This window comes from Micromonospora sp. bgisy143 (assembly GCF_057708145.1).
The window spans coordinates 55,695-154,307 of record NZ_JBYIRN010000016.1 but is presented as its reverse complement, the minus strand read 5'-3'; the positions used below and the strand labels follow the sequence as shown (position 1 = coordinate 154,307).

Annotated in this window: 94 protein-coding genes, 1 tRNA gene and 2 pseudogenes (1 of these 97 cut by a window edge); 48 read left to right on the top strand and 49 right to left on the bottom strand. The window is 72.1% G+C overall.

What is annotated here, in order from left to right; all coding sequences use genetic code 11:
* Window positions 1-49 precede the first annotated feature (49 nt).
* Window positions 50-1,417 carry an arginase family protein gene (locus tag AC3EN4_RS19830; protein ID WP_435207265.1) on the top strand — a complete coding sequence of 456 codons (1,368 nt, stop codon included), beginning with the start codon at window positions 50-52 and terminating at the stop codon, window positions 1,415-1,417.
* 116 nt (window positions 1,418-1,533) lie between these two features.
* Here the strand turns inward: AC3EN4_RS19830 and AC3EN4_RS19825 are convergent, their stop codons facing one another.
* Window positions 1,534-3,498, bottom strand: a complete 1,965-nt coding sequence (locus AC3EN4_RS19825) for a penicillin-binding transpeptidase domain-containing protein (RefSeq protein WP_435207256.1) — start codon at window positions 3,496-3,498, stop codon at window positions 1,534-1,536.
* A 285-nt stretch (window positions 3,499-3,783) separates the two neighbouring features.
* Between AC3EN4_RS19825 and AC3EN4_RS19820 the strand changes: the two genes are divergently transcribed.
* A complete protein-coding gene (locus AC3EN4_RS19820) occupies window positions 3,784-8,865 on the top strand; it encodes an NAD-glutamate dehydrogenase (protein ID WP_435207255.1) in 5,082 nt (1,693 codons plus the stop codon).
* Window positions 8,866-8,929: 64 nt separating this feature from the next.
* Here AC3EN4_RS19820 and AC3EN4_RS19815 read toward each other — a convergent pair whose 3' ends face one another.
* Together AC3EN4_RS19815 and AC3EN4_RS19810 are read right to left on the bottom strand one after the other, a co-directional pair.
* On the bottom strand, window positions 8,930-9,619 hold the full coding sequence (locus tag AC3EN4_RS19815; protein WP_435207254.1) for a class F sortase: 690 nt from the start codon (window positions 9,617-9,619) through the stop codon (window positions 8,930-8,932).
* Between the two features lies 1 nt (window position 9,620).
* Entirely contained in the window at window positions 9,621-10,772 is a 1,152-nt protein-coding gene (locus tag AC3EN4_RS19810) for a hypothetical protein (RefSeq protein ID WP_435207253.1), read from the bottom strand.
* Between the two features lie 587 nt (window positions 10,773-11,359).
* Between AC3EN4_RS19810 and AC3EN4_RS19805 the strand changes: the two genes are divergently transcribed.
* Entirely contained in the window at window positions 11,360-13,168 is a 1,809-nt protein-coding gene (locus tag AC3EN4_RS19805; protein ID WP_435207252.1) for a glycoside hydrolase family 6 protein, read from the top strand.
* Window positions 13,169-13,291: 123 nt separating this feature from the next.
* Here AC3EN4_RS19805 and AC3EN4_RS19800 read toward each other — a convergent pair whose 3' ends face one another.
* The 5 genes from AC3EN4_RS19800 to AC3EN4_RS19780 form a co-directional block, all read right to left on the bottom strand.
* Window positions 13,292-13,678: a hypothetical protein gene (locus tag AC3EN4_RS19800; RefSeq protein ID WP_435207251.1), complete on the bottom strand. Its 387-nt coding sequence runs from the start codon at window positions 13,676-13,678 to the stop codon at window positions 13,292-13,294.
* A gap of 116 nt (window positions 13,679-13,794) precedes the next feature.
* Complete coding sequence (locus AC3EN4_RS19795) at window positions 13,795-14,103, bottom strand: hypothetical protein (RefSeq protein ID WP_435207250.1); 309 nt, start codon at window positions 14,101-14,103, stop codon at window positions 13,795-13,797.
* A 15-nt stretch (window positions 14,104-14,118) separates the two neighbouring features.
* Window positions 14,119-15,777: a sodium:solute symporter family protein gene (locus AC3EN4_RS19790; RefSeq protein ID WP_435207249.1), complete on the bottom strand. Its 1,659-nt coding sequence runs from the start codon at window positions 15,775-15,777 to the stop codon at window positions 14,119-14,121.
* 448 nt (window positions 15,778-16,225) lie between these two features.
* The gene (locus tag AC3EN4_RS19785) at window positions 16,226-17,251 is read right to left on the bottom strand and encodes a hypothetical protein (RefSeq protein ID WP_435207248.1); all 1,026 of its coding nucleotides are present in this window, start codon (window positions 17,249-17,251) and stop codon (window positions 16,226-16,228) included.
* A gap of 11 nt (window positions 17,252-17,262) precedes the next feature.
* Window positions 17,263-17,862, bottom strand: a complete 600-nt coding sequence (locus AC3EN4_RS19780) for a hypothetical protein (protein ID WP_435207264.1) — start codon at window positions 17,860-17,862, stop codon at window positions 17,263-17,265.
* A gap of 419 nt (window positions 17,863-18,281) precedes the next feature.
* On the opposite strand from AC3EN4_RS19780, the gene AC3EN4_RS19775 reads away from it, so the two are divergent.
* The 7 genes from AC3EN4_RS19775 (at window position 18,282) to AC3EN4_RS19745 (ending at window position 26,885) form a co-directional block, all read left to right on the top strand.
* A complete protein-coding gene (locus AC3EN4_RS19775; RefSeq protein ID WP_435207247.1) occupies window positions 18,282-20,720 on the top strand; it encodes a sensor histidine kinase in 2,439 nt (812 codons plus the stop codon).
* A 12-nt stretch (window positions 20,721-20,732) separates the two neighbouring features.
* Window positions 20,733-21,155, top strand: coding sequence for a roadblock/LC7 domain-containing protein (locus tag AC3EN4_RS19770; protein WP_396804272.1), 423 nt, complete (start codon window positions 20,733-20,735; stop codon window positions 21,153-21,155).
* Entirely contained in the window at window positions 21,145-21,534 is a 390-nt protein-coding gene (locus tag AC3EN4_RS19765; protein WP_422736610.1) for a DUF742 domain-containing protein, read from the top strand. The genes AC3EN4_RS19770 and AC3EN4_RS19765 overlap by 11 nt, the downstream gene beginning before the upstream one ends.
* On the top strand, window positions 21,515-22,117 hold the full coding sequence (locus tag AC3EN4_RS19760; protein WP_421472855.1) for a GTP-binding protein: 603 nt from the start codon (window positions 21,515-21,517) through the stop codon (window positions 22,115-22,117). The genes AC3EN4_RS19765 and AC3EN4_RS19760 overlap by 20 nt, the downstream gene beginning before the upstream one ends.
* Before the next feature lie 113 nt (window positions 22,118-22,230).
* Window positions 22,231-23,268 (top strand): lactonase family protein, encoded by a 1,038-nt coding sequence (locus tag AC3EN4_RS19755; RefSeq protein ID WP_435207246.1) that lies wholly within the window; start codon window positions 22,231-22,233, stop codon window positions 23,266-23,268.
* A 165-nt stretch (window positions 23,269-23,433) separates the two neighbouring features.
* Window positions 23,434-25,188 (top strand): substrate-binding domain-containing protein, encoded by a 1,755-nt coding sequence (locus AC3EN4_RS19750; protein ID WP_435207245.1) that lies wholly within the window; start codon window positions 23,434-23,436, stop codon window positions 25,186-25,188.
* A 212-nt stretch (window positions 25,189-25,400) separates the two neighbouring features.
* Window positions 25,401-26,885, top strand: coding sequence for a sugar transferase (locus tag AC3EN4_RS19745; protein ID WP_435207244.1), 1,485 nt, complete (start codon window positions 25,401-25,403; stop codon window positions 26,883-26,885).
* Between the two features lie 9 nt (window positions 26,886-26,894).
* Here AC3EN4_RS19745 and AC3EN4_RS19740 read toward each other — a convergent pair whose 3' ends face one another.
* Window positions 26,895-28,025: a PP2C family protein-serine/threonine phosphatase gene (locus AC3EN4_RS19740; protein WP_435207243.1), complete on the bottom strand. Its 1,131-nt coding sequence runs from the start codon at window positions 28,023-28,025 to the stop codon at window positions 26,895-26,897.
* A gap of 96 nt (window positions 28,026-28,121) precedes the next feature.
* Between AC3EN4_RS19740 and AC3EN4_RS19735 the strand changes: the two genes are divergently transcribed.
* Window positions 28,122-28,757: a MarR family winged helix-turn-helix transcriptional regulator gene (locus AC3EN4_RS19735; protein ID WP_435207242.1), complete on the top strand. Its 636-nt coding sequence runs from the start codon at window positions 28,122-28,124 to the stop codon at window positions 28,755-28,757.
* Between the two features lie 19 nt (window positions 28,758-28,776).
* Here the strand turns inward: AC3EN4_RS19735 and AC3EN4_RS19730 are convergent, their stop codons facing one another.
* Together AC3EN4_RS19730 and AC3EN4_RS19725 are read right to left on the bottom strand one after the other, a co-directional pair.
* Complete coding sequence (locus tag AC3EN4_RS19730) at window positions 28,777-30,444, bottom strand: PP2C family protein-serine/threonine phosphatase (RefSeq protein WP_435207241.1); 1,668 nt, start codon at window positions 30,442-30,444, stop codon at window positions 28,777-28,779.
* Between the two features lie 128 nt (window positions 30,445-30,572).
* The gene (locus AC3EN4_RS19725; protein WP_435207240.1) at window positions 30,573-31,811 is read right to left on the bottom strand and encodes an ROK family transcriptional regulator; all 1,239 of its coding nucleotides are present in this window, start codon (window positions 31,809-31,811) and stop codon (window positions 30,573-30,575) included.
* 78 nt (window positions 31,812-31,889) lie between these two features.
* Between AC3EN4_RS19725 and xylA the strand changes: the two genes are divergently transcribed.
* From xylA to AC3EN4_RS19710, 3 genes are all read left to right on the top strand, one after another.
* Entirely contained in the window at window positions 31,890-33,077 is a 1,188-nt protein-coding gene (gene xylA / locus AC3EN4_RS19720; RefSeq protein ID WP_435207239.1) for a xylose isomerase, read from the top strand.
* Between the two features lie 9 nt (window positions 33,078-33,086).
* Window positions 33,087-34,505, top strand: coding sequence for a xylulokinase (gene xylB / locus AC3EN4_RS19715; RefSeq protein WP_435207238.1), 1,419 nt, complete (start codon window positions 33,087-33,089; stop codon window positions 34,503-34,505).
* A gap of 91 nt (window positions 34,506-34,596) precedes the next feature.
* Entirely contained in the window at window positions 34,597-36,030 is a 1,434-nt protein-coding gene (locus AC3EN4_RS19710; RefSeq protein ID WP_435207237.1) for an MFS transporter, read from the top strand.
* Between the two features lie 298 nt (window positions 36,031-36,328).
* Here AC3EN4_RS19710 and AC3EN4_RS19705 read toward each other — a convergent pair whose 3' ends face one another.
* The 5 genes from AC3EN4_RS19705 to AC3EN4_RS19685 form a co-directional block, all read right to left on the bottom strand.
* A complete protein-coding gene (locus AC3EN4_RS19705; protein ID WP_435207263.1) occupies window positions 36,329-37,987 on the bottom strand; it encodes a glycoside hydrolase family 13 protein in 1,659 nt (552 codons plus the stop codon).
* A gap of 33 nt (window positions 37,988-38,020) precedes the next feature.
* On the bottom strand, window positions 38,021-39,067 hold the full coding sequence (locus AC3EN4_RS19700; RefSeq protein ID WP_422736599.1) for a LacI family DNA-binding transcriptional regulator: 1,047 nt from the start codon (window positions 39,065-39,067) through the stop codon (window positions 38,021-38,023).
* A 67-nt stretch (window positions 39,068-39,134) separates the two neighbouring features.
* Window positions 39,135-40,103, bottom strand: a complete 969-nt coding sequence (locus AC3EN4_RS19695; RefSeq protein ID WP_435207236.1) for a carbohydrate ABC transporter permease — start codon at window positions 40,101-40,103, stop codon at window positions 39,135-39,137.
* Window position 40,104: 1 nt separating this feature from the next.
* On the bottom strand, window positions 40,105-41,151 hold the full coding sequence (locus tag AC3EN4_RS19690; protein ID WP_435207235.1) for a carbohydrate ABC transporter permease: 1,047 nt from the start codon (window positions 41,149-41,151) through the stop codon (window positions 40,105-40,107).
* A 70-nt stretch (window positions 41,152-41,221) separates the two neighbouring features.
* Entirely contained in the window at window positions 41,222-42,568 is a 1,347-nt protein-coding gene (locus AC3EN4_RS19685; RefSeq protein ID WP_422736596.1) for an ABC transporter substrate-binding protein, read from the bottom strand.
* Window positions 42,569-42,819: 251 nt separating this feature from the next.
* Here AC3EN4_RS19685 and AC3EN4_RS19680 point away from each other — a divergent pair, with 251 nt between their 5' ends.
* Window positions 42,820-43,593 carry a peptidoglycan DD-metalloendopeptidase family protein gene (locus AC3EN4_RS19680; protein WP_422736595.1) on the top strand — a complete coding sequence of 258 codons (774 nt, stop codon included), beginning with the start codon at window positions 42,820-42,822 and terminating at the stop codon, window positions 43,591-43,593.
* Window positions 43,594-43,633: 40 nt separating this feature from the next.
* On the opposite strand, the gene AC3EN4_RS19675 is transcribed toward AC3EN4_RS19680, so the two are convergent.
* The 5 genes from AC3EN4_RS19675 to AC3EN4_RS19655 form a co-directional block, all read right to left on the bottom strand.
* A complete protein-coding gene (locus AC3EN4_RS19675) occupies window positions 43,634-44,128 on the bottom strand; it encodes a TspO/MBR family protein (RefSeq protein ID WP_435207234.1) in 495 nt (164 codons plus the stop codon).
* Window positions 44,129-44,282: 154 nt separating this feature from the next.
* On the bottom strand, window positions 44,283-44,426 hold the full coding sequence (locus tag AC3EN4_RS19670; protein ID WP_007464364.1) for a GPGG-motif small membrane protein: 144 nt from the start codon (window positions 44,424-44,426) through the stop codon (window positions 44,283-44,285).
* Window positions 44,417-45,193, bottom strand: a complete 777-nt coding sequence (locus tag AC3EN4_RS19665) for a metallophosphoesterase family protein (protein WP_422736593.1) — start codon at window positions 45,191-45,193, stop codon at window positions 44,417-44,419. The genes AC3EN4_RS19670 and AC3EN4_RS19665 overlap by 10 nt, the downstream gene beginning before the upstream one ends.
* A gap of 10 nt (window positions 45,194-45,203) precedes the next feature.
* Window positions 45,204-45,479: a BON domain-containing protein gene (locus tag AC3EN4_RS19660; protein ID WP_435207233.1), complete on the bottom strand. Its 276-nt coding sequence runs from the start codon at window positions 45,477-45,479 to the stop codon at window positions 45,204-45,206.
* On the bottom strand, window positions 45,476-46,123 hold the full coding sequence (locus AC3EN4_RS19655; protein ID WP_422740804.1) for a nucleotidyltransferase: 648 nt from the start codon (window positions 46,121-46,123) through the stop codon (window positions 45,476-45,478). Before AC3EN4_RS19655 ends, AC3EN4_RS19660 begins: the two co-directional genes overlap by 4 nt.
* A gap of 101 nt (window positions 46,124-46,224) precedes the next feature.
* Here AC3EN4_RS19655 and AC3EN4_RS19650 point away from each other — a divergent pair, with 101 nt between their 5' ends.
* The gene (locus AC3EN4_RS19650) at window positions 46,225-46,956 is read left to right on the top strand and encodes a dTMP kinase (RefSeq protein ID WP_435207232.1); all 732 of its coding nucleotides are present in this window, start codon (window positions 46,225-46,227) and stop codon (window positions 46,954-46,956) included.
* Here the strand turns inward: AC3EN4_RS19650 and AC3EN4_RS19645 are convergent.
* Window positions 46,941-47,633, bottom strand: coding sequence for an SDR family NAD(P)-dependent oxidoreductase (locus AC3EN4_RS19645; protein ID WP_422736590.1), 693 nt, complete (start codon window positions 47,631-47,633; stop codon window positions 46,941-46,943). The two genes, AC3EN4_RS19650 and AC3EN4_RS19645, sit on opposite strands and share 16 nt — an antisense overlap.
* A gap of 236 nt (window positions 47,634-47,869) precedes the next feature.
* On the opposite strand from AC3EN4_RS19645, the gene AC3EN4_RS19640 reads away from it, so the two are divergent.
* The 4 genes from AC3EN4_RS19640 (at window position 47,870) to AC3EN4_RS19625 (ending at window position 52,223) form a co-directional block, all read left to right on the top strand.
* The gene (locus AC3EN4_RS19640) at window positions 47,870-48,889 is read left to right on the top strand and encodes an NAD-dependent epimerase/dehydratase family protein (protein ID WP_435207231.1); all 1,020 of its coding nucleotides are present in this window, start codon (window positions 47,870-47,872) and stop codon (window positions 48,887-48,889) included.
* Window positions 48,890-48,963: 74 nt separating this feature from the next.
* Complete coding sequence (locus AC3EN4_RS19635) at window positions 48,964-49,878, top strand: MurR/RpiR family transcriptional regulator (RefSeq protein ID WP_435207230.1); 915 nt, start codon at window positions 48,964-48,966, stop codon at window positions 49,876-49,878.
* Window positions 49,875-50,831, top strand: a complete 957-nt coding sequence (locus tag AC3EN4_RS19630) for an N-acetylmuramic acid 6-phosphate etherase (RefSeq protein ID WP_435207229.1) — start codon at window positions 49,875-49,877, stop codon at window positions 50,829-50,831. Before AC3EN4_RS19635 ends, AC3EN4_RS19630 begins: the two co-directional genes overlap by 4 nt.
* A 402-nt stretch (window positions 50,832-51,233) precedes the next feature.
* A complete protein-coding gene (locus AC3EN4_RS19625) occupies window positions 51,234-52,223 on the top strand; it encodes a sigma-70 family RNA polymerase sigma factor (protein WP_355052221.1) in 990 nt (329 codons plus the stop codon).
* A 72-nt stretch (window positions 52,224-52,295) separates the two neighbouring features.
* On the opposite strand, the gene AC3EN4_RS19620 is transcribed toward AC3EN4_RS19625, so the two are convergent.
* A complete protein-coding gene (locus tag AC3EN4_RS19620; protein WP_435207228.1) occupies window positions 52,296-53,273 on the bottom strand; it encodes an NlpC/P60 family protein in 978 nt (325 codons plus the stop codon).
* 541 nt (window positions 53,274-53,814) lie between these two features.
* On the opposite strand from AC3EN4_RS19620, the gene AC3EN4_RS19615 reads away from it, so the two are divergent.
* The gene (locus AC3EN4_RS19615; protein ID WP_435207227.1) at window positions 53,815-54,297 is read left to right on the top strand and encodes a DUF6232 family protein; all 483 of its coding nucleotides are present in this window, start codon (window positions 53,815-53,817) and stop codon (window positions 54,295-54,297) included.
* A gap of 18 nt (window positions 54,298-54,315) precedes the next feature.
* On the opposite strand, the gene AC3EN4_RS19610 is transcribed toward AC3EN4_RS19615, so the two are convergent.
* Window positions 54,316-54,642, bottom strand: a complete 327-nt coding sequence (locus tag AC3EN4_RS19610) for a DUF3817 domain-containing protein (RefSeq protein WP_422736584.1) — start codon at window positions 54,640-54,642, stop codon at window positions 54,316-54,318.
* Window positions 54,643-54,668: 26 nt separating this feature from the next.
* On the bottom strand, window positions 54,669-55,091 hold the full coding sequence (locus AC3EN4_RS19605; RefSeq protein ID WP_422736583.1) for a hypothetical protein: 423 nt from the start codon (window positions 55,089-55,091) through the stop codon (window positions 54,669-54,671).
* Between the two features lie 133 nt (window positions 55,092-55,224).
* Between AC3EN4_RS19605 and AC3EN4_RS19600 the strand changes: the two genes are divergently transcribed.
* From AC3EN4_RS19600 to AC3EN4_RS19590, 3 genes are read left to right on the top strand one after another with little or no spacing between them, the layout of a single operon-like run.
* Window positions 55,225-55,572, top strand: coding sequence for a DUF6158 family protein (locus AC3EN4_RS19600; protein ID WP_435207226.1), 348 nt, complete (start codon window positions 55,225-55,227; stop codon window positions 55,570-55,572).
* Complete coding sequence (locus AC3EN4_RS19595; protein ID WP_435207225.1) at window positions 55,572-55,898, top strand: hypothetical protein; 327 nt, start codon at window positions 55,572-55,574, stop codon at window positions 55,896-55,898. Before AC3EN4_RS19600 ends, AC3EN4_RS19595 begins: the two co-directional genes overlap by 1 nt.
* A gap of 52 nt (window positions 55,899-55,950) precedes the next feature.
* Window positions 55,951-56,490: a DUF1360 domain-containing protein gene (locus AC3EN4_RS19590; RefSeq protein ID WP_422736580.1), complete on the top strand. Its 540-nt coding sequence runs from the start codon at window positions 55,951-55,953 to the stop codon at window positions 56,488-56,490.
* Window positions 56,491-56,554: 64 nt separating this feature from the next.
* On the opposite strand, the gene AC3EN4_RS19585 is transcribed toward AC3EN4_RS19590, so the two are convergent.
* From AC3EN4_RS19585 to AC3EN4_RS19575, 3 genes are all read right to left on the bottom strand, one after another.
* Complete coding sequence (locus AC3EN4_RS19585) at window positions 56,555-56,749, bottom strand: hypothetical protein (protein ID WP_421472824.1); 195 nt, start codon at window positions 56,747-56,749, stop codon at window positions 56,555-56,557.
* Between the two features lie 50 nt (window positions 56,750-56,799).
* Complete coding sequence (locus AC3EN4_RS19580) at window positions 56,800-57,033, bottom strand: hypothetical protein (RefSeq protein WP_435207262.1); 234 nt, start codon at window positions 57,031-57,033, stop codon at window positions 56,800-56,802.
* A gap of 256 nt (window positions 57,034-57,289) precedes the next feature.
* Window positions 57,290-58,384 (bottom strand): 3-deoxy-7-phosphoheptulonate synthase, encoded by a 1,095-nt coding sequence (locus AC3EN4_RS19575; protein WP_435207224.1) that lies wholly within the window; start codon window positions 58,382-58,384, stop codon window positions 57,290-57,292.
* 273 nt (window positions 58,385-58,657) lie between these two features.
* Here AC3EN4_RS19575 and AC3EN4_RS19570 point away from each other — a divergent pair, with 273 nt between their 5' ends.
* Window positions 58,658-58,876 (top strand): hypothetical protein, encoded by a 219-nt coding sequence (locus AC3EN4_RS19570; RefSeq protein WP_422736578.1) that lies wholly within the window; start codon window positions 58,658-58,660, stop codon window positions 58,874-58,876.
* Here AC3EN4_RS19570 and AC3EN4_RS19565 read toward each other — a convergent pair.
* The gene (locus AC3EN4_RS19565; protein ID WP_435207223.1) at window positions 58,843-59,577 is read right to left on the bottom strand and encodes a phosphodiesterase; all 735 of its coding nucleotides are present in this window, start codon (window positions 59,575-59,577) and stop codon (window positions 58,843-58,845) included. The two genes, AC3EN4_RS19570 and AC3EN4_RS19565, sit on opposite strands and share 34 nt — an antisense overlap.
* Window positions 59,578-59,682: 105 nt before the next feature.
* Here AC3EN4_RS19565 and AC3EN4_RS19560 point away from each other — a divergent pair, with 105 nt between their 5' ends.
* The 4 genes from AC3EN4_RS19560 to AC3EN4_RS19545 all read left to right on the top strand — a co-directional run bounded on the left by AC3EN4_RS19560 (window position 59,683) and on the right by AC3EN4_RS19545 (window position 64,098).
* Window positions 59,683-60,975: a M16 family metallopeptidase gene (locus tag AC3EN4_RS19560; protein WP_435207222.1), complete on the top strand. Its 1,293-nt coding sequence runs from the start codon at window positions 59,683-59,685 to the stop codon at window positions 60,973-60,975.
* Window positions 60,972-62,315 carry a M16 family metallopeptidase gene (locus AC3EN4_RS19555; protein ID WP_435207221.1) on the top strand — a complete coding sequence of 448 codons (1,344 nt, stop codon included), beginning with the start codon at window positions 60,972-60,974 and terminating at the stop codon, window positions 62,313-62,315. The genes AC3EN4_RS19560 and AC3EN4_RS19555 overlap by 4 nt, the downstream gene beginning before the upstream one ends.
* A 161-nt stretch (window positions 62,316-62,476) precedes the next feature.
* A complete protein-coding gene (locus AC3EN4_RS19550) occupies window positions 62,477-63,499 on the top strand; it encodes an aspartate-semialdehyde dehydrogenase (RefSeq protein ID WP_435207220.1) in 1,023 nt (340 codons plus the stop codon).
* 158 nt (window positions 63,500-63,657) lie between these two features.
* Window positions 63,658-64,098 carry a PPOX class F420-dependent oxidoreductase gene (locus tag AC3EN4_RS19545; protein WP_435207219.1) on the top strand — a complete coding sequence of 147 codons (441 nt, stop codon included), beginning with the start codon at window positions 63,658-63,660 and terminating at the stop codon, window positions 64,096-64,098.
* A 54-nt stretch (window positions 64,099-64,152) separates the two neighbouring features.
* On the opposite strand, the gene AC3EN4_RS19540 is transcribed toward AC3EN4_RS19545, so the two are convergent.
* The gene (locus AC3EN4_RS19540) at window positions 64,153-64,734 is read right to left on the bottom strand and encodes a nucleotidyltransferase family protein (RefSeq protein WP_435207218.1); all 582 of its coding nucleotides are present in this window, start codon (window positions 64,732-64,734) and stop codon (window positions 64,153-64,155) included.
* A 189-nt stretch (window positions 64,735-64,923) separates the two neighbouring features.
* Between AC3EN4_RS19540 and AC3EN4_RS19535 the strand changes: the two genes are divergently transcribed.
* The 5 genes from AC3EN4_RS19535 (at window position 64,924) to AC3EN4_RS19515 (ending at window position 69,746) form a co-directional block, all read left to right on the top strand.
* On the top strand, window positions 64,924-65,616 hold the full coding sequence (locus AC3EN4_RS19535) for a TMEM175 family protein (RefSeq protein ID WP_435207217.1): 693 nt from the start codon (window positions 64,924-64,926) through the stop codon (window positions 65,614-65,616).
* A gap of 74 nt (window positions 65,617-65,690) precedes the next feature.
* On the top strand, window positions 65,691-66,107 hold the full coding sequence (locus AC3EN4_RS19530; RefSeq protein ID WP_435207216.1) for a CBS domain-containing protein: 417 nt from the start codon (window positions 65,691-65,693) through the stop codon (window positions 66,105-66,107).
* 359 nt (window positions 66,108-66,466) lie between these two features.
* Window positions 66,467-66,838, top strand: coding sequence for an SCP2 sterol-binding domain-containing protein (locus tag AC3EN4_RS19525; protein WP_422736570.1), 372 nt, complete (start codon window positions 66,467-66,469; stop codon window positions 66,836-66,838).
* The gene (locus AC3EN4_RS19520) at window positions 66,838-68,898 is read left to right on the top strand and encodes an amylo-alpha-1,6-glucosidase (RefSeq protein WP_435207215.1); all 2,061 of its coding nucleotides are present in this window, start codon (window positions 66,838-66,840) and stop codon (window positions 68,896-68,898) included. Before AC3EN4_RS19525 ends, AC3EN4_RS19520 begins: the two co-directional genes overlap by 1 nt.
* A gap of 95 nt (window positions 68,899-68,993) precedes the next feature.
* Window positions 68,994-69,746, top strand: coding sequence for a lysophospholipid acyltransferase family protein (locus AC3EN4_RS19515; RefSeq protein WP_435207214.1), 753 nt, complete (start codon window positions 68,994-68,996; stop codon window positions 69,744-69,746).
* 202 nt (window positions 69,747-69,948) lie between these two features.
* On the opposite strand, the gene AC3EN4_RS19510 is transcribed toward AC3EN4_RS19515, so the two are convergent.
* From AC3EN4_RS19510 to AC3EN4_RS19490, 5 genes are all read right to left on the bottom strand, one after another.
* Window positions 69,949-70,659 (bottom strand): hypothetical protein, encoded by a 711-nt coding sequence (locus AC3EN4_RS19510; protein WP_435207213.1) that lies wholly within the window; start codon window positions 70,657-70,659, stop codon window positions 69,949-69,951.
* 71 nt (window positions 70,660-70,730) lie between these two features.
* Window positions 70,731-71,444: a response regulator transcription factor gene (locus tag AC3EN4_RS19505; protein ID WP_422736566.1), complete on the bottom strand. Its 714-nt coding sequence runs from the start codon at window positions 71,442-71,444 to the stop codon at window positions 70,731-70,733.
* Window positions 71,417-72,616, bottom strand: coding sequence for a hypothetical protein (locus AC3EN4_RS19500; RefSeq protein ID WP_435207212.1), 1,200 nt, complete (start codon window positions 72,614-72,616; stop codon window positions 71,417-71,419). The genes AC3EN4_RS19505 and AC3EN4_RS19500 overlap by 28 nt, the downstream gene beginning before the upstream one ends.
* A complete protein-coding gene (locus tag AC3EN4_RS19495) occupies window positions 72,606-73,784 on the bottom strand; it encodes a sensor histidine kinase (RefSeq protein ID WP_435207211.1) in 1,179 nt (392 codons plus the stop codon). Before AC3EN4_RS19495 ends, AC3EN4_RS19500 begins: the two co-directional genes overlap by 11 nt.
* Window positions 73,785-73,903: 119 nt before the next feature.
* Complete coding sequence (locus tag AC3EN4_RS19490) at window positions 73,904-74,299, bottom strand: VOC family protein (RefSeq protein ID WP_422736563.1); 396 nt, start codon at window positions 74,297-74,299, stop codon at window positions 73,904-73,906.
* Between the two features lie 117 nt (window positions 74,300-74,416).
* Here AC3EN4_RS19490 and AC3EN4_RS19485 point away from each other — a divergent pair, with 117 nt between their 5' ends.
* Window positions 74,417-75,436, top strand: coding sequence for a hypothetical protein (locus AC3EN4_RS19485; protein ID WP_435207210.1), 1,020 nt, complete (start codon window positions 74,417-74,419; stop codon window positions 75,434-75,436).
* A gap of 6 nt (window positions 75,437-75,442) precedes the next feature.
* Here AC3EN4_RS19485 and AC3EN4_RS19480 read toward each other — a convergent pair whose 3' ends face one another.
* The 4 genes from AC3EN4_RS19480 to AC3EN4_RS19465 all read right to left on the bottom strand — a co-directional run bounded on the left by AC3EN4_RS19480 (window position 75,443) and on the right by AC3EN4_RS19465 (window position 78,249).
* Window positions 75,443-76,342, bottom strand: coding sequence for a septum formation family protein (locus AC3EN4_RS19480; protein ID WP_435207209.1), 900 nt, complete (start codon window positions 76,340-76,342; stop codon window positions 75,443-75,445).
* A gap of 91 nt (window positions 76,343-76,433) precedes the next feature.
* Window positions 76,434-77,459, bottom strand: a complete 1,026-nt coding sequence (locus AC3EN4_RS19475) for a hypothetical protein (RefSeq protein ID WP_435207208.1) — start codon at window positions 77,457-77,459, stop codon at window positions 76,434-76,436.
* Window positions 77,459-77,956, bottom strand: coding sequence for a SigE family RNA polymerase sigma factor (locus AC3EN4_RS19470; RefSeq protein ID WP_435207207.1), 498 nt, complete (start codon window positions 77,954-77,956; stop codon window positions 77,459-77,461). The genes AC3EN4_RS19475 and AC3EN4_RS19470 overlap by 1 nt, the downstream gene beginning before the upstream one ends.
* 62 nt (window positions 77,957-78,018) lie before the next feature.
* Window positions 78,019-78,249, bottom strand: a complete 231-nt coding sequence (locus AC3EN4_RS19465; RefSeq protein ID WP_357133660.1) for a GntR family transcriptional regulator — start codon at window positions 78,247-78,249, stop codon at window positions 78,019-78,021.
* A 500-nt stretch (window positions 78,250-78,749) separates the two neighbouring features.
* Here AC3EN4_RS19465 and AC3EN4_RS19460 point away from each other — a divergent pair, with 500 nt between their 5' ends.
* Window positions 78,750-79,067 carry a hypothetical protein gene (locus AC3EN4_RS19460; RefSeq protein ID WP_435207206.1) on the top strand — a complete coding sequence of 106 codons (318 nt, stop codon included), beginning with the start codon at window positions 78,750-78,752 and terminating at the stop codon, window positions 79,065-79,067.
* A gap of 17 nt (window positions 79,068-79,084) precedes the next feature.
* Here the strand turns inward: AC3EN4_RS19460 and AC3EN4_RS19455 are convergent, their stop codons facing one another.
* On the bottom strand, window positions 79,085-79,564 hold the full coding sequence (locus AC3EN4_RS19455; protein WP_435207205.1) for a hypothetical protein: 480 nt from the start codon (window positions 79,562-79,564) through the stop codon (window positions 79,085-79,087).
* Window positions 79,565-79,778: 214 nt separating this feature from the next.
* Here AC3EN4_RS19455 and AC3EN4_RS19450 point away from each other — a divergent pair, with 214 nt between their 5' ends.
* Complete coding sequence (locus AC3EN4_RS19450; protein ID WP_435207204.1) at window positions 79,779-80,243, top strand: contact-dependent growth inhibition system immunity protein; 465 nt, start codon at window positions 79,779-79,781, stop codon at window positions 80,241-80,243.
* A gap of 29 nt (window positions 80,244-80,272) precedes the next feature.
* Entirely contained in the window at window positions 80,273-80,593 is a 321-nt protein-coding gene (locus tag AC3EN4_RS19445) for a hypothetical protein (RefSeq protein ID WP_435207203.1), read from the top strand.
* A 21-nt stretch (window positions 80,594-80,614) separates the two neighbouring features.
* Here AC3EN4_RS19445 and AC3EN4_RS19440 read toward each other — a convergent pair whose 3' ends face one another.
* From AC3EN4_RS19440 to AC3EN4_RS19425, 4 genes are all read right to left on the bottom strand, one after another.
* Complete coding sequence (locus tag AC3EN4_RS19440) at window positions 80,615-81,178, bottom strand: dihydrofolate reductase family protein (protein WP_435207202.1); 564 nt, start codon at window positions 81,176-81,178, stop codon at window positions 80,615-80,617.
* 78 nt (window positions 81,179-81,256) lie between these two features.
* Window positions 81,257-81,601 (bottom strand): hypothetical protein, encoded by a 345-nt coding sequence (locus tag AC3EN4_RS19435; protein ID WP_435207201.1) that lies wholly within the window; start codon window positions 81,599-81,601, stop codon window positions 81,257-81,259.
* Between the two features lie 51 nt (window positions 81,602-81,652).
* Window positions 81,653-82,021 carry a hypothetical protein gene (locus AC3EN4_RS19430; RefSeq protein ID WP_435207200.1) on the bottom strand — a complete coding sequence of 123 codons (369 nt, stop codon included), beginning with the start codon at window positions 82,019-82,021 and terminating at the stop codon, window positions 81,653-81,655.
* Window positions 82,022-82,241: 220 nt separating this feature from the next.
* Window positions 82,242-82,314: transfer RNA gene (locus tag AC3EN4_RS19425), tRNA-Arg, on the bottom strand.
* 157 nt (window positions 82,315-82,471) lie between these two features.
* On the opposite strand from AC3EN4_RS19425, the gene AC3EN4_RS19420 reads away from it, so the two are divergent.
* Window positions 82,472-83,155 carry a hypothetical protein gene (locus tag AC3EN4_RS19420; RefSeq protein WP_435207199.1) on the top strand — a complete coding sequence of 228 codons (684 nt, stop codon included), beginning with the start codon at window positions 82,472-82,474 and terminating at the stop codon, window positions 83,153-83,155.
* A 255-nt stretch (window positions 83,156-83,410) separates the two neighbouring features.
* On the opposite strand, the gene AC3EN4_RS19415 is transcribed toward AC3EN4_RS19420, so the two are convergent.
* Together AC3EN4_RS19415 and AC3EN4_RS19410 are read right to left on the bottom strand one after the other, a co-directional pair.
* Window positions 83,411-84,487 (bottom strand): alpha/beta hydrolase, encoded by a 1,077-nt coding sequence (locus tag AC3EN4_RS19415; RefSeq protein ID WP_435207198.1) that lies wholly within the window; start codon window positions 84,485-84,487, stop codon window positions 83,411-83,413.
* Between the two features lie 374 nt (window positions 84,488-84,861).
* Window positions 84,862-85,281 carry an HPF/RaiA family ribosome-associated protein gene (locus AC3EN4_RS19410; RefSeq protein WP_435207197.1) on the bottom strand — a complete coding sequence of 140 codons (420 nt, stop codon included), beginning with the start codon at window positions 85,279-85,281 and terminating at the stop codon, window positions 84,862-84,864.
* A 305-nt stretch (window positions 85,282-85,586) separates the two neighbouring features.
* On the opposite strand from AC3EN4_RS19410, the gene AC3EN4_RS19405 reads away from it, so the two are divergent.
* The 3 genes and pseudogenes from AC3EN4_RS19405 (at window position 85,587) to AC3EN4_RS19395 (ending at window position 89,176) form a co-directional block, all read left to right on the top strand.
* On the top strand, window positions 85,587-86,330 hold the full coding sequence (locus AC3EN4_RS19405) for a single-stranded DNA-binding protein (RefSeq protein ID WP_435207196.1): 744 nt from the start codon (window positions 85,587-85,589) through the stop codon (window positions 86,328-86,330).
* A gap of 198 nt (window positions 86,331-86,528) precedes the next feature.
* Window positions 86,529-87,521 (top strand): annotated as a pseudogene (locus AC3EN4_RS19400) (cobalamin biosynthesis protein); the annotation flags it as partial.
* Between the two features lie 113 nt (window positions 87,522-87,634).
* Entirely contained in the window at window positions 87,635-89,176 is a 1,542-nt protein-coding gene (locus AC3EN4_RS19395) for a cobyric acid synthase (RefSeq protein WP_435207195.1), read from the top strand.
* Window positions 89,177-89,634: 458 nt separating this feature from the next.
* On the opposite strand, the gene AC3EN4_RS19390 is transcribed toward AC3EN4_RS19395, so the two are convergent.
* Window positions 89,635-90,036 (bottom strand): rhodanese-like domain-containing protein, encoded by a 402-nt coding sequence (locus tag AC3EN4_RS19390; RefSeq protein WP_355052319.1) that lies wholly within the window; start codon window positions 90,034-90,036, stop codon window positions 89,635-89,637.
* 419 nt (window positions 90,037-90,455) lie between these two features.
* Here AC3EN4_RS19390 and AC3EN4_RS19385 point away from each other — a divergent pair.
* The 4 genes and pseudogenes from AC3EN4_RS19385 to AC3EN4_RS19370 form a co-directional block, all read left to right on the top strand.
* Window positions 90,456-91,156, top strand: a pseudogene (locus AC3EN4_RS19385) (uridine kinase family protein); the annotation flags it as partial.
* Window positions 91,146-92,489 carry a dipeptidase gene (locus AC3EN4_RS19380; RefSeq protein WP_435207261.1) on the top strand — a complete coding sequence of 448 codons (1,344 nt, stop codon included), beginning with the start codon at window positions 91,146-91,148 and terminating at the stop codon, window positions 92,487-92,489. The pseudogene AC3EN4_RS19385 and the gene AC3EN4_RS19380, both read left to right, overlap by 11 nt.
* 71 nt (window positions 92,490-92,560) lie before the next feature.
* Window positions 92,561-92,767, top strand: a complete 207-nt coding sequence (locus tag AC3EN4_RS19375) for a hypothetical protein (RefSeq protein ID WP_030333429.1) — start codon at window positions 92,561-92,563, stop codon at window positions 92,765-92,767.
* A gap of 129 nt (window positions 92,768-92,896) precedes the next feature.
* Window positions 92,897-94,489 carry an ATP-dependent DNA ligase gene (locus AC3EN4_RS19370; protein WP_435207194.1) on the top strand — a complete coding sequence of 531 codons (1,593 nt, stop codon included), beginning with the start codon at window positions 92,897-92,899 and terminating at the stop codon, window positions 94,487-94,489.
* 133 nt (window positions 94,490-94,622) lie between these two features.
* On the opposite strand, the gene AC3EN4_RS19365 is transcribed toward AC3EN4_RS19370, so the two are convergent.
* On the bottom strand, window positions 94,623-95,444 hold the full coding sequence (locus AC3EN4_RS19365; RefSeq protein ID WP_435207193.1) for an SURF1 family cytochrome oxidase biogenesis protein: 822 nt from the start codon (window positions 95,442-95,444) through the stop codon (window positions 94,623-94,625).
* A 173-nt stretch (window positions 95,445-95,617) separates the two neighbouring features.
* On the opposite strand from AC3EN4_RS19365, the gene AC3EN4_RS19360 reads away from it, so the two are divergent.
* Window positions 95,618-97,015 carry a cobyrinic acid a,c-diamide synthase CobB gene (locus AC3EN4_RS19360; RefSeq protein ID WP_435207192.1) on the top strand — a complete coding sequence of 466 codons (1,398 nt, stop codon included), beginning with the start codon at window positions 95,618-95,620 and terminating at the stop codon, window positions 97,013-97,015.
* Window positions 97,012-97,581, top strand: a complete 570-nt coding sequence (locus AC3EN4_RS19355) for a GNAT family N-acetyltransferase (RefSeq protein ID WP_422736539.1) — start codon at window positions 97,012-97,014, stop codon at window positions 97,579-97,581. Before AC3EN4_RS19360 ends, AC3EN4_RS19355 begins: the two co-directional genes overlap by 4 nt.
* Before the next feature lie 85 nt (window positions 97,582-97,666).
* Here the strand turns inward: AC3EN4_RS19355 and AC3EN4_RS19350 are convergent, their stop codons facing one another.
* Window positions 97,667-98,613, bottom strand: the 3' portion of a protein-coding gene (locus tag AC3EN4_RS19350; protein ID WP_422736538.1) for a transglycosylase domain-containing protein. Its footprint extends 1,186 nt past the window's final position; only the last 947 of its 2,133 coding nucleotides appear in the window; its start codon lies beyond the right edge, outside the window; it ends in the stop codon at window positions 97,667-97,669.

Below are 98,613 nucleotides of genomic sequence, written 5' to 3'. Positions count from 1 at the left end.
GTGCGTTGTTTTTGCCCCCCCCCGCCCGACCACCAGGGGACGGGAGCTCATGATGCGCCGGATCGCCGTCCTCGACGCGCCGACAAACCTCGGCCTGCGACCGCCGACGTCCACCTCCGTGCCGGGGTGCGCCAAGGCCCCCGGTGCGCTGCGCGACCACGACCTGCTGGCCCGGCTGCGGGCCCGCGACGCCGGGTGCCTCACCCCACCCCGGTACGACCCCGGTGACTGGCGCCCCGGCGACGGCGTGTGCCACGCCCGGGAGATCGCCGACTACTCGCTCGCGCTCGCCGAGCGGATCGGCTCGATCATCGACCGGGGCGAGTTCCCGGTGGTGCTCGGTGGCGACTGTTCCGTGCTGCTCGGTTCCGCGCTCGCCATGCACCGCCTCGGCGAGGCGGTCGGCGGGCGGATCGGGCTGGTCTTCGTCGACGGGCACTCCGACTTCCGGCACCCCGGCAACGCCTCCTACGTCGGTGCGGCCGCCGGGGAGGATCTGGCCCTGGTCACCGGGCGCGGACAGGCCGACCTGGCCGCGTTGGAGGGTCGCCGACCCTACTTCCGCGACATCGACGTGGTGGTGCTCGGCATCCGGGCACAGGACGAGTACCGGCTCGACCTCCAGGCCGCCGGGATCACCACCCGGCCGGTGCCGGCGCTGCGCGCCGAGGGCGCCGCCCGGACGGCGCAGTGGGCGCACGAGCAGCTCGCCGACTGCGCGGGCTACTGGGTGCACATCGACGTCGACGTGCTCGACCCCGCGGTGATGCCGGCCGTCGACGCCCCCGACCCGGGTGGCATCGCCTTCGCCGAGCTGGAGATCCTGCTCGCCGGCCTGGTCGACACACCGCACTGCCTCGGCGTCGAACTGACCGTCTTCGACCCCGACTACGACCCGGACGGCTCGTACGCCGCCGAGATCGTCAACACCGTGGTCGCCGGTCTGGCCCCGGTCACCGCCCCGGAGGCGATGCCACCGCGGCTGCTGTCACCCCGGCCCACGCCCGGCGCGCGTCGGGCCACCGAGCGGACGACCGCCGCCCGGCCCGACCGTGCCGAGCGCCACGACGGGCCCGCCGGGCTTGATGGTGCCGCGGCTGTGCAGGGGTCTGCCGGCTTCGAGGGCGTTATGCGCACGGTCGCGGACACCGCCCGGATCGGTGAGTTCGACGACGAGGACCTCGGCTCCTCCCGGATTCCGGCGAGGAGTGAGGTGGCCGACGAGGTCGCGGCAGAGGCCGAGCCACCCGAGATCCGCGATCGGTCCCCGTCCGAGCCGTCGGGCCTCGCGGCGCAGATCGCGGCCACGGTCGAACGCGAACCGGTCGGTCCGCCCGCCTCGGCCGGCCCGGGTCTGCGGCGTCCCTCCCCGCCGGCCCCGAACTCACCCGAAGGGCCCCAGGCCGACACCGCCTGAGCCAGTCGCGAACGCCCCCACCGTGATCGACTCGGTATCAGCGAAACCGGGGTGTCCGGACAGCATGGACACCCCGGTTTCAGTGAAACGGAGTGGATCAAGACCGTGATCGTCGGTCAGGTTTTGGGGAGGGCGCGGAGAAAGCGTTCGGCGATCGGGACGGCCGTATCGGTGCTGGCGCCGCCGTTCTCGACGAACACGGCGAACGCGACGTCACCCCGCCAGCCCACGAACCAGGCGTGCGTGTGGGCCGGGTTGTCGTCGAACTCGGCGGTGCCGGTCTTGCCGTACACCTCGCCGCCCGGGACGTCCTTGAGTGCGCTCGCGGTACCCGCGGTGACCACCTCGCGCATCATCGTGCGCAGCGCCGCGACGGACTCCGGCTTGAGCTGCTCGCCGGGCGGGGCCGGCTTGGCGGGCGCCGGGTCGACAAGCAGTTTCGGCTGCTCGAAGCGGCCCCGGGCGACGGCCGCCGTGGCGCCGGCCATGGCCAGCGGGCTGACCAGCGTGGTGCCCTGGCCGAACGACGCGGCGGCCTGCTCGGCCGGGCTGCCGCCGGTGGACACCTTGCCGGTGAAGGCGTCCACGCCGAGGTCCCACTGCCCCTCCAGCCCCACCGAGCGGCCGGCGGCGGCCAGCCCGTCGCCGCCCAGCTTCGGTGCCAGCGAGGCGAAGGCCGTGTTGCAGGACTTCGCGAAGTCGGTGCGGAACGGCACCGAGCCCAGCTCGAAGTTGTCCGAGTTCTTGAAGGAACGGCCGTCGACGGTGAAGGTCTTCTTGCACTCCACCCGGCCGTCCAGGGTGACCGCGCCCCGGTCCAGCAGGCCCAGCGCGCTCACCATCTTGAAGGTGGAGCCCGGCGGCACCTGTGCGGTGAAGGCCAGGTTCTCGCCGGCCGAGCCGGGACCGTTCGCGGCGGCGAGCACCGTGCCGTCGCTGACCCGTACCGCGACCAGCGCGGAGCGGCGCGGTTCCGCGCGCAGAGCCCCGTCGGCCGCGTTCTGGGTGGCCACGTCCAGGGTGGTCTTGAGCGCCTGGCCCGGCTGCGGTTCGCGGTGGAACAGCTCGGCGCCGGTGGGCGTCAGCTTGCCGTCCTCGGCGGGCCGCTCGACCACGACGGTCAGTCCGGGGGCGCCGCGCAACCGCTCGTCGTAGCGGCCCTGGAGACCCCCGTGCCCGACGAGGTCGCCGGCGACGTACCGGTCGGGGTGGGCGGCGAGGTCGTCGGCCTGTGCCTGGTCGACGCTGCCGAGCAGCGCGCGGGCGAACTCCCGGGTCGGAGCTAGGTCGATCTTGTCGGAGTTGAACTTGGTGCCGGGCAGGTCGTAGATGCGGGATTTGATCTGCTTGTACGCGTCCTCGCGCAGCGTCACCACCTCGACGAAGGCGCCCGGATCAGCCTCGGCGACCCGCTTGGGCAGGTCGGCCAGGTCGACGCCGGGGACCAGGGCCGGCCGGATCGCCTTGAAGGCGCCGTCGAGATCCTTGACCAGCTTCTTGATGTCGGTGACCTGGCTGGGCTGCACGCCCACCCGCACCACCGGGCGTGGTGACACGATCGGGGTGCCGGCCGCGTCCAGCACGCCGGCCCGGGGGCCGGTGTCGCGGCGCAGCCCCAGCCGGTCGCCCTTGGTGAGCTGCTCGTGCAGCACCCGCGGCTCCCACATGACCTGCCACTGGTCGTCGTCACCCTGGACCAGCCGCAGCTCCCGGTCGTACGTCCAGTGGGTCTGACCCGGCAGCGACCAGTCCACCCGCACGGTGGTGGTCGCGATGTTCTTGGTGATCTTCGGCTCACCCTGTCGGCTCAGGGCGGGTGGGGTGGCGGCCAACTCGCCGGACAGCTCCTTGATCTCCTTGCTCACCTCGGCCGCCGGAATCTTCGCGCCGGTCGAGTCGACCATGGCGACCGCCTGGAGGTCGCCGCTGCGCCAGCCGGCGAGGAAGGCGTCGACGCTGCTCTCCGGCCCGTCGTCGCCCGAGCACGCCGCCAGCACACCGGCGGTGAGCAGGGAGGCGGTGAGCGCGGCTACCCGCCGTGCGCGGTTCGGCCGTGAGAGGCGGGGGTAGGACAAGGTCATGAAGCGGTCCTTCCGATCTCGTGCTGCCCTGCACGGTAGTACGCGAACGCTGTCCCCAACGTCCCGTAAAGCCCTCGACGTGCGGAAAGACGGACCGGGCCGGTGTGATGAACATCGCGCGGCGGGGTATCCCGCAACCGGCCAACCTCGGACCCGCAACGGGTGAAAGGACAGAGTCCCGATCCGACGTCCGGCCAGCGGTCCGCTGACGAAGGCGGCGAGCGGCACGCATAGGCTGGGCGGCAGAGTGACCCACAACGCGGTGGGTCGAGGGGAGTGGCACCGATGGACCGGCGTCCGGCGATCAAACCGGAACCCGACCTCCGGCAGGATGACACCGGCCGGGATGACGACAGCTTCGATTCGGCGACCGACGGGGACGGCTACGGCCGGCTCGACACGGGCGTCACCGGGCTGACCGGGTCGAGCATCGACACCATCTACGATCTGGGTCTGCCGACCGAGGCGTTGACCGACGACGTGGAGGACGCCGAGCTCGACGAGCCGGTACCCAACGCGGAGCGGCTGGTGGCCCAGGCTGTCGCGCTCGCCGGGGACGACCACGACGCGGCGACCCTGGTCGGTCGCTTCTGGCGGTTCGCCCCGGACGAGGAGCTGGTCGGCTTCACGGCGGAGGAGATGCTCGACGCGGCCCGGGCGCACCGGGACCTCGCGCAGCAGCGGGTGCCGGGCGAGTTGAAGCTGCGCATTCACGAGCCCCACGCCGACCAGCACCACACCGTCGTCGAGATCGTCACCGACGACATGCCGTTCCTGGTCGACTCGGTGACCGCGCTGCTCAACTCGTACCACCTGGACGTCCACCTGCTGGTGCATCCGCTGGTGGTGGTCCGGCGTGAGCCGTTGGGCCGTCTCACCGAGGTCTCCGCGGACGTGGAGCCGGACGACGCGATCGCCGGTGACATCGTCGAGAGCTGGATGCGGATCGAGATCGACCCGGTCCGGGACGCGGCCGAGCGGGACCGGTTGCGCCGCGAGCTGCAACGGGTGCTCACCGACGTACGGGAGGCCGTGGAGGACTGGCCGAAGATGCGTCAGCGGGCCCTCGCGCTCGCCGACGAGCTGGCCTCGGCGCGTACCTCCGACAACCGCCCACCCGTGCCGGAGAAGGACATCACCGACTCGGTGGAGCTGCTGCGCTGGCTCGCGCACGACCACTTCACGTTCCTCGGCTACCGCGAGTACCGCCTGGTCGACGCCCCCGACGGGAGCACCGCGGACCCGGTGGACGGCAAGGCCCTCGAAGCGGTGCTCGGCACCGGGCTGGGCATCCTGCGTTCGGACTCCCCGGACGCCCGGTCGTTGTCGTCGATGAACCCCGAGGCGCACGAGAAGGTGCTGGAGAAGCGCCTGCTCATCATCACCAAGGCCAACTCGCGGGCCACCGTGCACCGTTCGGCGTACCTGGACTACATCGGCTTCAAGATCTTCGACGAGGCCGGCGAGGTCGTCGGTGAGCGGCGGTTCCTGGGTCTGTTCTCCACCGCCGCGTACCGGACCAGCGTCCGGGAGCTGCCGGTGGTGCGCCGCAAGGTCGCCGAGGTGCTCGACCGTTCCGGCCTCAGCCGGCGCAGCCACTCCGGCAAGGACCTGCTCCAGATCCTGGAGACCTACCCGCGCGACGAGCTGTTCCAGATCAAGACCGACGACCTGTACCACGCGGTGATCGGCGTGCTGCGGATGGCGGGCCGCCGGCAGCTGCGGGTGTTCCTGCGCCGGGACGCGTACGGGCGGTTCATCTCCTGCCTCATCTACCTGCCCCGGGACCGGTTCACCACGCAGAACCGGCTGCGCATGCAGGACATCCTGTTGCGCGAGCTGAACGGTGTCGGGGTGGACTACACCACCCGGGTCACCGAGTCGATGCTCGCCCGGATCCACTTCATCGTCCGTACCGACCCGACCCGGCCGCCCGGCGAGATCGACGCCGACCTGCTGGCCGAGGAGTTGGCCGACGCGACCCGGCTCTGGGACGACGACTACCGGCTGGTGCTGGAGCGCAAGCTCGGCGACGAGCAGGCCAAGCACCTGTTCGCCCGGTACGCCGACGCGTTCCCGGAGGGCTACAAGGACGGGCACACGCCGTACGAGGCGATGAAGGACCTGGCCAAGCTGGAGCTGCTGGAGGAGCCCGGCCAGCTCGAGATGCACCTGTTCCGCAAGCAGCTCGCGCCCCGTCCGGGGACCCGGGTGCCGGGCGCCGACCTGGCCGACGAGATGAACGTGCGGTTCAAGGTCTACCGGTACGGCGAACCGATGATGCTCTCCGCGGTGCTGCCCGTGCTGCACTCGCTCGGCGTACGGGTGGTCGACGAGCACCCGTACGAGGTGGACCGGATCGACGGTCGGGTCTACCTGTACGACTTCGGCCTGATGCTGCCCGAGGGGCACCACGAGTTGGCCGAGGTCCGCCCGCACGTGGAGAACGCGTTCGCGGCGGCCTGGCGCGGCGAGGCCGAGGTGGACCGGTTCAACGAACTGGTGCTGCGTGCCGGACTGACCTGGCGACAGGTGGTGGTGCTGCGGGCGTACGCGAAGTACCTGCGGCAGGCCGGCACGGTCTTCTCGCAGGACTACATGGAGCAGACCTTCATCGCGTACCCGAAGCTCGCCACCCTGTTGGTGGAGCTGTTCGAGACCCGGTTCGCGCCGGGTGAGCTGAGCGCCGAGCAGCGGCAGCAGCGCAGCGGCGAGCTGGTGGAGACGATCCGGGGCGGACTGGACGACGTGGCCAGCCTCGACCAGGACCGGATCCTGCGCTCGTACCTGACGTTGATCGAGGCGACCCTGCGCACCAGCTTCTACCAGAAGCCGGTCGGCGGGCGGCCGAAGGCGTACGTGGCGTTCAAGCTGGACCCGCAGGCCATCCCGGACCTGCCGGCGCCCCGGCCGAAGTTCGAGATCTTCGTGTACTCGCCCCGGTTCGAGGGCGTGCACCTGCGGTTCGGGCCGGTGGCCCGGGGCGGGTTGCGCTGGTCCGACCGTCGGGAGGACTTCCGGACCGAGGTGCTGGGCCTGGTCAAGGCGCAGATGGTGAAGAACACGGTGATCGTGCCGGTGGGCGCCAAGGGCGGCTTCGTGCTGAAGCAGAAGCCGGGGGACCGGGACGAGGCGGTCGCCTGCTACCAGGAGTTCGTCGGCGCGATGCTGGACGTCACCGACAACATCGTCAGCGGGCAGATCGTGCCGCCGGACGACGTGGTCCGGCACGACGGCGACGACCCGTACCTGGTGGTCGCGGCGGACAAGGGCACCGCGACGTTCTCCGACATCGCCAACGAGATCTCGCTGGCGCACAACTTCTGGATGGGCGACGCCTTCGCCTCCGGCGGTTCGGCCGGGTACGACCACAAGAAGATGGGCATCACCGCCCGGGGCGCCTGGGAGTCCGTGAAGCGGCACTTCCGGGAGCTGGGCCTGGACACCCAGACCCAGGACTTCACGGTGGTGGGCGTCGGCGACATGTCCGGCGACGTGTTCGGCAACGGGATGCTGCTCTCCGAGCACATCCGGTTGGTGGCCGCGTTCGACCACCGGCACATCTTCCTGGACCCGGACCCGGACGCCGCCACCTCGTACGCGGAGCGGCGGCGGCTGTTCGACCTGCCCCGCTCCTCCTGGGAGGACTACAACCCGGAGCTGATCTCGGCCGGGGGTGGCATCTTCCCGCGTACCGCGAAGTCGATTCCGATCACGCCGCAGGTCCGGGCGGCGATCGGCCTCGACGACGACGTCACGCAGATGTCGCCGCAGGAGCTGATGAAGGCGATCGTCACCGCTCCGGTGGACCTGTTCTGGAACGGCGGCATCGGCACGTACGTCAAGGCCTCCACCCAGACCAACGCCGAGGTGGGCGACAAGTCCAACGACGCGATCCGGGTGGACGGGCGCAACCTGCGCTGCCGGGTGGCGGGCGAGGGCGGCAACCTGGGCTGGACCCAGCTCGGCCGGATCGAGTACGCGTTGACCGGCGGTCGGATCTACACCGACTTCATCGACAACGCGGCCGGTGTGGACACCTCCGACCACGAGGTGAACATCAAGATCCTGCTGAACACCGCGGTGGCCGACGGCGAGCTGACCACCGCCGAGCGGGACGAACTGCTGGCCGGGATGACCGACGAGGTCGCCGAGCTGGTGCTGCGGGACAACTACGACCAGGCTCGGGCGATCAACAACGCCCAGGCCCAGGCGGCGTCGCTGCTCCCGGTGCACCGACGGATGATCAACGAGCTGGAGCGGTCCGGCGCGTTGGACCGGTCGCTGGAGGCGCTGCCGCCGGACGAGGAGCTGGCGGTCCGGAGCGAGTCCGGCCTGAGCGCGCCGGAGTTCGCCGTGCTGCTCGCGTACGTGAAGATCGTCCTTGAGCGGGAGATCCTCACCGACGGGTTGGCCGACGAGGAGTGGACGTCCGACGTCCTGGTCAACTACTTCCCGACGCCGATGCGGGAGCGGTTCGCCGACCGGATGGGCCGGCACCGGCTGCGCCGCGACATCGTGACCACCGTGCTGGTCAACGAGGCGATCAACCGGGGCGGTATCTCATTCGTCTTCCGGGTGGTCGAGGAGACCGCCGCCAGCGCCGCGGACGTGATCCGGGCGTACGTGGTGGTCCGCGACGTGTTCGGGCTGCGTGACCTCTGGGACGCGGTGGAGGCGCTGGACAACAAGGTCTCGCCGGAGTTGCAGACCAGCGTCTACCTGGACACCCGTCGGCTGCTCGACCGCGCCGTGCGCTGGCTGGTCACCAACCGGCGCTCGCCGATCGACGTGCCCACCGAGATCGCCCGGCTGCGCGACGGGGTGGCCCGGCTGCTGCCGGGGCTGGAGGAGCTGTTCTACGGCGGCGAGCGGCAGGCCATCGCGGCGCACATCGACTCGATGACCGAGCGTGGGCTGCCCCGCGAGCTGGCCGAGCGGGCGACCCGCCTGATGTACAGCTTCGGCCTGCTGGACGTGGTGGAGACCGCGACCCGCAGCGGACGGGACGTCGGGGAGGTGGCCTCGGTCTACTTCGTGCTCTCCGACCTGTTCCGGGTGGACTCGCTGCTGTCGAAGATCTCCCTGCTGCCCCGGGAGGACCGCTGGCAGACCCTCGCCCGGATGGCGCTGCGCTACGACCTGTACGCCGCGTTGGCCGCGCTCACCGCCGAGGTGCTCGACTCCACTCCGGACGAGCTGCCGCCGCACGAGCGGGTGCAGCAGTGGGAGCAGTCGAACGCCACGTCGATCCACCGCGCCCGCCGGGCGATGGGGGAGTTCGACGAGTCGCGGGCGGATCTCGCCGCCCTGTCCGTGCTGCTGCGCCAGATCCGCACCCTGGTGCGGACCTCCGCCGCCGCCTGAGTCGGTACGCGGTCCGGCCGGTCGGGTCACCCCGACCGGCCGGACCGCTTTCGGGTACGCACGCTCAGGTCGTCAGGGTGGCGAAGACGACGATGTTGTCCGGGTAGCTGCGGACGGTCTCGTCGAACTGGCCGCCGCACGTCACCACCCGCAGGCCGGGCCGGTCGTTCGGCCCGTACACCAGCTCGGTGGGAAAGGCTGTCTTCGGGTACGACTTCACCGAGTCGACCCGGAACGTCGCCGGCTGACCGTCCGCCCGCCGCACCGTGATCGTGTCACCGGGCACGAGCGAGCCGAGGTCGAAGAAGACGGCCGGGCCGAGCTTGGCCGAGTCCACGTGCCCGACGATGACCGCGTTGCCGGTCTCACCGGGGCTCGGGCCCGGCTCGTACCAGCCAGCCTGTTCGGCCTGCTCCAGCGGGGGGACCTGGACCGTGCCGTCCGGGTTGGTGCCGAGCGACATGATCGTCGCGTTGACGCCGATCCGGGGGATCTCGATGGTGGTCGGGGCCGACCGGGCGAGCCCGGCCGGGGCGGCCTCGGTATCCGGGGCCGGGACGTCGGTGTCGGTGACCGCCGACCCGGTGACCTCGGGACCGGCCTGGGCCAGCGGCTGCGGGGGTCGGGGAGCGGGCGTGGTCTTCAACGAGGCGCCGATCATGCCGGCGCCGATCATGGCAAGGGTGACGACGACGGCCGCGCCGGCGGCACGCCACGGTCTCCCGTGACGGCCGCCGGCCCGTGTCGCCGTCACGTCAGGCGAGCGAACCATCGGTCCGCCGACGACGCATCAGCACGATCCCGCCGAGCGCGGCAGCGCCGAGCAGGCTCGCGCCACCGGTGGCCAGGCCACGGTCGGTGCCGGTGCTGACGCCACCGTCACCACCGTCGACCCCGCCGTGGGGCAGGACGACCAGTTCGCCCTCGCCGCACGAGCCCTTGAGCTCGTAACGACCCGGCTTGGCGTCCTTGTCGACCTTGGCCTCGCCGTAGTACACGAACTCGCGCTCGTCGTCCCGGCCACGCTCGTCCCGGCCGTGGTCCGAGCCGTAGTCGCGGTCCTCGGACTCGTGGCCCTTGGACTCCCAGCCCTTGTCGGAGCCGTATTCGTCGTCGGAGCCGTAGTCGCGGCCTTCGGACTCGTGGCCCTTGGACTCCCAGCCCTTGTCGGAGCCGTATTCGTCGTCGGAGCCGTAGTCGCGGCCTTCGGACTCGTGGCCCTTGGACTCCCAGCCCTTGTCGGAGCCGTACTCGTCGTCCGAGCCGTACTCGCGGTCCTTGGACTCCCAGTCCTTCTTGCCTTCGTCCTTGGACTCCCAGTCCTTCTTGCCTTCGTCGTCCCGGCCGTCCTGGCCGTGCTCCTCGCCCTTCCAGTCCTTGCTGTCCTTGCTGTCCTCGTCCTCGTAGGCGTCGGCGGCAGCGCCGCCGCCCTGGCCATCGGGCTGGGCGTCGCCGTGCTCGCCCTTGTCCTTGCCCTCGTCGCCCTTGCCCTGGTCGTCCTTGCCCTCGTGGTCCTTGCCCTTGTCGTCCTTGCCGTGCTCGTCCTTGCCCTCGTGGTCCTTGCCCTTGTCGTCCTTGCCGTGCTCGTCCTTGCCCTTGTCGTCGTGGTCGTAGGAGTCCTCCTCCTCGCTCCACTCGCCGCGGTCCTCGCCCCGGTCGTCCCGCGCCGGCTTGAGCTTGACCTTGCCGGTGACCTTGGACCACACGTACGCGTGCTCCTGCCGATCCGGGCAGATCTCGAGGAGCTTGACCTCGTCGCCGGCCTTCACGATGTGGGGCTTGGCGTAGACCTTGCCGTCCTCGTCGTGGTGACCGTCAGCGAACGCGATACCCGGCGCGAACACCAGGAGCGAAGCGCCACCGAGGGCGGCACCCGCAACGACCTTCCCGAGCATCTTCTTAGCCATGACCTGCGTCACTCCATCCCTGTTGTCCTGAGCCCGGCGACAACCGAGCTAAGACCGACGTTAGACCTTTTCATGACTTATGAAGGGAAAGATTCGCGTTTTGACCTTTGCTAGTGGTAAGAGGCGAAGGAGTGGTACGCGGCTTTCTCTGCCCGGCGTGCCGTCCCGGGCGCTCCCCGCCCGACCGGTGTCGCTCGCGGCGTTGCCGACCCCTCGCGCGATACCAGCCGCGCTCGCCCGGTAACGGACCGCAGGTGCCGCCCGCGTCGCTCGGGGGTATCGTCCGGGTCGAGGGCGGTCGCGCATCGAGCCATTGCCATGGAAGCGCTCCCATGCAAGAATCGGCGCACGCGGTTCGGGGAGCCACACCGCGCAGGCGGGGCGTCGAGGGCATCCGGTTCACCGGACGACAACCGGCCGCCGATCGGTCGGCACGCGCCGGCCAATCACCAACCACCACCACCGCCCGTCCGGGTCGGGCACCCCCAAAAAATCCCGTGGCGCCGGAGGCCGTCCGTGCAGGACGCCCACCGGGCCGTCCCGCCGGGCCGTACGCGAGCCCGGTCTCGCCCAAGGAGATCAGTGGCATGAATGTGTGGAGAAGGTTGTCCGGCCCACGCCGGACCCTCGCGCTCGCCGGCGCGGGCGTTCTGGTCGCCGGCGGGCTGGTGACAATCCCGGTCACCGCGGCGCAGGCCGCGACCCAGTGCGAAATCGGGTACACGACCAACGACTGGCAGGGCGGCTTCACCGCCAACATCACCATCAAGAACCTCGGTGACCCGGTCAACGGTTGGACGCTCGGCTGGACCTTCCCCAACTCCAGCCAGCGGGTTCAGCAGGGTTGGTCGGCCACGTACACCCAGTCCGGCAGCCAGGTCACGGCCCGCAGCATGTCCTACAACGGCACCCTCGCCACCGGTGCGTCGACGACCCTCGGGTTCAACGGCGCGTGGAGCGGCAGCAACCCGAAGCCGACCTCGTTCACCCTGAACGGCGTGGTCTGCAACGGTGGCACCGGTAACCCGACCACCCCGCCGCCCACCACGCCCCCGCCGACCACGCCTCCGCCCACCACGCCGCCGCCCACGACCCCTCCGCCCACCACCGGGCCGCCGCCGACCACCCCGCCCCCCGGCGTGAAGGTCGACAACCCGTACGCCGGTGTGCCCGGGTACGTGAACCCGGAGTGGAAGGCCAAGGCGGACGCCGAGCCCGGCGGTAGCCGCGTCTCGAACAACCCCACCGCCGTCTGGCTGGACCGGATCGCCGCGATCAACGGCACGCCGAACAGCAGCTCCAACGGCGCCTTCGGCGTGAAGGACCACCTGGACGAGGCGCTGCGCCAGGGCGCAGGCTACATCCAGTTCGTCATCTACAACCTGCCCGGCCGCGACTGCTCGGCGCTCGCCTCGAACGGTGAGCTGGGCCCGGACGAGCTGCCCCGGTACAAGTCCGAGTACATCGACCCCATCGCCGCGATCCAGAGCGACTCGAAGTACCGGAACATCCGGATCATCAACATCATCGAGATCGACTCGCTGCCGAACCTGGTGACCAACACCTCCGGCCAGGCCGGCGGCACGGTCATGTGTGACACGGTCAAGGCCAACGGTGCCTACGTGAACGGTGTCGGCTACGCCCTCGCCAAGCTGGGCGCGATCGGCAACGTCTACAACTACATCGACGCCGGGCACCACGGCTGGCTCGGTTGGGACAGCAACTTCGGCCCGTCCGCCGAGATCCTGAAGACCGCCGCCGTCGCCTCCGGCAGCACGGTCAACAACGTGCACGGCTTCATCACCAACACCGCGAACTACTCGGCGCTGACCGAGCCGTACTTCAAGGTCACCGACAACGTCAACGGCCAGACGGTGCGGCAGTCCAAGTGGATCGACTGGAACTACTACGTCGACGAGCTGTCCTTCGCCCAGGCGTTCCGGACCAAGCTGGTGTCGCTGGGCTTCAACTCCAACATCGGCATGCTGATCGACACGTCCCGCAACGGCTGGGGCGGCGCCAACCGGCCCACCGGCCCGGGCGCGACGACCAGCGTCGACACGTACGTCAACGGTGGTCGCGTCGACCGCCGGTACCACGCCGGCAACTGGTGCAACCAGGCCGGTGCGGGTCTCGGCGAGCGGCCTCGGGCGAACCCGGCCACGGGTATCGACGCCTACGTCTGGGTGAAGCCCCCGGGTGAGTCGGACGGCTCCAGCTCGGAGATCCCGAACAACGAGGGCAAGGGCTTCGACCGGATGTGCGACCCGACGTACGGCGGCAACGCCCGCAACGGCAACAACCCGACCGGTGCCCTGCCGAACGCTCCGATCTCCGGCGCGTGGTTCTCGGCCCAGTTCCGGGAGCTGATGCAGAACGCCTACCCGGCGCTCTGAGCGGGCAGCTCACGCGCCAACCCGCCCCCGGCAGTAGGTGAGGCACTGCCGGAGGCAGGTTTCCCCGGGGTCCCCGGTCCGACCAGTACGGTCGGGCCGGGGACCCCCCTTTTTCGGCTCAGGTCAGGGCACCGTGCGTTCGATCGCCGCACGGCCGTGTTCGGCCAGGTCGCGGCGCGCCTTCTCCAGGTTCTCCGGGGTGAGGTCCTGTCCCCGGGCCATCACCAGGTCCTCCGGCTCCCAGGGCTGCTCCGCCCCGGTACGGATGTTGTCGCCCCCCGCGCCGGTGCCGGTGCCGGTCGCGCCGGTTCCGGCCGCGTAGGGGTCGCCGAGCAGGTCGTCGGTCTCCGGAGCGAGGTCCGGTTGCCGCCCGCGGGGTTCGGTGAAGGTCGGCGTGTCCCGGTCCGGGCCGCCCCCGGTCCGCAGCTCCGGCACGGTGCTGTCGTCGTCCACCGCGGCGGCCGTTTGCGGGCTCTCCTCCAGCGGCGGTCGGCGGTCGCGATCGGTCATGGTGCTGCCTCCTGTGTCCGACACGGTGCCTGATCCCCCTCGCGTACCCCGTGCGCGGGCACCCATGCGCGCCGCCGGCGCCGCCCAGGTGGACGGCGCCGGCGGGCGGACCTGGCTCAGTGCTCGGGCTGCGACTCGTTCGCGGACGGCGCCTCCGCCGGGCGTAGCCACTGCCAGAGCAGCATGACCAGGCCGAAGGCGAGCATCGCCAGCCCTGCCCACAGGTTGATCCGGACACCCTCGGCCTTGTCGATCTCGGCCCGGCTGTCGAAGATGCCGATCAGCGTCACGATGACCCCGTACGCCACGAAGAGACCACCGATCACCCGACGGATGTCGAACAGTCGGGCGGCGGCGGAGCGCCGCTCCTCGGCCTGCGTCTCGTCGATCAACGGGTCCTGTGCCGGCTCGCCGTCGTTGCTCATCTGCCGACTCCTTTCCTAGAAGACCGGGATGTAGAAGAGGGCCGCGAGCGCGACGGCGATCACGCCGAGCAGCACGGGGGAGCGGTACCAGACGGCGTCCCCGGCGAGCACGTCGCCCTTCAGGTCGACGCCGCCCATCCCGTAGACCAACCCGCGCAGCTCCTCGTCGCGTTTGGGCGCGGTGATCGGAGTGAGGATGGCGGCGACCAGCGCCACGGTGACGAACGCGATGCCGGCGCCCCAGAAGCTCTCTTCCAGGTCGGAGTTGAAGTCGACCACGCCGCCCTTGTAGAGCAGGTACGTGGCCAGCGACGCCAGGGTGCCGAGCAGCAGCGACCAGAAGCCCGCGAGGGCACTCATCCGCTTCCAGAACATGCCGATGATGAAGGTGGCGAACAGCGGGGCGTTGAACAGGGAGAAGAGCGCCTGGATGTAGTTCATGATGTTGCTGAACCCGGACGCGATGAACGCCGTCCCGATGCCGATCACCACGGCCCCGACGGTCGCCCACCGGCCGATCCGCAGGTAGTACTCGTCGGACCGGCCGCGGCGCACGTACGCCTGCCAGATGTCGTAGGTGAAGACGGTGTTGAAACCACTCACGTTGGCCGCCATGCCGGCCATGAACGACGCGAGCAGGCCGGTGACCGCGACCCCGAGCACGCCGTTGGGCAGCAGGTCCCGCATCAGCAGCGGGATGGCGTTGTTGTACTGCAGGTCGCCGCTGTCCGCGCCGAGCCCCTTCACCGTCACCAGGGCCACCAGACCCGGGATGATCGTGACCAGGGGGATGAACAGCTTCGGGTACGCGGCGATGATCGGCGTACGCCGGGCAGCGCTCATGTTCTTGGCGGACAGGGCGCGCTGCACCTCGGCGAAGTTCGTCGTCCAGTAGCCGAACGAGAGCACGAAGCCGAGACCGAAGACGATGCCGATCCACTGCGCGCCGAGCGGGTTGGCGGTGCTGCCGGTGTCCTGCCAGGTGTGCAGGCCCGCCTCGCCGAGCGGGGAGTCGCGGACCGCGTCCATCAGCCCGCTCACCCCGCCGACCTTCACCAGGCCGATCACGGTGACCGGGATGAGGCCGGCCAGGATGACGAAGAACTGGAGCACCTCGTTGTAGATCGCCCCGGACAGGCCGCCGATGGTGATGTAGGCCAGCACGATCACCGCGCCCACCACGATCGCCGTCCAGAGCGGCCAGCCGAGCAGCGCCTGCATGACGAGGGCCAACGCGTAGAGGTTCACACCGGCGATCAGCACCTGGGCGACGGCGAAGCTCAGCGCGTTCAGCAGGTGGGTCGGTCGGTTGAAGCGCAACCGCAGGTACTCCGGGACGCTGCGGACCTTGGAGCCGTAGTAGAAGGGCATCATCACGATGCCCAGGAAGACCATCGCCGGCACCGCGCCGATCCAGTAATAGTGGACCGTCATCGCGCCGTACTGGGCCCCGTTGGCCGCCATGCCGATGATCTCCAGCGCCCCGAGGTTCGCCGAGACGAAGGCGAGGCCGGTCACCCAGGCCGGCAGGGAGCGGCCGGAGAGGAAGAAGTCGACGCTGGTCCGGATCGCCCGCCGGGCGGCGAAGCCGACCCCGAGGACGGTGACGAAGTACAGCGCGAGGATCAGGTAGTCCAGCCCGTTCATGTTGAGCCGGAGGCCGCCACCGTCCATCTCGTCACCCCTCGTCCGACGTTGGCACCGGATTCGATGCGCGCGCCCTATTACCCCGTGGACGGACTTTCACGCCTGCCTGTCTGATCCGTGGGGTTAGCGCCCTCCCGGGCGGTCTTTCGTGGCGTACCCGTCGTCATGCCGCCGCGCGGCGGCAGCGTCGGGCCGATGCCCTGGGGTGGGTGGGCCGGCTCCTTTGCTCTGCTTCAGCCGAGGAAACGGCTCGTGTCCGGTATCCGGACACCGAGTGTTGCCTATGGTGAAGCAGAGCAAAGGGTTGGACCGGCACACCGAGATCCGCTTCAGGAGACGGTCGAGCCGAAGCGGAGTCCGGGCGTCGCGAAGGGCCCGTCAGTACTCGAGAAGCAGGACCGCGGCAGCCCGGGCGGGCGCGGACACGGACGGGGCGCCCGGCCGGTGTCGGCCGAGCGCCCCGTGGTCCGGCGGGTCAGCGACCCAGGACGCGGTCCAGGAAGTCCCGGTAGTTGCGGACGGCCATCCGGAGTTGCTCGGTGTCCGCCGAGCCGGCGTCCTGCCAGCCGCCAAGCGTGTTCTTCTGCGCCGCCAGCGCCGAGGCGAGAGCCTGGATGGCCTCCTCGACCAGGGCCTGCGCCTCGCCGGCCGCGGCGTGCGGATCGTCGACGAACCGAAGCTGCACGTCCCGCCAGCGGTCCCGGAAGCCCTGCGCGGTGTCCCCGTCGAGGAGCGTGGCCGCGTCGGTGGCGACGGTCGAACCGGCGGGCCGGGACGTCCCGGCCGACTCCAGCGAGCCACCGACACCCTCGGTGGTGACCGGTTCGGCGTCCGCGTCCGGGTCCACCATCTCCGGCGCGGCGCTGCCGTAGCCGGCCGTGGCCGCGTCGTCCCGGTTGCCCGGCACGACGACGGTCCGCGCGGAGGCGTCGGTCGCGTCGCCCCGCTCGTCGACATCCCGATCGCCGACCTCGTCGGCGTCCCGGTCGGTCTCCACGAAATCGTCGCGGCGGTGCAGTTCGGCGGTCGGGTCGGCGCGCAGGCCCTCCCGCTCACCGTCCTCGGCGCCGTCGCCCGGCGCGGCGGTCCGCTCGGCCCGCGGGTCGGGCTGGTCCTGCGGACGCGGGCTGGCCAGGGCGGACGCGGCCACCGCGTCGGCGACCGTGGTCGCGCCGAACGCGGTCGGCAGCGGACCCGGCTCGTGGAAGCCACCCTCGTCGTCGGACCGGTTCCGGCGGGCCTCGTCGGTCCGGTCGTCGTCGGTCCGGTCGTGCCGGACGCCCGGGTCGGTCCCGTTGGCCCGCTCGTGGTCGCCGGTCGGGACGTCGTCGGCGGTCCGCGCGTCGTCGACGGTCGGATCGTCAAAGGTGCCCCGATCGTCCAGGGCGTCCTCTGGTACGTCCGAGTGGGCGGCCCGGTCGCGGTTCGGCGGCACCGGCACCGGCGCGGACCGGACGGCCTCCGGGTGGTCGTTGCTCACCTGCTGCTCTTCGTGGCGCATCGGTGGCCTCCTCAGCGGCTCGTGGCGTCGTGCGGAGTGTCCGGGTGGGAACGCTGTTCGGGTGTGCGCTGTCCGACCGGCTCCTCGCCGAGCAGGTCGGCGAAGAGGGACCGGTAGTGCACGACCGCCTGCCGCAGTTCCTCGGTGGTCGCCTCACCCCGGGAGTTGCGCAGGTGGATCTCGTGCGCGTCGCGGTAGTTGGTCAGGGTGCGCGCGTGCTCGACGGAGAGATGGGCGAGCTGGTCGGAGAAGTCCCCGGTCGGGTAGCCCTGCTCCTCGATGAGTCGGGTGACCAGTTCGTCCGCGTCGCCCACGGTCTCGCCCGGCGAGTCGATGAAGCGGATCTGAAGCTCCTCCCAGGCGGCGGCGTAACGCGCCCGCGACTCCGGGCTGAGCGGGGTGAGCGTGAGCTCGGCGTGCCGGCGTTCCCGGTCGCGGAGTTCACGCTCCGCCGCGGACCGGCTCTCCTGCTCCTGCACCACCCGGTCGTACTCCGGTCCGAACCGGCTGCGCAGCGCGCGACGGCGGCCGGCCGTCCGGACGACCACGGCGATCGCCGCGATGATCACCAGCACGACGAGCACGATGACGATTATCTGCGTGGGCGACATGGGCTCCTCCTTCGTCATCTGGTATTCCCTCCGCCTACTGATCGCCAATCCCGATCCGAGGGACTTTCCTCGCCGATCGCGGTCCGGTGTCGCCGCAGCTGACAAAAACCTGACTCATTCCAGATAGTCCGCGTGGGCGGGCTGGGCACCGTCGTACGCGTTGGCCGGCAACGTCTGATCCGTTCCCGCCCAGCGCCAGCGCCCCGGGGAGCGCGCCGCCGGTGCGCGTCGCCTGCCGGTGGAGGCGCGCTCGGCAGCGCGGATGCCGACCGACGGCGGTAGTGCAACCGGGCATGATTACGTATCCTGCCCAAGGCGCGCGCGCCGGTGCCCGGCCCGACGGCCGGGTACGCGACCGGCGAGCGTGCTGCCCGGCGGTGCCGGCGCCCCTCCTGCCACCCCTTGACGGGCGAGGTCTGATGAGAACCCGCGACTGGCCGATCCGCTCGAAGCTGACCGCGTTGGTCGTCGCCCCGGTGACCGCGCTCCTCGCGCTGTGGATCTTCGCAACGACGTTGACCTTCGTTCCCGCGCTGAACCTGCTCTCCGCGCGGACCCTGCTCTACGACCTGGGCCGTCCCGGCGAGGTGGTGGTCACCGAGCTGCAACGCGAGCGTCGCCTCTCGGTGGTGCAGCTCGCCGGCACCACCGACCTGCCCGCCCTGGCCGAGCAGCGCCTGCGTACCGACCGGGCGGTGGCCGAGCTGCGCCGCCGCGTGGACGGGGAGGCGTTGCGCGACGCCGCCGACGACCTGTTGCAGGACCGCGTCGACCGACTGGTCACCGCGCTGGCGGCGCTGCCCACCGGGCGGGACTTCATCGACGACGGGATGATGGACCGCGCGGGCGCGATCGGCCTCTACAGCGGCATGGTCTCGGCGGCCTTCCAGGCGTTCTCCGCGATGGCGAACCTGAGCGATCCCGGCATCAACCGGCAGGCGCTGGCTCTCACCGCGCTGGGCCGCTCCCGAGAGCTGCTGGGCCAGACCGACGCGATGCTGGCCGGCGTGCTGACCGCCGGAAAGTTCGGCAACGGAGAGCACGCGCTGCTCGTGCAGACCATCGGCAACCAGCGGTGGCTCACCGAGAGCGCGGTGGCCGACCTGCCCGAGACCGGGCGCACCGCGTACCAGCGGCTCAGCGAGAGTCCCGATTTCACCAGCCTGCGGGCCATGCAGGACGCGTTGATCGGCGCCAACCGTTCCGGCCGTCCACCGGTGGACGCCGCGGCGTGGCAGGCCAGCCACGACGCCGTTCAGCGGGAGTTGCGCGACTTCGAGCTGGCCGAGGCCGACAACCTCACCGACCGCTCGGTGCCGATGGCGGTCGGCATCCTGGTCCGGCTCGCCGCCGCCGGGGTGCTCGGCCTGGTCGCCGTGGTGGTCTCGGTGCTGGTGGCGCTGCGGGTCGGCCGCACCCTGGTACGGCGGCTCAGCGGAGTCCGTACCGCCGCGCTGGAGTTGGCCGAGCACCGGCTGCCCGACGTGGTGGCGCGGCTGCGTCGCGGCGAGCACGTCGACGTCGCCCGGGAAGCCCCACCCCTGGAGTACGGCAACGACGAGATCGGCGAGGTCGGGCGGGCCTTCACCGAGGTGCAGCGCACCGCCGTCCAGGCGGCCGTGGACGAGGTCACCCTGCGCCGTGGCCTCAACGAGGTGTTCCTCAACATCGCCCGTCGGAGCCAGGGTCTGGTGCACCGGCAGTTGCACCTGCTGGACCGGATGGAACGGCGCGCCGAGGACCCGGACGAGTTGGCCGAGCTGTTCCAGGTGGACCACCTGGCCACTCGACTCCGCCGGCACGCCGAGGACCTGGTCATCCTGGCCGGCGCCGCGCCGGGCCGCGGGTGGCGCAACCCGGTCGCGATGGTCGACCTGGTTCGTGGGGCGATCAGCGAGGTCGAGGCGTACGACCGGGTGGACATCACCGCCGTGCAGCCGGCCGGCGTGCTGGGCCGGGCGGTCGGCGACATCATCCACCTGCTCGCCGAGCTGGTGGAGAACGCCACCGCCTTCTCCCCGCCGGACACCCGGGTGGCCATCACCGGTGAGCAGACCACCGACGGGTACGTCCTGTCCGTCACCGATCAGGGGCTCGGCATGTCGGCCGCCGCGCTCGAGAACGCCAACACCCGGCTGACCAGCTCGCCCGAGTTCGATCCGGCGCAGAGCGCCCGCCTCGGCCTGTTCGTGGTGGCCCGGCTGGCGGCTCGGCACTCCGTACGCGTGCGACTGCGGTCCCCCGAGGCGGGCGGCGTCACCGCCGTGGTGCTGATCCCCACCGACCTGGTCACCGCCGAGCCGCCGGCCGGCCCCGACCCGGCCTCGCTGGCCGCCGCGCCCGGTGACCGGCGGCTGACCCGGCCCGTACGCCGGACCACGGCACCCCGGCCCCGCGCCGCTCGTACCCCCTCGTCGTCGGTCGCCACCAGCGAACCGCCCACCCTCGCCCTGCCCGCGGGCCCGGCGACCGACGCGCCGGCCGCGAACGACGGGCCGGCCTCCGACGGGACGACGGACGACCTGGAGGGGCTGCCCCGCCGGGTGCGGCGGCGTACCCCCAACGCCCTGCCCCGGTCCACCGCCGCCGACACGCCGTCCCCCCGCTCGCCGGAGGAGGTACGTCGGGTGATGGCGGCCCTGCAGGCCGGCACCGCCCGGGGTCGCGCGACCGTCGTCACCCCGGCGGCCCCGACCCGCGCCCCCGCGTCCCCGCCTCCCGCAGCGCCGGCGATCCCGGCCGCTGCGCCGACGGCGACCCCGGCGCACCGACCCGCGGCGGCCCCCGACACCGGGGACGCCGCCGATGCGGAATCCGCTGCGCCGCCCCCCGAGGCCTTTCGAACCGACAGCGACTGAGAGGGACGCCTAGTGCGGGAAACGACGAAGCAGAGCGCCAGCCTTGACTGGTTGCTCGACGAGCTGGTGCAACGGGTTCCGGCCGCCCGGGAGGCGGTGGTGCTCTCCGCCGACGGACTGCTGCTCGGCTCCTCGGCGGAGTTGGAACGCGCCGACGCCGAGCACCTCTGCGCGCTCGCCGCCGGCTTCTCCAGCCTGGCCCGGGGCGCGAGTCACCACGTGGACGGTGGCCCGGTCCGGCAGACCGTGGTGGAGATGGAGTCGGCGTACCTCTTCGTCACCACCGCCGGCCAGGGCGCCTGCCTGGCGGTGGTGAGCGATGCGGACGCGGACATCGGCCTGGTCGCGTACGAGATGGCGATGCTGGTCATCCGGGTGGGGGAGAACCTGACCGCGTCGGCCCGACCGTCCGCGGACGCCGGTGATGCGGACTGAGCCGCCCGGCCCCCAGCACGAGTGGCTGGACGGCGACGCGGGCCCCGTGGTCCGTCCGTACACGCTCACCGGCGGTCGGGTACGCCCCGCCGCCGGCGGCTTCGACCTGGTCGCGTTCGTGCTGGCCGGCGCGGACCTCGACCCGGCCGCCCATCCGCAGCTGCCGCCGGAGCACCGCCGGCTGGTCGAGTTGGCCGGTCACCCGGTCTCGGTGGCCGAACTGGCGGCCGAGCTGGACCTCGCGGTCGGGGTGATCCGGGTGCTGCTCGGTGACCTCCTCGCGCAGGGCCTGGTCGCGGTGCACGAGCCGCCGGCCGGCCGCGATCTTCCCAACGACGACATCCTCAAGGCGGTGGTCAGTGGACTCCGTGCGCTATGACCATGCGGGCTCAGCGGTCACCGTCCCGCTGGCACTGAAGATCCTCATCGCGGGGGGCTTCGGCGCCGGCAAGACGACGCTGGTGAGCGCGTTGAGCGAGGTACGGCCGTTGCAGACCGAGGAGGTGCTGACCGACGCCGGCATCGGCACCGACGACCTCTCGGGGGTGGAGGGCAAAACGACCACCACCGTGGCGATGGACTTCGGCCGGATCACCATCAACGACGACCTCCAGGTGTACCTGTTCGGCACCCCCGGCCAGGACCGGTTCTGGTTCCTCTGGGACGAGCTGGCCTTCGGCGCGCTCGGCGCGGTGGTGCTCGCGGACACCCGCCGGCTGGCCGACTGCTTCCCCTCGATCGACTACTTCGAGCAGCGCGGCATCCCGTTCGTGGTGGGGGTGAACTGTTTCGAGGACACCCGTCGCTTCGACCTGGAGACCGTACGCCGGGCGCTCGACCTGGACCCGGACGTGCCGATGGTGCTCTGCGACGCCCGGGACCGGCAGTCCGGCAAGCTGGTGCTCATCTCCCTGGTCGAGCACGTGGCCCGGCAGCGTGGCGAGCCGGTGCCGGCCTCCTGAACCGCCACCGCGTGCCCGGCGGCCCGCTCCGGCGTCGAAAAGCCGGTTAGCCGGCCGGCTTCCCGGGCAGCTCTGGTTGGATCTACTCCAGGATGTCGGCGAAGGGGTGCAGCGTGACTGGTCAGGGCGGAATCGTCCACATCGGGGGTTACACCGCGCAGAGCGGCGGGCGGGCGGACGGCATCGTCGCCGCCCACCGGGACCCGGCGACCGGGGCCCTGACACCGCTCGGCACGGTGGCGGTCACGCCGTCGCCGTCGTTCCTCGCCCGGCACCCCAGCCGGCCGGTGCTCTACGCGGTCAACGAGTTGACCGAGGGTCAGGTCAGCGCCTGGCAGGTGGGGTCGGACGGCGCGCTGGACGCACTCGGCAGCTTCTCGACCGGCGGCGCCGATCCCTGTCACCTGGCGGTGCTGCCCGACGGTGGGCACCTGGTGGCAGCCAACTACAGCAGCGGCAGCGTCGCGGTCTTCCCGCTCGACGCGCAGGGCGTGCCCGGCGAACGCAGCGACCTCGTGGTGCACGAGGGCCACGGCGTCGACCCGGAACGCCAGGAGCGGGCGCACGCCCACATGGTCTCGCCGGGCCGCGACCGGGAGCCCCTGCTGGCCGTGGATCTCGGCACCGACTCGGTCTACCGGTACGACCTGGACGGCGCGAGCGGACGGCTGGTGCCGCGCGGTCCCCGGATGCGCACGGCGCCGGGCACCGGGCCCCGGCACCTGGCCCGGCACCCCGACGGTCGGCGCTGCTACCTGGTCGGCGAGCTGGACGGCACGGTCACCGCGTACGAGCTGACCGAGGACGGATCGCTGCACCAGCGTGGCCGGGTCGACGCGAGCGGACGGACCGGTCACATCCAGCCGTCGGAGGTCGCCGTCGACCCGGACGGCCGTTTCCTCTACGTGGCGAACCGTGGCGTCGGCACCATCGCCGTCTTCGACCTGGCCGGTGAGCTGCCCGCGCTGGTGTCCGAGGTGGACACCGGCGGGGAGTGGCCGCGACACTTCGCGCTGATCGGGGATCATCTCTACGTCGCCGACGAGCGGGCGGACATGGTCCGGGTCTTCCGACGCGACCCGAGCACCGGCGTACCGGCTCCGGTGGGCGAGCCCGTGCCGCTGGCGAGCCCGACGTGCGTCCTGCCGTGAGCGGACGAAACGACGGACGCTAATGCGAGAGCGCGACGGGTTTGGCAACGCCGTGGGGCCGATTCATCACTCTCTGTTGCTAAACGGTGATCAACTGTTTCTCCTGCGTAACTTTAGTCCGAACGGATGTGGCAGAGACGGCACCTAATACGCAAGATGGTCAGCGTGTCTGCAGGCCGCCATCGAATGCGTTCGAAACTCCATCTAGCAGCCGCCGCCGCGACGGCGACGGTTCTCGTCGTCACCACCGGCGTCTGGTTCGGCTATAAGGAGCTGATCCAGCCCAGCTGTTCAGGGGAGATCCGACTCGCCGTGGCGGTCGCCTCCGAGCTCGCGCCCGCCGTGGACGCCGCCGCCTCCCAATGGGTCAAGGACGGCGCCGCCGTCGGCCCCACCTGTATCCGCGTCGATGTCTCGGCATCCGACCCGGTCGATGTGGCTGCCGTGGTCGCCGCGAAGCACGGTGCCGTACTGGCCGGCGTCGGGCAGGCCAGCGGTACGGCCGTCACCCCGGATGTCTGGGTGCCGGACTCCTCGACCTGGCTGCTGCGCCTCAAGAAGGACGCCACGGCGTTCGCGCCGACCAACGGCGCCTCCATCGCGCGCAGCCCGGTCGTGGTGGCGATGCCCGAGCCGGTGGCCACGCGCCTCGGCTGGCCCAACGCCAAGTTCACCTGGACCGACCTGCTCAAGCAGGTCAACAGCAGCAAGCCGTTGCGTACCGGAATCGTCGAGCCGACCCGGGACGCGGCCGGACTGTCCGGTCTGCTCTCGTTGACCACGGCCGCCAGCGGCGCGGGCGGCGACGCCCAGCGCAACACGGTGGGCGCGCTGCGGGCGCTGGCCACCGGTCGCTCCTCGCTCCGCAACGACCTCCTCGCCCGCTTCCCGACCGCCACGGACCCGACCTCCATCGCGAGCGCTCTGGGTGCGGCGGCGCTGTCCGAGGAAGACGTGATCGCGTACAACAGCAAGAAGCCGCCGGTGCCGCTCGCCGCGCTCTACATGGAGCCGGCCCCGATGCCGCTGGACTACCCGTACGCCGTGCTGCCCGGCATCGAGCCGACCAAGGCGGCAGCCGCGAAGGTGCTGTACGAGCTGCTCACCGCGCCGAAGTTCCGGGACCGCCTGGCGGCGCAGTCGCTGCGCGGGCCGGACGGCAGCTGGGGTTCCGGCTTCAACGCACCGCAGGGCGCGCCGAGTCCGGCCGGTGGCGCGTCGACCGCCCCGGCGGCCGGCGGCACCGCGGCCGGTGGCCTGGACCCGGCCGCGATACAGCGTGTCGTGTCCAGTTGGTCGATCGCCACCCAGTCCGGCCGGATGCTCGCCGTCATCGACGTCTCCGGCTCGATGAAGGACGAGGTGCCCAGCGCCAACAACCGCAGCCGGGAGGAGGTCACCGTCGACGCGGCCCGCCGCGGCCTCGGGCTCTTCGACGACTCCTGGTCCATCGGCCTGTGGACCTTCTCCACCAAGCTGGTCGGCAACCGCGACTACCGGGAGCTGGTGCCGATCGGGCCGCTCTCCGGTCAGCGGGCCCAGCTGGAGGCGGCGCTGGCCACCGTCAAGCCGTCGAACGGTGACACCGGTCTGTACGACACGATGCTGGCCGCGTACCAGGCCGTGCAGGAGGACTGGCAGCCCGGGCGGGTCAACTCGATCGTGCTGTTCACCGACGGCAAGAACGAGGACGACAACGGCATCAACCAGCAGCAGTTGCTCGCCAAGCTCAAGCAGATCGCCGATCCGGAGCGGCCGGTCCAGGTCATCATGATCGGTATCGGCGAGGGCGTCAGCAAGGCCGAACTGGAGTCGATCACGAAGGTGACCGGCGGAGACGTCTTCGTCACCAAGGACCCGAGCGAGATCGGCAGCATCTTCCTCACCGCCATCGCGCGGCGCCCCCCAGCCCCGCGCTGACCCGCCGCGACGCACCAGAACCCGCCGTACCGCTGAGCCGGTACGGCGGGTTCCTTTTATGGCCACAGGGTTGAAGAAAAGTGACGGCAATACGTCGGAAGCAATCGGCAGTCATAGTTGTCAGGGCAGGATGTCGACGTGTTCCGGCAATGTCGGTCCGCCTATGGCCCGACCCGTCGGCCGGGGCCGTCCTGAACAGAGTGGGAGGGCCGGTGACCGCGGCGACACTGTTGACCCCCGCCGACACCTCGGCGACGCGCCAGGACCGTCCGAGCGGGCTGGTGGCCCGTGCCGACGAACGTTCCTACATCCGCGTCCTGGTGGTGCTCGACACCGCCGTCCTCATCATCGCGCTGCTCGTCGGGTACGTCGGCAGGTTCGGTGACGAGGAGCCGGTCGGCTCCAAGATCCCGTACGTGCTGGTGGCCCCCGGGCTGGTGCTGGCCTGGCTGATCTCCCTCAAGGCGCTCGGGTGCTACGACGACCGGGTCGTCGGCTACGGGGCGGACGAGTACCGGCGGGTCAGTTCGGCGAGCCTGCGGCTGGCCGGCGCGATCGCCATCGCCGGTTACATCGCCGACGTCGGCGTCTCCCGTGGTTTCCTCGGCATCTCGTTCGCCGTCGGCACGGTCGGGTTGGAGCTGACCCGGTTCGCGGCGCGCAAACGGCTGCACCGGGCCCGCTCGAAGGGCGCCGGCTGGTCCCGCAAGGTGCTCGTCGTCGGCGACACCGCGCACGTCCTGGAACTGGTGCACACCCTGCGCCGGGAGCCGTACGCCGGCTACCAGGTGGTCGGGGCGTGCATCCCGGACGCGCTGCTCGCACCGGTGGCGCAGCGGCTCGGCGACGTACCGGTGGTGGGGTCGTTCCGGGGCATCCCGGAGGCCGCGACCGCGATCGGTGCGGACACCGTGGCGGTGACCGCCTCCGGCGAGCTCACCGCGGCCCGACTGCGTCGGCTCGGCTGGCAGTTGGAGGGGACCGGCGTCGACCTCGTCGTGGCCCCCGCCCTCACCGACGTGGCGGGCCCGCGGATCCACACCCGCCCGGTCGCCGGGCTGCCTCTGATCCACGTCGAGGCGCCCGAGTTCCGTGGCGCGCGCAAGCTGGTCAAGGGTTTCGTCGACCGGTCCATGTCGTCGGTCGCCCTGCTCCTGCTCCTGCCGCTGATCGCGGTCATCGCGCTGGCCGTCAAACTCGACAGCCGGGGGCCGGTGCTGTTCCGGCAGGTCCGGGTGGGCCGGGGCGGGCAGGAGTTCGGGGTGTTCAAGTTCCGGACGATGGTCGTCAACGCCGACGCGCTGCTCGCCGAGCTGGCGGTCCGCAACGAGACCGACGGCCTGATGTTCAAGATGCGCGACGACCCCCGGGTGACCCGGGTCGGCCGGCTGCTGCGCAAGTGGTCGCTTGACGAGTTGCCGCAGCTGGTCAACGTGCTGTTGGGCCAGATGAGCCTCGTCGGCCCGCGGCCGCCGCTGCCGTCCGAGGTGGCCCGCTACGACGGCGACGTGGCCCGGCGACTGCTGGTCAAGCCCGGCATGACCGGACTGTGGCAGGTCAGTGGGCGGTCCGACCTGAGCTGGGAGGACGGCATCCGACTCGATCTCTACTACGTGGAGAACTGGTCGCTCGCCGCCGACCTCACCATCCTCTGGAAGACCGCCGGCGCGGTGCTGAACAGCCGCGGCGCCTACTGACCGCGCCGCTCACGGCTGTGGGCCGGTCCAGTCCAGGCAGACCACCACGGCGTCGTCGACCAGGTCACCGGCCACGAAGGCGCGCAGGTCACCGATCAGCGACCGGACGGCGTCCAGCGGCTCCATCGGGCCGGTCCGTCGCAGGAACCGGTCCAGCGCCGTCTCGCCGTACCGCACGTCCTGCCCGGTGGCCTCCACGACGCCGTCGCTGACGACGAAGAGCCGGTCACCGCGCTCCAGCGTGAACCGCTGCTCCTGGTAGTCGGTCGCCTCGAACATGCCGAGCGGGAACTGCGCCTCCAACGGCTGCTCGGTGACCTCTCCCCGGCGCAGGAGGACGAGCCGTGGCGAGCCGGCGTCCACCACGGTCATCGTCCCGGAGCGCAGGTCCAGCTCCATCAGCAGCACGGAGAGGTACCGCTTGCCCCGGTACTCGTCGTAGATGGCCTGGTCGGCGAGGGCGGCCTGATCGCCCAGCCCGAGGCCGGCCCGGCGGGCGTTGCGCAGCGCATGGGTGGCCAGCGACGTGAGCAGGGATGCCGCGACGCCCTCGCCGCTGCCGTTGACCGTGGAGAGCCAGAGCCGTTCCCCGTCGTCGGACCAGTCGAAGCTGTCACCGCGCACGGCGTACGCCGGTTCGAGCTGCCCGGCCAGGCTGAACGAGGGACGGACCCGGCTCCGTCCGGGCAGCAGGTCCCACTGCATCTCGGCGGCCAGGGTGAGCCGCTGGCTGCGGCGGGCCACGCTGTAGACGTCGGTGCCGGGGGAGACGGCGGCCACCTCGTGTGCCAGCGCGGTGGAGATGTCGGCGAGCGCGGCGAGCACCGCCGGCTCGTCGGCCACCGGCGCCAGGCGCAGGACGCCCCGCCGTTCGCCGCGCATGCTGACCGGGAACCAGGCGACCCCGTCGACCAGGACGGGCGACTGATGGTCGAAGGCCCGCCAGGCGGGGTGGCCGGCGCCCCGGAGGGAGTCACCCTCGGTGAGCGGCAGCAGCTCCGAAAGGCGGTAGTCGACCTGGTACAGCTCCGCCTCGGTGATCCCGTACGCCTCGGCGAGAACCGTACGGACGCCACCCACGAGACGGTCGGCCGGTGTCTCGTTCAGGGTGCGGCGTGCCCGATTGACCGGTTCGCTCATCAGGCCTCCTTGATCAGAGCTCGACCACCAGTGGGTTCGGAGTAGTCTCGGGCCACCATGGCCGAACACGACGGTCCACCGGACCCTGCGACGAGTATGGCTGCCGCACTGGACGCGGCGGCGGGTGCCCTGTTGGGCGTCTGGGATTCCGCCCGCGAGGCGACCGCCAGCCGGGTCTCCGGCGCCCAGCTACGGGCAGTCATGGTGGTCGAGCAGTACGACGGCATCAACCTACGCCGGCTCGCCGCCCGGCTGGACATGTTGCTGAGTTCCGCCAGCCGGCTGTGCGACAGATTGGTCGCGGCCGGCATGCTCGAACGCGAGCCCGGGCGCTTCGACCGGCGGGAAATCTCCCTGCACCTCACCCCGGAGGCGCGTCGGCTCCTCGCCGAGCTGCGCAACGACCGTCAGGAGCGGCTGGCCGCCGTGTTGGCGGCGATGAGCCCGGCCGGGCGGGCCGCGCTGGTGAGCGGGGTGCGGGAGTTCGACGAGGTCGCCCGCCGGCAGCGGGCGCGGAGTGCTCCGGACGACGAGGACTCCCCGCGTGGGCGTGAGGACTGGCGGCCGGACGGGTGGCCGCAGGACCCGGACCGACCGGACGGGTCCGGGCGTTCGTCATCGGAACAACCGAACCGGCCGGTGTGGCAGAGCGGGCCGGCGGCACCGGAACGGACGGTGGGCCCACCCCGCGACTGGCCCGCCGGAGAGCCACCGGTGGCGCGGACCGCCTGACCGGTCCGACTCGCAGCGTTCAGGTCGGTGCCGCGCACACCGCCAGCATGGCGATGTCGTCGTGCGCCTGCCCGCCCACCCACTCGTCGACCACCTGGAGCAGCCGGTCGACCAGGGCCGCCGGGGGCAGGCCGGTCGCCGCGGCGAGTGCGCCACGAAGCCGGTGCTCGCCGAACTTTTCCCCCTGGCCCGGGCCACCGTTCGCCTCGGTCACCCCGTCGGTGTACGCGAGGAGCAGGTCACCCGGATCGAGGTGCACCCGCACCTCGGTGAACCGGGCGTCGGTCAGCGCGCCGACCGGCATCCCCCCGACCGGGACGTTCGTGACGGCGCCGGCGGCGGTGACCAGCAGCGGCGCGGGGTGCCCGCCGCCCGCGATCCGGAGATCCAGACCCGTCGGCCCGTGCTCCAGCCAGCCGAGCAGCAGGGTGGTGAGCTGGCTGCGCCGGGCCGCGTCGGGCGCGTCGAACAGGGTGCGGTTGAGCAGGTGGATCAGCTCCAGGGGGCGCTGTTCGACGAGTCGCAGCGTCTGCAGCGACTGGCGGACCCGCCCGGTCAGCACCGCCGCGCCGACGCCCTTGCCGGACACGTCGCCCAGCGCGAACAGCGCGCCGCGCGGGTGCGGGAACACCTCGTAGAAGTCCCCACCGATGCGCAGCGTGTCGCCCGCCGACCGGTAGCCGCCGGCCAGGCGCACGCCGGGCACCGTCGGCAGCTCCGGCGGCAGCAGGCTGGTCTGCAACACCCGGGCCAGGTGGGCCTGCTCGCCGTACAGCTCGGCGGCGGCCAGCGCCGCGCCGGCCCGCGCGGCGAACTCGCGGGCCAGTTCGCGGTCGCGGGGGTCGAAGTCGGCTCGCCCGGCACGGCGGACGAGCAGCAGGGCGCCGGCCGGGCCGCCGGGGCCGTGCATCGGGCTGACCAGCGCCGCGCCGGGCCGGCCGAAGCTGGGCGGAAGCAGGGCGGCCAGTTCGGCGACGTCGGCGTCCGGCCAGCGGGTCGGCTCGCCGAGATCGCCCTCGAACGCCGCGCCGAGATCGGGCACGAGGTCGGTCAACGCGTCGTCGGCCACCCCGGTCACCGGGGCCGGTTCGTCGTCGGCGTACCGCGTGAAGCGGGGGCGCGGCTCGGCCGGCGCGGGTGGGCGGAGCAGCGCCACGGCGGCGTCGGCCAGGTACGGCACGGCGAGGGTCACGGTCGTACGGAGGGTCTGGTCCCGGTGCAGTGAGAGCCCGAGCCGGCTGCCGGCCTGGGCGAGGAAGGCGGTGCGGGAGCGTTCGGCCAGCAGGGCGTCGGTGCGACTGTGCTCCTCGGTGACGTCGCGGATGTACCAGGCGTACCGGTCGCCGGTGAGCCGACGCCGGGCACCGCGCAGCTGACGGCCGTGGTGCTCGGCCTCGAACGCGTCGGTGCCGTCGCGGACGGCCCGGGCCAGCGCCGCCATCGCGCACCGGGACAGCTCGACGCCCGCGACGATCTCCGGGAGCAACTCGACCGCCCGGGCGTTGACCAGGGTCACCCGGCCGGCGGCGTCGGTCGTCAGCACCGCCTCGGCGAGACCGTCGAGCAGCTCGCGGGCCAGCGGTGGGTCGGCGGGCAGTCCGCTGCCGCCGTGGCGGGTCGGGCGGCGCGACGTCTGCCCGTCACCGCCGACCGGACCGGCGATGCCGCCCCGTCGGGTCGTGGTCACCGCCCGACGCCGGCCCGTGTCCGACGACCTGTACGCATGCTTCTCCCGGGCTCCTCGCCTGCCGATCGTTGCTCGACGGCAAGCGTACCGAGCCGTACCGACGCCCGCCCAGACCGCGTTGCCCGGGGTCAGCCGGCGCGGTTCAGCCAGCCGGCGGGGCGGGCGACGATCCGCCGTACCACCGAGCCGGCCGCGCCCACGGCGGCGGCCTCCGGCCCGAGGGTCGACGGGCGGACCGTGACCGGTGACCAGGCGGCGGTGAGCACCCGGGCCTTGATCTCGGCGAGCACCGGCGGGCAGAGCCAGGGGGCCAGCGGGGCGTACCCGCCGCCGAGTACCACGGTGTCCAGGTCCAGCAGGTTCACCACACCGGCGACCGCCACCCCGAGGGCCGTGCCGGCGTCGTTCAGGGCGCGCAGCGCGGCCGGGTCGCCGGCCTCGGCCAACTCGGCCAGGCGGGCGGTCGCGGTGTCGGCGGGAAGCTCCGCCCGTACCAGTCCGGCGCCGGCCACGATCGCCTCCTGGCCGGCGTACTGCTCCAGGCAGCCGCGCCCACCACAGCGGCAGGGTCGCCCCTGCGGGTGGACCGGCAGGTGCCCGATCTCACCGCTCCAGCCGCGTACGCCCCGGAACAGCGCGCCGTCCAGGACGATCCCCGCGCCGATGCCGACCTCGCCGGAGATGTGCAGGAAGCTGGCCGGGCCGGGCGGCCGGGAGTGCAACTCGCCGAGCGCGGCGAGGTTCGCCTCGTTGTCCACCACCAGGGCCGGTACGTCCGGTACCCGATCGGTGAGGGGTGGGTGCGCGCTCAGCAGCTCGGGGACCGGTACGTCCTGCCAGCCGAGGTTCGGCGCGAGCCGGACCTGTCCGGAGTCGTCCACCAGACCGGGCACGGCGAGCGCGGCTCCGGCGAGGGTGAGGCCCTGCCGGGCCGCGTCGGCGCGGGCCTGCCCGGCCAGGTCTACCAGGCGGGCCAGGGCGTCGGCGGGCGCGACCGGTCGCAGGTCGGCACGGTGCACGGTGCGGTGCCGGACCTGGCCGGCGAGGTCGACGACGCATACCGTCAGATAGTCGACGTTGACTTCGAGCCCGAGCCCGGCCGGGCCCTGGTCGGCGAGCACCAGTCCCCGGGCCGGACGGCCGGCGCCGGCCCGGGGCGCCGGCTCGGCCTCGCTGACCAGATGGCCCGCGAGCAGGTCTTCGACGACCGCGGAGACGGTGGCCCGGGTCAGGCCGGTGGCAGTGGCCAGGTCGGCCCGGGACGGGGGACGGTCGGCGGCGGCGATCCGGCCGAGGACCAGGGCGAGGTTCAGTTCGCGCAGGCTGCCCTGACGGGCCGCGCCGGCCGGGGCGTGGGTGGGGCTCACCCCTTGACAGTGCCATAGGGCGGGCAAATAATTCAATCGCTGAACAAATACCTGACACCACCATCCCGGAGGTCACTCATGGCACCCCGTCCCACCCCCGCCGACAAATTCTCCTTCGGGCTCTGGACCGTGGGCTGGCAGGCCCGCGACCCGTTCGGCGACGCGACCCGCCCCGAGCTCGACGCCGTCGAGGCGGTGCACCGGCTCGCCGAGCTGGGCGCGTACGGCATCACCTTCCACGACGACGACCTGATCCCGTTCGGCGCGGACGCCGCCACCCGGGACCAGCACATCGCGCGGTTCCGCAAGGCCCTCGACGAGACCGGCCTGGTGGTGCCCATGGTCACCACCAACCTCTTCACCCACCCGATCTTCAAGGACGGCGGCTTCACCAGCAACGACCGCGACGTCCGCCGCTTCGCGCTGCGCAAGGTGCTGCGCCAGGTCGACCTGGCCGCCGAGCTGGGCGCGAGCACCTTCGTCATGTGGGGTGGCCGCGAGGGTTCCGAGTACGACCTCGCCAAGGACGTCCAGGCCGCCCTGGACCGGTACCGCGAGGCCGTCAACCTGCTCACCCAGTACTCCATCGACAAGGGCTACAACCTGCGGTTCGCGCTGGAGCCCAAGCCCAACGAGCCGCGCGGCGACATCCTGCTGCCCACCATCGGGCACGCGCTCGGCTTCATCTCCCAGTTGGAGCACCCGGAGCTGGTCGGCCTCAACCCGGAGGTCGGGCACGAGCAGATGGCCGGGCTCAACTACGCCCACGGCATCGCCCAGGCGCTCTGGCAGGGCAAGCTGTTCCACCTGGACCTCAACGGCCAGCGCGGCATCAAGTACGACCAGGACCTGGTGTTCGGTCACGGTGACCTGATGAACGCGTTCGCCCTGGTGGACCTCCTGGAGAACGGCGGCCCGAACGGCGGGCCGACCTACGACGGCCCCCGGCACTTCGACTACAAGCCGTCGCGTACCGAGGACATGGACGGGGTGTGGGCGTCGGCGGCGGCCAACATGAGCACGTACCTGCTGCTCAAGGAGCGCGCCGCGGCGTTCCGCGCCGACCCGGAGGTCGTCGAGGCGCTGGCCGCCAGCAAGGTCGGCGAGCTGAGCACGCCGACGCTCAACGACGGCGAGGGCTACGAGGAGTTCCTGGCCGACCGTTCCGCGTTCGAGGACGTCGACGTGGACGCGGTGGCCGCCCGGGGCTTCGCCTTCGTCCGGCTCAACCAGCTCGCCGTCGAGCACCTGCTCGGCGCCCGCTGAGGCCCCGCCATGCCGCTGGTCGCGGGCGTTGACTCGTCCACCCAGTCCTGCAAGGTGGTCGTCCGGGACGCGGAGACCGGTGCCCTGCTCCGGCAGGGCCGGGCGCCGCACCCGGACGGCACCGAGGTCGACCCGGAAGCCTGGTGGCAGGCGCTGCGTAGCGCCGTGGACGAGGCCGGTGGGTTGGCCGACGTCGCGGCGGTCTCGGTCGCCGGCCAGCAGCACGGCATGGTCTGCCTCGACGAGGCCGGCCGGGTGGTCCGGCCGGCCCTGCTGTGGAACGACACCCGCTCCGCCGACGCCGCCGCCGACCTCGTCGAGGAGGCCGGCGGCGGCGCGGCCGGGCGTCGCTTCTGGGCCGACGCCACCGGCAGCGTGCCGGTGGCGAGCTTCACCATCACCAAGCTGCGCTGGCTGGCCCGGCACGAGCCGGAGCAGGCCGCCCGGGTGGCCGCCGTGTGCCTGCCGCACGACTGGCTGACCTGGCGGCTGGCCGGCGCGCCCGGCCTGTCGGCGTTGCGCACCGACCGGGGGGATGCCAGCGGCACCGGCTACTGGTCCCCGGCCACCGGCAGCTACCGTCCGGACCTGCTGGAACGGGCGTTCGGTCGGCAGCTCGTGGTGCCCGAGGTGCTGGGTCCGGCCGAGTCGGCCGGTCGGCTGACGGGGGAGTGGGGTGACGCCCTGCTGGGGGCGGGCACGGGCGACAACGCCGCCGCCGCGTTCGGCGTCGGCGCCGGGCCGGGCGACGTGGTCGTCTCGATCGGCACCTCCGGCACCGTGTTCAGCGTGGCCGACGTTCCGGCCGCCGACGACAGCGGCGCGGTGGCCGGCTTCGCCGACGCGTCCGGTCGCTTCCTGCCGCTGGTCTGCACGCTCAACGCCGCCCGGGTGCTGGACGCCGCCGCCACGATGCTCGGTGTCAGCCTGGACGAGCTCGCCGAGCTGGCCCTGTCCGCTCCCGCCGGCGCGGACGGGCTGGTCATGGTGCCCTACCTGGAGGGGGAGCGCACGCCCAACCGTCCGCTGGCCACCGGTGCGGTACACGGCCTGACTCTGCGTACCTCGACCCCCGCGCACCTGGCCCGGGCCGCCGTGGAGGGCATGCTCTGCGCCCTCGCCGACGGTCTGGACGCGCTGACCGCGCAGGGGGCCACCGTCCGCCGGGTCATCCTGGTCGGCGGTGGGGCACGGTCGGCCGCGGTCCGCCGGATCGCACCGCAGGTCTTCGGCTGCCCGGTCGTCGTCCCACCCGCCGGGGAGTACGTCGCCGACGGGGCCGCCCGTCAGGCCGCCTGGGTCGCCCTGGGCGGTCCGACGCCACCGCAGTGGGACGTCAAGGGAACCGAGGAGTACGCGGCGGAGCCCGTCCCCGCCGTCCGTGACCAGTACGCCGCTGCCCGCGGCCTGGTGCTCGACCGGCGCTGAGCGTCGGATCGACCGGGTGGGCGTCGGTCAACGGTGACCGGCGCCCACCCGCCTGCCGACCTGCTCGGCCGGGTCTGATTGGCTGCGGGTCATGACGGTGACCAGTGGCGGGCGGGAGCAACGCTCGCGCGGCCGGGGCGGTGGCCCGGCGCACCGGCTGTACAGCGTGGTGGTGTTCGTGGTGCTCGCCTCGCTCGACAACGTGGCGATCGGGCTGGTGCCACCGCTGTACGGGCCGATCGCCCGGACGTTCGACACCTCGACCGGGCTGCTGGGCCTGGTAACCGCCGTCAGTTTCCTGGTCAGCGCGGTGGCCGCGGTCGGCTGGGCATACGTCGGGGACCACGGCAACCGCAAACCGCTGCTCATGGTGGGCACCCTGATCTGGGCGGCGGGCACCGGCGGCAGTGCGCTCGCCGGCGGATACGTGACCTTCCTGCTCGCGCAACTGGTCGCGGCGGTCGGTCTCGGCGCGGTCGGCTCGGTGGGCTTCTCGGTGGTCACCGACCTGATCACACCGGCCCGACGCGGGCTGGTGATGAGCTTCTGGGGGCTCTCGCAGGGCGTCGGTACGCTCGCCGGCACGCTTGTCGGTGGGCTGCTCGGGGCGGCCGACTGGCGACGGCCCTTCCTGCTGCTGACCGGGGTGGGTCTGGCCGCCACCCTGGCGTACCTGTTCACGTACGACATCCGACGCGGCCAGAGCGAGCCGGAACTGGCCGGCGCGCTGGACGCCGGGGCCGAGTACGACTACCGGATCAGCCGAGCCGACCTGCCCCGCATCCTGGACCGGCGGACCAACCGGTGGTTGATCCTGCAGGGGCTGACCGCGCAGGCCGCCTTCGGCTCACTGGTGTGGCTGCCGAGGCTCTTCGCCGAACGGGCCGAGGCCCAGGGCTACTCCGAGTCGACCGCCGTCGTGGTCGGCAGCGTCTTCGCCACCCTGTTCCAGCTCGGCGGGGTGCTCTCCATCGTGGGCGGCCTCGTCGGCGACGCGGCGCAGCGGCGTACCCACCGGGGCCGGGCGATGGTCGCGGCGGTCGGCATCCTCGCCGCGCTCCCGTTCTACCTGGTGTTGTTCTTCGTCCCGGTGACCATCGACGTGCCGGACGGCGGGAGCGGCGGCGCGGTCGTCGGCGCGGTGCTGTCCAGCGTGTTCACCGAGCCGTCGGTGGGGTTGAGCCTGCTCACCGCCGTGGTGGCGCTCGCGTTGACGTCGGCCAACTCGCCGAACTGGTTCGCGTTGATCGCCGACGTGAACCCGCCGGAGCACCGGGGGACCGTCTACAGCCTCGGCAACCTGGTCAACGGCGTCGGCCGGGCGGCCGGCAACGGACTGGTCGGGGTCGCCTTCCAGGCGCTACGGACGGCCTTCCCGCCACCGCTGAACTTCGCCGTCGGACTGGCCGCGTTCCAACTCTTCTTCATCCCCACCGGCGTCATGTACTGGCTCGCCTCACGCAGCTCACCGACCGACATCGACAACGTGCACGACCTGCTGCACACCCGAGCCGACCGCCTCTGAAGTCGCCGCCGTGCGCCCGCGCCGGCCTGCCGGGCTGTGTCGGCCGGAGGGCCTGGACCTGCTCCGCACCACCCGATCGTCGGGCCATCCCGGGTCCGGGTGGTACCCGCGTCACCTTTGCTCTGCTTCAACCCACGCGACAGTCGGCGGCCGTTTGTGTTGCGTGGGTTGAAGCAGAGCAAAGGGCGTGATGCACACACCCGGTCCCCGCGACCGCCCCACCGAACCGGCGCGCTGGAAGCGGTGGGTCGGTGGGGCGATGGGGGCGATGGGGCGGTGCAGCGGTCGATCGAGAAGGTCAGCCGCGCAGCCAGACCGTCCCGTCGGTCGGGATCGCGCCCTGGTCGGTCAGGGGGGCGCTGGTGGCCAGCACCTCGGCACCGGGCGGCACCGGTACCGGGGCGTCCCCGAAGTTGGTCAGCACGGTCAGGTCGCCGTTGCGGAACACCAGGGTGTCGTCACCGGAGGACACCCACTCGAGGGTGCCCCGGCCGAGGCCGTGTTCGCGGCGCAGCCGCAACGCCGTGCGGTACAGCTCGTACGTCGAGCCGGGCACGTCGCGCTGCCGGTCCAACGCGTACTCCGCCCAGGACGGCGGCTGCGGCAGCCAACTGGCGTCGGTCGGTCCGAAGCCGTACGACGGGGCGTCCGCCTCCCACGGGATCGGCACCCGGCAGCCGTCCCGCCCCCGCTGGGTGTGCCCGCTGCGCGCCCAGGTCGGGTCCTGCCGGGCCTCGTCCGGCATGGTGGTGTGCTCGGGCAGGCCCAGTTCCTCGCCCTGGTAGAGGTACGCGGAGCCGGGCAGGGCGAGCATCAGCAGGGTGGCCGCCCGGGCCCGGCGCAGGCCGAGTGCGGCGTCCGGCTGCGGGTCGCCGATACCGATGCCGTTGGGTCGGCCGCCGCCGATCGCCAGGCCGAGCCGGGAGGCGTGCCGCACCACGTCGTGGTTGGACAGCACCCAGGTCGTCGGCGCGCCCACCGAGTCGGTCGCCTCCAGGGACCGGGTGATCACCGCGTACTGCGCCGGCGCGGTCCACGAGGCGAGCAGGTACTCGAAGTTGAACGCCTGGTGCATCTCGTCCGGGCGGACGTAGCGGGCCAGTCGCTCGGCCGGCTCCACCCAGGCCTCGGCGACCAGTACCCGTTCGCCGGGGTAGCCGTCCAGGACCTGCCGCCACTGCCGGTAGATCTCGTGCACGCCCTCCTGGTCCCACATCGGCGGCCGCGGCTTGTCGATCTCGTTGCCGGAGAGGATCTCCTGCGGCTCCTGCCAGTCGGGCAGGTTCGCCTGCTTGATGAGGCCGTGCGCCACGTCGACCCGGAAGCCATCCACCCCGCGGTCGAGCCAGAACCGCAGCACATCCAGGAACTCGGCGTGCACCTCCGGGTTGTCCCAGTTGAGGTCCGGCTGGCCGGTGTCGAACAGGTGCAGGTACCACTGGCCCGGCTGGCCGTCCGGGTCGACCGTGCGGGTCCACGCCGGCCCGCCGAAGACGCTCTGCCAGTCGTTCGGCGGCTGCTCACCGGCCGGGCCCAGGCCGTCCCGGAAGATGTACCGGGACCGCTCGGCGCTGCCCGGTGCGGCGGCCAGGGCCTCCTGGAACCAGCGGTGCGCCGAGGAGGTGTGGTTGGGGACCAGGTCGACGATCACCCGCAGGCCGCGGGAGCGGGCCTCGGCGATCAGCTTGTCCGCGTCGGCGAGGCTGCCGAACAGCGGGTCGACGTCCCGGTAGTCGGCCACGTCGTAGCCCGCGTCGGCCTGCGGCGACGGATAGAACGGGGACAGCCACACCGCGTCCACCCCCAGCTCGACCAGGTGGTCGAGGCGGGCGGTGATGCCCGGCAGGTCACCGATCCCGTCGCCGTTGGAGTCGGCGAAGGAGCGCGGGTAGATCTGGTAGATGGCGGCCTCGGTCCACCAGCCGGTGGCGGTCTGCTGCGTCGGGTCGGTGTTCAGGGTCGTCTCCCGTGTCGTGCCGTGGTTGATGGTTCAGTGTGCCCGGGGCGGTGCGGTGGACTCCCGGACGACCAGCCGAGTGGGCAGGATCACCGGTGAGTCGCCGTCGGCGGTCCGTTGACCGACGATCGGGCCCAGGGTGCGGCCCCCGAGCGGATCGAGCAGTATCCGGGCGGCCAGCCGGCCCTGCTCCGCGGCCGGCTGGGCGACGGTGCTGAGGCCCAGCACGCCGGCGAGGTCGTGGTCGTCGATACCGACCACGCTGACGTCCTGCGGTACGCGCAGACCGGCATCGCGCAGCGCGGTCATGGCGCCCATCGCCATCTCGTCGCACGCCGCGACGATCGCCGTCGGTGGCTCACCGCGGGCCAGTAGTTCGGCGGCGGCCCGGTTGCCGCCGTCGATGGTGAACGACGACTCCACGTCCAGACTCGGATCGGGTCGCAGGCCGGCGGCCCGCAGTTCGGCCTGGAAGCCCCGGCGTCGGTCCAGGTGGGTCGTGTAGGCCAGTTCGTCGTCCGGGTCGCCGGAGATGTGCGCGATCCGCCGGTGACCGAGGTCGAGCAGGTGCCGGGTGGCCATGCGCGCGGCGGCCACGTCGTCGATGCGTACGCAGGGCCAGTGGGGCACCCGACTCCCCGAGCTGATGGTCACCCCGGGCAGGTCCAGGGCGGCCAGTGCGGTCAGGTCGGCCGGGCGCAGCGGCGTGGCGACCAGCATGATGGCGTCCACCCGCTTGTGCAGGTTGGCGGTGCGCAGCACCCGCTGGCGGATCTGCTCCCGACCACCGAGGTTGTAGAGCAGCAGGTCGTAGCCGGAGTGGTGCAGGTGCTCCTCGACGGCCTCGACGACGGTGCTGAAGAACCAGCGGGTGATCCGGGGTACGACCACCGCGACCGTGCCGGTGCGGCCACCGGCGAGCCGGGACGCGCTCGGCGAGACCGCGTAGTCGAGCTGTTCGGCGGCGGCCAGCACGCGGCGTCGGGTGGCGGCCGAGACCGTCGGCAGCCCGCGCAGGGCGCGCGAGACGGTGGCCGTGGAGACTCCGGCCAGCCGGGCGACATCATCAATCTTCGTCACGGTTCCCCCGCTCGGTACCCGTCGCCCGCCGCCGCCCTCAGGGGCCGGACGGCGGCGGGCAAGCGGGTCAGCCCTTGACGCTGCCGGCGAGCAGACCTCGCACGAAGAAGCGCTGCAGGGACAGGAATACGACGAGCGGTACAACGATCGAGACGAACGCGCCAGCGGTGAGCCGTTGCCACTCGTTGCCCCGGGTGCCGGCCATCTCGGCCAGCCGGACCGTGAGCGGCGCGGTCTCGTTGCCGCCACCGGCGAAGATCAGCGCGACCAGCAGGTCGTTCCAGACCCAGAGGAACTGGAAGATGCCGAACGCGGCCAGCGCCGGGGTGATCAGCGGCAGCACGATGGTGCGGAAGATCTTCGGGTGCGTCGCCCCGTCGACCCGGGCCGCCTCCATCAGGTCTCCGGGGAGCTGCGAGATGAAGTTGTGCAGCAGGAAGACCGCGAACGGAAGGGCGAAACAGGTGTGCGCGAACCACACCTGGGCGAACTTCTGCTCGTCGACCAGATCCCAGGCCGGCATCAGCGTGACGCCGCCGAGGGTGACGCCGGTGGAGAAGAACTTCAGCAGCGGCACCAGGGCCATCTGCAGCGGGACGATCTGCAACGCGAAGATCGCGATGTAGAGCCAGTCCCGCCCACGGAAGTTGATCCACGCGAGTGCGTACGCGGCCAGGGACGCGAAGGCCAGTGGGAAGAGCACCGACGGAATGGTGATCGCCAGCGAGTTGATGAAGTAGCTGGCGAGCTGCCCCGACGACGCGGACCGCCCGAAGAGGACCTGTTCGTAGTTCTCGAAGGTGAACTGCGGGTTGGTGAACGCCGTCCACCAGCCGGTCGTCTTGATCTCGTCCTCCGGTCGGAGGGAGGAGACGAGCAGGCCGAAGGTCGGGATCGTCCAGACCACCGCGATGACGATCGACACGAGCGTCGCGGTACGGCTGTTCAACCGCTTGCGGACCCGGCCCGCGGTGGTGGACGCGGTGCCGGCGGTCTGCTGGGCGCCGGTGGCGACGGTGGGCGTTGCGGTCGTCATCTCAGCCCTCCCGCTGACGACGGAGGTTGCGGATCTGGTAGATCACAACCGGGATGACCAGGATGAAGAGGAAGACCGCGAGCGCGGAACCCTGCCCGTTCTGGCCGTACCGGAAGGCCTGGTTGTACATCTCGCTGGCGATCACGCTCGTGTCGTAGTTGCCGTTGGTCGAGGTCCGGACGATGTCGAAGACCTTGAGCGTGGCGATCGTGAGCGTCACCACCACGACGATCAGGGCCGGTCGGATGCTCGGCATGGTGATCTGCCAGAACATCTGCCACGGGCTGACGCCGTCGAGCCGGGCGGCTTCGACGATGTCGCCGGGGATGGCCTTGATCGCCGCGGAGAGCACCACCATGGCGAAGCCGGCCTGGATCCAGACCATGATGACGATCAGCAGCAGCGTGTTCAGGGGTGATTCGAGCAGCCACTGCTTCGGCTCACCGCCGAGGCTGACGACGATCTGGTTGAGCAGGCCGATCTGGTCGCCGTCGCCGCGGTACGCGTAGACGAACTTCCAGATGATGCTCGCGCCGACGAACGAGATGGCCATCGGCAGGAAGATCAGGGACTTGGCGATCGCCTCGAAGCGGGCCTTGTCCACGAGTACGGCGTAGATGAGGCCGAAGGCGGTCGCCACCAGCGGGACCAGGAGCACCCAGACCAGGGTGTTGATCAGGACCCGGACCATGGAGCTGTCGGAGAACATCCAGCCGTAGTTGCGCAGCCCCACCCATTCGGTGCTGCTCCCGTTCATCAGGGAGAGCAGCATGGTGCGGATGGCCGGTACGACAAGACCGATGGTGAGCAGCAGCAGTGTCGGCAGCAGGAAGAACAGCGCGAAGAGCCCCTCCCGCTGCTTGGGCCGCCGGGTCAGTGGCGTGCCGCTGACCGAGGCGGCGACGAGCTGGGCTTCCCGCCGTCGGGCGAACCAGGCTGGCACGACGTCGAGCAGCAGGAGCAGACCACCCACCACCAGTACGAAGGCGACCAGCCCGTACATCAGCATGAGGAGCTTCGGCTGCTCGTCGGCGAAGTCGAACTCCATCAACCCTCCCTCTCGGGTCCGGATCGGCCGGTGGCCCGGTCCGCGTACGCGAACCGGGCCACCGCCGTGATCACTTCGGCCAGCTGCTCTCGATGCCCTGGAGCACCGGGGCGGTCTGCTTGCCGTTCAGCCAGTCGACCATGCCCTTCCAGAACGTTCCCGCGCCGACGGCGGCCGGCATCAGGTCGGATCCGTCGAAGCGGAAGGTGCCCGTCTTGTCCTGGAGGATCTGGACGGACAGCTTGTCGATCGGGCTGGCCACGTTGGCGATGTCCAGCTTGTTGTTCGCCGTGACCCAGTTGCCGAGCTTCGCGCGGCTGTTCACGTACTCGGCGGAGGCGAGGTAGGTCTGCACCGCCTGCACCTCGGGACGGTCGGCGTACGCGACGACGAACTCGCCGGCGCCGAGGACCGGCTTGCCCTTGGCCGGGTCGATGGCCGGGAAGTAGAACGCGAACGCGTCACCGTCCGCGGCCACCTTGGTGCCCTCGGGGAACTGGTTGGCGTAGAACGACGCCTGCCGGTGCATCGCGCACTTGCCGGTGGTCACCGGCAGACCCGCCTCCTGGAAGGCGGTGGTGGTGATGCTCTTGACGCCGCCGAAGCCGCCGTTGACGTACTTCTCGTTCTTCAGGATGCTGCCGGCGCGGTCGACCGCGTCGACGATCCTCGGGTCGTTGAACGGGATGGCGTGGGTGGTCCACTGGTCGTAGACCTCGGGGCCCTGCGTCCGCAGGATCACGTCCTCGATCCAGTCGGTGGCCGGCCAGCCGGTGGCGTCACCGGACTCGACGCCCACGCACCACGGCTTCATGCCGCTCGCCGCGATCTTGTCGCTGAGCGCGATGAGCTGGTCCCAGGTGGTCGGAACCTCCCAGCCCTTCTCCTTGAAGGTCTTGGGGGAGTACCAGACGAAGGACTTGACGTTGGCGCCGAGCGGCACGCCGTAGAGCGTCCCGTTGACGGTGCCGTACTTCAGCCAGTCGGCCGGCATGTTCTGCTCGGCCATGGCCTTGGTGTCGGCGCCGAGAGACTTCAGCTTGCCGGCGTCCGCGAACCGCTTCACGAGGCCCGGCTGGGGCACGAAGGCGATGTCAGGGGCGTTGCCGCCGTCGACCCGGACGGGGAGCTGCGCCTCGAACTCGCCGCTGCCCTCGTAGGCGATCTCGATGCCGGTGCAGTCGGTGAACTGCGACCAGGAACGCTCGAGCAGGTCGGCCTCGGCGTCACGGATGGACGCGTAGATGGAGACCTTCTTGCCGTCGTTGCCCTGGTACTTCTCGTACGCGGCACACTCCGCAGAGCCCGCTTTGTCGCTCTTCTTGTCATTGCCGGTACCGCAAGCGGTGGCGGTGACCGCCAGCCCGAGTACACCGGCGATCACGAAGGCCTGGCGTGGTCTGGTGAAGACCGCCATGCCGTCCTCCTTCCTAGCCGGCGTGGTCTCCGCTGGTGACCCGCGCCGGTCCGATTGGGCGTGCCACACATGTAAGCGCTTGCATCGGGTCTGGTCCACCCCCTGTCAGACACGAGCGAGTAACAATCCCGAAACCTCGTGTCCTCCGGTTGGGCGCGCTTCCAGCCGCAGCTCCGGGCTCTTCCGGAGATTGGCGAAATCTGTCAGGCTAGAGCCACCTCATCGAAGGTTTTGAACATAGGAGGAGCTGGATGCGTAAGCGGTGGATCAGCCTGTTGGTGACGGGCCTGCTCGTCGGAGGGGCCGTGGCGCCGGCGAGCCCGGCGTTGGCGGCGCCGACCTTCAAGGTGCCGTTCCCGTGCGGTCAGTCCTGGTCGGGGCAGACCCGGTCGGACCACAGCCCGGCGTACGCCGTCGACTTCAACCGCACCGACGACCAGGGCGACCCGGTGGTGGCGAGCGCGCCCGGCACGGTCGACCGGGTCACCGACCTCGGCGGCACCAGTTACGGCAAGTACGTCCGGATCGACCACGGTGGCGGTTACACGACCTACTACGCCCACCTGAGCGGCTTCAACGTCTCGGTCGGGCAGACCGTCGGGTACGGCAAGGTCATCGGCTGGGTCGGCAGCACCGGCGGATCCACCGGCCCGCACCTGCACTACGAGCAGCGCCTCAACGGCAACGACATCCAGGTCCGGTTCAACGGCACCCTGGCCCTCTACTGGGGCACCAAGACCTACACCAGCGGCAACGGTTGCTCGTCGGGCAGCGGCAACGGCACGGTCGACACCAGCGGCACGCCGCTGACCGTCCGCTCCGGCCCCGGCACGGGGTACGCCTCGGTGGGCACCGTCGCCGACGGCACCCGGGTGACCATCTCCTGCCAGACCAGCGGCACCACCGTCACCGGGACCTACGGCACCAGCTCGATCTGGGACCGGATCGGCAGTGGCCGCTACATCGCCGACGCGTACGTCTACACCGGCTACGACGGTTACATCCCGAACGTGCCCCGCTGCTGACCTCTGGCGGTCTCCGGCGGGGAGACCCGCCGGGGACCGGTCAGGCGTTGAGCCGCCAGATCGACAGGTTCAGCGCGGCGGCGAAGGTGACCCATGCCCAGTACGGCAGCAGCAGCGCCGCCGCGACCCGGGACACCCGCGCGAAGAGCACCACGGTGAGGCCGATCGCCAGCCACATCACCACGATCTCGGCGAACGCCAGACCGTACTGGCCCGCGCCGAAGAACAGCGGCGTCCAGATGGCGTTGAGCACGAGTTGGGCGGTCCACGCCCAGAGGGCGGGGGAGAAGCCGACCCGCCGCCAGACCAGCCAGCCGGCGACCGCGATCAGCGCGTAGAGGACCGTCCAGACCGGGCCGAAGAGCCAGGACGGCGGCGCCCAGTCCGGCTGGCGCAGGCTCGCGTACTCGTCGGTGGTGCCCTGCACGCCGAGCCCGCCGATCGCGGCCGCGACGAAGACCGCCGCCGCGAAGGCGGCGAGCGCCCAGCGCGACCGCCGGCCGGAGGTGGGCCGTGCCTCGCGAGACATCTCCATGGTCGAGATATTTCCGCGTAGGGGCCCGATCAAACCCCACGAAAAAGCGCCGGGGCCGCTGCGGCCGGTGCTTCTGTCGGGAGGACGAAGCTCCGGTCGCGGCGACCCCGACGGGTCCCGGTGTTCGTGACGAATGGGTTATGAGGTGCGAGCGTCAATTGAAGATGCTGACACCACCCGGGCCGACGAGCAGCCCGACGACGATGAGGACGATGCCCCACAGGATCTGCCGACGGAACAGCGCGAGGATGCCGGCGACCACGAGTACGACTGCGAGAATCCAGAGAATCAGCTCCATGACCTCTGAGTACCCGACGCTCCGAGCGGGGAAACCTGGTCCGTGTCGAGTTGATCCCCGACATGAAAGACGCTGTAGGCCTGCTTGATCACCGGGTGCGCCACGTTGCGGACGCGTACCCCTCCCGGGGTCATGCCGCGCTCGGTGCCGGCGTGCGCGTGCCCGTGCAGGGCCAGCGCGGTCGGCGCCGAGTCGATCGCCTGCCCCAACTGGTACGAGCCCAGGAACGGATAGATCTCCAGCGGCTCACCGACCAGCGTGTCGGGGACCGGCGCGTAGTGGGTGAGCGCGACCAGCATGTCGCAGTCCAGCGAGCGCAGGGCCGCGCCCAGGCGGTCCGCGCTCTCGTTGGTGGTCCGAACGAACGCCTTCATCTCCGGCTCGCCGAAGTCGCTCGCGCACCGGCCGGCGAACCCGCCGCCGAAGCCCTTGACCCCGGCGACGCCGAGCCGGCCGCCCGCACAGTCCAGGACGACGCCGTCACCCTCCAGCACGGTGATGCCCGCGTCCTGGAGCACCTTCACGACCTGTGGCACCTGATCACACTGGTGGTCGTGGTTCCCCAGCACGGTGACCACCGGTACGGCCAGCCCACCGAACTCCTGCGCCACGCAGCGCGCCTCGGCCTCGGTGCCGTGCCGGGTCAGGTCGCCGGCCAGCAGCAGCACGTCGGCGCACTCCGGCAGCTCCTCCAGCGCCGGGCGGAACCGGCCGACCACGTCCTCGTCCAGATGCACGTCGCCCACGGCGGCGATCCGGATCACCATGGAACCTCCCTCAGGGCAGTTGCTCGATCTCCGTGGGCGCCTGGACGCGGATCACCCCGATGTCGCTGGTGATCGGCACGTCCGGGAAACGCTCCGACACGAGACGCAGGATCTCCTCCCGCCGGTGCGGGCTCTCCACCTCGCCGTGCAGCACGAGGATGTCATCGCGTCGGACGACGGTGATGCCCTGTTCGGCGACGGCCGGATCCTCGGTGAGCGACCGTTGGATCTCCGCTTCGACGTACTCGTCGGGTGGCGCCGCGCCACCGGCCTGATCGTTCGTCACGGGGTCTCCCCTCCTGCCGGGGTGCCGGGCTCCGGCACCACCTCCAGCCGGTCCAGCAGCACCAGGAACGCCTCGGCGTACGGCGAGTGCTGCGTCTCCTTGCGTACCCGTTCCCAGTCGATCTGCTCCCGCAGCGACCGGGCCAGCGGCAGACCGCGGGCGAAGTCGCAGTAGTGCTGGGAGAAGCTGAGCAGCTTGTGCACCATGAGCTGGGTGGCGGACAGGACCGGCATGTGGATCGCGTCCACCGGCCGTACGACGGTGTCGGCGAACGTCTCCTCGGTCACCGGCGTCTCGATGGGCCGGTGGATCAGGTCGACCATCCGCTCCTCGTCGAAGACCTTGACGAGCCAGTCCTCCGGTGGCCGTTCGGCGCGGAAGCCGGCGGCCACCAGCGCCTCCAGCGACCGCTCCACGTCGGCCTCGCGGATGAGGAAGTCGACGTCGTGGTCGCTGGAGTGGCCGCCGTGTGCGTAGACGGCGAAGCTGCCGCCCAAAGCGAACGGGATCTCGGACTGCTTGAGCACGGCGGCGACCTTCTTCAGGGTGTGCACCAGACTCTCGTCCCCGCGCTCAGCCATCTGGATCTCCCGTCGGTCGTGTTGGTGGACAGGCGGTTGGATTCGAACCCCCGTACCCGGCATTCCGGTCGCCCACACCTGCTCTGGTCGCGGTCGGGTGCCAACAGGAACAAACGGGTACGAATGTCGCGGTAGGCGAGCGTGGGTCGGATAACCTGTCGAGGGTGGCCAGACCATCGGGTACGCGACGCCGCAGGGCCCGGCTGCGCACCGTCGCTCTGATCGGCATCGACGGCTCGGGCAAGACCACGCAGGCGCACCGGCTGGCCGACGCGCTCACCGCCGCCGGCAGTCCCGCCATCTACCGCCGCAACGCCAGCGGCCGCCGCTGGCTCGGCCGGCTCGCCCACCGGCTCGGCCTGCCGGACGCGCAACGACTCGTCGGGCGCGACGGCGTCCTCGCGGTGGAGTCCGTGCTGCGCTGGCTGGCCATCGCCGCGGCCCTGCTCAGTTGCCTGCTCACCGGGCGGACGGCCGTCATGGACCGCTACTCGGCCTGTCAGTACGCCAGCATCCGCGCCCACGGCGGGCACCGCTGGGAACGACTGGCCCGGGCCGGCTACCGGCTGTTTCCGACGCCGCAGGTGACCTTCCTGCTCGCCGTCGACCCGGCGGAGGCGTACCGGCGCATCGAGGAGCGCGGCACCGACCACGAGTCGATGGGCTGGCTGACCGCGGCGGACACCGCCTACCGGACCCTGCCCGAGTACCCGAGCTTCGTGCTCGTCGACGCCGGGCGTCCGGCCGAGGAGGTCACCGAGCAGATCCAGGCCCACCTGGCGTCCTGGCTGCCGTCGGACAGCCGACCCGACCCGGCCCAGCCGTCGACGGGGAAGCCGGCGTCGGAGCGGGCCGGGCCCGGCGACGTGCCGCTGCTGGTTCAGGCGCGTCCGTAGACCGGGACGGTTGCCCCACTGGTCGGTGCCGAGTCCGGCGAGGCGAGAAAGCGGATCACCGGCGCGATCTCGTCCGGGCCGACCCAGCGGGAGTGGTCGGCCTCGGGCTGCGCGGCCCGGTTCGCCGGGGTGTCGATGACGCTGGGCAGCACGGTGTTGCAGCGGACGCCGCGGGCGCGGTACTCCACCGCGACGGCGTTGGCGAAGGCCAGCACCGCCGCCTTGGCCGTGACGTAACCGGCCGCCCCGGCGAACGGGCTGACCGCCGCCCGGGCGGAGACGCACACAACCGCGCCGCCGCCGGCCGCCACCAGATGCGGCAGCGCGGCCTGCGTCACCAGGTACGTGGGGCGCAGGTTGAGGGTCAACATCCGCTCGAACTCCTCGACCGGCGTCTCGTGCACCAGGCCGCCGCTCGCGTACCCGCCGACCAGGTTCACCACCGCCCGCAGCGGCGCGGCCTGGTCGGCCGTTGCGGCCTCGACCACCCGCGCCACGTCCGCCGGCTCGGTCAGGTCCGCGCCGACCCGGACCAGCCCGTCCGCCGCCGGCTCCGACCCGGCAGGGCCACCCCGTCGCGGTACGACCACCCGCCAGCCCGCCTCGACGAACGAGGCGACCACCGCGCCGCCCAACCCGCCGCCCCCACCGGTGACCACCACACTCCGTCCCACCATGTCCCAAACGCTAACCCCACACCCCACCCACACCCGGCCCTGCCCCGCCCCTACGGGCCCCCTCGCCTCGTCGATCATGAAGTTATTGCCCTCCGGACCGGCGTGTCGCGGCAATAACTTCATGATCGACGCGTCCGGGGGCGGGGCGAGGCTGGGCTGGGCGGGGTGGGGGCGGGGCTGTCTGCCGTTGGCAGAGGGGTTGGGTTTTTCGGGGTGGGGCGGCGCAGGATCGGGGGATGGCGCGGATTTTGGTTCTTGGGGGTACCCGGTTTCTTGGTCGGGCGGTGGCTCGGCTCGCCGTCGCGCGGGGGCACGAGGTGACCTGTGCGGCCCGGGGCGTGTCCGGCGCCGTACCCGAGGGCGCGCGGTTGGTGCCGGTGGACCGCGACGACCCGGCGGCGCTGGCACCGCTGGCCCGCCGGGGTTTCGACGCGGTGGTGGACGTGACCCGCCAGGTCAGCCACGCCCGGCACGCGCTCGCCGCGCTGGCCGACCACGTCGGTCACTGGTCGTTCGTCTCGACGATCTCGGTGTACGCGGACAACGCGACCCCGGGTCAGCGCGCGGCGGACGCCCCGGTGCTGCCGCCCGCCCCGGCGGAGGTGGACGCGCCCGTCGGCCCGGAGCACCGCTGGTACGGCGAGTGCAAGGTCAGCATCGAGGGACTGGTCCGGGAGCGGATGGGCGAGGACCGGTCGTTCATCTGCCGGGCGGGGCTGCTCGTCGGCGCGGAGGATCCGAGCGACCGCTTCCCGTACTGGGTGCGGCGGCTGGCGCGGGGCGGCGAGGTCCTCGCGCCGGGACAGCCGACCGACCGGGTGCAGTTCGTGGACGTCGCGGACCTGGCTGCCTGGCTGCTGCACGCCGCCGACACCCGGCTCGTGGGCACGTACGACGGCACCGGTCCGGCGATGTCCCGGGCCGACCTGCTCGCGGGCGTGGCGGCCGCACTGGACGGCCCGGACGCGCACCTGACGTGGGTCGACCAGGACTTCCTGCTGGCCCACGACGTACGCGAGTGGTCGGGGGAGCGCGCGCTGCCCCTCTGGGTACGGCTGCCGGAGTGGGCCGGCCTGATGGACCGGGACGCCGACCCGGCGCTGGAGGCCGGGCTGACGGTCCGTCCGCTGGGTGACACCGTTCGGGCGACGGCCTCCTGGATGAGCGCCCACCCGGGCGACGTACGGCAGGGTGGACTCGACCCGGCGGATGAGGCGGCGATCCTGGGTACGTGGCAGGCTGTGCGAAAGGCGTGATCCGGATCGTCGACACTTTCCCACCACATGCGGTGATGGTTGACGCTCACGCTTCGTGAAAGTAAGTTTCACCCGTGGCGAAGAGTCCGAAGATTTCTGCGAATCACGAGCCCGGTGGACTGATCGTCCACATCAGCGGCTTGCTGCCGTCGTTGTCGCCCGCCGAGCAGCGGGTCGCCCGACTGGTCGTGTCCGACCCGGCGGCCGCCGCCCGGCGGACCATCACCGACCTCGCCACCGCAGCGGAGACATCGGAAGCGACCGTCATCCGGTTCTGCCGGTCGGTCGGCATGGACGGCTACCCGCAGCTGCGCATCCGGCTCGCCGCCGAGGCTGCCCGCCGTGTCGAGCCGCCGGACGCCCGGGTCGTCGGCGGTGACATCCCGCCCGGTGCCGACCTTGCCCAGATCATCGCCACCATCGCGTTCAACGACGCGCGAGCCGTCGAGGAGACCGCCGAACAGCTCGACCCGGCCGTCTGCGAGCAGGTCGTCGAGGCGATCGCCGGCGCCGGCAGGATCGACATCTACGGGGCCGGGGCCAGTGGCTTCGTCGCCTCGGACTTCCAGCAGAAGCTGCACCGCATCGGCCGGATCGCCTTCTACTTCCCGGACGTGCACACCGCGCTGACCTCGGCCGCCCTGCTCGGTCGTGGCGACGTGGCGATCGGCATCTCGCACACCGGCACCACCTCGGACGTGATCGAGGTGCTGGAGCAGGCCCGGACGCGCGGCGCGAGCACCGTGGCGCTGACCAACTTCCCGCGCTCGCCGATCACCGAGGTCGCCGACTTCGTGCTGACCACCGCGGCCCGCGAGACGACCTACCGTTCGGGTGCCACGGCCAGCCGGTTGGCGCAGCTCACCGTCGTGGACTGCCTCTTCGTCGGGGTGGCCGCCCGCAACCGGTCCCGCGCCCGCAAGGCTCTGGAGGCGACCGCCGAGGCGGTCCAGTCGCACCGGGTGGGCGGAAGCCGGAGGCGGGCATGACGCCCGGCTCGGTGGAGCCGGACAAGGACATGGCAGCACCGCGCACCCGACCGGCGGTCCGGGTGGGCGCCCCCACCGAACGGCGTAACCCGCTCAGCACCGACCTCGACCTGATGTCGACCCGGGACGTCCTCACGGTGATCAACGAGGCCGACCGGCGGGTGCCGGCGGCGGTCGCGGCGGTGCTCGACGAGATCGCCGCCACGGTCGACCTGGCCGTCGCGGCGCTGCGCGGCGGCAACCGGGTGCACTACTTCGGTGCCGGCACCTCCGGGCGGCTGGGCGTGCTCGACGCGGCCGAGCTGGCACCGACCTTCAACTCGCCCCGGGACTGGTTCTGCGCGCACCTCGCCGGCGGCCCGGACGCCATGGTGCGCGCCGTCGAGGACGCCGAGGACGACGACCGGGGCGGTGCGCTCGAAGCGGCCGGTTGTGTGCGTGCGGGTGACCTCGTGGTCGGTCTGGCGGCCAGCGGACGCACCCCGTACGTCCTCGGGGCGCTCGCCGCGTCCCGCGCCACGGGTGCCTCGACGGTGCTGCTCTGCGCCAATCCGGAGGCGGAGGCCGCCCGGTCGGTCGACGTGTTCATCGGGGTGGACACCGGACCGGAGGTGGTCACCGGGTCGACCCGGATGAAGGCGGGCACGGCGCAGAAGTTGGTGCTGAACGCGTTCTCGACCGCCGTCATGGTGCGCCTGGGGCGGGTCTACTCGAACCTCATGATCGACATGGTTGCCACCAACGCCAAACTCCGGGGCCGAATGATCTCGATCCTGGTCGAGGCGACCGGGTGTTCCGAGGAGGTCTCCCGGCGGGCCCTCGGCGAGGCCGACGGCGACCTGAAAACGGCGCTCGTCACCCTCGTCTCCGGTGCCGGGGTGGCCGCCGCGCGGGCCGCCCTCGCCCGCTCCGCGGACCAGGTGCGCGGCGCCCTCGCCCTGCTCGCCTCCTGAGCCCGCCCCGCTGCGGGAAGCGAACGGGCCTCCGGATTGTTCAACCGGCCGGAGGGTAATAACACCCTCGTGGATGAACCGACCGGTCCACCGCTGCGTATCTGGCAGTGACCAGGATCGCAGCGCGGTGGTGACCCGGGTCGCTGTGCCAGCGCGGCGGGCGGTGTTGCCTATGGTGCGGGCGATCGGTGATTCGTCGATCCACCAGCCCGTTCGAGGTGCCCAGTGGCGCGCCACCCGACGGGTGCTGACAGCAAACATGGACCGTGCTCTCAGCAACTACTCAGGCATTCGTGACACTTTCGACTCACGAAATGGAATCCCCGACACGTCTCATCTGTTGTGTAGGTGTCAGCACCGGTGGGCACAGCAGAAGTTACCAGGGGCTGACCGACGTGGGGAATGGCAAGGAACCGGGCAACCGGCGCGAGCGAGGGGACCGTGGGCAACGTGGACAAGAACATCGGCATGCGTACCGACGAGGTCGCCGAGGAGCGTGACCTGGTCGGCGTCTACCTGCACGAGATCTCCCGGACGCCACTGCTGGACGCCGCCAAGGAGGTCGATCTCTCCAAGGCGATCGAGGCGGGCCTCTACGCCGAGCACCTGCTCGGCGAGGATGCCGTTCCCGACGGTGTCGACCGGGCCGACCTGGATCGGCTGGTCGCCGAGGGTGAGCGCGCGAAGGACCTCTTCATCCGCGCCAACCTGCGACTGGTCGTGTCGATCGCGCGTCGCTACGTGCGCTCGGGGATGCCCATGCTGGACCTGATCCAGGAGGGCAACACCGGCCTCGTCCGGGCGGTCGAGAAGTTCGACTACGAGCGCGGCTACAAGTTCTCCACCTACGCCACCTGGTGGATCCGCCAGGCCATCAGCCGGGCGATCGCCCAGCAGGAGCGCACCGTCCGACTGCCGGTGCACCTGGTGGAGGACGTCAACCGGATGCGCAACGTCACCCGGCAGCTCACCCGTGAGCTGGGCAGCGACCCGGAGCCGGAGCAGATCGCGGCGTCGCTCGGCGTCACCGTCGAGCGGGTCAACGAGCTGCGCCGCTGGTCGCAGGACACGGTCTCGCTGGACACCCCGGTCGGCGACGACGGCGACACCAACCTCGGTGACCTGGTCGCCGACAGCGACGCGCCGTCTCCGGAGGACATCGTCCTCAGCGGTCTGGAGCGGCAGCGCATCGAAGGGCTGCTCAACCACCTCGACGACCGTTCGGCCGGCATCATGCGGGCCCGCTACGGGCTGGAGGACGGCCGCGAACACTCGCTGACCGAGGTCGCGTCCCGCTTCTCGCTGTCCCGCGAGCGGATCCGGCAGCTCGAGATCCAGGCCCTCGGCCGGCTCCGCGAGCTGGCCCGGGCGGAAGGGCTGCAGGCAGCCTGACCTGGTAGTAATGACGGCGAACGGCCGGCGTCCGATAGGGGGACGCCGGCCGTTCCTCGTATTCGGGCCGCGTCAGGTGACCCGGCCGTAGCCGTGGATCGACATCATGTTCATGCCGCGCTTGAGCACGTTGCGACCGGCGCTGGGTGCGTCGATCACCTGTCCCTCGCCCACGTAGAGCGCGACGTGCCCGAGGCCGCTGTAGAAGACGAGGTCCCCCGGGCGGAGGTCGCCCTTACCGATGTGCGCGACCGCGCCCCACTGCATCCGCGCGCTGTGCGGCAGCGACCGTCCGGCCGCCCGCCAGGCTGCCAGGGTGAGCCCGGAGCAGTCGTACCCACCGGGCCCTTCGCCCGCCCAGACGTACGGCTTGCCGATCGCGCCGTAGGCGTACCGCACCGCTGTGCCGGCGTCCCCGGCGACGGCCGGCGCCTTGCGGGCCTCGACCTCGGCCGCCTTGGGCGCGGGTCGTTCGGTGGCCGCCCCGTACGCCTGTCGGCGCAGCTCGTACAGCTCGGCCAGGTCCTTCTCGATGCGCGTCCTGCCCGCCGCCAACTCGCGGGCCTGCGCGGCCTGCCGGGCCAGCGTGGCGTCCAGCCGTTTCTTCTCCGCGAGCAGCCGTCGCTGGTTGTCGGTGAAGCCGGAGATGCGCTCCTGGCGCTGGCGGGTCAGCTGGTCCAGGGTGCCGAGCCGGTCCAGCAGGGCGGCCGAGCCGCCGGGCCGGAGCAGCGCGTCGGCGGTACGCAGACCACCGCTCTTGTACGCGCTGTTGGCGAGTGCGGTGACGTCCGCCCGGCTCTGCTCGGCCTGCTGTTCGAGCGGGCCGATGCGGGCCTGTAATCGGGCCACCGCGGCTTTGTTGACCTTGATGTCCTCCGTGAGCTTGTTGTACGACTCCACGACCCGCTCCAGCTCGGCCGAGGACGTCTCGATCCGGCGGGTCAGGTCTGCGGGGGACGGCTCGGCGTGCGCCGCCGCCGTCGGGGCGATCAGGGCGGCCGACAGGCCGACCAGCGCCACGGTACGCAGCAGGGTTCTCAGGGATGACAAGAGCGAGAGGCTCCTCTCCCACGGCCGCCGACGGGGCTGCTGACGCCCTCGGCGACACCGGCCGGGGTCGTCCTGGTGGACGGCACTGGGCCGGACCGGCTCGCCCAACCTAACCCGGGACGGTTGTGCTGCGCAGTTGAAGCAGGGGCGAAGGTTGACCAAGTGGCAGGAAGTGCCGCTGCGGAACGACAGCGTCAACGGGGCTGCCGACACGGGGAAGAAGGCTGGACAGCGTCCTTTTACCGCAATCTGACCGATATGCGACTTTCGTCGTTCCCGGCGCATGCCGCCGGTTAGCAGCGCGCCATACCCGATAAAAGGTGAAATGGATGCTGTTCCCCGGCCATGTCGCCCGAGGGGGTGACCGGTCGGTCCGCCGTAAATGCCCAGGTGGAGTGGCAGCGCCCCAACACAATGGAGTTCGGGGCCGGGAATCCCGTCATCGAACACTCACGCCCGTGGTGACGCACCGACCCCACAGACCGCACCCGCGGGAGGAACCGTGAATCGTGAAGGCGCAACGACGCGACCGCAGCGAACGGTGCCCGGTGCCAGGTCCACGCTGCTCTACGCGCGACCCGGCATCATCGTCACCGTCGACCGGTTCACCGTCGGCCGCACCAGCTACCGCGTCCCCGACCTGACCCACCTGCGTACCACCCGAGGCCCGCACGACCGGATCGCCGTCCGGGCCGTCGGGATCACCGCGTCCATGATCGGCGTGGTCGGCCTGCTCCTCGGCTTCAGCGGCGGCCTGCAACGGCTGACCGCCGGGGCGTACCTCATCCTCGGCGCGGTGCTCCTGCTACCGGCCGCGCTCGCCCTCGTCGGTGACCGTTGGCGGCCACCGCCGTACGAGCTGTGGGGTTGGCACCGGGGTACGGAGGTGCTGCTCTTCAGCGCCGACGACGAGCGGCAGTTCGGTCAGGTCACCCGGGCGCTGCTACGGGCCCGGGAGGTCAACCGGTACGGCGGGTGGGTCGACCCGCTCGCCTCGGCCGACCCCTGGCGGCCGAACCGCTGACGGGCCTCCGCCGCCCGTTCAGCCGGCGACCGGCTCCGGCGTACGGGTGGCGGGCCGGTCCAGCCAGGCGGTGACGCGACGCTCGGCGTAGAACGAGACGAACGGCACGGTGCCGGCCAGCATCACCAGGAGCATCCGCTTCAGCGGCCAGTCGGCCCGGCGGCTCAGATCGAACGCGGCCACCAGGTAGATCATGTAGAGGAAGCCGTGCGCCGGGCCGACCGTCTCCACCACGACCGGATTGTCGAACGCGTACTTCAGCGGCATCCCGATCACGACCAGCAGGATCAGCACCACGCCCACGATCCAGGCGATCACGCGGTACCGGGTAAGGGCTGCGCCCACGTCGTCCGTCCTTCTTCAGGCCCGGCTCAGCCGGGATAGTCACCGGGCCGGGCGCCCGGATTGGCGTTCAACCATGACAGGTAGTCGTTGTACGCGGCCAGCGCCGCGTCGTCACCGTGCGTAGCGCTGACCGGTGCCCTCCGCACCCGCACCGGTCGGCGTACCGCCGGTCGGGAATCGGCCCCCACGGCCGGGGTCGACTCGTCGGCCGGCGCGCCGGGAGGCTCGGTCGCGCCCTGTGCGGCGCGGCGGGCCAGGCGCACCTCGCGCCACCAGACGTACACCACGAAGCCGGCGAAGATCGGCCACTCGACGGCGTACCCCCAGCTGAGGTCGTTGCCGGCGGTGGCCCGGCTGATCTGCCACCAGCCCAGCCCGAGGAAGCTCCCGACCAGCACGACCATGGCCACGTGACGTGCGATCCACGCCGGGGTCCAGAGCCACCTCATGGCGTCGAGGGTACCGGGGCCGGCGGCGATCTCCGACACGGTGTCGTAGCTGGCGCGCGGACGGGAGGGTTTGGCGTCACCCGGTGTGGGCATCCGTCTAGACGCCAGCCCAAACGAGACCAGGGGGGCGACGATGACCGGATCGGTACGCGAGGACGGCTTTGCGTCCAGCGATGGTACGGAAATGAGCCCGGAGCAGAGGGTGCCCGAGTGGAGCGGCGACCACCTCGCCGACCTCGACGGGGACGCGGTCGGCGCCGAACTCGACGGCGACGCGGCCGGCGTCGACCCGACGGAGCTGACCGACGACGATCTGATCCGCGAGATGCACAGCCTGCACCGCACCCGACTGGACACGCTGCGGCACGCGGCGGACTCCGCGCTCGCGAACCACCTGCGGCGCACCGCGGAGCTGGAGACCGAGTACCTGGCCCGGCACCCGGGCCGGGAGGTCGACCCGAGCCGTCTGCGGGACGCCTGATGGCGGCGCGAGCCGTGCGCGGCATGTCCGCGCCACCCGAGGTGGTCTTCAACACAGCCACCGACCCGGCCCGGGCCTCGGCCTGGTTGCCGGCGCCACTGCGCAACGACGGTAGCCCGCCGGCCGAGGTCAGTGGCGAGGAGCTGCGGGCCCGCTGGGGCGACGCCGACTGGGCGGCCGAGATCCGGGTGGCTCCGGCCGACTCTGGCGGCGCGCGGATCCAGCTCGACCTGAGCGACGGCTCGGGCACCGACCCGGACCAGTTGGCCGACGAAGCGTTGACCAACCTGGTCCGCGAGGTCGCCGACAACCTCCAGGCCGGTTGAGACAAATCGACAGCCCGGAACGTTCGCACCACGACGACATGGAAGGAGACCGGTGACCGACACTGGCCTGCGACAGAGGGTGGCGCGGCTGCGCCGGGCGTACGCGCCGCACGAGCATCGACCGCTCGGCGGCTACCTCGCGGCGATGGGCACCTACGCGGGCGTCACCGGAGCGCTCGCCGGCCTGGTCAAGGTGACCGGCCGGCCGGTGCCCGAGCGTCCCGCCGCCGCCGACGTGGTGCTGCTCTCCATCGCCACGCACAAGCTCAGCCGGCTCCTGTCCAAGGACGCGGTGACCAGCCCGCTGCGCGCCCCGTTCACCCGGTACGACCGGCCGATCGGCAGCGGCGAGGTGATGGAGCAGGTCCGCGACTCGGGCAGCTCCACCCGGCACGCCATCGGTGAGTTGCTGAGCTGCCCGTTCTGCCTGGCGGTCTGGGTGGCCACCGGACTGACCGGCGGACTGGTGCTCGCCCCCCGGCTGACGCGTCTGGTGGCCACCGCGCTCACCGCCGTGGCCGCGTCCGACTTCCTCCAGATGGCGTACGCCACGGCGCAGCAGGCCGCCGAGGGCGGGCACGACGACGACTGAACCGACGACGGGTACGACGCGACGGGGGCCGGCGGATTCGCCGGCCCCCGCTGTCGTACCCGCGTCAACGCTGCATGCCGGACCAGCCGTGCGGCGACTCCGGCTCCCGTTCGTCCTCGTCCGCGCCCGTGATGATGTCGCGGTCGACCGCCGTGCGGTCGTGTTCGTTGGCGAAGTCCGGCTCGGGCGTGGTGTCCCTGCCCTCCGGCGGCTGGCCCAGCGCCGGGACCTTCTCCTCATGGTCCTCGTGGTGCGTCATGGTGTGTCGTCCCTTCGCGTCGCTGGGCTCGCTGGCTGCGCTCGTTCCGCTCACCCGACGTTGCCACCCAGCAGGTCGCTGGCCTCGTCCACCGCGTACTCACCCTCCGGCAGCGCGTTGATCCGGGCGAGCAGTTCCGGCGGGAGTTCGGTGGCGACGGCCCGGCGGTAGATCTCCGCCTGGGTGATGCGCTCCTGACCCCGGTAGAGGTCGTCGAGCAGGTCGTCGAGGGCGCGGGTGTCCGGCTCATCGGCCACGGATGCGTCGTCGGTCACGCTGATCAGCTACCCGGGCCGGAATCGGTCAAACGTCACGCCCGCCCGGACAGACAGCGCCGCCCCCGGCCTCGTGAGCCGGGGGCGGCGCTGGTGTCGGTGTGTATGTCGCCTCTCGGCGAGTGGCGCGACGCGGCTCCAGCCGAACGGTATTCCGCGAGGGCTATTTAGGTGAGGCCCGGGGACACTGAGCACACCGACACCTCAGTTAACCAGGCACCGCCCACTCGTGTTCCGTGCACCGCAGTGCCGGCCATCACACCTCTCAGGCATGGGTGGGCAGGGTGGCCCGGCGGGCGCGTACGGCGGTGGCCAACTCCGCGAGCACCTCGGCGGTGTCGTCCCAGCCGAGGCAGGCGTCGGTCACCGAGCGGCCGTACACCAGCTCGCGGGTGGGGTCGAGGTCCTGCCGGCCGGGCAGGAGGAACGACTCCAGCATCACGCCGGTGATCCCGCGCTGGCCGGCGGCCAGTTGAGCCGCCACGTCGGCGGCGACCCGTGGCTGGTTGCGGTGGTCCTTGCCGCTGTTGGCGTGGCTGGCGTCGATCACCAGGCGCTCGGGCAGCCCTGCGGCGCGGAGCAGGTCGAGCGCCCCGGCCACCGACGCCGCGTCGTAGTTGGGCCGACCGCCGCCGCCGCGCAGCACCAGGTGACCGTCGGTGTTGCCCCGGGTGTGCATGATCGCCGGGGTGCCCGAGAAGTCGATGCCGGGGAAGACGTGCGGCACTCCGGCGGCGCGGATCGCGTCCACGGCCGTGCCGATGCTGCCGTCGGGGCGGTTCTTCATGCCGATCGGCATGGACAGGCCGGAGGCGAGCTGCCGGTGCACCTGGCTCTCCACGGTCCGGGCGCCGATCGCACCCCAGCCCACCGTGTCGGCGATGTACTGCGGGGTGATCGGGTCGAGGAACTCGCAGCCCACCGGCAGGCCGAGGCGCAGGACGTCGAGCAGCAGCGCCCGGGCCCGACGCAGACCGGTGTTCACGTCGCCGCTGCCGTCCAGCCCGGGGTCGTTGATCAGGCCCTTCCAACCGACCGTCGAGCGGGGCTTCTCGAAGTACACGCGCATGACGATGAGCAGGTCGTCGGCGAGCCGGTCGGCGGCGGCGCGCAGCCGCTCGGCGTACTCCAGCGCGGCCGCCGGGTCGTGCACCGAGCACGGGCCGACGACCACCAGCAGGCGGTCGTCCTCGCGGTCGAGCACGCGACTCACCGCGCGGCGGTCGGTCAACACGGCCGCGGCGAGTGGGGCGTCCAGGGGCAACTCGTGGTGCAGCAGGGCGGGTGTGGTCAGCGGCACGACGCGGTCGATCCGCTGGTCGCTGACCCGATCGGTCTCCGGGGTCGTCACGGTGGGCATCCTTTCGCCGACCGTGCCCGGGGCCGGTGCCCGGGACGAGCCGGCTGCTCGTACGCAGAGAGGCGGGAACGACAGCTCCTGCCCGGCCGGCTCGGTCCGTGGTGACGTCAGATCATGGTGAAGTCACCGGCGTGCGAGCCGGCTGCCTAAACCATGGATACGTCCTCATCACCCGGCCAGCCTACCCGACCGGACCGGGCTCGCCGGTCCCTCGTCCCAGGATGCGGAGTGAACACCGCGTGCGAATGCCGGGCCCGGGGTAACAGGGGTGCCATGACTGACGAGCAGAGCGATCAGGAGCGGGCAGAGTCCCGCGCCCACCACCTCCTTCCCGAGGAGGCCGCGGTGGGCAGCGACGATCCGCAGGCGCAGGCCGAGGCCATCCTCGCCGAATCGGACCTGCGCGAGGCGGACCAGAACGCGGCGCCGGACACGGTGCTGGAACGGCGTACCTCCGATCAGACGGTGGCCGCCGTCGAACCGCCGGACTGAGTCGACGCCCCGCGGGCCCGACGTGACCTCCGGTAGGTCTGCTCGCGCAGCCAGGCGAGCGGACCTGCCGCCCGCAGCCCGGCCGGCAGGTTGCGCACCGGGTCGAACGCCAGCGCGGCGTCCTGGCGGGCGTCCAGCGGGGCGCCGATGGCGACCTGGCCGACCGGCCGCCACGGCCCCACGGCGGACGCGACCGCGAGCACCAGCCGCGGCGCGTCCGCCCGGGCCACGGCCGTGACGGCGGACAGGGTGCGACCGAGGTCGACCGCCTCCGGGTCGGCCAGCGCGGCCAACCAGAGCCGGCGGCGGCCGGTCCGATAGCCCATGATCGTGCTGTACGTCCCGGAGAAGTCGCGGCGGGGCAGCGGCAGGTTCCGCAGCACCGGAGCGGCGCCGCTGGAACTCACCAGCAGGTCGAACGGAGGCCCCGCCTCGACGTGCACGCGCAGCGCCAGGCCCAGCACGTCCGGCCACCCGCCCGGCGTGGGCGTCCCCCGGGACAGGCGGACCGTGCCCGCGTACACACCGGGGTTGTCCAGCAGGCCGACCCCGACGGGCGGTCCGGGCGTACCCCAGATCGTCACCTGGGCGGCGAACGACGCGCCCACCGGATGCAGCAACCGGCCGCGGCGCAGGCGGCCGAGCGCGGCGCTCGCGCGTTCGACGACGCGGGCGGCCGGTCCGGCGGTTGGTGGGGTCATACCCCTGCGGTACCCCGAGCGGCGGACTCGATGCGAGCGGGTCGGTCGGCTCGCCGACGCACCGCACGTCACCTTTCCGCCCGCGAGATCGGATAGCGTCGTGCCATGCCCGACAGTGGTTACCCCTGGCCCATCGAGACGTCCCGACTGGACAACGGCCTGCGTGTGGTGGTGAGCGAGGATCGGACCGCGCCCGCGGTGGCCGTGAACCTCTGGTACGACGTCGGATCCCGGCACGAGCCGGCCGGGCAGACCGGCTTCGCCCACCTCTTCGAACACCTCATGTTCGAGGGCTCGGTGAACGTGGCGAAGACCGAACACATGAAGCTGATCCAGGGCTCCGGCGGCTCGCTCAACGCCACCACCAACCCGGACCGGACGAACTACTTCGAGACGGTCCCGGCCGAGCACCTGGAGTTGGCGCTCTGGCTGGAGGCGGACCGGATGGGTGGGCTGGTTCCGGCGCTCACCCAGGAGACGCTGGACAACCAGCGTGAGGTGGTCAAGAACGAGCGCCGGCAGCGCTACGAGAACGTCCCGTACGGGGACGCCTGGCTGCGGCTGCTGCCGCTGCTCTACCCGCCGGGGCACCCGTACCACCACTCGACGATCGGCTCGATGGAAGACCTGAACGCCGCCGACCTCGCGACGTTCCAGGCGTTCCACGAGATGTACTACGCGCCCAACAACGCGGTGCTGACCGTCGTCGGCGACGCCCCGGCCACCGAGGTGTTCGCGCTGGCCGAGAAGTACTTCGGCGCGCTGCCGGCCCGGGACGACATCCCGGCCGCCCCGGACGGGCGGAACGTGCCGGCCACCGGGCAGCCCGCCGTGGAGACGGTGACCGCCGACGTGCCCGCGCCGCGCGTCTACGTCGCGCACCGCGGCCACCCGTTCGGCACCCCCGGGTACGACGTGCTCACCGTGCTCGCGACGGTCCTCGGCAGCGGTCGTGGCAGCCGGCTCTACCAGCGCCTCGCCGACGGCGAGCGGATCGCCCAACCCGACCTGGTCGGTGCGTACGGGGTGGACCTGGCGCACGCGCCCGCGCCACTGATCGCCACCGCCACGGCCCGGCCCGGGGTGAGCGCCGAACGGCTGGCCGAAGGGCTCGCCGAGGTCGTCGACGAGTTGGCCACCGTGCCGGTCACCGCCGCCGAACTGGACCGGGCCAAGGCGCTGCTGAGCACCGCATGGTGGCGGCAGATGTCGACGGTGGACGGCCGCGCGGACACGCTCGGCCGGTACGCCACCCAGTTCGGTGACCCGGCCCGGGCCGCCGACCGGCTGCCCGCCTGGCTCGCCGTGACCGCCGAGCAGATCGCCGAGACGGCCGCCGAGGTGCTCGGCGCCGCCGACCGGGTGACCCTGACCTACGTGCCCGAGGAGACCGCATGACGCTGATCACCGCCCGTCCCGGCCCGGGTGCCGCTCGCCCGTACCGGTTCCCGCCGGTGGTCCGCCGCGCGGTGGGCGGTGGCCAGGTGGTCGCCGCGCACCTGCCCGGGCAGAACCTCGCCGTCGCACTGCTGCTGCTCGACGCCGGCGCCGGCCGGGAGCTGACCGGCAAGGAAGGGCTGGGCGGCGTCCTCGCCAAGGCCATGGAGGAGGGCACCGCGCAGCGGGACGGGACCGCGTACGCGCTGGCCATCGAGGCGCTCGGCACCGAACTGGTGACCGGGCTGGACTGGGACTCGTTCCAGGTCAGCGTCCAGGTCCCGGTGGACCGGCTGACCGCCGCCGTGGAACTGCTCGCCGAGGCCGTCCGGACGCCCCGGCTCGACCCGGCGGACGTGCGTCGGGTCCGCGACGACGAGGCGAACGCGCTGCGGATGGACTGGGCCAACCCCGGTCCGCGCGCCGACGCCGCGCTGCGCGCCGACCTGTTCGGCGCCGACACCCGGTGGGGTCGACCGATGTACGGCGACCCGGACTCGGTGGCCGCCCTGGACGTGGAGGACATCACCGTCTTCCACTCCGAGTGGTTCCTGCGGCCGGGCACCCTCGTCGTCGCCGGTGACCTGGACCGGATCGACCTGGACGCGCTGGCGGCGGCGGCGTTCGCCGGCACCGGCGGCGGTCCGGCCGAGCAGGGCGGTCCGATCGAGGTGCCGCTGCGCGCCGGCCGGCGGATCATCCTGGTGGACCGGCCGGGCTCGGTGCAGTCCACGCTGCGGCTGGGTCACCCGTCGCCGCACCGGGGGCACCCCGACCACGTACCGATGACCCTGGCCGGCACGGTCCTGGGCGGGGCGTTCACCTCCCGGCTCAACCACCTGATCCGCGAGGTGCGCGGCTACACGTACGGCATCCGGGGCGAATTCGCCTCGTCCCGCCGGTTCGGCCGGTTCGCGGTGAGCTCCGGCGTGCAGACCGCGGTCACCACGCCGGCCCTGGTCGAGGCGGTGGGCGAGATCGCCCGTACGCAGGCCGAGGGCGTGACCGAGGACGAGCTGGCGGTGGCCCGCTCGTGGCGGGCCGGGCAGCTCTCGGTCGAGTTGCAGAGCCCGCGGGCGATCGCGTCCGCCCTGACCACGCTCGTCGTGCACGACCTGCCGGACGACTACCACGCCCGGCTGCGCGAGGAACTGCTCAACGCCGACGTGGACCAGATCTCCGCCGCGGCGGCCACCCACCTGCACCCCGACGCGATGACCCTGGTCGTCGAGGGCGACGCCGCAGTGATCCGCGAAGACCTGGAGTCGGCAGCCCTGGGAGACCTCCACCAGCTCCCCTGACCCGGCCTGACCTCGTTGATCAAGAGGTTCGCGTCAGATTGCACGCGTTTCTTGACGCGAACCTCTTGATCAACGTTCCGGGCGCCGTTCGGTGTGAGGTGGGACCCGGGGGGTGGGAAAGGGGTCCCGGTTTCCGGGGTGGGGTGGGTAGCCTCCGGGGCATGAGGATCGGCATTGTGGGGGCCACCGGCCAGGTCGGTGGCGTGATGCGGCAGGTGCTGGCGGAGCGGGAGTTCCCGGCGGAGCAGGTGCGGTTGTTCGCCTCGGCGCGGTCCGCGGGGCGTACGCTGCCGTGGCGCGACGAAGAGGTGACCGTCGAGGACGCCGCGACGGCGGACTACTCCGGGCTGGACATCGTGCTCTTCTCGGCCGGTAAGGGCACGGCCAAGGAGCTCGCTCCCCGGGTTGCCGAGGCCGGCGCCGTGGTGATCGACAACTCGTCGGCGTTCCGGATGGACCCGCTGGTGCCGCTGGTCGTCGCCGAGGTCAACCCACACGCCGCCACCGACCGGCCGAAGGGCATCATCGCCAACCCCAACTGCACCACGATGGCCGCGATGCCGGTGCTGCGCCCGCTGCACGCCGAGGCCGGCCTGATCGGCCTGGTCGTCTCGACGTACCAGGCGGTCTCCGGCGCCGGGCTGGCCGGCGTCGCCGAGCTGGACGAGCAGGTCCGCAAGGTCGCCGAGCACGCCGCCGGTCTCGCCTTCGACGGGTCGGCCGTGGAGTTCCCCGCGCCCCGCTCGTTCGCCGAGCCGATCGCCTTCAACGTGCTGCCGCTGGCCGGCTCGATCGTCGACGACGGCTCGTTCGAGACCGACGAGGAGCAGAAGCTCCGCAACGAGAGCCGCAAGATCCTGGAGATCCCCGACCTCAAGGTCTCCGGCACCTGCGTCCGGGTGCCGGTCTTCACCGGCCACTCGCTCCAGATCAACGCCCGCTTCGCGCGGCCGATCACGCCGCAGCGGGCCCACGAGCTGCTGGCCGACGCGCCCGGTGTCGCGCTGACCGCCGTGCCGACGCCGTTGCAGGCCGCCGGGCAGGACCCGACCTACGTGGGCCGCATCCGCGCCGACGAGACCGTCGAGTACGGGCTGGCGCTGTTCTGCTCCAACGACAACCTGCGCAAGGGCGCGGCGCTCAACGCCGTACAGCTCGCCGAATTGGTCGCCGCCGAACGCTGAGGACCACCGTCTGCTGCGGGCCCGGCCGGTCACGGTCCGGGCCCGCGGTCCGTGGGGGGCACCGGCACGTCGGGAGCGGACGCGTGCCGGTCATGTTTGGATGGAACGGAGCCGACCGTGCCACTGGACGAAGCCGACCGTGCCACCTGGAGGAAGCCGTGCCGGAGGACCCCAACCAGCAGGCGTTGACCGACCTGATCGCCGGTCGTTCGATGGGCGTGCTCGCCACCATCAAGCGCGACGGACGACCGCAGATGTCCACCGTGGTCTACTCGTTCGATCCCGCGGCCGGCCTGATCCGGGTGTCCGTCACCGAGAGCCGGGCCAAGACCGCCAACCTCCGTCGGGACCCGCGCGCCAGCTTCCACGTCAGCAGCGAGGACGGCTGGGCGTACGCGGTCGTCGAGGGGCGGGCCGAGTTGACCGCTCCGGCGGCCGACGTCGACGACGCCACGGTCGAGGAGTTGGTCGGGCTCTACCGGTCCTTGCGCGGCGAGCACCCCGACTGGGCCGAATACCGCAGCGCCATGGTCGGCGAGCAGCGGCTGGTGTTGCGCCTGCACGTCGAGCGGATCTACGGAATCCCGCCCCGCTCCTGACGGCTCGCGGCGTGCCCCGCTCCCTTTCCGGTGCGCCGCGGTTCCGGCCGCCGGTCAGCCCGGCGCGATCACGGTCACCCCGGGCCAGCGTTGCGCGGGCCGGTGGCGGGCCAGCCGCTGCCGGGACAGCGCGACGTCCACCCGGGTCGGGTTGTGCCGCCACACCCCGCCCAGCAGGTCCGCAAGGCCGTACGGGGCGCAGACCTCCAGCTCACCGTCCGTCGACAGGCGTACCGCCACGGCCGTGGCGTACTCCGGCCAGGTGGCCACCGCCTCGGCGACGCTGCGATACGGGGCGATCGGGTCGCCACCGAACTTCGCGGCGTACCAGGTGTGCACCGCCGCCTGGTTGCGTGCCTGCCACCGTAGGGCCGGCCAGGCGGCGGCCAGGCGGTCGGTGGCCCGCTGGTCGTCCTCGCGGGACAACCGCGCCGGGTCGAAGAAGACCACGTCCACGTCGCGGACTGTTCCCGGGTCGAACCCGTCGCCGTACCGCTCGCCCCAGACCAGGTCGCGCAGGGCACCCGCGCCGATCCAGGCGTCGGGCAGGCCGGAGTCACGGACCACCGTCAGCGCCCGGGTCAGCCAGGCGTTGCCGGCGACCAACTCCCGCAGCTCCCGCTCGCCCGTCAGCACCCCATCCACGGTAGGCGGCGTCGCCGGAGCACGCTGCCCCGCGTCACGGGTGCCGGGACCGTCGGCGGGTATACCCGACCGCCGTGTCGAGGCCGGTCCAGGTCGGATGGCCGCGGTGCCGCGTGTCGGCACCGGCCCTGGAAGGGATGGCACGTCCGCGTCGGCGCGGCTCCAGGCGGGGAGGGCGGGATGAACATCGGGCGGGGAAGCGACGACGAGGGGCGAGCCGGCGGTGGAGGCCCGTTCCTCCGGTCGGAGACCTCCCGTCTGCTCGCGTTCAGTGATGGCGTCTTCGCCATCGTCATCACGCTGCTGGTGCTCGACCTCCAGCCGCCCCGGGTGGGCCGTGGTCAGATGCTGCACGCGCTCGTCGAGCAGTGGCCGGCCTACCTGGCGTACGTCACGTCGTACGTCTTCGTCGCCGTCAGTTGGGTGAACCACCGGTCCGCCCTGGCCCGGGTGGCAAACAGCGGGAAGGGTTTGCAGGGGTACAACCTGGGCGTGCTGTTCACGACGGCACTGCTGCCCTTCACGACCTCCATCGTCTCGCAGGCCGTACGGCAGGGCGACCGGGCGGACGAGCGGACCGCCGTCGCCCTCTACGGGTTGGTCGGCATCCTGCTCTCAATGAGTTGGCTGGGTCTGTATCACTATCTGACCCGCCGCGACGACCTGATCGACCCGGCGGTGTCCCGGGGGTTCTTCCCCGAGGAACGCAAACGGGCCGCGGTCGGCATCCTGGGGTACGCGTTGGCGGTTCTCGTCGGGTTCGTCACCCAACCGCTGTTCGCATTGGTGATCTTCCTGCTGCTGCCGATCTTCTACATCCTGACCAGCAGTGGTCTCTACGAGCTGCGCCGCCTGCGCCGGCCGGACGGATAGCCGCCGAACCGAAGGCGTTACCCCCTGCGGGACGGCGGGTAGACGAGCCGTGCCGACACCGAGAGGGGAGCACCATGACAACGGTCGGAGAGTTCATGACGACCCGGTTGGTGACGATGGACGGCAACGACACGCTGATCGCCGCCGCGCAGGAGATGCGCGACAGCGCCATTGGCGACGTGGTGGTGACCGATGGCGACAGCGTCGTCGGTATCGTCACGGACCGGGACATCACGGTCCGGGGTGTCGCGGAGAACATGGACCCGGGCTCGACCCGGCTGAACGAGATCACCAGCCGCGATGTGATCACCGTGAGCCAGTACGACGACGCGGTGTCCGCCGCTGACCTGATGCGCACCTACGCCGTACGCCGACTGCCGGTGGTCGACGAGGGCCGCCTGATCGGCCTGGTCTCGATGGGTGACCTCGCGGTCGAGCGTGAGCCGCAGTCGGTGCTGGCCGACATCAGCGCCGACGACCCGAACAACTGACGCAGCAACGCACAAAGCGCCGGCCCTTCCCGTCCAGGAAGGGCCGGCGCCCCCCTGCCCCCGCCCCCTACCCCCGCCCCCTGCCTGACCTCGCCGCTCGCCCCCGGTGATCAAGAGGTTGGCGTCACGACACGCCGGAAGCGGTGACGCCAACCTCTTGATCACCGGGGCAGAGCGGCCGGGGCAGAGCGGCCGGGGCGGAGCGGCGGGGGGCGGAGGGGCGGGGCGGGGCGGTCACCCTAATTGGGCGAGGTTGGGGTTGTGGGGTGCGGGGACTTGTGCGGGGACGTGGGACGCCGGCCGTGAAGGCTGCCGCGTGGGTTGCGGCGGTCCGGCCGACTGGGGGAGGAGTGGACCCGATGGTGGACGCGACCACGAGGTTCTTCGAGGACCTGGACCGGCGGGGGTACGAGCCACTGCTGGCCAAGACCTCCGGGACACTGCGGATCGACCTGCACGAGGGGGCGCAGACCCGGCACTGGCTGTTGAAGATCGACCATGGGCGGCTCGACGTGAGCCAGGAGGACCGGGAGGCCGACACGGTGATCGGCGCCGACCCGATGCTGTTCGACGAGATAGCGGCCGGTCGTGAGCACGGCCTGGCCGCCGTGTTGCGCGGGGACATGACGGTGTCGGGGGACGCCCGGCTGTTGGTGCAGGTGGAGCGGATCCTCCCCGGGTCGCCGGACGCCCGTGGGCCGCGTCGCCGCTTCGCAGGGGAGGTGCGGTGATGGGTCAGAGCAACACGATCCGGATCCTGGACGGCAGCACGTTCGTCGTCTGCGAGGACACCGGCGACATCGAGGCGACGCCGAGCGAGCCGACCGGGCTCTTCTCCCTCGACACCCGGTTCCTGTCCACCTGGGTGCTGAGTGTCAACGGCGAACGCCTCAATTCGCTGTCGTACGACGACCTGCAGTACTTCGAGTCCCGGTTCTTCCTGGTGCCGGGGATGGCCACGCACTACGTGGACGCGAAGTTGTCGATCATCCGCGAGCGTGCGGTCGGCGGCAGCTTCCGGGAGCAGCTCACCATCCTCAACCACGACGAGAAGGCTGTCGACCTGGAGATCCGGATGGACGCGGCGTCCGATTTCGCCGACCTGTTCCAGGTCAAGGACGAGATCCTGAACAAGAAGGGCGAGACCTATACCGAGGTCGAGGCGGACAGGCTGCGCCTGGGCTACCGCCGGGGCAACTTCCGGCGCGAGACGATCATCTCGTCGTCGGTGTCGGCCCGCTACGACAACCGGGGTTTCGCGTACACCGTCCACCTCGAACCGAACGAGCAGTGGGACACGACGATCGACGTGCAGACGCGCGCGGTCGGGCCGGGGGACCGGGACCTGCGGATGGGCGTGCGCGTGCACGGCGGCGAGCGGCTGGCCCTGCAACACGACCTGGAACAGTGGATCGCGGACGCGCCGAAGGTCAACAGCGAGCACGGTCGGGTCGCCGCCACGTACCGCCGCAGTCTGATCGACCTGGCGGCGCTGCGCTTCTCGCCGCTGTCGCTCGGGGGCGCGACCCTGCCCGCGGCCGGTCTGCCCTGGTTCATGACCATGTTCGGCCGGGACAGCATCCTCACCTGCCTCCAGACGCTGCCGTTCACACCGCAGCTGTCGAAGACGACGCTGCGCATCCTGGCGTCCCTGCAGGGCAGCCGGTTCGACGACTTCCGGGACGAGGATCCGGGGCGGATCCTGCACGAGATGCGCTACGGCGAGACCGCCGCCTTCGAGGAGCAGCCGCACTCGCCGTACTACGGATCGGTGGACGCCACCCCGTTGTTCCTCGTGCTGCTCGACGAGTACGAGCGGTGGAGCGGGGACGTCGCGCTGGTCAAGGAGTTGGAGCAGGAGTCCCGGGCCGCGCTCAAGTGGATCGACAGTTACGCCGACCTGATCGGCAACGGCTACATCTGGTACGAGCGCCGCAACACCGAGACCGGCCTCGAGAACCAGTGCTGGAAGGACTCCTGGGACTCGATCTCCTACTCCGACGGCACCCTGCCGCCGTTCCCGCGGGCCACCTGCGAGGTGCAGGGGTACGCGTACGACGCGAAGGTCCGCGCGGCACGGATGGCCCGCCTGTTCTGGGACGACCCGGAGTTCGCGGACCAGTTGGAGCGGGAGGCGGCGGAGCTGAAGGAGCGGTTCAACCGGGACTGGTGGGTGGCCGACGGCGAGTACTACGCGTTGGCCCTGGACCCGGACGGTCGCCAGTGCGACATCCTCAGCTCCAACATCGGCCACCTGCTGTGGAGCGGGATCGTCGATCCGGCTCGGGCCGAGAAGCTCGCGGCGCACCTGGTCGGGCCGCGCCTGTTCTCCGGCTGGGGGGTGCGCACGCTCGCCGAGGGGGAGGCCCGGTACAACCCCATCGGCTACCACAACGGCACGATCTGGCCGTTCGACAACTCGTTCATCGCCTGGGGTCTGCGGCGGTACGGCTTCGCCGAGGAGGCCGCCACCATCGCCAACGGCATGCTCGACGCGGCCACCTACTTCGACGGTCGGCTACCGGAGGCGTTCGGCGGCTATCCGCGGGAGCTGACCAAGTTCCCGGTCGAGTACCCGACGGCGTGCAGCCCGCAGGCCTGGTCTACAGGTACGCCACTGCTGCTGCTGCGCACCATGCTCGGTCTCGAACCGCACGACGGGCACCTGGCGGTCGAACCGCGTCTGCCGGTCGGGATGGGCCGGATCGAGGTCCTGGACATTCCGGGTCGTTGGGGGCGGGTGGACGCATTCGCCCGGGGCCGGCTCGACCTGCACAGTCTCGCCGACTGAGCCGCGCGCGAGGCACACCGGCGGCGGCGCGGCGTCCGCGTCGCCGCCGGGCCGCCACCCAGGCGATCCCCAGCCGGACACGGTAGATTCTGCGGATGCCGGAGCTCGTGTACCCGCCCGTTATCGCCGCTGCCAAGACGCTGTTCCGGGTCCTCGACCTGAAGATCACCATCGAGGGTGCCCACCACGTACCCCGCACGGGCGGGGCGGTGCTGGCCAGCAACCACGTCAGCTACCTCGACTTCATCTTCGCGGGCCTGGGCGCGAACCCCTCGGGTCGGCTCGTCCGCTTCATGGCCAAGCAGTCGGTGTTCGCACACCGGATCTCCGGCCCGCTGATGCGCGGCATGCGCCACATCCCGGTGGACCGGCAGGCCGGCGCGGCCTCGTTCCGGGCGGCCGTCGACGCGCTCAAGCGCGGCGAGGTGGTGGGCGTCTTCCCGGAGGCCACCATCAGCCGGTCGTTCACGGTCAAGGAACTCAAGAGCGGCACCGTCCGGATGGCCCGTTCGGCGAAGGTGCCGGTGCTGCCGGTCGCGCTGTGGGGCACCCAGCGGCTCTGGACCAAGGGCCGGCCCCGCACGCTCACCCGCCGGCACACGCCCATCACGATCATCATCGGCGAGCCGATCCTGCCGGCGGACTTTCCGGACCCGAACGTGCTGGCCGCCGAGCTGACGACCCGCCTGAGTGCGCTCGTGGATCGGGCCCAGCGCGAGTACCCGGATGCGCCCGCCGGTCCGGAGGACACCTGGTGGCTGCCGGCTCACCTCGGCGGGAGCGCGCCGACGCCCGAGGAGGCCGCCGCGCTGGACGCCGACGGCGAGGAACGCGCCGCCAGCGTCTGACGACGCCCGGCCACCCCGCCGGCGCCGCCCGAACCTGCCGCCGGCCGTCGCTCGGATCTGCTGCCGGCCGCCGCTCGGACCTGCTGCCGGCCGCGTCCAGACCTGCTGCTGGCCGCGCCCGGACCTGGTGCCGGCCGCGCGCAGGCTGCCAACGACGCCGGGGTACGCCACGAACGACACCCGGGTACGGCCGGGCTTCGCGTCAGTGACGTCCGGACGTGCCGTCGGCGAAGCCGTCCCAGGAGCTGGGCTCCGGTCCCGACCGGTAGTAGTCGTCGCGGGAGCGGAACTCCACCGGCAGCGAGCCGGGCAGGGTGATCCGGGGTTCCCCGGCGAGCAGCGCGGGGCCGGCCCGCAGCAGCAGCACGTCGCGCTCCTGCGCGGACAGGTCCACCAGTTGCGGGCGGGTCAGCCGGAACATGGCCACCGCCCGGCGGACCTGCCGGGCCAGCGCGACAACCTCGCCCGGTGACCCGCCCAGGCTCAGCGCCGGCTGCTGGATGGTCCGCAACGCGTCGCAGACGATCATCAGCTGCGCCGGGTCCGTGGGCGGAAGCTCCAGCCGGGACGGCCACTGCCAGCGGATCTGGCCGGTCATCAGCCCGGTCAGCCGCCCGGTGGGCCGGGGCCGGGGCGCCTCGTCGGCGACCAGCGAGAGCTGTGAGCCGGTGCCCACCCAGCAGATCCGCTGGTCAGTGACGGTCACCGTGACGGGGCCGGGGAGTTGCCAGGCGCGCCGTGTCTCCGTCGGCCCCAGCAGGTAGCCGGCCACGAGCAGCCGGTGCCGCCCGAGCACCTTCTCGCCGGGCAGCGGGCGCATGTCGTACCGCCGGTCGAGGGTGGGGCCGGCGTCGTCGTCCGGCGCATCGAACCGGTGCGGGCCGATGAAGAAGGGGGACGCGTCGGCATGCATCGTCACGACCTCCCGATTAACTGGCTGTGCGTTGAGCTTCGCCGATCCGTCGGCCACTGTCATGACGCCCGTTAGGGGGTCGGCCGGTCGTGCGTCGCCTGTGACCGGTAGATGCCGATCTCCTCCGGGCGGACGAGGCCGTCCTCGATCGCACGGGCGAGCAGCGCCGCCTTTGTGGCTGCCGGTCGCCCCGCCCGGGTGTACTTGATCCGCGCGCGGTCGACGTACTGCTTCACGGTGTGCTCGCTGATCTGCATGCGGCGCGCCACCGACGCCTTGGACATCGACTGGAACCAGAGCAACAGGGCTTCCCGCTCCTTGTCGGACAGCATCGGCCGGTCCGGTCTCGGGTCGCCGACCATCGCCCCGGCCAGCGCCGGAGGCACGTACGGGCGGTCGCTCGCCGCGGCCAGCACGGTCGCCACGCAGTGCTCGCGGCCCTCGTGCTTGGCCAGGAAGGCCACCGCCCCGGCGTCCAGCGCGGCGAGCATCGTCTCCGGGTCGGTGTGCTCCGAGTAGACCACCACCCGCCGCCCGGTGGCACTCAGCTCGGCCAGCTTGTCCAGCGCCATCCGGCCGTGCAGTCGCAGGTCGAGCAGGACCACGTCGGCGTCCGGCGCGGCGCGCAGCACCTCGTCCGGATCGTCGCCGGTGGCCAGCACGGTCAGTCGCGGTTCACTGGCGAGCCAGGCGCGTACCCCCTCGACGACCACCGGGTGGTCGTCGACGATCGCCACCCCGACCGGCCGGTCACCGGTCACCCCGCCCACCGGGTCTGCGCCCATCTGATGTCCCCGTCCCGTTCGTAAAGGTGCTGCACCGGCCCGTCGTCCGGTTCCCGGGGCGGGCCGGTCGCGTCCGGTCCCTCCCGGTCCGGCGTGACGAGGCTGACCACCACCTCGTCCGGGCCGGACACCACGGTCAGACGGGCCCACCCCCGGGCGTCGGCGAGCAGGCTGGTGAGCGGGTCGGCCAACCGGCGGCGGATCTGGACCGGCAACGGCGGCGGGTTGCCGATGGCGACCAGGTCGATCGGCAGCCCGTTGCGTTCGGCCAGGTCGGCGGCGGCCCGTAGCTCGTGCAGGAGCGGGTCGGGCACGTCGTCGGATTCGGCGATCAGGCGGCGCAGCCGGGCCGCGGCCAACACGGACCGGCGCTGCACCTCCGGGTCGGCCGGGTCCGCCTCGCCGGCGGCCAACTCGCCGAGCACCCGCCCGGCCGCCGCGCCCACCAGGGCGAGCCGGTCGCGGCGGTCCTGCCGGCCCTGCTCGGCGGCAGCCCGTTCGGCGGCGATCGTGTGCATCGCCGCAGCGGCGGCGGCCCGGTCCCGGGCCAGGCCGACGATCACCGCGCTACCGGCGAAGACCGCCACCGGCAGCGAGAACGTGCCGTAGACGTACATGGTGTAGCGGGCCAGGTCGGCCGCGCTCGGCGCGTACGCGAGGACGGCGGCGAGCGCGATCAACGCGTGGGCGGTCAGCAGCGCGACGAGCCCGCTGACCCGCCGTCCCCAGAGCGCGAGCACGAAGAACCAGCCGAGCGTGCCCCACACCCAGTTGGCGGCGGTGAACAGCTGCTGCTCGCCGACCGCGGCGAAGACCGCCGCGTCGACGGCGACCAGTACCCCGGCGAGCGGCCACGGCGGCAGCGGTGTGCCGCGCAGCAGCCGGACACCGGCCACCGCCCCGGTCACCGCGACCAGCACCCAGCCGCCCACCACCACCGTGGGCGCGACGAACTGCGATCGGGTCGCCAACACCGCCGGCAACCCGATCGCGACGTGCCAGGCCAGCGCGATGGCGACGGCGACGATCCGGGCTCCCCGATCGGAGGCCTGGGCCACGGCGGCCGGCGCGGCGAGCACCGGCTGCTCGGGCCCGTCGACCGGGCCGGGTCGAGGCACCGGTAGGGCACGAATGCCGGTGCGGTCCGCCGTCGCGCCGAGGTCAGCCGTCACCGGGCCACTCCAGTCGAATCCGGGTGCCGGCGCCGGGCGCGGAACACACCTCGGCCCGCCCGCCGACCGCCGCCATCCGCCCGTGGATCGACTCGCGCAGCCCGTACCGGTGCGCGGGGACGGTGGCCGGGTCGAACCCCGGGCCGTCGTCGACCACCTCGGCCACGACGGTGGCCGCGTCGCGGCTCAGCCGCAGCGTGGCCCGCGCGCCCGGGGCGTGCCGGACCACGTTGGACAGCGCCGCGTAGGCGCTCTCGGTGATCGCGTCGGCCACCCCGGCGGGTACCGCGCAGGCGGCCAGCTCCAGGCTCACCGGCAGCTCGGGCAGCCGGTCGGGAACCGTGCGCAACCGCTCGTCGAGCGGCACCGGCCCGTCGCCGGGCGCCGGGTTGGGGTCGGTCAACGCGACGAGGGTACGCAGGTCGGCGGCGCACCGTTCACGGAACGTGGCGGACGGACCGGGGACCGCGCCCAGCCCCACCATGGTCAGGGTGCCGAGCACCGTGTCGTGCAGGTCCCGGTTCTGCTGGCGCTCCGCCTCCCGGGCGGTCCGGGCGACCAGCGCCTCCCGGGTGAGCCGCTGGTGCTCGGCGAACGCGTGGTCGGCCCGACCGATCCGGCGGCGCATCACCGCCGTCATCATCGCGGTGCAGGCCGTCTGCACGAGCAGGGTGGCGGCGTGCGCCCGGGCCTCGGTGACGTTGCCGGCCATCTGCGCTCCGACCACGTACGTGGCGGTGACCAGCAGGCCGGCCGGGATCGACCAGCGGGCCCTGGCGGTGGCCTGCGCGTTGATCACCGTGGTGCTGGCGAGCACCGCGATCCAACTGCCCTCGCCGGGCAGCACCTCGGGCGCCACCAGGCGGGGGATGAGCAGGCAGGCCGCCGCGGTGATCGCGACGTCACCGGCGACCAGCGCCGGCGTGATCCCGTGGCGCAGCGCGCGGACCGCGTACCAGAGCGACCACCCGGTCAGCGCGGTCACACCGGGCAGCAGCAGGGCCGCGTCCACCGGCGGGGTACGCACCGACAACGCCACGGCGGCACCGACCAGTCCGCACGTCAGCCGCAGCAGAGCCGGCAGGGTGGTGAAGATGAAACTGAACGCCCCGCCGGCCGGATTGTCGAGGGCGGGCGGTGGCATGGTCGGGGCGGCTGTCGCCGGCATCGGGAGGCGTCCTTCCGACAACGACCCGGTCCCGGGTCCGCACGGCGGAGATCGACATCGGAGAATAGCATGGCGGATGGTGAGCGTTCACCTACCGGATGCGTGGTGTCGCCTTGTCGTCACTCTGCGCTGCGGGGCTGGATCAGGTCCCAGCGGTTGCCGTAGAGGTCGACGAAGACCGCCACCGAGCCGTACGCCTCGTGTCGCGGCTCCTCCAGGAACCGTACGCCGGCCGCGACCATCCGGGCGTGAGCTGCGGCGAAGTCCTCGGTGTGCAGGAACAGGCCGACCCGGCCACCGGTCTGGTCGCCCACCCGCGCCCGCTGTTCGGCGGTGCTCGCCCGAGCCAGCAGCAGGGCCGTCTCCCGCGCTCCGGGAGGGCGTACGACCACCCAGCGTGAGCCGTCCGGGCGGGGCGTGTCCTCCACCAACTCGAAGCCGAGCCCGCCGACGTAGAAGTCGATCGCCTCGTCGTACTCGTTCACCAGCACCGCGACCAGTCCCAGATGTGCCATCCGCCCATTCTGCGCAACGGACACTCCGGCTCCGTCGGGGGGCGTCGGCGATGGTCGGCGACGTCACGCGGGAACCCCGGCGCACGCCCGTCCGTCGTATTTCGCGGCGGAGAGGTGGTGAGCGGGATGCGCTCGGGCGGAACGACACTGGTGGCGACGCTGCTCGGCCTGGGGCTGTGCGGCCTGGCACTGACCGGCTGCGCCCGGCCGGGCGACCCGCCGAAGGGCCCCGGCCCGGCCGAGATCGCCGAGAAGTGGACCTCCTGCGCCGAGATCGCGCCGCAGGCGGGCGTCCTGCCCGTGCCCCGGGGACCGGGGACGCCGCCGCCGGCCGGCGGGGAGCCGCGCGCCGGACGGATCGACCCGGCGTTCACCCCGGTCACCGCCGTGCTGTGCGGCCGCGACGTCGTGCCGGGGGCCGCCGGTGGTCGGGAGCAGGTGGCCGTCGAGCGCCGCGCCGACGACATCGGCCCGCTGGTGGCCGCGCTGGGACTGGCCGACGAGGAACGGGGTCGGGGAGAGATCCGCTGCACGGCCGACATGCTGGTCCCGCCCTGGCTGGCGCTGCTCGACGAGAAGGGCCGGTGGCTGCGGCCGTACCTGCCGACGAACGCCTGCGGCAAGCCGCGCCCGGAGGTCCGCGCGGCGCTGGACGGCCTGCGGCTGACCACCGTCGACAGCCGTACCGTCGGGCAGGTCGAATCTCCGGAGGCCGAGGCCGCCGGATGCGCGCAGCGGTGGGCGGACATGGTGTGGGTGGAGAGCACCCTGGGCCGTCCCGGCCGCGTCGCGCCCGGCGCCGCCGGCCCGAAGGTCGGTCCGCTGCGCCTCTGCGTCTACCAGGTGCCCCCGTCCGAGCGCGGCGGCGGCAAACCGGCCGGTGACTTCGTGTACGGCCGGCCGCTCAAGCCCGAGCGGCAGGCGGACGTGCTGCGGGCCCTCGCAGGCACCCGACCGGCGGCCGACTGCGCCACCCCGGCGTCCCGCTTCGCGGTGCTCCGGGCCGTCGACGACAACGGGCCCCAGTGGTACGTGGAACTCGACGCCTGCCGGCGGTTCCTGGTGGTGGCGTCACCCGGTGGGTCGCAGCTCGGGCAGGGCGACGCCGCGCTGGCGGCGCTGCTGGAACCGAACTGAGCCGCCTTACTCGTACTGGATCGGCAACGCCTTCGTGCCGCCACCGGCGATCGAGCGCTTGACCATGGCGCCGCCGGACCAGTAGTAGCAGCGCACGCCCCGGTCGCCGCGCTCCCACAGGGGACGGTTCGGAAAGCGGTACGAGGTCCCGGTGCGGTAGACGAGGTTACCGTCCACCGGCACCTTCGCGTAACGGGCGATGACCTTCCGGCAGGCCGCGTGGACCGAGTCGTCGTCCCGGGTCGCGTCAGTCCAGGAGCGATCCGGTGCCGTCCAGGTGCCGACGTACTCGAACTGATGTCCGACGGTGCAGGCGACCGGCCGCAGCAGATTCCACTTGTCTTCGTTCATGCACCCGTAGTGCAGCGGGGAACGGCTGGCCAGAGCGTTACGCAGGGAACCGGCCCGCTCGATCGCGGCATCGCTCTCGCCGTTCGGTCCGCTTACCTCGTCCAACTCGAAGATGTCGCACCGGTACCAGCGAGCGCCACCCGACCAGGCCAGTGGCGACGCAAGCGTGACCTGCACCGACAGTCGGGCATCGCGCCAGTCGCCGCCCGCGAACTGCTTCGCGCGTTTGTCGCAGTCGGCGAAGGTCGACCGCAGCGTCGCCGAATCCGTCTTGGGTGGCGCGGTGCGGGCGGCCAGAGCGCCGGTGAAGGTGCCCACGTAGATGGTTTCCACCCGGTGGGTCTTCGCGCAGTCGACGGGGGAGTAGCTGGTCAGGTACGACGTTGTCTCGCCGGTGAGGTGACACTCGTCGGCCTTCGGGACGAACTGCTGCGCCGCCGCCATCGGTCGCCAGTCGTCCGCCAGGTCACCGTCGGTGCCGGCGGGCGTGCCGCAGCCCGCCAGCGTCGCCGTGAGGACCGCAGCCGTGAGCGCCGCCCAGCCGTACCGTCGCATGTGTTTCTCCCCGTGCCCCCGTGTCGAACGCGGGCAGCATATGGCACCGCCGCGACGGGCCGGCACCGGATTCCGGTCAGTCTGGTTGGCCTTACCGCCAGGTGTCGGGATGGTTCACGTCGCCGGTCGGCCGGTATCCGCCGAGGATCACCAGGCCCTCCGCCTCGGTGTAGCCGTTCCCCCAGCCCTCGCGGAATGCCTCGACAAAGCAGGGTTCGACGGTCATCTCCAGGACGTCGTCACCCTGTCGACGGGCCCGGTAGGGGCCCGCGACGAGGTCGGCGGACCTGACCCGGTGGCTCGGAGCGGGCTGCGCCCGGACCGTCAGCCAGCGGCCGGCGTCGTCGCCGACGACGAGCGAACCCTCTACGAACGCGCCCTTCCCCGATCGGCCGAACGTGACCGTACATTCGAGCAGCCGCGCGCCGGCCGGCAGCGACTCCAGACGGAACGGCACCACGCAGCGGCGGGCACCGTCGAACCGCACCTGGCCCGCCGTGGCAACGGCCTCTGCGCTGGTGGCCGCGTACGTGTCCAACTGCGCCCAGAGCCCGTCGGCCGGCTGCCAGCGGACGAACCACAGCTTCTGGTCGCCGGACGGATCGAACCAGGCGACCCCGGGCAGGTTGCCGACCCGCACGTCGGTCCGGGGCTGCGGCCGGCCGGACGAGGACAGGGTCTGCGGCAACGCGTCGAGCGCTGCGATGCTGCGGGCCAGCGCGAAACGGGCCGAGCCGGCCGGGCCCCGGAACTCGACGCTCTCGGAGCCCCGCCCCGCGCGCCACGTCGCGGATTCGGCGCCGCCCACCAGTGCGTCCGCCGAGAAGTGCACGGTCGTGGGGTCTGCGCCAACGGCCAGCCCGTTCTGCACGGTTGCCTCCGGCAGCAGGAGCGCCGTGGCTGGCGGCCTTGGGTCTCCGGCCGTCGCCATGGTGCTGACCAACGCGGCGAGGGCGACACACGCCGCCGCCGTGCCCGCGACGAGCAGCCCGTTCTGACGCCGCCGCAGCCGACGACCGCGGCGACGGGCCTGCTCGACGATGGGGGTCGGGTCGACGTCGCCACCGGCGCGATGCGTGAGCGTGGCGATGAGCTGCCGATCGAGGTCGCTGACCATCAGAGGTCTCCTGCCCGTGCGGGGGTTGGTGCTTCCTGCCGTCTGCGCAGCGCCGTCAGGGCGCGCTTGGCGTGCGTGCGTACCGTGCCGGTCGAGCAGGCGAGGATCTCGGCGATCGCCGTGTCGTCGAGATCCTCGTAGTAGCGCAGGACGATCACGGTGCGCTGCCGCGCCGGCAGGTCACGGACGAGTCGCCACAGCGCGTCGCGCTCGGCGACGCCGGCGGCCTCGTCCACGTCGCCCGCCCGGTCGAGTACCGCGGCGACGCTGACCTCCCGGCTGCTGCGGCGACGCCACCACGAGTGGTGGGCGTTGACGAGCATGCGCCGGACGTAGGCGTCCGGCTGATCCGTCCGCGAAATACGACCCCAGCGGGCGTACGCCCGGGCCAGGACATCCTGGACCAGGTCCTCGGCCCGGTGCTCGTCGCCGGTCAGCAGCCGGGCGAGCCGCACCAGCGCCGATGTACGGGCGAACGCGTATTCCTCGAACGTCACGCCCTATTAACGCCGTCGGTGGGAGCGCCCGTAGACCACCATCGGGATATTTCGCGGGTCGCCTACTTGTCGCTGACGTAGGTCCCGCGCTGCGGCACGGTCATGACCAGTCCACGCTCCCGCAGCAGGCGCACCGCCGCTCGGACCGTGCCGCGGGCGACGCCGTACTCCTGCTGAAGAGTGGACTCGCTGGGGATCGGTCGCTTCGGTGGCAGCTCGCCGGTCTCGATCCGTTTGGCGATCACGTCTGCGAGCTGCACGTACATCGGCGTCGGAGACAGTGGATCGATCATGAACGCAACCTATGGCACGTCCATGGACGTCTAGACCTGTGGTACGTCTATAGACGTACACATACGTATAGCGCTACGGTGACGATGGAGAGGATGGCAATCGGTAGGGGGTCGGATGCGAAGGGTTCGTTTCGATGACTACCTGCTGTCAACGGCACTTACCCTCGCGCGCCGTCACCGTCCGGCCTGGAGTTGGAAACGCTGGCGCTACGTGTGCCGCTGTGGTGCGGAGCTGCCCTGCCACACTCGTCACCGCATCCCCATCAGTCGGGGCCACTGGCCGGGCGAGGACCAATGACGCGGCATGGACCGACCCTGCCGCTCTGGCTGTGCGAGACGTGCGACCGGCCTTGGCCGTGCGCAGCGCGACGAGAGGAACTGCGGGGCGAGTACGCGGAAGCTTCATGTGCGCTGAACCTCTACATGGACACGTGCCTCGCCTCTGCCAGCCAGGACATGAGCTGGGCGCCGCCGGAGGCCCTTCGGCTCCGCTTTCTCGGGTGGCTGCCGTGACCCGGTTCACGGCCGGTGATGTCGTGCTGATCGGTCCGGAGTGCTCAGTGCAGTTCGGCGGGGACAGGGTGCTCCGCGTCCGGCTCGTGTCGATCGGCGCAGCCGACCCGTACCACGGTTGGGTGTGGTTGACCGGCTACGTCCTCGATGCGAAGGGCCTGGCCATCGACAAGCGGGAGGTCTACGTGCGCAGCGCCGGCATCGCGGTCTGTACTGCGGGGAGCGCTGGTCGACAGGCACCCAGAGTTGCATCGCATACCCGGCGCGCCGGTAAACCCCATCCTGCGACTGTCATCCGGCTGTGATCGGGTGTCGACCGGTGCTAGAGGCAGATCCAGCAGTAGATGCTGTCCCCGTTCGTGCGTGCTCTACGGGCCAGGTCGACGAACTCTCGCAAACGCGACAGCATGACCTCCGGCTGCGTGTCGCTGTAGTCGGACAGTTCCTCGATGTGTGACCACTGTTCGGCCAGGGCCGGTAGGCGGCTGTCCGGGATCTCGGCAAGCACGTCTCTGGTGCCATCGTTCAGGACGACGACCCACGGTCCTTCGTGCTCAGGATCCTGCGCGGCGTCATCCGGCCAGATGAGTTGCTGGCCGACGAGGTCGGAACTCCATGGCACGTCAAGGGCGAACGAGACCACCCTTCCGAGGATGACCTTCGGATCGATGCCCTTGCCGTCCACAGCATCCTCGACGGAGGAGTCTCCTTCGCGTACCACCGGCTCGCCGTCGGTGACGGCCATCAGCTTTGCGACGGCTTCATCGTCAGGAGCGCGAAAGTAGTCGTACAGGACACCCACAGAAGTCCTCCGGTCGGCCGTTATCTCGCCCCTGTCGGGGTGGCCGGGAGAACGTAGCGGCGGGCTGTGACATCTTCCGACTGGTCGGGCACATTCCCGCCCATGACAAGCTCGCTCAACAACTCGCCTCTCTCTCGGCAGTTGGCCGACCTACTCGCCCAGCAGATCGAGGAGGGCAAGCAAAACCTCTACCGAGCGAACTACGCTGACCGCCGTGACAACGATCGAGGAGCTTGAGCGGGACGTCTGGCCGGATCCCGGTCCGGACGCCACCTTTCTCGTCACGCGCTGCACGGAGTTGCGGCGTAAGCCGTTGGCTGAGTTCGCGGTCGAAGACCTGGGGATCATGCTCGGGCAGCAGATCGGCGTGTCCGCCCTGCTGCCTCGCGCGGTCGACGTACTCCTTCGGGATCCGCTGGCGGAGGGCGACTATTACCCGGGGGATCTGCTCGCCAACGTGCTGCGGTTACCTGACTCGGCGTGGTCGAGCCTGCGAGTGGAACGGGAGCGGCTGGTAAGCGTTCTGACGCAACTCCTTGCCGTGCCACCCTTCTCCGACTCCGACCTCAAGCCGCGCGACCCGTACCGCCTCCTTCGCGACGCCATCACGACGTTCGTTGGTGGCGCTGAGAAGCAGGATCGACACAGGTCGGTGCGCGGCCGGCGGCGGGCGGGGTGAGCACGACGACTCCGCGAGGAGGTGGCGGCATGGACCGATTCGAGGGCCGCTGCTGGCTGGACTGGTGGGCCAACACTTCGATCATGTTCGGCCCCGTCGAAGTCGCCGTCGTGATCACCGCCACCGACGCCGGCTGGGACGCTCACGGCCACCTGGTCAGCGACTCCGACGACGACCGCGACGGCTTCGCGTTCCTGTGCGACTTCGATCCCGTCTTCACCCTGCGCTTCGACGACGCCAGCACCGTCGCGGTCACCGTCCATCCCTTCCAGGACCATCGTCAGTTCACGCTCACCGAATGCGCCGGACCGGTACATCGCTCAGTGGAGCATTACCTCGATTTGACCTAGCACGGCCCCTAGGCTGGCCGCTCAGTTCTTGGTCTCGTACCTGGTCAGCAGCACGCCCCCGGGGAACGTCCGGGTTTCCACCAGGGTCAGGTTCACCCACTTGTCAAGGGCGGTGAAGAACGGTTTGCCACCACCGATGATGACCGGATGGGTGACGATCGCGTACTCGTCGATCAGCCCTTCCCGCATCGCCGCCGCCGCGAGGGTGGCGCCGGCGATGTCCAACGAACCGCCGTCCTCGTCCTTGAGCCGCCTGATTTCGGTGACCGCGTCGCCGGTGACCAGGCGGGCGTTCCAGTCGACCGTGTCGATCGTCGACGAGAAGACCACCTTCGGCATGTCTCGCCAGCGGCCGGCGAACTCGATCACCGCCGGGGTGGCACCGGGCTGCTGGTCGGCGGTCGGCCAGTGGGAGCTCATCGCCTCCCAGAGTCGGCGTCCGTACAGCGCCGTGCCGGTTGCCGCCACCCGGTCGGACCACCACTGGAACAGTTCGTCGCTCGGCACACCCCAACCAAGGTCGTCACCGGGCGCGGCGACGTAGCCGTCCAGACTCACGCTCATTCCGAAGGTCAATTTCCGCATCGTGCCAGCCTGCCGTGAATCGGTGCTCGGCGCACAAACCAACACGGCGCAGAGGAACCTTGGATGAGGCCCCACGGTTCACCGGACGGACGGAAGGACCCCATCGGCGGTGTATCGCTCTCCGTCGTCGCCTTGGAGGTTGGCTCTCAAGTCCCCGGCAATGGCTCCGAACTCCCGGTAAGGGTCGCTGTCGAAGTGACCCTTGATGGTGATGCCACCTTCGAACCAGGTCAGCGAAACCACGCTTCCATCACCGCAGGTGTACTCGAAAATGGACTGGCGCTCCTCACCCCAGCCGAGCCACTCGCCTGCCCTGAGCGCGGGGTTGCCCTCCGCGTAGGACAACCAATCCTGGAGGGCGATGGGGCGCTCTTCGCTGTCGTAATACTCCTCGGCCCGACTGATGTGAAGCTCGTATCCCACGTTTCCTCCGCGTGTGAGCTGCCCTCCCTGCTGGGAGAGGCGCAGAATCCGTCATCTGTCGGCTGCTGCCGCAACTCGACCGTCCCTACTATCTCCAGCTGTTCCTGACGGCCGACGCGACGTCAGTCCTTGTGTGCATTGGCGTGGATCAGAAACATCAGGCGCAGGGTCAGTCTCCGTGAGCGGCAGCGGGGCGACCCAATCCATGCTGAGGTCCTCTTCGTCTGGTGACGTTGCGATCACCTGGTGCCATGCGTTGACGATGGCCGCGGCCTGCTGCTCGCTACAGGCCAAACCACTGAGCAGGACGTTGTTCTGGTAGTCGATGATCTCGAAGCGCCATCGGTCGAGTTCAGGCGGGTGTTCAAGAGTCGTCCAGAAGTGGCCGGAAAGATCACTCGGGAATACCTCGTCTGCCACGTACCGCTCCTCTGCCTCAAGCTCTTCTCTGTCGGTCCTCGGCCGAGGCATCGGTTCCGCTCCTCGCTGACCATGAACACCTACGCTCACGTCCGGCCGGATATCGAACGGGCTGTCCTGGACGAGTCCGCGAAGCACCACTTCGGCTGACTCGGCTGTACGGGGGCGAGGTGATCGACGGGATCGGGCGCGGCAGCCCGTTTACCTGCGGTGGTGGAGGTGCGCCCGGCAGGATTCGAACCTGCGGCCTTGGGATTAGAAGTCCCCTGCTCTATCCGCTGAGCTACGGGCGCGCGGCGTGGAAGTCGCGCCAGAAGGGTACCGCCGACCCACCGCGCATCGGGTCGATGGGTGCCGCCTCCACGTTGCCGTGCAGAGTCTCACGAGGCGGCTCCGGTCGGCATCCGGGTTCCCGCGAGGAGGCCGGTCGTCTCCCCGTACCCTCGGCTGGTGTTGCTGGACCCCGACGCCGAGAGCAGCGTCGCCTACGAGCTGTGCCAGGTCGTCGGTCGGGCGATCCTGCCCTACCGGACGGCCGACGCCTACGGCACCGCCTTCTTCTTCCAGGGCGGCGACGACCCGGTGGGGGAGGCGCTCCTGACGGCGGCCGACCTCGTCGGTGCGGCGGGCGGTGAGTTGGGCCTGCGGGCGAGCGTCACCGAGCCGGCGGGCGTCGCGCCGGACGCCGTCGCGCAGGGCGAGATCGTGCCCGGTTGGTCCAGGTTTCCGGGCGACGGGGTCGCGGTGCTGCCGACCGCTGGCCTGCACCGCCACGCCGGCGACGGCGGCTGGCGGTGGCGGGTGCAGCCGGTACCGGCGGGGATCGCCGCCGGGCCCGAGGCCGTCGCCGACGCCAGCACCGCCTTCGTCCTGGCCCATGGGGTACGCGAGGACGGCTCCCGCCCGCTGGAGGTGGCGATCGAGCGCGTGGTCCGGGACGGGGACGACGTGCGGATCACCACGGAACTACCCCCGGGGTACGTCGGCGCGCCCGTCTTCGTCGTGCGGGCCGACCCTGCGGGCGACGTGTCGCTGTACTGCCTCGGCCTGGTCCTGCCCGGCGTCGGCGGGCACCCGGTGGCGACTTTCGACCGGATCGCCGCCGTCCTGTCGGCCGCGCACGGCGACGTCTGAAATTCGGCGCGCGCCGCTGCGGACCGGCCCGTACGGCGACGTCTGAAACTCGGCGCGCGCCGCTGCGGACCGCCGTCGCTTCGGCGCTGCCGGTCGAGCGAGCGCGACGGATCAGCCGCATGAGCGCGCCTTGGCTTCAGGGGCTGATCAGGCCCGAGCACCGTCGATCGCTCAGCGCGTCCTGTTCCGTCCCGGTCGGGTCGATCAGTCGCTAAACGTGGCTTCGGCGCGGCCGGTCACCCGAGTGGGCGCGGGTCAGTCGCCGACCGTGGTCGCCTCCGCGCGGCCGGTAGTCGGGCGGCGACTTCGTGGCAGCGTGGGCGTGTCGGTGTCGGTGTCGGTGTCGGTGTCGGTGTTGTCGTTGTCGTCGGCGGGGGCGGTGGGGCCGGCGGCCAGGAACGCCTCGGCCCAGCGGCCGACCTCGTCGAAGACCTTGGCGCGTACGGCAGGGCCGGAGAGGGTGAGGTCGTGCAACCCGCCGTCGAAGCGGGCCAGGGTGACGTGCTGGCCGAGGCGGGGCGCGTACTTGACCATGTGTTCGACGTCCAGCACCGCGTCGGCGAGGGTGGCGTTGTCGTGCCACCTGGTGCCCCGGAAGGAGCGGGTCGAGCAGGCCAGCAGCACCGGCACCGGGATGTTCAGACCGGCGCGCAGCCGACGCTGGCCGGTGCGGATCGCGTTCAGCCAGCCGGCCCGCACCGGGAACCCGGCCAGCGGCTTCCAGGCCAGGTCATAGGTCCACTCGCCGCGGTGGTCGGAGTGCAGGCTCTCGCCGTACACCGTGCCCAGGCCCAAGGGCAGGATGCGGTGCGGCGCCCTGCGGCCCAGCCGGGCGACGGCGGCCGCGAGGGGTCGACGGACCGCCCAGGGAGCGTTCAGGTCGAAGAAGGGGCTGTTGAGGACCAGGCCGTCGACGACGCCGGCGTCGCGGCGGGCGTCGGCCCAGAGCGAGATGATCAGGCCGCCGGTGGAGTGGCCCATCACCAGCAGGGTGTCGTGCTCGTCCGCACCACGGATGATCTCGGCGGCGGCGTCCAGCTCCGGGAAGTAGTCGCTGATGTCGCGGCAGAAATTCGGCGTCTGGTGCGCGAGCAGACTGCGGCCGTATTTGCGCAGGTCGAGCGCGTAGAAGTCCCAACCACGCGCGGCGAAGAAGTCAGCCAGGTGAGTCTGGAAGAAGTAGTCGACGAACCCGTGCACGTAGAGCACCGCCCGCCCGGTCGGGCGCTCGGCCCGCCGCCGGACCAGGGTCGCGACAACAGGACCTTCGTCGTCGGTGCCCAGGTCGATCGTCTGCCGCTCGTAAGGCGGCCCCAACACGTCCGCTTCCACGCCCGCGACGCTACGCTCGCACCCCTACCCAGCGGTAGCCCACACCCCGTCCCTCGCGCGACGCCCTCGCGCGACGCCCTCGCGCGACGCCCTCGCGCGACGCCCTCGCGTGACGCCCTCGCGTGACGCCCTCGCGTGACGCCCTCGCGTGACGCCCTCGCGTGACGCCCTCGCGTGACGCCCTCGCCCCTCACCCCGCGCCCTCGCCCCGCGCCTCGCCCCGCGCCCTCGCCCCGCGATCTTGCACTTTCTGTCGCGGCATAACCTCTGGAAAGCCGCATATCGGCATCCGAAAGTGCAAGATCGCGGGCGCGTGGCGCGTGGCGCGTGGCGCGTGGCGCGTGGCGCGTGGCGCGGGCGCGGTCGTGGGTGGGTCAGGCGGTTTCGGCGTCGGCGCGGGCTGGCGCCTCGTCGATCGGGTCGGTCTCGCCCTGGGGCTGGGGGATGTCGCGCAGGTGCTTGTTGTTCCGCGGCTCCTGGCGGGTCTTGGCGTCGTTGAGCTTGCGCCGCAGGTCGTCGCGGACGTCGTTGAGGGCCGCGTGCAGGTCCTCCTCGGTGGAGGTGGTGACGATCTTCTGCCGGCCGGCGATCCAGCACTCCAGGGTGACCTTCTGGCCCCGGGCCTCGCGGTCCTTCACCGACACCTCCAGCTCGGTGGCGTCGGCGTGGAAACCGGCCAGCCGGGCGTCGAGGGTGGCGAACTGCTCGGCGATCCAGTTGCGGTCGCCCTGCGAGAACCCCGCGCCGACCCGCAGGCACTCGCCCACGGTCGCCGGGTTCGCCACGGCGCTCATCGCCGCACCTCGGAAGCGGTCGCGGTGCCGAAAGTAGTGATCGTCATGGTGCTGACCTCTCGTCGACGTGGAGCTTGTCGGTGGTGCGTTGATCAAATCCATACCCAGTTCGGTCGGCTCCGGAACCGCCATTCGCCGCTCGGGCGGGTCGGCCGTACCACAACAGGGGCTTGATCAGGGCGTTGTCCACAGGTGGCCCGTTGTCCACAGGTCCGGGTCGCGGCGCTGGCGGTGGCCGTCGACATCGCACAGGCTCGATGCCGAGTCGACTCGCGCTGGCAGACCCCGGATCCCCTGGAGGGACGATGTTCGACACGTACGTCACGATCGTCGGCAACATTCTGACGGCACCCGAGTGGCGCCGTACGAAGGAGAGCAACACGCTGGTGGCCAACTTCAAGGTCGCCTCCACCGCCCGCCGGCTCGACCGCGACAGCGGCCGTTGGGTCGACGGGAATTCGCTGCGCGTCCGCGTCAACTGCTGGCGCAAGCTCGCCGAGGGCGTGGCCGCGTCGGTGATGGTCGGCGACCCGGTGGTGGTCTGCGGTCGCCTCTACACCCGCGACTGGATCGACGAGGCCGGCACCCACCGCACCCTCTACGAGCTGGAGGCGGTCGCGGTCGGCCACGATTTGTCCCGGGGCCGCGCCCGCTTCCTGCGGAACCGGCCGACCATGACCACGAGCGCCGTCGAGGACGCCGCCGCCGAGAGCCGCGTGCACGGCGAGCCCACCGAGGCGGTACCCGCCGAGGAGGCACCGGCGCTGCCCGACGACGGCCCGCTCGACGACGACTTCGAGCTGCCCGAGTACGCCGCGCCGCGTACCGGCGCACTGGGTCGCGGTCCGCTCGACGCCTCGCTGGACAGCATCGGTGCCGGTCCGGCGGCCCTGGACGACGACGGGCTGGCCCTCGCGGCGGCGGGCGACGCCGACCCGGAGGGCGACGCCGACGACGAGTTGGGGCCGGTGCCCGACGAGGGTCAGCCGGACGTCCCGTCGTCCGGTCGGGGGCGGCGGGGCCGGGGCCGGGTTCCGCAGCCGGCGTGAGCGTCCGTTCCCGGGGCGGCGGCACGGCCGCCTGAGAGGCCGGTGCGTGCCGGTGGCACGACGGGGGCGGGGTGGCGGCGCGGTCGGCGTCGTCACCCCGCGTGGGCAGAAACGGGCTAAGGAGAGTGCGATGGAGTACGGCAGGCGCGGCTGGCTCGTGCGGTGCTCGTCTAGGCTGGCCGGCCGGGGGTGGTGAGCGTGCGACGGACAGCACCGGTGGCGAACGCGGTGGGCCTGGTGGCCGGTTACGCGCTGGACGGGCTGCTCGGCGACCCTCGCCGGTGGCACCCGGTCGCCGGGTTCGGTCAGCTGGCTGGCGCTCTGGAACGTCGCCTGCACCGGCCGGACCGGACCGCCGGGGCAGCGTTCACCGCGCTGGCGGTCGGCGGTCCGGTGGCCCTCGGGGTGGTCGCCGCGGTGGCCACCCGACACCGGCCGGTGAGCCGCGCGGTCCTCGTCGCCGCCGGCACCTGGACCGTGCTGGGCGGCCGTACCCTGCGCCGCGAGGCCGCCGTCATGGGTCGGACGCTGCGCGGCGGTGACCTGCCGGCCGCCCGGGAACGCCTCGGCAACCTCTGCGGCCGGGACCCGTCGACCCTGGACGAGTCGGAGTTGGCCCGCGCCACCGTCGAGTCGGTCGCGGAGAACACCTCCGACGCGGTGGTCGCCCCGCTGCTCTGGGGTGCGGTCGCCGGCCTGCCCGGGCTGCTCGGTTACCGCGCCGCCAACACCCTGGACGCGATGGTCGGGCACCGGTCGGAGCGGTACGCCCGGTTCGGCACCCCGGCCGCCCGGCTGGACGACCTGCTCAACCTCGTACCGTCCCGGTTGACCGGGCTGCTCACCATCGCCGTCGCACCGGTCGCGCACGGCGACCGGGAGCGCGCCTGGCGGGTGTGGCGGCGGGACCGCAACGACCACCCGAGCCCCAACGCCGGGCAGTGCGAAGCGGCGATGGCCGGCGCGCTCGGCGTCCGCCTCGGTGGCCGGAACAGATACTTCGGGCGCTCCGAGGTCCGCCCGTTCCTGGGCGACGGCCCCCGTCCCGAGGCGCGACACCTCAAGCGGGCCGCGCGCATCTCCGGCGCTGTCGGCCTGGCCGCCCTCGGGCTGGCCGCCGCCTACCCGCTGACGGTCGGCCGCCTCGCCGACGCCGTCGCGCGGCGGGGCCTGCGCGCGGTGACGGAGCGCCGTACCGGCACGGCCCGACAGGCGTCGCCGCGTGACCGGTGGGCAGGCGGTCCGCTGCCCGTCGGGTCGGAGCACGGCCGTCCCGGCGGCGTCGCGGGGCGGGGGATCGGCCGGTGAGCGGCGGGCTGCTGGTCGCCGGCACCACCTCGGACGCCGGCAAGAGCGTGCTCACCGCCGGCATCTGCCGTTGGCTACACCGGCAGGGCGTGAAGGTGGCGCCGTTCAAGGCACAGAACATGTCGAACAACTCGGCCGTCGTCGTCGGGCCGGACGGGCGTGGTGGGGAGATCGGCCGCGCCCAGGCCATGCAGGCCGCGGCGTGTGGGCTCGCACCAGATTTGCGCTTCAATCCGGTGCTGCTCAAGCCGGGCAGTGACCTCGCCAGCCAGGTGGTGCTTCTCGGCGAAGCGGTCGACACCATCACCGCGGGCACCTTCCGGCAGCTGCGACCCCGGCTCGCTGAGACCGCGTACGCGGCGCTGGCCGAGCTGCGCGCCGCGTACGACGTGGTGATCTGCGAGGGGGCGGGCAGCCCGGCGGAGATCAATCTGCGGGCCGGGGACTACGTCAACATGGGGCTCGCCCGGCACGCCAACCTGCCCGCCATCGTGGTCGGCGACATCGACCGGGGTGGCGTCTTCGCCTCGATGTTCGGAACGGTGGCCCTGCTCGATCCGGCCGACCAGGCCCTCGTCGCCGGCTTCGTGATCAACAAGTTCCGGGGGGACCTCGGTCTGCTCCAGCCGGGGCTGGACATGCTGCGGCAGGTGACCGGCCGTCCCACGTACGGGGTGCTGCCCTGGTCGCTCGACCTGTGGCTGGACGCGGAGGACTCCCTCGCCTACGGCCGGGTGCTCGGCCGTCCGGCCGCCCCGCACGGCAGCGCGTGGTTGGACGTGGCCGTCGTCCGGCTGCCCCGCATCAGCAACGCCACCGACGTGGAGGCGCTCGCCACCGAGCCGGGTGTCCGGGTACGCCTCACCGTCGAGCCGGCCGAACTGGCCTCCGCCGACCTGATCGTCCTGCCCGGCTCGAAGTCGACCGTCGCGGACCTGGCCTGGCTCCGCGAGACCGGGCTCGCCGACGCGGTCACCGCCCACGCCGCAGCCGGTAAGCCGCTGCTCGGCCTCTGCGGCGGCTTCCAGATGCTCGGCCGAGCCATCCACGATTCGGTCGAGAGTCGGCAGGGCAGTGTGCCCGGGCTCGGTCTGCTACCCATCGAGATCACCTTCGATCCCCGCAAGACCGTCCGGCAGTCGGTGGGCGTCGGCCCCGGCGATGTGACGATCCGCGGCTACGAGATCCACCACGGGTACGTCTCGCAGACCGACCCGACCCTGACCCCGCTGCTGACGGGGGCCGACGGCGCGGGCGAGGGAGCGGTGCTCGGCGCGGTGCACGGCACGCACTGGCATGGGGCGTTCGAGTCCGACGCGTTCCGCCGCTGGTTCCTCACCGAAGCGGCGCGGCTGGCCGGGCGTACCGGCTTCCAGGTCGCGCCGGGCACCAGCTTCGCCGCCGCCCGGGAACGCTCGCTCGACCTGCTCGGCGACCTCGTCGAGGAGCACCTGGACACCGACGCCCTCTGGCGTCTCATCGAGACGGGCGCACCCGCGGACCTACCCTTCATCCCGCCCGGGGCGCCGCCCACTTGAGCCCACGCGGCCATGCCCGGCCCCTAGATCGCGCCCGGTCGCCCGGGTCGCGCCCGGTCGCCCGGGTCGCGCCCGGTCGCCCGGTCGGGCCCGGTCGCAGGGGCCGTGCGCGGTCGCAAAGGTCATGCTCGATCGCGGACGGCTGCAAGGTCGTGCTCGATCGCAAGATCGTGCTCGATCCTTGAAGTAGTGGTGTCGGTGACGCCGGGAGGCCACTACATCCATGTTCCGGCGCGATCTTCAGGCGAAGACGGACGTCGCGCGGAGCTGCGGTTGCGGCGCGGTCTCCGAAGGGGCACTTGCCGGGCGGACCTGCGGTCGCGGCGGACGGTCCTGCGGTCGCGGCGGACGGTCCTGCGGTCGCGGCGGGCGGTCGGCCCCTGCACCTTCGAGTCGCGACGCGATCCCGGGCGGCACCGCGTGACCGACGCCGCGCAGACCCGCTGTCTGATCCCCTGTCAGAGGCGGATGTCGGCGGGGCGGTCGGTGGTGGGCAGACCGGCGGCCAGCCAGGCGTCGACGCCACCGATCATGTCGGTGGCCCGGCGCAGGCCGAGGGTCTGGAGGCTGGCGGCGGCCAGGCTGGAGCTGTAGCCCTGGCGGCACACCACGATGATCTCCCGGTCGTACGCGGTGGCCTCCGGGATGCGCCAGGCGCTGGCCGGGTCGAGCCGCCACTCCAGCACGGTGCGGTCGATGACGACCGCTCCCGGAAGGTCGCCCTGTTCGCGGCGCTGCGTGTCGGTACGGGTGTCGACAAGCAGAGCGCCACCACGGACCGCCTCGACGGTCTGTTGTGGAGTCAGTCGGTGCAGCCCGGCGCGGGCCTGTTCGAGCAGGGCGTCGATGCCGGGGCTCATCACGTCTCGGAGCACCACCCGATCATGCCGACTCGGCTACCGGCCCGCGCGGCGAACGGACCGCCCGTCACCCGTCGCCACCCCAATTCCCCCGGACGTGAGAGTGGCCGACGGGCGGGCTCAGCCGGACGTGGCACACCGCCTCGACGGGCGTGATCGACTCGGCTTCCGTGAGGTCGGGGTGTCCGGGCCGGCGGGAGACCCCGAGATCCGTGAAACCGAGTCGATCGCGCCGGCCGGGGGCAACCACGTCGGCCCGGCCGGCCGGCCGAGCGCGGGCCGGGGGGCATACTGCGGTCGTGCACGGACTCGTCGCCAGGGGACCGCTCGGCCGCAAGGGTCCGCCGCTGCGTGACCCCGGGACCCCTGGGCACCGAGACGACGCCGTCGGGCCTACCGGGCATCCCGCCGCGCAGGTGCTGCCGGTGGCGGTCGTCGAGGCGTACACCGAGGTGGCACGCCGGGTGCTCGCGGGCCCGGCGCGGCTGGGACGGACCCGGCTCGTCGCCGTCGACGGGCCGAGCGGCGCGGGCAAGAGCCGGTTCGCGGCGCACCTCGCGGACGCCCTGGCGGCGCTGCCCGGCGGGCGGCCGCCGGTGGTGCACACCGACGACCTGCTCGACGGCTGGGACGACCAGCTCACCTTCTGGCCGCGACTCGACGGCGAGGTGCTGGCCCGGTTGCGTCGGGGTGAGCCGGGCGCGTACCGGCGGTACAGCTGGGTGCGGCGGTGCTTCCTGCCCCGGCCGGTGCCGGTACCGGTGACGCCGGTGTTGATCGTGGAGGGGGTCAGTGCCGCCCGGGCCGTCGTCCGGCCGGAGCTGACGCTCGCCGTCTTCGTGACCGCGCCCGCGCCGCTGCGGCTGGCCCGTGCCGTCGAGCGGGACGGGCCGGAGATCCTGCCGGAGCTGCGCCGCTGGCATGCCGGTGAGCGGGCGCACTTCGCCGCCGACGACACCGTCGCACACGCCGACCTGGTGGTCGACGGCGCACCGGCGCTGCCGCTCGACACGTCGCGGTACTTCGTGCGGGTCCACACAGCGGGTACGGGCTCCGCCGGCAGCCCTGGGTAAGGCCGGCATACGATGCCGGTCATGACCTCACCGATCATGTCCGAGTCCGAGGTGCGGGCCGCCGTCGAGCGGGAGATGTCCGGCGTACGGGCCGACCTCGAACGTCTCGTCCGCATTCCCGGCATCGCCTTCGACGGCTTCGACCACTCGCACGTCGAGCGTTCCGCGGAGGCGGTCGCCGAGCTGCTGCGCGGCTGCGGCCTGGACGTCGACATCGTGCGTTCCGGCGGGCAGCCCGCCGTGATCGGCCGTCGCGCGGCCCCGCCCGGCGCACCCACCGTGCTGCTCTACGCCCACCACGACGTGCAGCCGGTCGGTGACCGGTCGCTGTGGGAGTCCGACCCGTTCGAGCCGGTGGAACGTGACGGCCGCCTGTACGGCCGGGGCGCGGCCGACGACAAGGCCGGCATCATGGCGCACGTCGCGGCCCTGCGGGCGTACGGTGACGCGCTGCCGGTCGGTGTGGTGCTGTTCATCGAGGGCGAGGAGGAGTTCGGCTCCGACTCGTTGGAGCGGCTGCTCGCCGAGCACCGGGACGAGATCGCCTCGGACGTCATCGTGATCGCCGACTCCGGCAACTGGGACATCGGCGTACCGGCGCTGACCACCTCGCTGCGCGGCATCGTGAACTGCTTCGTCGAGGTGCGCACGCTCGAGCACGCCGTACACAGCGGCATGTTCGGCGGTGCCGTCCCGGACGCGCTGACCGCACTGGTCCGGCTGCTGGCCACCCTGCACGACGACGCCGGCGACGTGGCGGTGGACGGGCTTGTCGGTCGGGTGGGCGCCGCCGTCGACTACCCGGAGGACCGGGTACGCGCCGAGGCCGGGCTGGCCGAGGGTGTGCAGTTCATCGGCACCGGCCGGCTCACCGACCGGCTCTGGACCAAGCCGGCGCTGGCCGTGCTCGGTATCGACGCGCCGGCCACCGGCGAGGCGCCGAACGCCCTGGTGCCGGCCGCGAAGGCGAAGCTCAACCTCCGTCTCGCCCCCGGCGACGACCCCAAGCGGGCGTACGCGGCGGTGCGCGCCCACCTGGAGAAGCATGCCCCGTGGGGTGCCCAGGTGACGGTCACCTTCGAGCACGACGGCGACCCGTGCGTGATCGACGCGTCCGGGCCGATGTTCGACGCCGCCCGTTCGGCGTTCCGGACCGCCTGGGACGGTACCGACCCGGTGGACATCGGCGTCGGCGGCTCGATCCCGTTCATCGCCACGTTCCAGGAGATGTTCCCGCAGGCGGCGATCCTGGTGACCGGCGTGGAGGACCCGCACGCCCGCGCGCACGGCCCGAACGAGAGCCTGCACCTGGGCGAGTTCGCCAAGGTCTGCCTGGCTGAGGCGCTGCTGCTGGGCAAGGTGGCCGCCGCAGCCGAGTAGTAACGGCAAGTTTGCGGCTGATCTGCGCGTTTACGGCGTGTCGTCGATGGGATTGCTATAGGCTTTCGAACATGAGTACGAACGAGGTGATGGCCCGGTTGGGGGCCGCCGTCAGCGCACTGGGGGACGTCGACGTCTCCGCGTGGTCCGAGGACACGCTCAACGAGCAGCTCGGTGAGCTCTCCGCCGCCCTGGTCGCCCTCGACTCGGTGCTCTCCCGGGTGGCCGGTGAGGTCCGCGCCCGAGGGTTGCGCATCGAGGAGCCCGTCTCCGCCTGATTCCCGCCCCCGTGGTGCCGGTTCGACAAGGGCGACCGCCCGCACGAGACCGGCACGAGCGGCTGCGGCACCGCGCCGACACCGCCCGGGCACGGCAATGCCCGGGCGGTGTCGGAGGTGACTGGCAGGATGAGCCTCGTGCGGTTCATCGACCTGGCGGCCACCTCCGCCGCCGTGGGCGCCACCAGCGGCCGGCGCGCCAAGGTGGAGCTGCTTGCCGACGCGCTGCGCCGGCTCGACCCGGCCGAGGTGGAGCCCGGTGCCGGCTACCTCGCCGGTGAGCTGCGGCAACGTCAGACCGGCGTGGGTTACGCGAGCCTGCGGGACCTGCCTCCGCCGGCCGCCGAGCCGACGCTGACCGTGGCTGCCGTCGACGCGGCCATCGCGCAGATCGCCGCCGTGCACGGCTCGGGGTCGCAGGCTCGCCGACGCGCTCTGCTCGGCGCCCTCTACGCGGCGGCCACCGCCGAGGAGCAACGGCTGCTGACCGGCCTGTTCGGCGGCGAGCTGCGCCAGGGCGCGCAGGCCGGGCTGCTCGCCGACGCGGTGGCCCGGGCCGCCGAGGTGCCGGTCGCCACCGTCCGCCGGGCCCTGCTGCTCGCCGGTGACCTGCGCGCCGTCGCGGTGGCCGCGTTGTCCGGTGGCGAGGCCGCGTTGGCCGGGTTCGGCCTGCGGGTCGGCCGGCCGCTTGCTCCGATGCTCGCCCAGAGCGCCCCCTCGGTCGACGAGGCGCTGGCCGCGACCGGCACGCCCGCCGTGGTCGACGTGAAGCTCGACGGCATCCGCATCCAGGTGCACCGCTCCGGCGCCGACATCGCCGTGTTCACCCGCAGCCTCGACGAGATCACCAACCGGGTGCCCGAGGTCGTCGCGGCGGTGCGCGCCCTGCCCGGCCGGGAGCTGGTGCTCGACGGGGAGGCGATCGGGCTGGACGAGACGGGCCGCCCGCTGCCGTTCCAACAGACCTCCAGCCGGGCCGCCCGGCGCACCACACCGAGCACCACCGGCCGTACGCCGGTCGCCCCGGCGGTGCTCGCGGCCGCTGCCAGCACCGGCACGACGGTGCTCACCCCGTACTTCTTCGACCTGCTGCACCTCGACGGTGAGGATCTGATCGACCTGCCCGGCCGAGAGCGGTGGGCCGCGCTCGCCGGCGCGGTGGACGCGTCGTTGCTGGTCGGACGGATGGAGGTCGACGGTCCGGAGCAGGCCGGCGCGGCGTTCGCCGCCGCGATCGACGCGGGTCAGGAGGGCGTGGTGGTCAAGGCGCCGGACGCCCCGTACGACGCCGGCCGGCGTGGCGCCGCCTGGGTCAAGGTCAAACCCCGACACACCCTCGACCTGGTGGTGCTCGCCGTGGAGTGGGGCAGCGGTCGGCGTAAGGGCTGGCTCTCCAACCTGCACCTCGGCGCCCGTGACCCGCGCACCGGCGACTTCGTGATGCTCGGCAAGACGTTCAAGGGGCTCACCGACGAGCTGCTGCGCTGGCAGACCGAGCGGTTCCTCGGCCTGGCCGTCGAGCGCGGCGACTGGGTGGTCCGGGTGCGCCCCGAGCAGGTCGTGGAGATCGCGTTCGACGGGGTGCAGACGAGCACCCGCTACCCGGGTGGGATGGCGCTGCGGTTCGCCCGTGTGGTCCGCTACCGGGACGACAAGTCCGCCGCCGAAGCCGACACCATCGACGCCGTCCGCGCCATCCACGCGGGCCGGACCACCGGCTGACGCCGGGCCGAGTCCAGCCGCCCGGCTGACGCCGGTCCAGGCCCCGCCCGCCGGCTGACGCCGGGCCGGTCCCAGCCCGCCGGCTGACGTCGGTCCGGGCCGGTTGGGGTTGCTCCGGGCTGCCGGCCCAGGGTCAGGCGGAGGCGCTGGCGGTCGGCTCGGCCGCCCGGTCCTGTGGCGCCGACGTGGGGCCGAGGCCGGCGCCCCGGCGTGCCTCGCGGCGGGCCACCCAGCCGTAACCGAAGATCGCCATCGCGGCGAAGAGCCACCACTGCACGACGTAGCCGAAGTTCTGCCAGTTGTTGGTGTGCCCGACCGGAACGGCCTTGAACGCCGGGTCGGCGGCCGGGGTCTGCTCGTCCAGCAGCAGGTAGCCGCCGTAGACCGGGTAGGGCAGCTCGCGGGCCAGCCGCGGTACGGCGATCCGCCGGGTCTCCAGCCGCCCGTCGCGGCGGTCCACCGCACCGGCGCCGCTCTCGGTCTCGTGCACCCGGCCGCTGACCGTGACGTCGCCACCGGGCGGGGTGGGCACCGACGGCTGGGCGGTCGCGCCGCCCGGCGCAGGCGGGATCCAGCCCCGGTCCACCAGCAGCGCGGTGCCGTCGGCGAGCACGAGCGGGGTGAGCACCTCGAAGCCGACCCGGCTGTCGACCGTCCGGCCGCGGACCAGGACGGTGTTCGACGTGTCGTACCGGCCGGTGGCGGTGATCCGGGTCCAGACCCGGTCCTTGGCGGGGGCCGGGCCGGCGGTGCCGGGTCCACCGGTCGGCGGGCGGAACGCGTCGGCCAGGGGTGCCGGGGGCATCCGCTCGCCCGCGTCGATCCGCTCGTTGATCTCGGTACGACCCCGGTAGCGGTCCAGTTGCCAGTTGCCGAGCCACACCATGACGGCGGCGGCGACCAGCGTCAACGCGAGGGCGCCCAACCAGCGTGGGCTCAGCAGGAACCGGTACACGGCACCGAGGCTACCCGTATGACCGGGGCCACTCACCGCGACCGGGCCGGGACGGTCCGCCGACCCCCGGTTGGCGGTGCTCGCCGGTCGGATCGGACGGGTATCGTCACGCCGACGGATCGACCTTCCCGGTTGTTCGTCGCGTACCCGCCGCCGCCCGCGAGGAGTCGATGATGACCGTCGTGCCGCGCCTGGTGCTCAGCGCGCCGTCCTCCGGACACGGCAAGAACGCGCTGGCGATCGGGCTGCTCGCCGCCCTGGCCGAGCGGGGTGTCGACGTCGCCGGGTTCAAGCTCGGCCCGGACCACGTCGACGCCGCGTACCTCGGTCTCGCCGCCGGTCGCCCGGGTCGGGTGATCGACCCCCGGCTGGTCGGCGTCGACCGGCTCGCCCCGCTTGTCGCACACGGCGCCGCCGGTGCCGGGCTCGCCGTGGTGCAGGGCAGCATGGGCCTGTACGACTCGGTGGGCGGCCGTCCCGAGCAGGAGTCCACGGCCGCCGCCGCGGCGGCGCTGCGCAGCCCGGTGGTGCTGGTGGTCGACGTGGCCGCGATGGGTCAGTCGGTGGCCGCGCTGGTGCACGGGTTCCGCTCGTACGACGAGCAGTTGTGGCTGGGCGGGGTGATCCTCAACCGGGTGGCGTCGTCGCGGCACGAGGCGATGCTGCGCGAGGCGTTGGACGACGTGGGGGTGCCCGTCTACGGCGCGCTGCGCCGTCAGGACCTGCCGGCCGTGCTGCCGTCCCGCCGGCACGGGGTCGCGCCGGTGGTCGACGCCTCGGCCGACGCGGTTCGCGCGGTGCGTCGACTGGGTGAGGCCGTCGCCGCCACCGTCGATCTGGAACGCCTGCTCGGGCTGGCCCGTTCCGCTCCGCCCCTGCCGGCGGTGGCCTGGTCACCGGGGGACGTGCTCGGCGAGCTGGTCGTGCCGGCGCAGCGTCCGCTGGTCGCGGTGGCGGGTGGTCCGGGCGGCAGCTTCAGCCACCCGGAGACGGCCGAGCTGCTGTCGGCGGCCGGGGCCGAGGTGGTCACCGTCGATCCGCTGCGCGACGAGGCGTTGCCGGTCGGCACCCGGGCGCTGGTCGTCGGGGGAGCGCTGCCCGAGGCGTACGCCGAGCAGTTGTCGGCCAACCGGCGGCTCTGCATCGCGGTGGCCGAGTTGGCGCGTACCGGCCGGCCGGTCGTCGCCGAGGGCGCCGGTCTGCTCTGGCTGGCCCGCGAGCTGGACGGGCTGCCCATGTGCGGTGTGCTGGACGCGGTCGGCGCGAGCCGGGACGGACTCGTGGTGGGCTACCGGGAGGCGACCGCCAAGACCGACAGCGTGGTCGCCGCGACCGGCACGGTAATCGTCGGGCACAAGGAGCACCGGGCGGTGCTCACCCCGCGCGCCGGTCAGCGACCGGCCTGGAGCTGGGACGGCGGCACGCCGGAGGGGTTCGTCTGGCGCAACGTGCACGCCTCGCAGCTCACCCTGCACTGGGCCGGTCATCCGGCGACGGCCGCCCGGGTGGTGGCCGCAGCGGTCGGCGAGCCAGCAGCCGAGGCGGTGTCACCGCCGGTGGTTCCCGCGTGATCGGTGAGATGGCGGTCCGCCGGTTTCCGGCGTTGACCGTCTCCACCCCGCGTACCGAGGTGCGCCGGCTCACCGCGGCCGACGCGGCGGCGGCCGGCGAGATCTTCGCCGACAAGCTGACCCGGCGTTGGCTGCCGCTGCCCGACGACTCCGGCCCGATCGACGGGCACGCCTGGTGCACCGACCTGGCCCGGCAGCGACGCGACAGCGGCGAGGGCGACCACTACGCGGTGATCCGCCGGGAGGACGACGAGGTGGTCGGTTCCCTCTGGACCCGGCGTACCGACTGGGGCGCCCGTCTCACCGAGGTCTCCTACGCGATGGCCCCCCACGCCCGGGGCTTCGGCCTGGCCGCCGAGGCGGTGGACGCGGTGGCCATCGCGCTGATCCTGGAGCACGGCTTCCAGCGGGTCGAGCTGCGGGTCGCGCCCGGCAACCTGGCGTCCCGCCGGGTCGCCGAGAAGGCCGGCTTCACCTACGAGGGTCTGCTGCGCAACGCCGGGTTCGTCGGCGGTGGCCGGGTCGACCTCGAACTCTGGTCGTTCGTGGCGGCGGACCTGCGCTGACCTCTGCCGGCCCCGCCGTCGGACCTGCACTGACCCCGCGTCGGACCTGCGCAGGTTCGCCGCCACGACGGACCTGCGCTGGCCGTCACCCGACGATGGCGTCCGAGGGTGGCGTGAACTGCCGGGTCGGTGTGCCCTTCAGGCCGTCGCGCAGGGTTTGTGCCACCGCCGCGATCGGGATCTGGGACTGCCCGTCACCGACCGCGTTGAACGGGTTGTCCGGGTCGGAGATGAAGCTCGCCGCGGCCAGCTCCGGTGTGTACCCGACGAACCAGGCGGACCGGGTGCTGTCGGTGGTACCCGTCTTGCCGGCGACCGGGCGGCCGACCGTACCCCGGACGCTGTCGGCCGTCGACCAGCCGCCGCAGCCACCGCGGGCCGGGGTGTCCCCGGTCGGGCAGCGGGCGGCGTCGGTGGCCGCGCGGGCGGCGTCGGCGCTGACCACCTGGCGGCAGCGGGGCTTGGCCACCTCGCGCTGGATGCCGCCCGGGGTGGCGTACGTGGCCGGGGTGCCGTCCCGGTTCATGATCGCCTGCACGGGGATCGCCTCGCAGTAGCGGCCGTCGGCCGCGATGGCCGCGTACGCGTTCGCCATCTCCAGCGGGGTGGCGTCGGAGACGCCCAGGGTGAACGCGCCCCACTTGTTGGCCTTGCCGGGGGACGCCTGCTCCCGGTCGACGTCGGTGCGCCAGCGCAGGCCGAGCTGTTCGGCGAGCCGGACCGCCTTCTCCGCGCCCACCTTCTCCTCCAGCCACACGAAGTACGTGTTGACGGACTTGCCGAAGCCGGACCACATGGTCTGCTGGCCGGTCATCGCGCCGCTGGCGTTCGACGGCGCCCAGCCGTCGTAGACGGACGACTTGTAGCGGTACGGGGCGTTGAACGAGGTGGAGAGCGTCATCCCGGAGTCCAGCGCGGCCAGCATCGGGAACATCTTGAACGTCGACCCGGCCTGGTAGCCCGGCAGGTCACCGCCGCCGAGCAGCGGCGCCACCGTGTTCGGGTAGTTGGCCTTCACCTTCGGCCCGGCCT

What these genes read in the sequence shown, in the direction of transcription:
- AC3EN4_RS19645 (WP_422736590.1), bottom strand. Translation starts at nt 47,633, where the DNA reads ATGGTGGGACGGAGTGTGGTGGTCACCGGTGGGGGCGGCGGGTTGGGC.
- AC3EN4_RS19595 (WP_435207225.1), top strand. Translation starts at nt 55,572, where the DNA reads ATGGCGGCGCGAGCCGTGCGCGGCATGTCCGCGCCACCCGAGGTGGTC.
- AC3EN4_RS19600 (WP_435207226.1), top strand. Translation starts at nt 55,225, where the DNA reads ATGACCGGATCGGTACGCGAGGACGGCTTTGCGTCCAGCGATGGTACG.
- AC3EN4_RS19665 (WP_422736593.1), bottom strand. Translation starts at nt 45,193, where the DNA reads ATGGTGATCCGGATCGCCGCCGTGGGCGACGTGCATCTGGACGAGGAC.
- AC3EN4_RS19765 (WP_422736610.1), top strand. Translation starts at nt 21,145, where the DNA reads ATGCGGACTGAGCCGCCCGGCCCCCAGCACGAGTGGCTGGACGGCGAC.
- AC3EN4_RS19550 (WP_435207220.1), top strand. Translation starts at nt 62,477, where the DNA reads ATGAGGATCGGCATTGTGGGGGCCACCGGCCAGGTCGGTGGCGTGATG.
- AC3EN4_RS19515 (WP_435207214.1), top strand. Translation starts at nt 68,994, where the DNA reads ATGCCGGAGCTCGTGTACCCGCCCGTTATCGCCGCTGCCAAGACGCTG.
- AC3EN4_RS19805 (WP_435207252.1), top strand. Translation starts at nt 11,360, where the DNA reads ATGAATGTGTGGAGAAGGTTGTCCGGCCCACGCCGGACCCTCGCGCTC.
- AC3EN4_RS19375 (WP_030333429.1), top strand. Translation starts at nt 92,561, where the DNA reads ATGAGTACGAACGAGGTGATGGCCCGGTTGGGGGCCGCCGTCAGCGCA.
- AC3EN4_RS19690 (WP_435207235.1), bottom strand. Translation starts at nt 41,151, where the DNA reads ATGGAGTTCGACTTCGCCGACGAGCAGCCGAAGCTCCTCATGCTGATG.
- AC3EN4_RS19480 (WP_435207209.1), bottom strand. Translation starts at nt 76,342, where the DNA reads ATGCGACGGTACGGCTGGGCGGCGCTCACGGCTGCGGTCCTCACGGCG.
- AC3EN4_RS19370 (WP_435207194.1), top strand. Translation starts at nt 92,897, where the DNA reads ATGAGCCTCGTGCGGTTCATCGACCTGGCGGCCACCTCCGCCGCCGTG.
- AC3EN4_RS19505 (WP_422736566.1), bottom strand. Translation starts at nt 71,444, where the DNA reads ATGGGCGCAGACCCGGTGGGCGGGGTGACCGGTGACCGGCCGGTCGGG.
- AC3EN4_RS19790 (WP_435207249.1), bottom strand. Translation starts at nt 15,777, where the DNA reads ATGGACGGTGGCGGCCTCCGGCTCAACATGAACGGGCTGGACTACCTG.
- AC3EN4_RS19490 (WP_422736563.1), bottom strand. Translation starts at nt 74,299, where the DNA reads ATGGCACATCTGGGACTGGTCGCGGTGCTGGTGAACGAGTACGACGAG.
- AC3EN4_RS19820 (WP_435207255.1), top strand. Translation starts at nt 3,784, where the DNA reads ATGGACCGGCGTCCGGCGATCAAACCGGAACCCGACCTCCGGCAGGAT.
- AC3EN4_RS19785 (WP_435207248.1), bottom strand. Translation starts at nt 17,251, where the DNA reads ATGCGCCACGAAGAGCAGCAGGTGAGCAACGACCACCCGGAGGCCGTC.
- AC3EN4_RS19780 (WP_435207264.1), bottom strand. Translation starts at nt 17,862, where the DNA reads ATGTCGCCCACGCAGATAATCGTCATCGTGCTCGTCGTGCTGGTGATC.
- AC3EN4_RS19800 (WP_435207251.1), bottom strand. Translation starts at nt 13,678, where the DNA reads ATGACCGATCGCGACCGCCGACCGCCGCTGGAGGAGAGCCCGCAAACG.
- AC3EN4_RS19640 (WP_435207231.1), top strand. Translation starts at nt 47,870, where the DNA reads ATGGCGCGGATTTTGGTTCTTGGGGGTACCCGGTTTCTTGGTCGGGCG.
- AC3EN4_RS19735 (WP_435207242.1), top strand. Translation starts at nt 28,122, where the DNA reads ATGGCTGCCGCACTGGACGCGGCGGCGGGTGCCCTGTTGGGCGTCTGG.
- xylB (WP_435207238.1), top strand. Translation starts at nt 33,087, where the DNA reads ATGCCGCTGGTCGCGGGCGTTGACTCGTCCACCCAGTCCTGCAAGGTG.
- AC3EN4_RS19555 (WP_435207221.1), top strand. Translation starts at nt 60,972, where the DNA reads ATGACGCTGATCACCGCCCGTCCCGGCCCGGGTGCCGCTCGCCCGTAC.
- AC3EN4_RS19630 (WP_435207229.1), top strand. Translation starts at nt 49,875, where the DNA reads ATGACGCCCGGCTCGGTGGAGCCGGACAAGGACATGGCAGCACCGCGC.
- AC3EN4_RS19405 (WP_435207196.1), top strand. Translation starts at nt 85,587, where the DNA reads ATGTTCGACACGTACGTCACGATCGTCGGCAACATTCTGACGGCACCC.
- AC3EN4_RS19670 (WP_007464364.1), bottom strand. Translation starts at nt 44,426, where the DNA reads ATGGAGCTGATTCTCTGGATTCTCGCAGTCGTACTCGTGGTCGCCGGC.
- AC3EN4_RS19525 (WP_422736570.1), top strand. Translation starts at nt 66,467, where the DNA reads ATGGTGGACGCGACCACGAGGTTCTTCGAGGACCTGGACCGGCGGGGG.
- AC3EN4_RS19520 (WP_435207215.1), top strand. Translation starts at nt 66,838, where the DNA reads ATGGGTCAGAGCAACACGATCCGGATCCTGGACGGCAGCACGTTCGTC.
- AC3EN4_RS19605 (WP_422736583.1), bottom strand. Translation starts at nt 55,091, where the DNA reads ATGAGGTGGCTCTGGACCCCGGCGTGGATCGCACGTCACGTGGCCATG.
- AC3EN4_RS19675 (WP_435207234.1), bottom strand. Translation starts at nt 44,128, where the DNA reads ATGGAGATGTCTCGCGAGGCACGGCCCACCTCCGGCCGGCGGTCGCGC.
- AC3EN4_RS19565 (WP_435207223.1), bottom strand. Translation starts at nt 59,577, where the DNA reads ATGACCCCACCAACCGCCGGACCGGCCGCCCGCGTCGTCGAACGCGCG.
- AC3EN4_RS19695 (WP_435207236.1), bottom strand. Translation starts at nt 40,103, where the DNA reads ATGACGACCGCAACGCCCACCGTCGCCACCGGCGCCCAGCAGACCGCC.
- AC3EN4_RS19440 (WP_435207202.1), bottom strand. Translation starts at nt 81,178, where the DNA reads ATGCGGAAATTGACCTTCGGAATGAGCGTGAGTCTGGACGGCTACGTC.
- AC3EN4_RS19410 (WP_435207197.1), bottom strand. Translation starts at nt 85,281, where the DNA reads ATGAGCGCCGTGGCGAACCCGGCGACCGTGGGCGAGTGCCTGCGGGTC.
- AC3EN4_RS19475 (WP_435207208.1), bottom strand. Translation starts at nt 77,459, where the DNA reads ATGGTCAGCGACCTCGATCGGCAGCTCATCGCCACGCTCACGCATCGC.
- AC3EN4_RS19575 (WP_435207224.1), bottom strand. Translation starts at nt 58,384, where the DNA reads ATGCCCACCGTGACGACCCCGGAGACCGATCGGGTCAGCGACCAGCGG.
- AC3EN4_RS19740 (WP_435207243.1), bottom strand. Translation starts at nt 28,025, where the DNA reads ATGAGCGAACCGGTCAATCGGGCACGCCGCACCCTGAACGAGACACCG.
- AC3EN4_RS19535 (WP_435207217.1), top strand. Translation starts at nt 64,924, where the DNA reads ATGAACATCGGGCGGGGAAGCGACGACGAGGGGCGAGCCGGCGGTGGA.
- AC3EN4_RS19495 (WP_435207211.1), bottom strand. Translation starts at nt 73,784, where the DNA reads ATGCCGGCGACAGCCGCCCCGACCATGCCACCGCCCGCCCTCGACAAT.
- AC3EN4_RS19570 (WP_422736578.1), top strand. Translation starts at nt 58,658, where the DNA reads ATGACTGACGAGCAGAGCGATCAGGAGCGGGCAGAGTCCCGCGCCCAC.
- AC3EN4_RS19710 (WP_435207237.1), top strand. Translation starts at nt 34,597, where the DNA reads ATGACGGTGACCAGTGGCGGGCGGGAGCAACGCTCGCGCGGCCGGGGC.
- AC3EN4_RS19530 (WP_435207216.1), top strand. Translation starts at nt 65,691, where the DNA reads ATGACAACGGTCGGAGAGTTCATGACGACCCGGTTGGTGACGATGGAC.
- AC3EN4_RS19510 (WP_435207213.1), bottom strand. Translation starts at nt 70,659, where the DNA reads ATGCATGCCGACGCGTCCCCCTTCTTCATCGGCCCGCACCGGTTCGAT.
- AC3EN4_RS19795 (WP_435207250.1), bottom strand. Translation starts at nt 14,103, where the DNA reads ATGAGCAACGACGGCGAGCCGGCACAGGACCCGTTGATCGACGAGACG.
- AC3EN4_RS19380 (WP_435207261.1), top strand. Translation starts at nt 91,146, where the DNA reads ATGTCCGAGTCCGAGGTGCGGGCCGCCGTCGAGCGGGAGATGTCCGGC.
- AC3EN4_RS19680 (WP_422736595.1), top strand. Translation starts at nt 42,820, where the DNA reads ATGCGTAAGCGGTGGATCAGCCTGTTGGTGACGGGCCTGCTCGTCGGA.
- xylA (WP_435207239.1), top strand. Translation starts at nt 31,890, where the DNA reads ATGGCACCCCGTCCCACCCCCGCCGACAAATTCTCCTTCGGGCTCTGG.
- AC3EN4_RS19685 (WP_422736596.1), bottom strand. Translation starts at nt 42,568, where the DNA reads ATGGCGGTCTTCACCAGACCACGCCAGGCCTTCGTGATCGCCGGTGTA.
- AC3EN4_RS19465 (WP_357133660.1), bottom strand. Translation starts at nt 78,249, where the DNA reads ATGATCGATCCACTGTCTCCGACGCCGATGTACGTGCAGCTCGCAGAC.
- AC3EN4_RS19830 (WP_435207265.1), top strand. Translation starts at nt 50, where the DNA reads ATGATGCGCCGGATCGCCGTCCTCGACGCGCCGACAAACCTCGGCCTG.
- AC3EN4_RS19585 (WP_421472824.1), bottom strand. Translation starts at nt 56,749, where the DNA reads ATGACGCACCACGAGGACCATGAGGAGAAGGTCCCGGCGCTGGGCCAG.
- AC3EN4_RS19390 (WP_355052319.1), bottom strand. Translation starts at nt 90,036, where the DNA reads ATGAGCCCCGGCATCGACGCCCTGCTCGAACAGGCCCGCGCCGGGCTG.
- AC3EN4_RS19655 (WP_422740804.1), bottom strand. Translation starts at nt 46,123, where the DNA reads ATGCCGGGTACGGGGGTTCGAATCCAACCGCCTGTCCACCAACACGAC.
- AC3EN4_RS19445 (WP_435207203.1), top strand. Translation starts at nt 80,273, where the DNA reads ATGGACCGATTCGAGGGCCGCTGCTGGCTGGACTGGTGGGCCAACACT.
- AC3EN4_RS19825 (WP_435207256.1), bottom strand. Translation starts at nt 3,498, where the DNA reads ATGACCTTGTCCTACCCCCGCCTCTCACGGCCGAACCGCGCACGGCGG.
- AC3EN4_RS19775 (WP_435207247.1), top strand. Translation starts at nt 18,282, where the DNA reads ATGAGAACCCGCGACTGGCCGATCCGCTCGAAGCTGACCGCGTTGGTC.
- AC3EN4_RS19560 (WP_435207222.1), top strand. Translation starts at nt 59,683, where the DNA reads ATGCCCGACAGTGGTTACCCCTGGCCCATCGAGACGTCCCGACTGGAC.
- AC3EN4_RS19810 (WP_435207253.1), bottom strand. Translation starts at nt 10,772, where the DNA reads ATGGCTAAGAAGATGCTCGGGAAGGTCGTTGCGGGTGCCGCCCTCGGT.
- AC3EN4_RS19360 (WP_435207192.1), top strand. Translation starts at nt 95,618, where the DNA reads ATGACCGTCGTGCCGCGCCTGGTGCTCAGCGCGCCGTCCTCCGGACAC.
- AC3EN4_RS19625 (WP_355052221.1), top strand. Translation starts at nt 51,234, where the DNA reads ATGGCAAGGAACCGGGCAACCGGCGCGAGCGAGGGGACCGTGGGCAAC.